The sequence below is a fragment of the Streptacidiphilus jiangxiensis genome, from assembly GCF_900109465.1.
GTDB lineage: Bacteria > Actinomycetota > Actinomycetes > Streptomycetales > Streptomycetaceae > Streptacidiphilus > Streptacidiphilus jiangxiensis.
Map to the genome: position 1 here is coordinate 1 of NZ_FOAZ01000010.1, position 115,343 is coordinate 115,343.

Sequence of the window (115,343 nt, forward strand, 5' to 3'; positions counted from 1 at the left end):
CTGCGCGAGCGTGAGCAGTTGGCCATTCTCTACGTCACCCACGACATCGCCTCGGCCCGCTACCTCGCGGACTCGATCGTGGTCATGTACGCCGGGCAGATCGTCGAGTCAGGTGACGCGGTGCAGATCACCGACGCGCCGGCCCACCCCTACACCCAACTCCTGCTCAGCGCCGCGCCCGACCCCGAGCGGGCCGAGCCTCCGGTGCTGCGCGGCCGGGGCGCGCCGCCCAGCCTGGTCTCCCCGCCCAGCGGCTGCCGCTTCCACCCACGCTGCCCCTTCGCCATGCCGGTCTGCTCCCAGCAGACGCCGCCCACACTGCCGGCCGCCGGCGCGGAGTCCGCACGTCATGTGGCGGCCTGCTGGCTGCTCGACCCGGAGCACGCTCCGGCGACGGAGGACACGGCGGCAGCAGGCGCCGGGACGGAGAAGAACGCGGCAGGCCCGGCATGAGTCGGCCCCGTGGAGCCGCCCGCCCGCCTCCAAAGGCGCGGCACGGCAGTAAGCGGGAGCAAGCGGACCACGCGGAGCCCCGGGCGAGCGCCAACTCGCCCGAGGCGACGTCCGCTCCCGACGACCGTCGTCCGTCCGGCACCCACCGGTCGGATCAAGGCACCAGCACCGCACCACCGTTCACGGACCTGGACATGGTCGCTCACCACTGGCCGGCACTGCGCCGGTCGGACTCTAGGAGCGTACGACAATGAGACGCAGCACCACCATCAAGAGCATGGCCGTTCTGGCGGCCCTCGGCCTGGGCCTGACGGCCTGCACGAGCTCCTCTCCCAAGGCCGGCGGCGCGAGCAGCGGCGGCGGGGGCGGCAACATCGCGGCCGAGACCCTCTACCTCGAGGACAACACCGGCTCCACCGCCTTCACCGAGGACTTCAACCCCTTCGACGGCAACTCCGTCAGCCGGACGCAGAACACCGACGCGCTGATCTACGAGCCGCTGCTGCAGTACAACACCCTCAACCCGACCCAGCCGGCCACCCCGTGGCTCGCCGACAAGATCGACTGGTCCGCCGACGGCAAGACCGCCACGATCCACCTGCACGCGGGCGTCAAGTGGTCCGACGGCTCCGCCTTCACCTCCGCCGACGTCGCCTTCACCTACCAGCTGGTGACGACGAACGCGGCGGCGAACACCCAGGGCGTGCCGAAGGCCGCCTCCGTCACCACCCCGGACGCCAACACCGTGGTGCTCACCTTCGACTCTCCGGAGATCGCCAGCGCCCAGGCCATCGGCAACCAGCTGATCGTGCCGAAGGCGAAGTGGGCGTCGATCTCCTCGCCGGCCACCGCCGTCATCAAGGCGTCCCAGGCGATAGGCACCGGCCCGTACCTGGTCGACGCCTTCGGCCCGCAGAAGGTCACCTACAAGACCAACCCGACCTACTGGGGCGGCAAGCCCAAGGTGCCCGAGGTGGCCGTCGCCAACTACGCCAGCAACGACGCGGCCGGCGTCGCCCTGGCGCAGGCGCAGCTCGACCTGGCGGGCAACGACATCAACAACCTGCTGACGAACTTCGTCGGCAAGGACCCGCAGCACAACCACCTGTTCCAGACCGACGCGCCGTACTTCCCGGCCGGCAACACCGTCGCGCTGCTGCTGAACAGCAAGAGCACGACCGCGCCCGCCCTCGCGGACGTGGCGGTGCGCAAGGCGATCAGCGCGGGCATCGACCGCGCCTCCATGGCCAGCCAGTGCGAGGGCAGTTACGAGCTGCCGGCCTCCTCGTCCGGGGGCCTGACGCTGCCGCTCGACCAGAGCTCGCTCAACCCGGCGACGACCGCGGACCTGAAGTCCGCCTCGGACCCGTCCACGGTGCAGAGCCTGCTCAGCGCGGACGGCTGGTCCAAGTCCGGCGGCAAGTGGACCAAGGGTGGCAAGACCATCTCGTTCACGATCATCGACCCGAACTCCTTCACGGACTACTGGTGCGACGCCAAGGCCATGCAGGACACCCTGAACGGCCTCGGCTTCGACGTGAAGATCAAGGGCGACATGGACTACAACGGCTGGAACACGGCCATCACCACCGGCAACTACGACGTGGCGCTGCACTGGGGCCAAGGCACCACGGCCTTCCAGCGGCTCCAGTTCATCCTGGACTCCACCCTGATGTCGCCCGTCGGCCAGCCCTCGGCCGGTGACTTCAGCCGGTACCAGAGCAGCGCCGCGGACACGGCCGTGAAGCAGTACCAGAACGCCACCACCCCGGCCGAGCAGCAGTCGGCACTCAACGCCCTGCAGCAGCAGCTCTCGACGGACGTGCCGGCGGTGCCGGTGCTGTACGGCGCCTCCTGGTACGAGTTCAGCACGGCGAACTTCACCGGGTGGCCGACGAAGGACAACGCCTACGTCAACCCCTCGCCGCAGGACCAGGCGTACGAGTACATGATCCTGCACCTCACGCCGGTCAAGTGAGGCGGCTCCAGGCGAGGTAGGGGCTCGTCAGGAGCGGAAGAGCTCCGACGGCGGCTCCGGTGAGGCCTCCGCGCCCGCGTCGTGGGCGGGCAGGGCGCCGGCCTGGAAATCCTCCAGGTCGGCGCCCTCCACGATGCGTCCGATCACCGGATCACCCGCCATCGCCCGGCCCAGCTCCGCCAGGGGCAATGGTGAGGCGGAGGCCAGCAGGATCAGATTGCCGAAGCGCTTGCCGCGCAGCACCGCGGGGTCCGCGACCACGGCCACCGCCGGGAAGACCGCGCGCAGGGTCGCCACCTGCCGCCGGGCGAAGACGAGCCGACCACCGTCGGCGATGTTGGCCGCAAAACGCCCGCCGGGCAGCAGGGCCCGCGCGGCCGCCTCGGCGAACTCGACCGTGGCGCAGTGCGCCGGCACCCGCGCACCACTGAACACGTCCGCGATCACCAGGTCCGCCCACCCCTCTGGGGTGCGGGTCAGCACCTCGCGCGCATCCCCGCCGCGCACGCGAATCTGCCAGGCCCGGTCCAACGGCAGCTCACGGCGGACGAACTCGGTCAACGCCGTGTCGATCTCGGCAACCTGCTGCCGCGACCGGGGACGGGTCGCGGCTACGTAACGCGGCAGGGTCAGCCCACCGCCGCCCAGATGCAGCACGCTCACCGGACGGCCGGGGGCTGCGGCGAGATCGGCGATCCGTCCCAGGCGGCGCTGGTACTCGAAGGTCAGTCGACGCGGATCGGCCAGGTCGACGTGCGACTGCGGCGCGCCGTCCAGCAGCACCGTCCAGGCCTGCGGGCGGTCCCGGTCGGGCACGAGCTCGGCGGTGCCGGAGGCCACCTGCTCGGAGACCGGCCCGCCGGATGCTCCCCCGCGCCGGGACCCGCCGTCCACCCGTGCAACCTCGCCGGCCTGGTCCTTCCGCTTTCTCGCCATCGATCCAGTATCGGTGATCCGCGCAGTCCGCCCCGCCGTCGCCCCCGCCCCGGCGGTGCCTCGGCCCGGCGGTGCCTCGCGCCGGAGCGGCCCCGGGCCCGTGCGGCCCGGGACATGTCGCGGCCGGGACTAGAGCCGGTCGCTGGCGGCAAGGGTGCGGACGGCCTCACCAAGGGCCGCGCGCAGCTCCGACGGGTCGGTGAGGGTGGGACCCGCGCCGCCTGCGGCCGGCGGCAACAGCCACTGCGGCGCGGGGCCGGGCACGGCCAGGGAACGGCAGGAGCTCCCCGGCAGCTGCCACTGCGCCGCCGTGCCGGAGGGGACCAGGAACGAGAGCGTGCACCCGGTGTCCTCCAGCAGCACTGCGCCGCAGCCGCCGCGCAGCCGCAGGATGTCCACCGTCTCCAGCCCCTGGCGCTCCGGGACCGTCACCACCTCGTAGGCCGGGCGGGCCGGGCGTCGCGCACCGCCCAGCGCACCGCCCGGGCCGGGCGCCTCCGTACGCACCGACCCCCCGCGGGCGGAACCCACGCGGGCCGGCCCGACGCAGGACGGGGCCCCGCGGAGCGCCCCGCCACGACCTGACTCACCGCGTCCTGACTCGCTGTCCGTCTTCATCTGCACGGCCGCCTCCTTGCGCCCGAGTGACTGCGCTGTACCTCCTACAACGCGCGGGGCGGGCCGGGGCCACGGCGAACGAAACCCGCTACCTGTGGCATTTCATGGCAGACCGATGCGATCAGGTCCGAGTAGTCCGATTTGTCAGAAAACCCAGCGTGTTCGAATCCTCGCGCAGAGTAGTGTCACTCCTGCAATTCCGTACCAGGGGGTGCCGCATGGCTCACGTCTCTCTCCCTTCGCCCACCTCTCCAAACCTGCGGATGCGCGAACGACGCGGAGACCTCTCCCCGCGCGAGTTCGCCGCGTCGGTCCGACGTGCGGCGCGCGAGATCGGGGAGCACGTCTCCTGCGACGCCCGTTACATCGGCCGGGTCGAGTCGGGGGAGATCCGGTGTCCCAACTACGCCTACGAGCGCGTCTTCCGCCATATGTTCCCCGGTGTCGGCCTGGCCGACCTCGGCTTCACGCCGCGAGGGGAGTCACGGCGCACAGCCGTGCTCCCCGCACCACGCGACGAGGAGAACGACGACGTGCAGCGACGCACGTTCCTGGCCGGCGGCCCCCTGGCCGTGGTCACCGCACTGAGCTGGGACGGCTCGGCCCGGGCGCAGACCCCCGAAGCCGCCCCGCACCCTTTGACCGTGCCGTCCGGGCCGTCCATGCCGCCCGGGCCGTCCGGGGCGGTCCCGACCCCGGCCCCGACCCCGGGCGCGCGCGTCGGCTGGCGCGAGGTCCACGAGGTCGAGTCGGCCGTCCGTCAGATCCGACTGCTGGACGACGTCCACGGCGCGGACACCCTGTTCGACCGTGCCGGCCACACCCTGCGCTCCGCCTACCAACTGCTCAACTGCGGCACCTACACGGCGCGGGTCGAGGAGCGCCTCCAGGCCTGGGCGGGCGAGCTCGCCATTTCCGTGGGCTGGCTCGCCCACGACTCCGGGCGGCTCGCGGAGGCCCGGTCCCTCTACGCCGAGGCGCTGGCCACAGCCCGCATGGCCGGTGACGCCGCGCTGGAGGCGCACGCCTTCTGCAACACGGCCTTCCTGGCGCGGGACGCGGGTCGGCCCCGCGAGGCGGTGCGCGCCGCGCAGGCCGCGCGGAGCGCCGCGGCCGGCCTGGGCTCGGCGCGGCTCCAGTCCCTGCTGGCGCTGCGCGAGGCCGGCGGGTGGGCACTGCTGCGGGACCGGGGCTCCTGCCTCAAGGCCCTCGGCGAGTCCCGCTCCGCGTTCGAGCAGGGCAGCTCGGAGGCGGATCCCGAGTGGATGTCCTTCTTCAACGAGGGCGAGTTGGCAGGCCTGACGGCCCAGTGCTGGGCAGCACTGGGCGAGTTCGAGTCCGCGGCCGACTGGGCCGAGCAGGCGATAGCGCTGCAGCCCGCCCACTTCGTCCGCAACCGCACGCTCTACACGGCGGAGTTGGCGCACGACCAGCTCGGCCACGGCGCGGTCGTCGACGCGGCGGTCACCGGCACGTCCGCGGTGTCCCTGCTCTCCCAGGTCCGCTCAACCCGCATCCGCGGCATGGTCTCCGCGACGGCGGAACGGATGCGGCTGCACCGCTCGGTGCCCGAGGTCGCCGAGTTCCTGGAGCGGTATCGCCTGGCGCTGGCCGTCTGAGCCGGGGCGCACGGCGATACCAGGGCTGCGCGGTCCGTGGGGTGGGGCTCCCTCGCGGACCGCGCACCGGCCGCCCGGCGGGGTGTCAACCGAAGAGACGGGTGAGCACGAGGCCGGCAGCGCCGAGAGCGACTGCATCGGGCCCGGACGGAGCCACCGAGAGGGTGACGGTCTGCCAGGCCGGGTCGGGGAGCCGGGCGGCGAGGGAGCCACGGATCTCGGTGAGATAGAGGTCCGGGGCGGCCAGGACCTCGCGGCCACCGAGGACGATCTCGTCCAGGTCGAGGAGACGGACGAGGTTGGCGATCGCCTCGCCGAGCACGCGCGCGGCAGCAGTCGGGGTGGGCGCCGCCGCCCACAGGGCCTCGACGCAGCCCGCGTTGCCGCAGCGGCAGCGCGGTCCGGTGGGGTCGAGCATCTGGTGGCCGAACTCGCCCGCGTTGGTGCGGGCTCCGCGCTGGACGGCGCCCCCGAGGACGAGGCCCGCTCCCAGGCCTCGGTCGAGGTGGACGAACGCACGGTTCGGCGAGCCGAGCGCGCTGAGCACGCCGGCGGTGCTGTCCTTCTCGATCAGCGTGGGCAGGCCGAGGCGCCGCTCGACCTCGTCGCGCAGCGGCAGGCCGGTCCACGACGGCGCGCCGGTGACGTCGTGCAGCACGCCTCCGCGCTGGTCGAGCGGACCGGGCGAGGCAATGCCCACGCCGAGGACGCGGTCGCGCGGGAGCGCGCCCAGGAGCAGGTCCACCTGCTCGCCCAGGAGGTCGAGGACGGGACGCGGGCCCCACCCGGCCAGGTCGATCGGCACGTGCCGGGCCGCCATGACCCGCCCCGCGAGGTCGGCGCGGAGGACGGTCAGCTCGTCACGGCCGAGCTGGACGCCCACGGCCCAGCGGGCGTCCGGGACGAGGCTGAGCAGTGTGCGTGGCTTGCCACCGGTCGAGGCGCCACGCCCGGTCTCGGCCAGCAGCCCGTCCTCGGTGAGGCGCTGCACGATCTTGCTGATGGCCTGTGCGGTCAGCCCGGACTCGCGGGCGAGCTCCACCCGGCTGATGCCCGTGCCGCCGACTGCCTCGGTCTGGCCGGCCGCATCGGTGGTCTGCCCCGCCCCGTCGGCGTGCTCGGCCGCGCCGCCGGTCGAGGCGGCCCGGACCAGGGACAGCACGGTGGCCGCGTTGTGGTCGCGCAGCGCCGTGAGATTCGCGCCGGGGAGGGTTACCCGGCCCGCCGCGGTGGAAGGTGGTGATCCGGTGGACGTGCCACCCGGGCCTGTGGTGACGGAGGTCGGGTCGCCTGAGGAGGTCGAGGATCCGGACATGGACACATGTCGATTATGCGGGTTGCTTGCCACTTAATCCACAGTGTTGTTTAACTGGTCCCATGGCGAACAGCACTCCGAACACCACCCCGGCGCCGCCGACCGGTGCCCCGAGCGGTCCCGCGCCGCTGCGCGTCGGGCTGATCGGCTACGGCCTCGCGGGCGCGGTCTTCCACGCGCCCCTCATCGCGACCACGCCCGGGCTTCGCCTCGACGCGGTCGTCACCGCGAACCCCGAACGGCGCGAGCAGGCCGGGGCCCGATACCCGCAGGCGCGACTGCTCTCCTCCGCCGAGGAGCTGTGGCCGCTGGGGCTGGACCTGGTGGTCGTCGCCACGCCCAACCGCACCCACATTCCCCTGGCCACCGCCGCGCTGCAGGCGGGCGTGCCCGTGGTGGTCGACAAGCCTCTGGCCGCCACGTCCACCGAGGGCGCGGCGCTGGCCGGGCTCGCGGAGGAACGCGGCCTGCTGCTGAGTGTCTTCCAGAACCGACGCTGGGACGGGGACTTCCTGACCGTCAGCGAGCTGGTCAGCTCGGGCCGGCTCGGTCGGGTGCACCGCTTCGAGTCCCGATTCGAGCGCTGGCGGCCCAACCTCAAGGGCGGCTGGCGCGAGTTGGGTGATCCGGCCGAGGCCGGTGGGCTCCTCTACGACCTGGGCAGCCACCTGGTCGACCAGGCGCTCACCCTCTTCGGCCCGGCCGCGAGCGTCTACGCCGAGCTGGACGTGCGCCGCGCGGGCGCCGCCGCCGACGACGACTCCTTCGTGGCCCTCACCCACGTCGACGGCACCCGCTCCCACCTGTGGATGAGCGCGGCGGCAGGCGAACTCGGGCCGCGCTTCCGGGTGCTGGGCAGCGAGGCCGCCTACACCAGCTGGGGCCTGGACGGCCAGGAGGACGCCCTGCGGGCCGGGCGGACGCCCACCGACGAGGGCTGGGGCACAACGCCCGCCGCGCTGTTCGGGCAGTTGGGCACCGTGGACGACTCCGTCGCCCACCCCACGCTGCCGGGCGCGTACGAGGCCTACTACGCCGGGATCGCGGCCGCCCTGCACGGGCTGGCGCCGGTCCCGGTCGAGCCACGCGACGCCGTCGCCGCGCTCAGGGTGCTGGAAGCCGCGCGGCACTCCGCCGCCGAGGGACGGATGGTGAAGCTGTGACCACGACCGCCGAACTCATCGACCAGGAGCGCCGACTGCAGTTCGCGCGGTTCACCAACGACGACGCCTGGCGCCTCGGCTCGCTGCTCGTCGACCTGGCGCGCGAGCGGCAGCTGCCGGTCACCATCGACATTCGCCGCGGCGACCAGCAGCTCTTCCACTTCGCCTCGTCCGGCACCTGCGCGGACAACGACGCCTGGATCGAACGGAAGATCCGTGTCGTGCGGCGCTACGGCGCCAGCTCCTACCTGGTGGGCCAGCGCTTCCGGGAGCAGGGCAGCAGCTTCGAGGAGAAGTCGCGCCTCGACCTCGACCAGTACGCCGCGCACGGCGGCGCGTTCCCGGTCGTCGTCGCGGACGTGGGCCTGGTCGGCACGGTCGCCGTCTCCGGACTGCCGCAGATCGAGGACCACAAGCTGGTGGTCGAGGCCCTGGAGCAGTTCTTGGAAGGATGATCAGCTTGGAAGGATGAACAGCTTGGAGGGGTGAGCAGCGTCAGGTGAGGCGCGCTCAGGCAAGGTGCGCGGCGTCGTTCCAGCGTTCGACGGCGCGCGCCCCGTACTCCCACGTCAGCACCGAGAGTGTGGCCGGACCGAGCTTGAACTGCTGACCTCCCTCGGGCGGCAGCCCGAGCCAGCGGGCCGTCATGATCCGCAGCAGGTGGCCGTGGGCGAAGACGACGACGTCGCGGTCGGCCGCGTGCATGACCGTCGTCTCCGGGTGCGGCAGGCCGGCCCGGGCGTCCAGGTCGGCGAGGAACGCGTCGACACGGGCGCCGACCTCGGCGAGCTTCTCGCCACCGGGGACACCGTCGCGCCAGATCAGCCACCGCGGCTGCTGCTCCGCGCGGATCTCCGGGCCGGTCAGGCCCTCGTACGCGCCGTAGTCCCACTCCAGTAGCCGGTCGTCGGTGCGCAGCCGCGCACCGAAGCCGGCCAGCTCGGCGGTCTCCCGCGCCCGGGAGAGCGGGCTGCTGAGGATCTCCGCCTCCGCGAGCCCGTCCCAGGGGGCCGCGGCCAGCCGTTCGCCGAGCTTCCGCGCCATCTCCCGACCCTCGTCGGTCAGCGGGACGTCGGTGCGTCCGGTGTGGCGGCCGGTGGCGGACCACCCGGTCTCACCGTGCCGAACCAGCAGGATCCGCGCGGGCATGCGTGCCTCCTCGGGCAGCGTCGGGACTCCGTCGGCCCGCGCCGCGCTGCGCGTGCCGGGTGAACCCGGTATCCGAAATCGATCCCTTCCATGATCCCGGACTTCCCGCTACCCCGCTCGACCGTCCACGTGCCGAGCGGACGGCGCCCGACGGCGCGCGCCGGGGACTCCACGCGAGGCACCCCGCGCCGTGCGCTGCACGTCGCGCACCACTGTCCACTGTCGGATGCGTCCGCGCGAGAGCCGGCCCACTCGGGAGCCGGCCCATCCGGGAGTCAGTGCGGGTCAGGAGCCGGCCCACTCGGGAGCCGGCCCATCCGGGAGTCAGTGCGGGTCAGGAGCCGGCCCACTCGGGAGCCGGCCCGCCCGGGAGTCGGTGCGGGTCAGGAGCCGGTAGCGGCGGAGGCGGGCTGCTGGGCCAGGGCCCGGATGCCGCAGAGGATCAGGTCGAGGCCGTACTCGTACTGGTCGCCGCCGTTCTCGGTGGCCAGAAGGAGCTCCGGGGCGAGGTCGGACAGGTGGGGGAAGCGCTCGGGCGGGAGGGCCGCGATGCGGGCGCGGAATGCCTCGAGGGCCTCCGGGCGGGCGCAGACGCGCACCTCGCGCAGGGCCGAGCCGATGGTGAAGCGCGAGAGCGTGCCGTAGGCGCGCGCCGCGTCCTCGCGCCCGAGGCCGCCCTCGCGCAGCAGCGCGAGCATGCGGTCCATCGCGGCGGTCGCGGTGTCGATGAAGTCGTCGTTGCCGGTGGACTCGGCGAGCAGACGGAGCACGGCCGGGCGGCCGGTGAACAGCTCGTGCACGGCGATGCAGGCGGCCCGCAGGCGCTGGTCCCAGCTGCCTTCGGCACTGGGCGGGGTGTAGGCGGCGAGGACACGGTCGCGGGCGGCACGGAACAGCTCGTCCTTGCCGCGGAAGTAGGTGTACAGAGCCATCGTGCCGACGCCGAGATCCTCGGCCAGGGCGCGCATCGAGAAGGCGTCCAGGCCCTTCTCGTCCAGGAGGCGGAGCGCGTGATCGAGGATCAGGTCGGAGCTGAGCGATCCCCGGGGCGCGCGTGACCGACGCACCGGCCTCGGCGGCGCGGCGGTGGCGGTCGACTGCTCGGAGGGCATGTCTGGAGGGTACACACGCCCGGTAAAAGGCAGCTTGGGCACTCCCTGGTCACTTCCTCACGGCTGGCAGGGGTGGTTGCGCCCACCACTAACGTACAGCGTACGGTAGTGCGTAACCTGCTCGCCCAGTCCTCGGACCGTTCTGTCCCCGGACCGTCCTGACCTGCGCGGAGCCCAGCCATGTCCTCGACCGCCACGACCGCCGACGCCGTGCCCGCGGATCCACCGCAGCCCCGCACACGACCCGGCACACGGTGGGGGCGGGCGGCCTGGGGGCGGAACGGATGGCTGCGCGAGCTCGTACTGGTCGCCGCGGTGTACTTCGCCTACGACGGCAGTCGACTGCTGGTCCGCGGCGGGGTCGAACGCGCCCGGAGGGACGCCCTGCGGCTGCTCGACGTCGAGCAGTGGCTGCACCTCGACCCCGAGCGGTGGCTCAACGCGGACTTCACCGCCCACCGCTGGCTCGGGATACCGGCCGACTTCGCCTACGCGTCGCTGCACTACGCGGTCACGCCCGCGGTGCTGGTCTGGCTCTGGCGGCACCACCACGACGTCTACCGACGGGCCCGGACCTGGCTCGCGCTCTCGACCGTGCTGGCGCTGGTCGGGTTCGTGCTCTTCCCGGCCGCGCCGCCGCGGCTGCTGCCCGACGACTTCGGCTTCACCGACACGATGGCGCAGCACGCCTCGGTCGGCTGGTGGGGCGACAGCGCGAGCGTGCCCAACGGGCTGGCCTCGATGACGAACGAGTTCGCCGCGATGCCGAGCCTGCACGTGGGCTGGGCGCTGTGGTGCGGGCTGATGCTGCTGACGTACGCGCGGGACACGACGGTGCGGACGCTGGGGGTGCTCTACCCGGTGATCATCGCGCTGGTGGTGATGGGCACCGCGAACCACTACCTCTTCGACGTCCTGGCCGGCGCCGGCGTGGTCCTGGTCGGCCGCGCCCTGACCGGCCCGGCCCTGCGCCTGCGGGACCGCGTCCGCCCCGCGCCCCGCCCGGCCCGGGAACCTTCCTGACCACCGGAGGTGGGACCGGTCGAGGCCGGTCTCGGTGCACTCACGGGGTGAGCAACCAGTCCGAGACACAGATCAATTGCTGAGCGACTCGCTGCCATCATGATCGCGTGCCTGTCACTGACGACGTCTCTCCGCTGCCGCATATATCGACGCCGGTCACCAAGACCCTCGGGGCTCTCGGCCTGCTGTTCGCCACCATCTCCCCCTGGCTTCTGCTGCTCCAGCCGTCCGCGCTGCGTCCCCGGTGGGACGTGCTGGCCACCGGTGTGGCCGCGCTCGCTCTCGGCTTCGCCTGGCTGGCGGCGAGCCGGCGCGGTCCGGTCATCGGTGCGCTCAGTACCCCGCGCGACGCAGCGGCCGAGCCGCCGGGCGTCCCGGCCCGAATTCCTCGCGCGCGAGGTCACCGAATCCTGGTCATGGCACTGCTGATGGCCCTCACCTTCGGATTCGCACTGGTGCAGGCCGAGCTTCTGGGCCGTGGGCCGAGCTACGAGCAGGTCAGCCGACTCCAGCGCGCGGGAGCCGTCGTGATGGTGGGTCGGGTGACGCAGCCCCCGGACCTGACCCAGCACACCGACTGGTCCAGCAAGCACGCGGTCGTCACCTACACGGGGGATCTCGACCTGCGGGTGGACGAGGGACACGGCGGCACGACCGTGATCCCGATCCACGACGCCACTCTCGACGTCGACCCCGCCGTGGGCGACGCCGTCGACGTCCTGACCGTACCCGGGCACCCGGAACTGGGCGGATACGTCTCCTCGGACGGCTCGCTGCAGCAGTACGTACCCTGGCAGACCGTCGTCACCTGGCCCGGCGGCCTCCTGCTCTTCCTCCTGCTGCTCATCGGGGTTCTCGGGACCTTCTGCGTCGTCCTGGCCTTCGACCGCACCCTGGGGCGGGTGGTCCGTGAGGACGCGGTGAGCGGACCGGTGCCCGCCTTGCGGGTGCGCCCCAAGGCCGCCACCCGCAAGGAGAAGGCCGTTCCCGGCGATCGCGCCGGAACGGAGAAGGTAGAGGTCACCACCCGGATCGAGTGGGTCCGCACGGACAACGGCCGCGCGATCGTCATGGAGATCGCCGACGATGTGAACGAGGTGGCCACGCTGATCCGCCTTGCCGAGCAGCCGGGATGGCTGATCGGCGCACGGCGCTGGAAGCTGATCAAGTACCGTTTCCCGGTCGTCTTCGTCAGCGATGACGGCTACTGCGTCTGGGGCAGCCTCGACCGCTATTCCGAAGCCCCGGAGGGCTTCGGTGCGAGCCGGGGCGGCAGCGGTGCGCTCCCGGCCGTCGCGACCACATCCCGCACGGACATCCGGATGCTGCCCAGGCCCACCTGGGCCCGCCCCGACGTCCACCTCGTTCCCCTGCTACTGGCCACCGCGACCTTCGGCCTGACCGTGCCCATGCTGCTGGACCAGCAGAGCACCGGCGTCTCCCTGCTGCTCGCCCTTGCCTCCGCCGCGGTGGGCGTCACGGCCGCGGTCCAGTGGGTCCGCCGCACGACACGGGCTCGCGCCTCCCTGCCCTGGCGGGTGACCCGGATCCCGCTGTGACCGCTGCCCCGATCAGTCCGGGCGTCTGTCATGGGACCCAGCTGCCGACCCGGCCTTCCGGTCAGGTCTGGATGCCCGCGGCGGCAGGGGTTCCGGGACGGATGTCAGTGCCGGGTGCAACACTGGCGGGCACCATGAACCACAGCACGCACCCACGGGTCGATCAGCCCCTCACCCCCCTCGAAGCGCGCCTGACCGCGCTGCGCGGGGGTGCCGCAGCGCGCAGCATGGACGCACGGGCGTTGGCGGCTCTCGCCGCCAATCCCGGGTGCGACCGGCGGGCCGTGCTCGACGCCGCCGGCGTCGACAAGGCGGCGCTGGCCGCGCGGCTGGGCAGTCCTGCCGCGTTCGGTCAGTCGCCGTTCGCGATCACCCGCGGCCTCGTCTTCGAGCGACGGCTCCGGGCGGAGCGCTGCACGGAGCTGGCCGCGCTGCTCCGGCGCGAGCTGCTGCCGGAGGAGGCGGCGCAGCTGCCCGTCGCCGTGCCGGACCTGCTCGCCGCCGAGGGCCCGGCCGTGCGGGCGGCCCGCACGCGCACGGCGCTGGTCGAGGCGGTGTCGGATGCTGCGGCGGGGCGGGCCTGGACGCTGCTCGACCGCCCGCTGCTCCGCCTGGAGGTCGCCGGTTCCGCCGTCTCCCTGGAGCCGGACGCGATCGTGATCGGCCCGGACGAGCGGTGGACGGTCGTGGAGATCAAGTCCTTCCCGATCCTCGACGGCGGCGCCGATCCGGCCAAGGTCGGTGCCGCCGCCCGCCAGGCGGCCGTCTACGTCCTCGCCCTCCGGGCGACGGCCATGGCCCTCGACCCGGCCGCCACGACGACGGCAGGGAACGCCGCCGGAGCGGGGGCCACCCCGCACGCAGCCACCGCCTCCTCCGCGTCCGGCGCCGACGAGGCGGGCCGGTCGGAGCAGGGGCCTTCGGCCCCGGCGTCGGACGTGGTGAGCGCCAGGCCGGCCGGGCTGCCGGTGTCGCCGTACGCCGAGCCCGCCGGCCTCGCGGCCGCCGTGCGGACGACGGGTCTGCTGGTCTGTCCGCGGGACTTCTCCAACGCGGCCGTGGCCGCGCCGCTGGATCTGCGCAAGCAGCTCGCGGTGACCAGGCGGCAGTTGGCGCGGATGACGCGGATCGAGACGCTGCTGGCCGTGCTGCCCGAGGGCGCGCGGTTGGACGAGGCGCCCGGCGCCGTCGACAGCCTCGCGCACGCCTACGCACCGGACTGCCTCGCCGCGTGCGAGCTCGCGTTCCACTGCCGGTCGCAGGCCCGCGCAGCCGGAGCCGTGGAGGTGCTCGGGCGCGGGGTGCGCGGGGAGTTGGGCAGCCTCACGACGGTCGAGGCGGCCCTCGCCGCGACGGCGGCGGGTGGCGCGCTCGCCCGCGCCGCCCGGTTGCGGGAGGAGGCGCTCGCCCGATGAGCCTGCTCAGCACCCTGGCCCGGCTCCAGGCGGTCCGCTCCGGCGTCGCACAGCCGCTCGCGACGGTGCGGCACCGGCATCTGTCGGAGCGTCCGTTCGTCCTGGTCCCGCTCGCCGCGGCGGGCGAGACCGGCGCACCGCTGGCGGTCCTGCTCGGGCAGGACCGCCAGCACCCGCGGCTGCTGACGGTGCCCCAGCCGCTCGACCGCGACCTTCGGTTCGCCTTCCTGGCCCGGGTCGGCGACGAGCTACTGCCCTATCTGGAGAGCTTCGGCGGCGATGTCGAACTGCTCGAACGATCCGTCAAGGACCCGGAGTCCGGCGAGAAGACCGTCGAGGTGCGCGAGCTGTGCGCGGACGCGCCGCAGCTGGTTGTGCCGAATCCCGGCGGAGTGGAGCTGCTCGGGCTGTTCGGGCGTTCCACGAGGTTCCGTCGCACCGCCGAGGATCCCGATCCCGGGCCGTATCCGGCGCCCGCGCGGGTGCCGCTGCTCGGGCGCTGGCTGACGCACGTGTCCGACCGCGCGAACGTGCCCGGTTCGTCGATGCTGCTGCCGCTCACGACGACCCTCGCCCGTCACTGGGCCACCGGTCAGAGCTCGTTGGAGGACGCACACCTCGGTGCGCTGCTGGCCTGGATCTCCCCGCCGGAGGGCGGGCGGGGCGAGGAGGCCGCGCTGCGGGCGGAGAACGGCCGGGACGAGCGCGGGCAACTGCTCGTGCCGCCCGCCGGGCCGGCCACCGACCCGGACTTCGACAGCCTGCTGCTCGCCCCCGCCATCACCCGCTACGACGCGGCGCGCGCCGCCCAGGACGAACGGCTGACGCAGGCGCGGGCCGAGGAGATCGACGCGCTGCTGGGAGCGGTCCTGCTGCCGGTCTGGCACCAGGTCTGGCAGGGCCTCGACCTGCTGCGCACCCTCCCGCCGGGCGCCCACGTCGCGGATCGCTGGGAGAGCGACCGCTGGTCGTACACCGGCCACCGCGACCGGGTGGCCGCGGGCGAGCCGCCGCAGCCGCTGCACGACGACGCGGTGACGGCCGCCCGGAGACTGGCGCAGCGCGAGCGCGAGCAGGTCCGGGTAGATCTGGAGGAGGCGTTGGACGATCCGCTGGCCATGGCCGAGCACCGGCTCGCCGGCCAGGCCTTCGCGGGCGAGGTCGTCGAGGTGCAGCCCGCCTACGACACGAGCGGGCGCAGCCCGAAGCCGCGCCCGCTGGTCACGGTCCGCACCGAGGACCGCCCGCATCTCGATCCGGGCGGCGAGGCCCACCGCGCGGGCGGCCCGGCGTCGCAGAAGGCCCAACTGGTGGAGCTCGACGCGGAGGCAGGGCTGCTGACGCTGCGCCTGCTGAACGGCATGGGACGTAAGAAGGAGCCGGAGCCCGGCACGGTGCCGGAGCCCGGGGAGCAGGTCTGCTTCACCCTGTTCGAGCTGGCACCCCGCCAGTCCGCGCCGCTGCCCGATCCCGAGGACACGCCCTGGACCCACGGAGGGCCGCCGAAGTGACCACGCCCTCTCCCTCCTCCCCCGCCACCTCGACACCCACGAGCACGCCGACGCCGACCCCGGGTGAGCAGGCCGACGCGGCCGTCGCGGCGATCCTCGCCGCCGCGCTGCACGGCGGCGAGCGCGGCACGGTGGTCGACTCCCCGCCGGGAGCCGGCAAGTCGACGCTGGTGGTGCGGGCGGCCCGCGAGCTCGTCGCCACGGGCGAGCGGCTGATGATCGTCGCGCAGACCAACAGCCAGGTCGACGACCTGGTGGACCGGCTGGCCGAGGCCGACCCGGCACTGGCCGTGGGGCGTCTGCACGGCAGTGACGCGCTGCCCTCCGAGATCGCGATGCGCCATCCCGGCGTGGTCGCCTCCACCAAGGTGGGCGACCTGCGCGAGCTCCCGGTCGTGGTCTCCACGGCGGCCAAGTGGCAGTGGGTCAAGGAGACCGATCCGTGGCGGCACGCCATCGTCGACGAGGCCTACCAGATGCGCTCCGACGCCCTGTTGGCCGTCGCCCGGCTGTTCGAGCGCGCCCTCTTCGTCGGCGACCCGGGCCAGCTCGACCCGTTCAGCATCGTCGGCACCGACGACTGGGCGGGCCAGCACCACGATCCGTCGCAGAGCGCGGTCGTGACGCTGCTGGCCCACAACCCGGGCATCGTTCCGCACCGGCTGCCGGTCTCCTGGCGACTGCCGGCGTCGGCGGCGCCGCTGGTCTCGGACGCGTTCTACCCGTTCACGCCGTTCCGTGCGGGCACGGAGCCGGGTGACCGCCGGCTGGAGCTCGGCCCACCCACGACGGCCTCCGGCACCACGCTGGAGCAGGCGGCGGACGAGGTGCTCGACGTCGCAGCGGAGTCGGGGTGGGGCCTGCTGGAGCTGCCGGCGCGGCTCACGGTCCGCACCGATCCGGAGGCGGTGGCCGCGGTCGCCGCGGTGGTAGCCCGTCTGCTCGCCCGCGGCGGCACAGCGCACTCCGAGCGGGGCTCCGCCCCCGTCGACGCGGACCGGATCGCGGTCGGCACCGCGCACCGCGACCAGGCGGCAGCCGTCCGGGGCGCGCTGGCGGCGCTGGGCGTCACGGGTGTCACCGTCGACACCGCGAACCGCCTCCAGGGGCGGGAGTACGACGTCACCGTGGTGCTGCACCCGCTGTCCGGCCGGCCGGACGCGACGGCGTTCCATCTGGAGACGGGCCGCCTGTGCGTACTGGCGTCGCGGCACCGGCACGCGTGCATCGTGGTCACCCGCGCCGGCATCCCCGAGCTGCTGGACGCGCATCCGTCGACGGAGCCGGTCCAGCTCGGCGTCGTCTCGAAGTTCCCGGACGGCTGGGAGGCGAACCACGCGGTCCTGGAGCACCTGCGCCGCTTCCGGGTACCGGTGCGCTGAGCCCGGAGGCCCTCGGGAACAGGTGCGGTCCGACGCCTTGTTCCTCACACGGTGGCGTGGCCGGACAATGGAGTGTGGCAGGCGCCGCCCCCTCGTTCCCTCAGGAGGTTTCCCATGTCCGACTCCACGGCCGATCGCTCGCCGCAGCGGAGGCTTCGCCCTGCGCCGCTGCTCTTCGAGCCCGGGCTCGCGGAGCCGGAGAAGGAGCACTTCTTCGATCTGGAGTCGATCGAGGACCCGCGGGAGCTGCTCGCCCGTGCGACCGAGCTGACGCTGGCGTTCCGCGCCGCAGCCGAGCGGGCCAGCGACTTCCAGGCCCTGGCGGCGGCCCAGCTCGCGGACACGCGGCGGTTCGACAACCTGAGCACGGAGGAGATCGCCGCCACCGCGGACTGGACACCGGACTACGCCGCGAAAATGGTCGAGTACGGTCGCAGCCTGCAGCAGCGCCGCCCGGTCGACTGAGTCCGAGAGCCCCTCGAACGCTTGGCATATGCCAGAAGCCATATGCCAAAGGCAGCGGATGGTACTCCGTCCACCCGCCCTTTGTCCGGGTTTCCCAGGTTCCGAAGCCGTGGCCCCCGCCCGCTCGGTACCTGTGGAGCGTGGACATGTGGACCTATGACTCCGTCGAGTACGTGACCGTGGCCGGTGAGGCCTGGCTCGCCTCCGCCAGCGAGTACCCGCGGAGCATGCGCGCGCTGTGGGAAGCGCGCCCCTGGGCGGCGACCGTGCTGCCGTGCGGGCGCGTCTTCGATGTGATCAACATGCCCGGCCTGTTCGGGCGTCGCGTCCTGGACGAGCTGTGGTCGACCGGACCCGGCTGCGGTCCGGTGGCGACCTTCCGCGGCCGGATCCTCGTCTTCGCCGAACCCGGGACAGCGGCGCGGCTGCGCCCGCTGCTGGTCTGGGAGGAGTGGGCGCGCGACGTGCCGCCGCTGCTCTGTCACGGCCAGGGCGACGCGATCACCGTGCCACCGCTGCAGCGGCCGTTGGACGCCCCCGAAGGCCAGGGCCGCTGGATCGTCGCGCCGGACGGGCGCGAACCGTGGCTGCCCGGCTCCTCGACCTTGCTGTGGGCCTGCGTCCGCGCCGCGCGCGACCTGCCCCGGGAGGAGGCGCCCGGGCGGCCCGAGAGCACGGCCGGGGTCGACGCGGTACCTGCCCACCGCTGACCCCGGCCGTTCCCCCATCCGCATCGCCCTGCGGCAGCCCCGAGCAAACGCTGACCGGGGCGAACGGCGGCCGGAGCGAACGGCAGCCCGGGGCGAACCGCAGCCGGAGCCCGATGGCGGCGGCCCCGGAGCCCCGAGGCCGACCCCAGGGCCGGACGGCGGACGCCTCAGAGCCGTACGGCGGTCCCGGAGACGCGGATGCGACCGGTACCCGGCAGGGACTCGACGCGCAGCAGGCTCGGCCGTCCCATGTCCTCACCCTGCCGAATGGTGAACGCACCGGCGTCCGGCAGCGCGCCGAGCTCGCGCAGGTAGCCGCCGAGGGCCGCGGCCGCCGCGCCGGTGGCGGGGTCCTCGACCACGCCACCGATCGGGAAAGGGTCACGCGCGTGGAAGAGCGCGTCGTCCTCGCGCCACACCAGCTGCAGCGTGATCCAGTGGTGACGGCGCATCACCTCGGCGAGACCGTCGAAGTCGTAGTCCAGCTCGCGCAGCCGCTCACGCGTGGCCGCCGCGAGAACGAGGTGCTCGACGCCACCGAAGGCGACGTGCGGCGGCAGCGCCGGGTCGAGGTCGTCGCGCGACCAGCGCAGCGCGGCGAGGGCCGCGTCCAGTTCCGCGTCGCTCGCCGGACGGGTCCGGGTCGGGACGCTGGTGAGCGTGGCCCGGATCGCGCCGCTGTCGTCCTTGCCGGTGTCGAGGGTGATCTCGCCGGCCTTGGTCGCGAAGACCAGCGGCCCCTCGCTGAGCAGCTCGGCGAGGGCCACGGCGGTGGCGATGGTGGCGTGGCCGCAGAAGTCGACCTCGACGAGCGGGCTGAAGTAGCGCACCTGGAAGCGGCGCTCCGCGTCGTCCCGCTCGGTGACGAAGGCGCTCTCGGAGTAGCCGACCTCCGCGGCGACGGCGAGCATCGTCTCGTCGTCGAGCGCTCGTGCGTCCAGGACGACGCCGGCGGGGTTGCCGCCGGCAGGATCGGTCGAGAAGGCGGTGTAGCGGAGGATCTCGGCGGGAGCAGGAGTCGTCATGCGGTCCACGCTGGCACGCCCCACCGGGCCGGGGCAACCAAGATCGCCAGAGCGTCGGCGGACACCGATTCGGTGTTTCGGTCCCAGGTCATGTAATGTCTTCCACGTCAGCAGGCGCCGCTAGCTCAGTTGGTTAGAGCAGCTGACTCTTAATCAGCGGGTCCGGGGTTCGAGTCCCTGGCGGCGCACAGACGGTTGGAGGGCTCCTCCGCTTCGGCGGGGGAGCCCTCCGGCGTTTCCGGGAGCACTGCCCGGAGCCTTCGGAACGAGGGAGCGGCAGCGGTGGACAGGCAACAGCTCGTGGCGGACGCCGCCGCGCTCACGCCCCCGCCGGGCGGTCGCGCACTGCTCGGCATCGCCGGTGCGCCCGGCGCGGGCAAGTCCACGCTGGCGGTCGGCCTCGTGGGCGCGCTCTGCGAACGCCTCGGCCCGGGCGCGGCGGCCTACGTCCCGATGGACGGCTTCCACCTCTCCAACGCCCAGCTGGAACGACTGGGTCTCTCCTCGCGCAAGGGTTCCGCGCCCAGCTTCGACGTCTGGGGCTACCTGGCCCTGCTGCGGCGGCTGCGCGCGGCGACGCCCGGCGAGCCGGTGTACGTGCCCGACTACGACCGCACCCTGCACGAGCCCGTTGCAGCGCGTCACCTGGTCACCCCGGAGACCCGCCTGATCGTCACCGAGGGCAACTACCTCGCCGCGGGTGCAGCGGGCGGACCGGGCTGGTCCGAGGTCCGCGAGCAGCTGGACGCCCTCTGGTTCCTGGCCACCCCGGACGCGATCCGCGACGCCCGCCTCCTCGCCCGACAGCGAGCGGGCGGGCGGGACGCCGGCTCCGCCCGCGCCTGGGTCGACACGAACGACCACCCCAACGGAGAGCTGGTCAAGGCCCACGTGGCGCCTGACGTCCGTGTGATCACCGTGGACCCGAACGGCGCCTGAGCCCGCCGCTCGCCCGGCACGGCTACACGGCCGTGCCGGGTGAGCGGCCGTGCCCGGCGAACGGTACGCCAGGCTCCCGGCGCGGCCCGAGGGGCCGTCCCGAAGGCGCGGGCACACCACGCCCATCGGCCGCCGCGCCAGAACCGGAATCGGAGCCACTGGCAGCACGACGCCACCGAGGTGCTCCGCCGACCGCCCGCCACGGGAACCCCGGCGCCGCCATCGCCGCTCTCCGACGGGCGCAGCCGAACCTCGGCCTTCGCCCCGCGCCCCGACGGCACCCACCACCGGGCTCACGCACCAGGCGCGACCGGGCGCCGGGCCCCGCCGGGCCCACGCAGCCGGCACGGAGCACGAGCGCAGGCACGGGCGCAGCAACGAGCGCCGGCACGGAGCACGGGACGGGCGCAGCAACGAGCGCCGGCACGGGCGCAGGCGCGGGCGCAGCAACGAGCGCCGGCACGGGCACAGGCGCGGGCGCAGCAAGAGCGCCGGCACGGGCACAGGCACGGGCGCAGCAACGAGCACAGCCACAGGCACGAGCAGCCGCGCGCAGGGACACGGGCGAGCAGGGCCTCGGGCCCGGTCACGGCAACGGATCACCCCGCCCCGCCTGCAGGTTCTTGCGGACCGTCAGATCGGGTAACCCGTCCTGCCTAGCTGAACAGGCGGCTCCGGTTCCGGATTCCTAGCGTGGGACCAGACGGCCGCCCGTGACCCGCGTCACGCCCGCACCCACCGCGGAGGCCGTCTCTCCCGTGCTCAGCGCGCCGCTGCGCGCCCGGCTGGAAGTAGGTCCGCGTGGGTATACCAGCGTCGCCCGAGTCCGTCTCGGAGAACCCCGCCGAGGAGCCCGCGCAGCCCGACGGCGCGCAGACACCGCCCGAGTCGACCGAGCAGCCGGCGCAGCAGCAGCCGCAGCAGCCGCAGCAGCCGCAGGCGAAGAAGCACTTCCGGCGGACCCGCCGCCTGCTGCGGATGCGCAGCGTTCAGGCCGTGCTCGCGCTGATCGGGGTCTTCTTCGTCTGGCTCTGCTGGTCCATAGGCTCAGCCCTCGCCGCGCCGGGTGACGACAGCGTCGTCGCGCGCGTCGCGGAGTGGGCCCGTGACCACCACCTCGGTCCGGTGGTGACCTTCCTGGAGGACCAGCAGTACAAGGCGCACCCGCCGAAGATCGGCGGCAAGCCGACCATGGCACTGGCCCCGAACGGCGCGCCGGTGCAGAACACCACGACCAAGCCGGCACTCAAGCCGATCGTCCCGGCCCGGCTGGTCTCCCCCGCCGGTGCGCCGTTGCCGGGCGAGGGCACCTGGCAGACGCTGGAGAACGTCGACGGGACGCCTGCGCTGCTGGGGGCCTTCCTGCGGCCCGACAACGAGCACACCTCCTACGTCGCCGCCGTGGTCTCCATGGACCAGCGCCTGGTGCGCTTCGCACTCCACCCGGGCGAGTCGGACCCGGGGCCGGGCAACTGGGGCGTCCCGCCGACCATCCCGACCGGGCAGCGCACCGGCCTGCTGGCCACCTTCAACGGCGGCTTCAAGGTCATCAACGACGAGGCGCAGGGCGGCTTCTACCTCAACGGCACCACCCGCGGCACGCTGACCGACGGCGCCGCCTCGCTGGTCTTCACCAAGGACGGCAAGGCGACCGTCGCCGACTGGGGCCGGGACGCGACGCTGACGCCGAACGTCACGGGCGTCAGGCAGAACCTCAAGCTGATCGTCGATCACGGCAAGGTGCCCGACAGCGTCGACAACAACGTCGAGAGCGGCTGGGGCCTGACCATCGCCGGCAAGTACTTCGTCTGGCGCTCCGGTGTCGGCGTCACCGCCGACGGGCGCCTGCTCTACGCGTACGGGCCGGCCCTGTCCGTCCGCACGCTGGGGGACCTGCTGGCGAGCGCAGGCGCGGTGCGGGCGATGCAGCTCGACATCAACCCGGCGTGGATGTCCTTCATGTACTACAAGGCGCAGCCCGACCCGGCGAACCCGACGCCGGTCAAGCTGCTGCCGAACCAGGAGCGTCCGGCCGACCGGTACTACGAGGACACCTCGCGTGACTTCACCGCGGTGTTCGCGCGATGAGCGCCCCTCAGCCGATCCGGCCGGCGCAACCGCCCGTGCCACCGCTCCCCCTCGACGTCGAGGCGGTCCGGCGGGGCGCCTGGGTGCGGGTTCCGTCCGCGCTGCTGCGGACCGCGCGGCCGCGTCAGTGGGTGAAGAACCTGCTGGTCTTCGCCGCGCCGCTGACCGGCTCGGAGCTGACCGCGCGACAGTTCGAGGCGCGCGGCGGCAGTGCGCTGGGCGGAGCCGCGCTGGCCTTCGTGGTCTTCACCCTCGCCTCCTGCGCGGTCTACTTCGTCAACGACACCGTGGACGCCGAGCGTGACCGGCAGCACCCGCGCAAGTGCCGCCGCCCGATCGCCTCGGGCGAGCTGAGCGAGGGCACGGCGGTGATGGTGGCCGGGCTGTGCCTGGTCGCAGCGCTGACGCTGAGCCTGACGGCTCCCGGCTACGGACTGACCGTCGCGGTCACCGCCTACCTGGTCACCTCCTTCCTCTACAGCCTGGGCCTCAAGCACCTGGCAGTGCTGGAGCTGACGCTGGTGGCCTCCGGCTTCGTGCTGCGGGCGCTGGGCGGCGCGGCCTCCTCGCAGGTCCCGCCGTCGGGCTGGTTCGTGCTGGTGTGCAGCCTGGGCGCGCTGCTGGTGGCGACCGCCAAGCGGCACACGGAGCTGGCCGGCCTGGGCGGCCCGGCCGCCGCCCATCGGCCCTCGCTGCAGCACTACACGGCCCCCGGCCTGCGGGTCGCGCAGCGCGTCATCGCCCTGGCGATGGTCGCGGCGTACCTCGCGTGGGCGCTGATGGAGCCGGACCCGCGCGAGCGGGTGTGGCATGTGGCGACGGTGCTGCCGCTGGTCGCGGCGCTCGTCCGGTTCGACCGGCTCACCTCGCGCGGGACGACCAGCCACATCGAGGACCTGCTGATCAGGGACACCGTGATGATCATGCTGGAGCTGTGCTGGCTGGTGCTGTTCGCCGTCGGCTTCGCGGCTCCGGCGATGTGAGGCGCCGGATCGCCGAAGCGGTGACGGCGGCTCGCGTAACCGGCAAGACTGGGCCGAGCCCGACTCAGGTTCTTCCCACGACCCTCAAGGAGTCCGCAGGGTGAAAGCGCTCCAGTACCGCAGCGTCGGCGCGGCGCCCGAGGTGGTGACCGTCCCCGATCCCGAGCCCGGCCCGGGGCAGGTGCTGCTGAAGGTCACGGCCGCCGGCGTCTGCCACTCCGACATCGCGGTGATGAGCTGGCCGGCCGAGGCCCTGCCCTTCCCGCTCCCGCTGACTCTCGGCCACGAGGGCGCCGGCACCGTCGCCGCGCTCGGCGACGGCGTCACCGGGGTCTCGGTCGGCGACTCCGTGGCGGTCTACGGACCGTGGGGCTGCGGAGTCTGCGCCAAGTGCGCCCAGGGCAGGGAGAACTACTGCCTGCGCGCCAAGCAGTTGGGCATCGCCGCGCCCGGGCTGGGCGCGCCCGGCGCGATCGCCGAGTACCTGCTGGTCGACGACGCCCGTCACCTGGTGCCCCTCGGCGACCTCGACCCCGTCCGCACCGTCCCGCTGACGGACGCGGGGCTGACGCCGTACCACGCGATCAAGCAGTCGCTGCCCAAGCTGGTGCCCGGCAGCACGGCCGTCGTCATCGGCGCGGGTGGCCTCGGCCACGTCGCCATCCAGCTGCTGCGGGCGATGACCGCGGCGCGGGTGGTCGCCCTAGACGTCAGCGAGGAGAAGCTCGCCCTGGCGCGCGAGGTCGGCGCGCACGAAGTGGTCCGCTCCGACGCGAACGCGGCCGCGAGGATCAGGGAGCTGACCGGCGGTCTGGGCGCGGAGGCGGTCTTCGACTTCGTCGGCGCGGGCCCGACCGCGGCGACGGCGGGCGCGGCCGTGGCGGTGGAGGGCGACGTGACCATCGTGGGCCTGGGTGGTGGCAGCCTGCCCGTCGGTTTCGGCACCGTCCCGTACGACGCGGCGGTCCGCGCACCGTACTGGGGCAGCCGCGGCGAGCTGATCGAGGTCCTGGACCTGGCCCGCGCGGGCGCGGTGGAGGTCCACGTCGAGACGTACTCCCTCGACGAGGCCCCGGCGGCGTACGAACGCCTCCACGCCGGCAAGGTCAACGGCCGCGCGGTCATCCTCCCGAACGGCTAGTGGCACCATCCAGGGCAACCGGGCACGAGCGAGAGGTTCAGCGCCCGCCCGGGGTTGCGGACGGGTCGGGTCCTGCCGCAGCCTCGGACTCGCTGTAGAGGTCCGGTTCGAGGTAGATGACGCGGGCCGTCGGCTCCGACGCACGGACGCGGGCCTCGGCCGCGTTGATCGCGGCCGCGATGCGCCGTGCGTCCGCGTCGGCCGGGACGGCGATCTTCGCGGCGACGAGCAGTTCCTCCGGCCCCAGGTGCAGGGTGCGCATGTGGATGACCGAGTCCACGTCCGGGCCGTCGAGCAGCGCGGTCCGCACCCGGGCCACCACCTCGGGGCCCGCGCCCTCGCCCAGGAGCAGCGACTTCGTCTCCACCGCCAGCACCAGCGCGATGCAGACCAGCAGCGCGCCGATGCAGATCGTGCCCACGCCGTCCCAGACACCGTTCCCGGTGATCACCGCAAGGCCGACGCCGAACAGGGCCAGGACCAGACCGATCAGCGCGCCGAAGTCCTCCATCAGGACCACCGGCAGCTCGGGGGCCTTCGCGGTGCGGATGAAGCGGCGCCAGGACTGACGCCCCTTCAGCGAGCGCGCCTCGCCGATCGCGGTGCGGAAGGAGAAACCCTCGGCGACGACGGCGAACAGCAGCACACCGACCGGCCAGTACCAGGCGTCGATCGGGTGCGGGTGACGGACCTTCTCGTAGCCCTCGTAGAGGGCGAAGACGCCGCCGATGGTGAACAGCACGACGGAGACGAGGAAGCCGTAGACGTACCGCTCGGCGCCGTAGCCGAACGGGTGCGCCTCGTCGGCGGCGCGGCGGGAGCGGCGTCCGCCGAGGAGCAGCAGCAGCTGGTTGCCGGAGTCCGCCAGCGAGTGCACGCCCTCGGCGAGCATCGACGAGGAGCCGCTGAACGCGAACGCGACGAACTTGGACACCGCGATCGCGACATTGGCGCCGAGGGCCGCGAGGACGGCCTTCGTGCCACCGGAGGCGCTCATGGTCGAAGGGCTCCCGTCATGGGTTCGAGTCGGATTTTCTTACCGCTCTTACTTACCTGGGCGGGCAACACCGTAGAGCATGGGGGCGCACGTCAGCGAGCTCACCACTCCCCGTGCCCCCAGCACCCCCATCACGGCACGACGGTGACGGGCCAGCGGCCGGCCTTGACCAGCCGGACGCCGACCGAGCCGACCAGTCGATGGCCGGCCTTCTGCGAGGCGCCGATCACCACGCCGTCGGCCTTGAGCCGGTCGGCGAGGTCGACGATGCCCTGGTACGGGTCTCCCGGCTGGCTGTAGAACTCCCAGCGGACGCCCTGGCCCTCCTGGACCCGCTCGGCGGCCTCGCGGATCTCCGCGAGCAGCTTGTCCGCGACCTGCTGCTCCGCCTGCATGACGGCGGCGCCGACATCCGCGCCGCCCATCGCGCTCAGCGGCTGCACGTAGACGAGGGCCAGCTTGGCCCCCTGCCGGCGAGCCAGCCCGGCGGCGTACGCGGCGGCGCGCATCGAGGAGTCGGAACCGTCGATGCCTGCGACGATCACCGACGGCCCGTCCGTACCGAGCTCGAACATGTCACCCTCCACCCCTGGCGGCCTGTGTGTCCGCTTCGACCCTACGCCGAAGATCGTCCGGCTGCGGGGAGTGGGGTGGAGGGCGTCGACACGGGCGCGGTGCGCCGTCGGTTCCGTCGGTCCTGCTTCGGTCCTGCCTCAGTCCTCCGCGGCGATCTGCTCGTGGTGGCGGATGACCTCCGCAATGATGAAGTTGAGGAACTTCTCGGCGAAGGCCGGGTCGAGGCGGGCGGCGGAGGCAAGCTCCCGCAGCCGCTCGATCTGCTCCCGCTCCCGGCCCGGATCGGCGGGCGGCAAGCGGTACTCGGCCTTCAGACGCCCGACCTGCTGGGTGCACTTGAAGCGCTCCGCCAGCATGTGCACGATCGCGGCGTCGATGTTGTCGATGCTGCCGCGAAGACGCTCGAGCTCTGCCTTCGCATACGGGTCGACCTCGGCGTGGCTCTCGGACATGCACTCCCCTGTGGTCGGCTCTGGATGGGCGGCCAGGATACCGATTCGGTATTTCCGACGGCTTCCTGTAATGTCTTCCACGTCAGCAGGCGCCGCTAGCTCAGTTGGTTAGAGCAGCTGACTCTTAATCAGCGGGTCCGGGGTTCGAGTCCCTGGCGGCGCACAGACGGTTGGAGGGCCTCTTCGCTTCGGCGAGGGGGCCCTTCGGCGTTTCCCACTACGGAGGATGTCGATGACCGCACCTTCCGGCTCCTCGGTCCTCTCCTCCGTCGTGGCCCGCCTCCGCGCCGCAGGGTGCGTCTTCGCCGAGGAGGAGGCGGAGTTGCTGCTCGCCGCCGCGGCGGAGACGCGGGAACCTCTGGACGTGCTGGTGCAACGCCGCGCGGCGGGCGAGCCACTGGAGTACGTGCTCGGCTGGGCCCGCTTCTGCGGGCTGCGGATCGAGGTGGACCCTGGCGTCTTCGTCCCCCGCCCCCGGACGGAGTTCCTCGTCGAACAGGCCGTGGCGCGGGCCGCCGGCCGGATTCTGGTGGACCTGTGCTGCGGCAGCGGCGCACTGGGCGCGGCCCTGGCCGCGCGGCTGGGCGCGCCCGACCTCCCCGTGAAACTGCACGCCGCGGACATCGACCCGGCGGCGGTGCGCTGCGCCACGCGGAACGTGGCCCGCTACGGCGGCCGGGTCTGGACCGGCGACCTCTTCGCCGCCCTGCCGGACACGTTGCACGGCCGCATCGACGTCCTGTTGGCCAACACCCCGTACGTGCCGACGAGCGACCTCCCCTTCCTCCCCGCCGAGGCCCGCGACCACGAGGCCCGCGTCGCCCTGGACGGCGGCGCCGACGGCCTCGCGGTGATGCGGCGGGTCGCGGCGGCGGCACGGGAGTGGCTGGCGCCCGGAGGCGTGGTCCTGGTGGAGACGAGCGACCGCCAGCAACCCGCGGCCGTGGCCGCGTTCACGGCCGGCGGCCTGGCCGCGACGGCGGCCTCCTCGGACGACTACGACGCGACGGTCGTCCTGGGCACGCGGACCCACTGAGGCAACCCGGGCGCTGGCCTGTTCCGACCTGCGGCTCCTCCCCCAGCCTTCGGCCGGGAGGCACCCCCAGCGCGGGCGCGACCCCACGGTCGCATGCGCTCACCCAGGCCGTTGCACCACCCAGGAGCGCGGGGAACTGCGCGACAAGCCATCCGCGCAGGCCTGTTCCGACCTGCCGCCCCTCCCCCAGTCTTCGGCCGGGAGGTACCCCCAGCGCGGACGCAACCCCACGGTCGCATGCACTCCCCCAGGCCGTTGCACCACCCCAGGGGCGCGGGGAACTGCGCGACAAGCCACCCGCATGCGGATGGCCCACGACGCGCAGCGCCATCCGCACATCGATGGTCCCCGCGACGACGCGGCGGAGCCGCAGGCCCTTGAGGCGCTGCCTCAGTGCGCGGCGTGAGCCGGTTCGCGGCGGGACGTCGCGACCGTGCGGGTGCCCGCCGAGGGGACCAGGAGGCCGCGGAAGGTGAGCAGCGCGGCGAAGCCGAGGGCGGCGCCAGCGGCGGGGACGAGGAAGCCGCCAGCCGCACCGTGGGCGTCGATGAGGCGCCCGGCCGCAGTGGAGCCCAGGGCGAGGCCGAGACCGATCGCGCCGGTGAGCCAGGTGAACGCCTCCGTCTTCGCGCCCGCGTCGACCAGCGTCTCGACCAGCGTGTACGCGGAGATCAGCGTGGGCGCGATCGCGAGGCCGCAGCAGAACGCCGCCACCGCGAGGGTGAACAGGTTCGGCATCGCCCAGAGCGTGGACGTGCCCAGGACCAGCGCCCCGTACGCGACCAGCAGACGGAAGCGCGGGGAGCGCTTCCAGTGGATCGCGCCGAACGCCGTGCCGGCGAGCACGCTGCCGGCGGCGAAGAGGCCGTAGACCACACCGCTGAGGCCCGCCTGGCCGACCGCCTCGCTGGCGGCGGTGATGGAGACCTGGAGCGCACCGAAGACCGAGCCGACGCCCAGCAGGGCGACGACCAGCAGGCGGACGCCGGGGCGCGACAGCGCGGGCGCGGAGGCCGCCGCGGACGCGGCGCGGACCGGCGGGGCGGTGCGGCGCTGCGCGGCGAAGGCGAGGCCGCCGAGGACGGTGAGGGCCGCCTCCACGGTGAGTCCGGCCGCCGGGGCGATCACGGTGCAGAGCGTGGTGGCGAGGACGGGGCCGAGGACGAAGGTGAGCTCGTCCGTGACGGACTCGAAGGCGAAGGCCGAGGAGACCGCCTCGGGGCGGCCGTCGAGGGCGTGCAGCCAGCGGGCGCGGACCATGGCGCCGATCTGCGGCAGGGACGCGCCGGCGACGCCGGCGGCGACGAAGAGCGACCACACCGGCGCGCCCGACAGGGCCAGCACGACGAGGGTGACGACGGAGCCGCCGTGCACGGCGAGACAGGGGAGGAGCACGGGGGCCTGGCCGTGCCGGTCGGCGAGGCGACCGGTCAGCGGGGCGCCGACGACCTGGGTGATCGAGGCGACGGCGGCGACGGCACCGGCCGTGGTGTAGGAGTGCGTGGTGTCCAGGACGAGCAGGACCGTGCCCAGGCCGAGCATCGCGTAGGGCAGGCGCGCGACGAAGGCGGGCAGCAGGAAGGTCCAGGCGCCGGGGGTGCGCAGCAGCGCGCCGTAACCGAACGGACGGGCCATGTGGGGAGGTCTCTCCGCTGCCTGGTAGCGCGCGGGAGCATGTGGGTGGTGCCCCGGGCGCCGAGGGTCGTCCTCTGGTGCGTCGACCGGGGTAGATACCGCGCGTCGTGCACCGGAGAGGGTGCGCGCCGCGGCCGCCGAGCGGTCTAGCCGACTCTGCTTCAGGCAGATGTAGCTGGTCTCGGTAGATCTGCCCCTAGTGTACCCGATGTCGCGTGACGCGCGTAGACACCAGGTGAACACAGGCGCAACACACGCACGGTGACCGGATGGACGCGTGCGGTTGCGGGGGGCGGGGAGGCCGGGAATCGTGGCTGTCGTTCCAGCTCCAGAATCCCGAAGACTCCCCCACCCTCCGGAGGGCCCGATGCCCGACGTCACCTCGTACCCCGACGGCGCCCCCTGCTGGGCCGACCTGAACGCCCCCGACCTGGAGAGCTCGCGCCGCTTCTACGGCGCCGTGCTCGGGTGGGAGTTCCAGGACAAGGGCCCCGAGTACGGGCACTACACGATGTGCCTGTGGAAGGGGAAGCCGGTCGCCGCGCTGATGCCCCCGCCGCCCAGCGCCGAGGGCCTGGCGCCGGCGTGGAACGTCTACCTGCGCACCGGCGACGTGGACGCGACGATCGCGGCGGTCGAGGCGGGCGGCGGCAAGATCGCGATGGGGCCGCACGACGTGCCGGCCGCCGGCCGGCTGGCGTTCGCCTTCGACCCGCAGGGGGCCTCCTTCGGCCTGTGGCAGCCGGGCGGGCACGAGGGCGCCGCGCTCTACGGGGAGCCGGGGGCGATGTGCTGGAACGAGGTCTACACGACGGCGGGCGGCGCCGCGGACGCGTTCTACGCCGGGCTCTTCGACTACAAGCAGGAGCAGATCGGCGACGGCACCAACTTCGACTACACCACCTGGACCCCGGCCGGCTCCGACCGGCAGGTCTGCGGGCGGCTCCGGGCGACGGACCCGGCTCACGAGCTGGCGGCGGGCGGCGGGCAGCCGTTCTGGTCGGTGTACTTCGCGGTGGCGGACGTCGACGAGACGGCGAAGCAGATCGCCGCGCTCGGCGGCTCGGTGCTGCACGGGCCCTTCGACTCGCCCTACGGGCGGCTGTGCGTCGCGGGCGACCCGTCCGGCGCGCACTTCGCGGTGATGACGCTCGCCCGGTCGTGAGGCCCGCGTCCCGGTGAAGCGGTGCGGCGGCTCCTAGGATGGGTGACGGCCTGTCAACAGAGCACTGAGCATCGAACGGAGGCCCCCCGTGGCCACGACCCGTACCGCGCAAACGACCTGGGAAGGCAACCTGCTGGAGGGCAACGGCGTCGTCGCCATGCGTTCCTCGGGGATCGGCGAGTTCCCGGTCTCCTGGCCCTCGCGCGCCGAGCAGGCGAACGGAAAGACCAGCCCGGAGGAGCTGATCGCCGGGGCGCACAGCTCCTGCTTCTCCATGGCCCTCTCCCACGGCCTGGCCCAGGCCGGCACCCCGCCGACCAAGCTGGAGACCACGGCCGACGTCACCTTCCAGCCCGGCACGGGCATCACCGGCATCCACCTGACCGTCGTCGGCACCGTGCCAGGCCTGGACGAGGCGGGCTTCGTCAAGGCGGCCGAGGACGCCAAGGCCAACTGCCCGGTCAGCCAGGCGCTGAGCGGCACGACCATCACGCTCACGGCCTCCCTGGGCTGAGCGGCCCCGCCCGAGCGGCCCCGGCCGAGCAGCCCGACCTGAGCAACCCGGTCAGGGCAGACCCGGCTCGCCACCCGGACGGGTGAACGGGGGCGCACGCGGTCCGCGTGTGCCCCCCACGAGGGGGTGAATCGGCCCCGGAATGCTGGATTGCCCCCAGGGCCCGTGCCTACGATCGCCACCGTGCGTAGTGGCCCGTCCGGTCCCCCCGGCTCTCCCGAGGACATCGGCGCCCTCAGCGCCGTCGGCGCTCTGGATGCCCTGGGTCGGCTCGAGGAGTTCCGGCCGCCCCCCATGGCAGGGGCCGGTGCGAACAGCAAGGACATCAGCAGCCCGGTGGATCGGCGCCGTCTCGAGGACGCGCTGCGGGCCAGTGAGAACCGCTTCCGGGCGGCCTTCGTCGACGCCGGCATCGGCATGGCGCTGGTCGACCGGGACGATCTGATCATCGAGGCCAATCCGGCCCTGGCCGAGATGCTCGGGTGCACCGTGCCCGAGCTGATGAGGATGCACATCCATCAGCTGATGGACGTGGAGGAGCGGGCCCGCCACGTCTACCGGCAGCTGGTGCGCGGCGAGCTGGACCGGGTCCGGCTGGAGAAGCGGCTGCGGCACCGCCAGGGGCACGCGGTGTGGACGAACATCACCGTCTCGCTGATCCGCGACTCCACCGGTGAGCCGCTCTACACCCTGGCCATGGTGGAGGACGTCTCCGAGGCGCGCCGCCTCGGCGACCGCCTGCACTACCAGTCGATGCACGACCCGCTGACCGGGCTGCCGAACCGGGCGCTCTTCTTCGACCGCCTGGCCGGCGCCTGCGCCGAGGCCGACCAGCGGATCGGGCTCTGCTACCTGGACCTGGACGGCTTCCAGGCGGTGAACGACACCCTCGGGCACCCGGTCGGGGACGAGCTGCTGGTGGCCGTCGCGCGGCGGCTGGAGCAGCGCTTCTCGCCGCGCGGCCATCTGGTCGCGCGGGTCGGCGGGGACGAGTTCGCGGTGCTGGTGCCGCGCAGCGCGGGGGCGGAGGAGCTGACGGCGCTCGCCTCGGAGGTCGTCGAGATCCTCGGTCCGCCCTACGACCTGGCGGGCCAGCGGGTGGCCGCCACGGCCAGCGTCGGGGTGGTGGAGCGCCCGGTCTCCGGCACCTCCCCCACCGAGCTGGTCAAGGACGCGGACGCAACGCTGTGCTGGGCCAAGTCGGACGGCCGGTCCCGCTGGGCGCTCTACGACCCGGAGCGGATCGCCTCGCAGATGACACGTCAGGTGCTGGCGACGACGATGCGTCCCGCACTGGAGCGGGGCGAGTTCCTGTTGGAGTACCAGCCGCTGGTCGAGCTGGCCACGGGGCGGCTGCAGGGCGTGGAGGCGCTGGTGCGCTGGCGGCATCCGGAGTTCGGCCGGCTGGCGCCGGATCGTTTCATCCAGATCGCCGAGGAGACCGGGGCGATCGTCCCGCTGGGCCACTGGGTCCTGGAGACGGCCTGCCGCCAGGCCCGCTCCTGGATGGACCGCTTTCCCGACGCTCAGCCGCTGGTCAGCGTCAACCTGGCGGCCCGGCAGTTCCGGGACTCCGACATGGTCGCGGACGTGGCGGAGGTCCTCGGCCGCACGCGGCTGCCGGCCCGGCTGCTGCAGCTGGAGCTGACCGAGAGCGCGGTGATGGGCCCGGCCGGGCGCCCGGTGGAGGCGCTGCACGCGCTCGACGCGATGGGCGTGCGGATCGCCATCGACGACTTCGGCACGGGCTACTCGAACCTGGCCTATCTGAGCCGGCTGCCGGTGCACGTCCTGAAGCTGGCGAAGTCCTTCGTGGAGGGGTTCGACGAGCAGGTCCGGGACGCGGTGGACGAGAAGATCGTCACCGCACTGGTACGGCTGGCGCACGTGCTCGGCATCACCGTCACGGCGGAGGGCGTGGAGAGCGCGGCCCAGGCCGAGCAACTGCGACTCACCGGTTGCGACTCGGCCCAGGGCTGGCACTTCGGCCGTGCGGTCCCGGCGGAGCAGATCGACCGCCTGCTCGGCGGCTGACTCCCTCGAACGAGTGACTGATGACGCTCATTCAGCTTGCACCGCGCGCACTGACGGTTCATCAGTCCATACGCTGAACGCATGTCACAGCGTCGCCTGCTCGCGGTTCTGGCCTTTGCCATGAGCGCGCTGCTGCTCGCCTTCTCCGCCGGGGCGCGATGGCTCGCGCCCACGCCCGGGGTGGGGCTGGGACGGAACCGCAGCGGGGACGCACTGCTCTCCACCGCGGACACGTCACCCTGGTCGGACCCGACCGTGCTGCCCGCCCACGCGGTGCCGTTCGGGGCCTTCGTCGGCTCCGACTTCGCCGCGGACCGGCAGACCCGCCTCTCGGGCTGGCTGCACAACGCCGACCTCCAGGTCGGCCACACCTACCTCCCGGGCAACAACTGGTCCGACATCGAGGGTGCGCCGTCGCTCCTGGCACCGTGGGCGCAGTGGCGGCTGGCCCGCCCGGACCGGATCTTCGTGCTGGCCGTGCCGATGCAGGCGCAGAACGAGGACGGCCTGAGCGACGACGACGTCGCCTCACTGCTGCAGCAGGCCGCGGCCGGGGCCGAGGACGCGCACTTCCTGACGCTGGCCCGCCGGCTGGTCGCGCTCGGTGTGCCGGACACGGTGATCACGCTGGGCTGGGAGATGAACGGCATCACCTACACCAGCCGCTGCGGGCCGGACCCGACGGACTGGAAGGCCTACTGGCGCCGGATCGTCAACGTCATGCGCAGCGTGCCGGGCCAGGCGTTCCGCTTCGACTTCACCCCGAACCGCGGGCCGGACGCCCACCCGTGGACGGACTGCTACCCGGGCGACGACGTCACCGACGTGATCGGCACGGACAACTACGACCAGGGCCCCGGCGACACCTTCGCCGACTACGTGACCCAGCAGTACGGGTTGCTGGACCAGGTCCGCTTCGCCGCCCGGCACCACAAGCCGGTCTCCTACCCGGAGTGGGGCATGTTCCGGCACGGCGACGATCCGGAGTTCATGCGGGACATGATCAACTGGATCGAGACGCACGACACGCTGTACCAGACGATCACCGACTACTGCCCGCACGGCGTGCTGAACTGCGACGCCAATCCGGAGTCGAGTGCCATCTACCAGCAGATGCTGTCGGACCAGCCGCCTCCGCTGCCCACCGCGTCCCCGACGCCGTCCGGGTCGCCCAGCCCATCCGGGTCGCCCAGCACGTCCGGATCGCCGTCCGGATCGCCGTCCGCGAGCCCGTCCGCGAGCCCGTCCGGCTCGGTGTCCGCGTCGCCCAGCGGCTCGGCATCGGCCTCGGCCTCCCCGTCCGGCTCGGCGAGTCCGGGCGTCAGCCCGACGCCGGGCGTCTCCCCGGGCCCGAGCGCGTCGGCCGGGCCCAGCGCGAGCCCGAGCGGCCCCGCGACGGCAGCCGGTGCGAGCATCTCGCCCGCGCCGAGCCCGTCCTGCCACCGCCGACGCGACGCGGATCCCTGCGCCGGGCTGCGGTCGCACCGGCCGCCGGGACACCCGCACCCGGTGCCCCAGCCGGTCTGGGGACGGATCAAGCCTCCGGGCCGCTCCTGACCTCGAGCGCGGCGACCTCCTCCTCGGTCGCCGCGCTCACCGGGACGTCGGGGTGACGGAACCAGGAGCCCTGCACGGCCCACTGGATCAGCATCAGCACGAAGCCGAGCACCAGCGCGCCGATGCCGATGACGGAGACGCCGCCGACCTTGCCGACCAGCGGCAGGGTCATCGAGGTGTGGCCGTAGTTCGGGTCGGCGTAGACGTCGAAGGCGGCGTAGCAGAAGAAGTAGAGCAGCATGATGCCGCCGAGCAGCGGCAAGATGCCCTTGAACCACAGGTCGCGGGCGCTGCGCCGGAGCACCTTGCGGAAGTACCAGAAGCAGGCGAACCCGGTGAGGCCGTAGTAGAAGGCGATGCCGAGGCCGACCGAGGAGATCGAGTCGGACAGGACGTTGCTGCTGATCCGGGTCAGCAGCACGTAGAAGGCGATCGATACCAGGCCCATGGCGATCGTCGACCAGGTGGGCGTGGCGAAGCGCGGGTGCACCCGGCCGAAGTGGGACGGGATGGCCTTGTGCAGGGCCATGGAGAAGCTGGTGCGGGCGGTCGGCAGGATCGTGGTCTGGGTGGAGGCCGCGGCCGAGGTCAGCACCATGAAGATGAGCAGCTTGGACAGGAACCAGCCCAGGCCGGTGCTGCCGAAGACCGCGCTGCCGAGGCCGGAGAGCACGTCCCCGGAGTTGTCCGGATTGGCCAGGCCGATGCCCTTGTCGCCGACGCCCGCGAAGGCCTGGGCGGAGGTGGAGACCAGGGCGTAGATCAGCAGCAGCAGGACGGTCGAGATCACGGCCGCCCGCCCGGGGGTGCGGGTCTTGTCGGCGGTCTCCTCGTTGACGGAGACGGCGGTGTCCCAGCCCCAGTAGATGAAGACCGCGGAGAGGATGCCGGCCGTCAGCGCGCTCGCACTGGGCACGTCGAAGGGGTTGAACCACGAGCCCGAGATGTGGATCGAGCTGCCGGGGGCGTTGCTGCCGTAGACCTTGACCAGGGCGGTCACCGAGAACAGCACCAGCATCGCGATCTCGACGCAGAGCAGCACCCGCTGCAGCGCGGCGGAGATCTCGATGCCGATGTAGCAGATGAAGGTCATCAGGATGATCCAGACGACCCCGGCGATCGTGGTCCACAGGGTGCTGGAGGCCAGTGACGCGTGGCCGACCAGCTGGAAGCCGTAGGAGCCGGCGATCTGGGCCAGATTGGCCATGACGATGATGTCGGCGACGATGATGCCCCAGCCGCCCATCCAGCCGGTGCGCGGCCCGAAGGCCCGTGCCGCCCAGGTGAAGGTGGTGCCGCAGTCCGGGTCGACCGCGTTCATCTCCTTGTACGCGTAGGCGATCAGCAGCATCGGGATGAACGCCAGGATGGTGATGATCGGCGCCTGCAGGCCCACCCCGACGACGATCAGACCGAGGGTGGCGGCCAGGCTGTAGGCGGGGGCGGTGGAGGCCAGGCCGATCGCCACCGAGGAGAAGAGGCCGAGGGCGTTGCCCCGTAGTCCCTTCTCCCCCGAGCCCGACCCGGAGACCTCGCCTGGTGCGACGACGATCGTGGCACCGGAGTGGGCACCGGGACCGATGAGGCCGCCGGGACCGTCGTAGTGCTCGGCTCCCCAGGGGCGGCCGGGGCCGGAGGGCTGCTCGGGGCCCGGCGAGCCGCCCGAGGGGCTCGACTCCGAGCCACCCGAGGAACTCGACTCCGAGCGGCCAGAGGGGCCGTCGGGCGGCGGAACGGACGTACTCATGTGACCCTCCACGCGGACGCGGCACCCGGCCCGTCACGCTCCCGGCGGTCCCCGCCGTGGGCGCTATGGGTCGTTTACGGCTAATCCTCCCCCTCGGGTACCCCCTTCGCACGAGCGACAGCACGGTCCGCGCCTTGCGTGTCTTGACTTCTTCGGCGTCGCGCTCGAATCTCGGCTCACCCATCGCCACCCGACTGTCCCGCCGTGCCCGCATCGCCGGCGTGACGCCCGCGCGGGACCGCACCGCCCGGCGCTTTCATCCATCCCTTCCCGCCGTGTGTCGGCGTGCGCCCCCGACCACTCTCGGCCGCCGCGTCCACACGGCTGTGCTCCCACCCGAGCCGACCGGAGGACAGTCATGGATCAGCACGACCGCGCGCGCCTGTCGCGCCGCGCCTTCCTGGGCGCGACCGCAGCAGGCGCCGCCCTGGGAGCCGCCTCGTGGACGCCCGCCTTCAGGGTCACTCCCGCGGAGGCGGCCACCGCGGCACCCCCGAACTTCCCCGCCTCGATCCCCGTCTACCAGCAGGCTTTCCGCAACTGGTCCGGGGAGATCCAGCTCGACCCGACGTGGACCTGCGCGCCGACCACCCCGGCCGACGTGGTCACCCTCGCCAACTGGGCCTACGCCAACGGCTGGCGGCTGCGCGCCAAGGGCATGGGACACGGCTGGTCGCCGCTGCTGGAGCCGAACGGAGCCACCGGCAACTTCGTGCTCGTCGACACCACCCAGCACCTGACCAGCGTCACCGTGAACTCCGGCTCCCCCGCCAGCGTCACCGCGCAGGCCGGGATCACCATGACGAACCTGCTGACCACCCTGGAGGGCGCGGGCTACGGGCTGACGAACACCCCCGCGCCGGGCGACCTGACCCTCGGTGGCGTCCTCGCGATCGACGGCCACGGCACCTCGGTGCCCGCGAACGGCGAGACGCCGATCTCCGGAAAGACCTACGGCACGGTCAGCAACCTGGTCGTCTCGCTGACCGCCGTGGTCTGGGACCCGGGCAGCAGCGCCTACGTACTCAAGACCTTCCAGCGCAACGATCCCGACATCGGTGCCTTCCTGGTCAATCTCGGCCGCGCCTTCGTCACCGAGGCCACCCTGCGGGTCGGCGCGAACGTGCGGCTGCGCTGTGTCTCGACGTACACCACGCAGGTCACCGACCTGTTCGCGCCGCCGGCCTCGGCCGGATCCAGCTCGTTCGCGGCGCTGGTGCAGCAGAGCGGACGGGTGGAGACGATCTGGTTCCCGTTCACGACCGTGCCGTGGCTGAAGGTCTGGTCGGTCACGCCGAGCAAGCCGTGGTTCTCGAAGGAGGTGGACAGCCCGTTCAACTACAGCTTCTCCGACTCGGTCAGCAGCCAGGAGTCGCAGTACATCTCCGACATCGTGGCCGGGGACGTGTCGGTGACGCCGACGTTCGAGAACCTGGAGATGAGCATCGTCGGCTCCGGGCTGATCGCCACCGGCACCTGGGACATCTGGGGCTGGGCCAAGAACACCACGCTGTACGTGCGCCCGACCACGCTGCAGGTGACCGCGAACGGCTACACCATCCTGTGCCGGCGGGCCGACATCCAGCGCGTGGTCAGCGAGTTCTACAGCTACCTCGTCGGGCAGCTGAACACGTACAAGGCCGCGGGCCAGTACCCCATGAACGGCCCGTGGGAGGTCCGGGTCACCGGCCTCGACAACGCCGCCGACTGCGGCGTCCCGGGCGCGGTGGAGCCGCTGCTGAGCGCGGTCAGACCGAGACCGGACCAGCCGCAGTGGGACACGGCGGTCTGGATGGACCTGCTGACGATCCCCGGCACGCCGCAGTCGCAGCAGTTCTACCGCGAGACCGAGCAGTGGGTGCTCTCCAACTACACCGGCAGCTACGCGGCCGTGCGCGCCGAGTGGTCCAAGGGCTGGGCCTACTCCGGCTCGGCCTGTTGGGCCGACCCGACCGTGCTGGGCACCACCATCCCGGCCGCCTACCGGGCCGGCCAGCCGACCGGCGCCAACTGGGACACGGCGCTGTCGACGCTGGACCGGTACGACCCGGGACGGATCTTCTCCAACTCCTTCCTGGATACCCTGCTCCCCTGAGTTGTCCGGTACTTCACGGGTGGTGCGGGTGAACGCAGTACGGATCGAACGCTCCGGGCCGGTGTGGACGGTGGTCCTCTCCCGCCCGGAGCGGCGCAACGCCGTGGACGGCCCCACCGCGGACGCGCTGTACCGCGCGTTCGCGGAGTTCGACGCGGACGAGACCGCGTCGGTGGCCGTCCTGTGGGGAGAGGGCGGCACGTTCTGCGCGGGCGCCGACCTGAAGGAGGCGGACGGCCCGCAGGGCAACACCCTCTCTCCCGAGGGCCCCGGCCCGATGGGCCCGAGCCGGATGCGGCTCGGCAAGCCCGTCGTCGCCGCGGTCGCCGGCCACGCGGTGGCCGGCGGACTGGAACTGGCCGTCTGGTGCGACCTGCGCGTGGCGGCCGAGGACGCGGTCTTCGGCGTCTTCTGCCGCCGCTGGGGCGTCCCGCTGATCGACGGCGGCACGGTCCGCCTGCCGCGCCTGGTCGGCGCGGGCCGCGCGATGGACCTCATCCTCACCGGCCGCGAGGTCCACGCCGCCGAGGCACTGGCGATCGGACTGGCCGACCGGATCGTCCCCGCCGGGACGGAGCGCGAGGCGGCGGAACAACTGGCCCGCGAGATCGCAGGCCTGCCGCAGACCTGCCTGCGCAACGACCGCCTCTCGGCGCTGGAGGCGGAAGGCCTCACCGAGGAGGCGGCGCTGACGAACGAGTTCCGGCACGGCATGGCGACGCTCACGGCCGAAGGCCTCCCGGGCGCTGCCGCGTTCCGCGCGCGCGAGCGCTGAACCCGGGCTCGCGCGCGGCAGGCGGGCGGCACTGACCGGCTCGCCACGCACGCGCCTTGGGCCCCCGCAGGCGTGACGCCACGCCAAGGCGTTCCGGCCTCCGACAGCGGCTCCGACCCCCGCACGGCGGACGGGCACGGCTGACCAGTCACGCGCCCTGGGCGCCGCAGGCGTGACGCCGCGTGGGGCGGCCGCGTTCCCGTTTCGCTGGGAGGCCGTGGCCGCGCGGCGTCCCCCGGCGGCGGAGGCGGCGCCGATCGGCCTAGACTCTGCGCCGACGTAGCCGCTGAACTCTCCGGGGGATCCGCATGCAGCCGCTCGAAGCTGACGATCCAGCAGTCATCGGCCCGTACCGACTCGTCGCGCGCCTCGGGGCCGGCGGGATGGGACGGGTCTACCTCGCGCGCAGCGCCGGCGGCCGGACGGTCGCCGTGAAGGTTGTGCGCGCCGACCTCGCCGACAATCCCGACTTCCGCGACCGGTTCCGGCGCGAGGTCGCCGCCGCGCAGGCCGTTGATGCCGCGTACACCGCGCCGGTCGTCGACGCGGACCGCGACTCGGCGACGCCGTGGTTGGCCACGGCGTACGTGCTGGGCCCGTCGCTGACGGAGGCCGTCGTCGAGCACGGGCCGCTGCCCGAGGAGAGCGTGCGGGCGCTGGGTGCGGTCCTCGCCGAGGCCCTCGCCTCGATCCACGGCGCGGGGCTGATCCACCGGGATCTGAAGCCGTCCAACGTGCTGCTGGCGGCGGACGGGCCGCGCGTCATCGACTTCGGCATCGCCCGGGCGTTGGACGGCGCGGGCGCCGCGTTGACCAGCACCGGCGTGGTCGTCGGCTCGCCGGGCTTCATGTCGCCGGAGCAGGCCTCCGGCAAGAAGGTCGGACCTGAGGGGGACGTGTTCTCCCTCGGCTCCGTGCTCGCCTTCGCCGCGACGGGCCACGGGCCGTTCGGGCAGGAGTCCGCGGCGTCGCTGCTCTACCGCGTCGTCCACGAGGAGCCCGACCTCGAGCGCGTGCCGAGCTCGCTGCGCGAGGCCATCGGCGCCTGCCTGATGAAGGACCCGGCGTCGCGCCCGACGCCGCAGCAACTGCTGCAACTCCTGGCCCCGGACGGCGCCGCCGCCCTGCTGCGGGGCGGCTGGCTGCCGGGCCAGGTGGCCTCCGGCATCGCCCAGCACGCGGCACGCGTCATGGAGTTGGAGACCCCGGCACCGGTCGTGGCGGGCCAGGACCCGCGCGCCGCTGCGGGCACGGGCGCCCAGGAGGGCGGCACCGTGATCCTCGGCGCGACGGGCGCAACAGGTGGGTCCGGCGTGGAGAACGGCACCGTCGTCCTCGGTGGCAGCGGCACCGGGAACGGCGGTGCCGCCGGTGGCGGGGCCACGCCCGTCCCGGCGCCGACCGCAGCGGCCGAGCCGTCGCGGCGCAAGGTGCTGTACGGCGCGCTCGGCGCCGCGGCCGTCGTGGCTGCCGGTGGTGGTGCCGCGCTCGCGCTGTCGAACGGGAACTCCCCCAAGCCGAAGCCGAACAGCAACGACCAGGCTCACGGCTCCGGGAGCCCCGCTCCCCAGCCGAGCCGTCCGCCGGGCGTCGCGCCGACGCCGGTCTGGACCTACCAGGCCAACCAGAAGGTGGACTGCCCGCCGGTGCTGCTCGGCCACAGCCTGCTGGTCACCGACGAGAGCCTGGTCGCGCTGGACCCGCGCTCGGGTGCCAAGCAGTGGACCGGCCCGACCCTGCAGCCTTCCCTCCAGCAGCCGCCGTTCGGATTCGGCGGCGGCTTCGTGGTGACGCTGCCGAGCAACTCCCCGGACACCATCGCGGGCTACGACCCGTCCAGTGGCGGGCAGAAGTGGTCCGTCGGATCGCCGAAGCAGTACCAGCTGCACAACCTGCTCGGCGTCAACGACCAGGCCGCCTTCATCGACGCGACGAAGTACCCGCTGGACGCGAGCGGGAACGTGAACATCATGGGCACCACGGAGGAGCTCGCCCTCGCCGTCGACCTGCACACCCGCAAACTGCTGTGGGAGCAGAAGCGCAACGTCCAGCCGGGCGCCGGTCAGGACGTGCTGGGCTTCGCGACCGACAAGTACCTCGTCTACACGAACGACAACAACAACGTGGTGGTCAGGGACGCCGTCTCCGGTGCCCAACTGTGGTCGCAGGACTACGGCCTGAAGGGCTTCCCGAACCCGGAGATGCCGCTGCTCGCGCAGGACACGCTCTACCTGCCCGGCAACAAGATCGTCGGCTACGGCCTGGCCAAGGGCGACACCGTGATGACGGCGCCGCAACAGGGCACGCTGGGCTACGGCAACCTCGGCTACAAGGACGGCGTCCTGTACTGCACGCTCGGCCTGGGCACGGTGCTCGCCCTCGACGCGCACACCGGCAGCCAGCTGTGGACCTCGTCGGTCCAACTCAGCCTCGACTCCAGCCCGCTGGTGGTCGTGCAGGACACCGTGTTCTGCACGGTCGCGACGGCCACGGGCGGCGACGCCATCGCCGCCCTGGACCGCACCAACGGGCACGTGCTGTGGACGTTCACCGACGCCGGCGCCCAGGACGCCGACTGGTGGTGCGCGACGGACGGCACGATGCTCTACGTCGCGCACGACAACCACGTGTACGCCCTGCCGTCACGCTGACGGACGCGGCGCCGCGCGCCTCACGGCACCCGCAGCGCCGCCAACTGCTGCTCGAACGGCACCACGTCCGCGAAGGCGTCCCGGCGCCGGGCGCGGGCGGGTTGCCGCAGCAGCACGGCGGCGAGCTCGTCGGCCGCACGGTCGATGTGCTGTCCGAGGCCGTTCTGCTCGGCCGAGGCCCAGTCCTCGGAGGCGGCGAAGACCGCCGTGGGCACGACGGCCGCGCGCAGGTAGGCGAAGAGCGGGCGCAGGGCGTGGTCCAGGGCCAGCGAGTGGCGCGCGGTGCCGCCGGTCGCACCGAGCAGCGCGGGCCTGCCCGCGAGCGCGCCCTGCTCCAGCACGTCGAAGAAGGACTTGAACAGGCCGCTGTAGGAGGCGGAGAAGATCGGCGTCACCGCGATCACCGCGTCGGCGCCGGTCACCGTCTCGATCGCCTCCCGCAGCGCCGCTCCGGGGAACCCGGTGACCAGGTTGTCGGCGATGGGGTGGGCGAGCTCGCGCAGCTCGACGTGCGCGACGCGGACCTCGCGGCCCGCCTCGGCCAGCCGCGCCCGGACCGCCTCACTGAGGCGGTCGGCGAGCAGACGGGTCGAGGACGGCTGGCTCAGTCCGGCCGAGACGACGGCCAGGGTGACGGATTCCACGGGGTTCTCCTTCGGGCCTTGGTTCGGGCCCTGTTCAGGCCTTGACGGCGTCGGTGTCGGTGTCGGCGGCGGCCGCGGCGACCAGCGAGGCGTGGGTGGGCGCGTCCGGGACGTCCGCCGGGCGGTTCTTGGCGAACTCGCGGCGCAGCACCGGCACGACCTCCTCGCCGAGCAGGTCGATCTGCTCCAGCACCGTCTTCAGCGGCAGACCGGCGTGGTCGACCAGGAAGAGCTGGCGTTGGTAGTCGCCGGCGTACTCGCGGAAGCTCAGGGTCTTCTCGACGACCTGCTCGGGCGAGCCGACGGTGAGCGGCGTCTGCGCGCTGAACTCCTCCAGCGAGGGGCCGTGACCGTAGACGGGCGCGTTGTCGAAGTAGGGGCGGAACTCGCGCACCGCTTCCTGGGAGTTGCGGCGCATGAAGACCTGGCCGCCGAGCCCGACGATCGCCTGCTCGGGGGTGCCGTGGCCGTAGTGGGCGTAGCGGGTGCGGTAGAGGTCGATCATCCGCTCGGTGTGGTCCTTGGGCCAGAAGATGTTGTTGTGGAAGAAGCCGTCGCCGTAGTAGGCGGCCTGCTCGGCGATCTCGGGCGACCGGATCGAGCCGTGCCAGACGAACGGCGGCACGCCGTCCAGCGGACGCGGCGTCGAGGTGAAGGACTGCAGCGGGGTGCGGAACCGGCCCTCCCAGTCGACGACGTCCTCGCGCCAGAGGCGGCGCAGCAGGGCGTAGTTCTCCACGGCCAGCGAGATGCCGTCGCGGATGTCCTTGCCGAACCACGGGTACACCGGGCCGGTGTTACCACGGCCGAGCATCACGTCGACCCGGCCGTCGGCCAGGTGCTGGAGCATCGCGAAGTCCTCGGCGATCTTCACCGGGTCGTTGGTGGTGATCAGCGTCGTCGAGGTGGACAGGACGATGCGCTCGGTCCTCGCCGCGATCCAGCCCAGCATGGTCGTCGGGGAGGAGGGCACGAACGGCGGGTTGTGGTGCTCGCCGGTCGCGAAGACGTCCAGACCGACCTCCTCCGCCTTCTGCGCGATCGCGACCATGGCCTTGATCCGCTCGCGCTCGCTCGGGGTGCGGCCGGTGGTGGGGTCGGGCGTGACGTCACCGACGGTGAAGATCCCGAACTGCATCGTGCTCACTCGCCTCTCATGGTTGTTGTTGAAAATTCAACCATGCTCCACAACATCTCGCCACTCGCCGCCATTCCCGAGGGTGTGACAGCGATACTGTTGAGCCCACTGGGCCGGCCGGGAACGGCCATGGCGGCGGGGCGCGGGGAGGCGCGGTTGACGGTCGAGGCGTGGTTGACGGTGGACGAGTTGGCGGCGCGGGCCGGGATCACGGTCCGCACGCTGCGCTTCTACGCCGCCAAGGGGCTGCTCCCGCCGCCGGAGCTGGGCCCGCGCCGGGTCGGCCGCTACGGCCCCGAGCACCTGGGTCGGCTGGAGCTGATCGAGGAGCTGCAGCGGCAGGGCCTCACCCTCGCGGCGATCGAGCGCTACCTCGCCGAGCTGCCCGACGACGTCGGCTCCCTGGACCTGGCCGTGCACCGCGCCCTGGTCGCCTCCTGGCAGCCGGAGACCGCCGAGCGGATCAGCCGCGACCAGCTGGAACGCCGGGCCGGCCGGCCGCTGGACGACGCGGACCTGGACCGCCTGGCCGCGATGGGTGCCATCCGCCGCCCCGAACCCGCCCACGGCGACGAGCCGGAGGCCGGCTCCTTCCCCGTCGACCCGGGCCTGCTCCCCCTCGGACTGCGCATCCTGGACGTACCGATCCCGCTGGAGACCCTGGTCGCCGCCCGCGCGGTGGTCCGCCTCCACAGCCGCGCCACCGCGCACGACCTGCACCGCCTCTTCCGCGACACGGTCTGGCGACCCTTTCTTGCCTCGGACCCGGACGAGGCCGGCCTCGAACGCATGAAGGAGCTGAGCTCCCACATCGAGCCCCTGGTGATCCAGGCCCTGGTCACGGCCTTCCAACGCTCCCTCGCGGAGGAGTTGGCCGCTCCGGCGGAGTAGTGCCGCTCCGCCGGCAGCGGTGGGGCCGATTGTCAGTGGGGTCGGCTAGCGTCGGATCCGTGAGTGGGGGCAGCGAGGGGGACGAGGGGATCCGCTACCTGCGCGGCGACGCGACGGCGCCGCAGGGCAAGGGTCCCAAGGTGATCGCGCACGTCTGCAACGACCTGGGCGGCTGGGGCAAGGGCTTCGTGGTGGCCCTCTCCCGACGCTGGCCCGAGCCGGAGGCGGCGTACCGCAGGTGGCACCGCGAGCGGGCACGGAACGACTTCGGGCTGGGCGCCGTCCAGCTCGTACCGGTCGGTCGGGCCGAGACGCCGCTCTGGGTCGCCAACCTGATCGGCCAGCGCGGCATCCGCACAGGCAGCAAGGGCGTGCCAGTGCGCTACGAGGCGATCGAGCAGGCGCTGACGACGCTCGCCCCACAGGTGTTGGCGTTGGGCGCGTCCGTGCACATGCCCCGCATCGGGTGCGGGCTTGCCGGCGGCCGGTGGGAGCGGGTCGAGCCGCTGGTCCGGCACGCCCTGACGGACCGGGGCGTGGCCGTCACCGTGTACGACCACGACTGACGGACCGCTCCGCACACCACGCCGGGCCTTGCCACGCGTACGCCGCGCCGGCCGGTGCAGGGCCGGGCCCTGTCCTGGAGGCCCAGTCCCGGGGCCCAGTCCCGGGGCTCTGTCCCGGAGGCCCAGTCCGGGGGCGCTGTCCCGGGAGCCGAGGGCCTGCCCTAGCCTTCGCCGGTCTCGTACCAGAGGCCGAGCGCGCGGGCGGTGGCGCTCAGGCGGCCGTTCTTCCAGGCGGCGAGGAGGGTGCCTGCGGTGAAGCGTTCGCCGCGGACCAGGGCCGTCGCCGTGCGGACGGCGTCCGCCGGGGTGAGGGTGCCGTCCGGCTGGAGGTGCGGGAGGCCGAAGGCGTTCCAGTGGTACGCCGGCGTGACGGCTCCGATCGCCGAGAGCGCCTCGGTGACGGCGTGGACCCGCGGGCCGTAGACGGGGTGGCGCCCGTCCCACTCCGCATCGCCCGGCTGGACCGCCCAGCCGGAGGCGAAATCGGTGAGGCGCCCCCACGCCGCCGCCCCGCGGTCGAGGCCGGCCAGCAGAGCCTCGTCCGTCGGGTCGCCTTCCCCGCCCGCGCCCGCCGCCGGAGCCACCACGGTCTCGGGGTGGAGCAGGCGGCGCATCTGGTCGTACTTGGCGGTCAGGCGGGCCCGCAGCGCCGCGTCCGGGAGCAGCGCCAGACGCTCGGGCGCCGCATTGCTCGCCAGGTCCGCGTCCTTGACCGTGCTCGCGCCGGGCGTCGCCAGGATCCGCGCCGTGTAGTCGGGCAGGCCTTCGCCCTCACGCCGGGTCATCGCCAGCACGATGTCCTTGGTGCGCTGGGGCAGCGCCGCCGCCGCGAGCCACTCGGCCGTCAGCACGTCGTCCTCGACGGCGTCGTGCAGCCACGCCGCGGCGACCTGCGCCTCGTCGCCGCCGTGCTGGGCCGTGCCCAGGGCGACGGCCGCCAGGTGCTCGGCGTACGGGCGCCCCACCTTGTCGACCTGCGCGGCGTGCGCGGCGCGGGCCACGGCCTCGACCTCGTCGAGCGTGAGCCAGGTCGGCTGCGCGGACTCCGGCATCGTCGGCGGCATCGTGTACGGCCCCTTCCCGTTTCGGCTTTCCCCCTCCGGTCCAGTGTCGCGCGCGACCCGCGCCGGGACCGCGCGGGACACACGTCGGACGCAGGTGAGACCGTCACGGGACAGCCAGGTGAGACGCGCGGCGGAGCCACCCTGGCCGCCCGGTGGACCCCATTAGCGTCGGCGGCTCGTTCATCGGACAATCAACGACCATGAACGCGGACCGCACTGATCAAGCCATCACCCGTACCGTTCCGGCCACCCGTACACCGCACGCACCGGTACGGGGCGAGCTGCGCCCGGTCGCGGACGGCGTGCACGTCTGGCGCCCGCTCCCCGGCGTGGGCTGGGGGCTCGCCAACTGCGGCCTGCTGACCTCCAGTTCCAGCGCGGCCTGGATCGACACCCCGTACGACCGCACGCTCGCGGACCAGTTCCTGGCCCTGTCCCGACCGCTGCTGGCCGAGGGCACCGCCATCGACTGGCTGCTCGTCACCCACGGCAACGGCGATCACCTGTGGGGCTGGGAGGCGGTGCCGGACGCCCGCGTCGTCTACACCGGCGCGGCGGCCGCGCACATCGCCCACGAACCGGACCCCTGCGACCTGCACCGGCTCGTCCACGACGCCGATCCGGACACGCTCGTCGGCTGGTACCTGAGCCGCCACTTCGGCCGCTACCGCTGGCCCGAGACGCAACTGCCGCAGCCCGCGCTCACCTTCTCCGGCGAGGTGGAGATAGCCGTCGGCGAGATCCCGGTCCAGCTGACGCAGCTGCCGCCCGCCCACACCACCGGCGACCTCATCGCCTACCTGCCACGCCAGCAGGTCTGCTTCAGCGGCGACATCGTCTTCGCGGCGACCGAGGACGAGGCCGGCGACCACCCCGTGCACTGGGCCGGCCCGCTGGAGAACGTGATCGACGGTTGTGACCGCGTCCTGGCCACCGGCGCCACGGTGATCGTGCCCGGCCACGGCCCCGTCCTGGACCGCACGGGCGTACTCGCGCACCGCGACTACCTCTGCCACCTGCGCGACCGCGTCCACACCCTCCACGCGGCGGGCGTCCCCGCGCCGGAGGCGGCCCACCGGATCGCCGCGGAGAACCACCACCCGGCGCTGCACCTGCCGGAACGCCTGTCGATCACGGTCGGCCTGCAGTACCGGCACCTGGACGCGAGCGCGCCCACGCCGATGCTCCACCAGATGCAGGCGCTCGCCCGCCTGGCCTGGCAACTCGAGCACCCCGGCGTGCCGGTACCGAGCTGACCTTCAGGGGCGCGAGGAAGTTGCAACCAGCAGGTCTGCGATGCGGAGGAGCGTCTCCGTACCCTCGATCTGGTCCAGCCAGTCCTGGGGGAGCGCCGCCGCGCCGTACGCCGCGCCGAGGAGGTTGCCGCAGACGGAGCCGGTGGAGTCGCTGTCGCCGGAGTGGGTGACCGAAAGGGTCAGTGCCCGGCGCGGGCCGGTCTCGGCGGCGGCGAGGAGGCCGTGGACACCGATGGCCAGGCACTCCTCGGCGATCCAGCCGAGGCCCACGCGCTCCACCGCGTCGAAGTCCGGCACGCCCTCGTCCGCGATGCGGACCGCGCGTTCCAGGTCGGCCACCGTCTCCTCCGCGCCGGGCAACCCCGCCGTCTGCGCGATGGTCGCCACGACCGCGGCCCGCGGTTCCGCTCCCCCGACGAGGCGGTCGACCAGTGCGGCGAACGCGCCGGCGGCGAGCGCGCCGGTGGGGTGACCGTGCGTCAGCTGGGCGCAGTCGGCCGCGAGCCTGAACGCGCGGTCCGGGCCGAGCCCGAGCAGGCCGAACGGCGCGGAGCGCATCACCGTGCCGCAGCCCTTGGAGTCCGGATTCACCGGACCACGTCGCCCGAGCGCGACCGGGAGAGCGGCCGGGGGCGTCACGTGGGCCTCGAGGCCCGAGAGGCAGGCGTTGCCGGGCGCGCGGGAGGCGTAGAGCCAGGCCTCGGCGAGCAGGCCGGTCGCGTCCGGCTGCGGCACCGCCTCGCACTGCGTGCGCAACCAGCGGCGGTAGGCCGCGTGAACCGCGGGCAGAACCGCCGCAGAGGTCGCCTCGCCGGCCTGGAGCAGGCCCTCCGCCGTGAAGAGCGTCATCTGCGTGTCGTCGGTGACCTCAGCGAGTCCGCCGGGGGCGAATGCCAGCGAGCGCACGCCCTCCGGGCCGTGGCGGTCGAGGATGCGCTCCAGTCGCTGGAACTCCACCGGCCAGCCGAGCGCGTCTCCCAGCGCTCCGCCGAGCAGGCAGCCGCGCACCCGGTCCGCGCGCGCTGCCTGGTCCGCACGCTCTGCCGCGTCCGCGCACCCCGCCTGGCCCGCGTCCTCTGCCTGGTCCGCGCCGTCCGCACGGGTCGGCTCAGGCGTTCCCGCCGCCGTTCTGCCGGTCCCCGTGGTCGTTCGCGACGTCCCCGTCGTCATGGCGCACCCCCGTGCTCCCCGTGGCGAGCACCTCGCCCGCCTCGGTGCGACGGTAGACCACGCGGCGGCCCACGCGCGCGCCGACCACGAGTTCGGCCTCCCGCAGGATCGCGAGATGGCCGCCCACGGTGCCGAGCGAGAGGTCGAGTTCGGCGGCGAGCTCGCTGCTCGTCGCCGGTCGGGCCAGTGCGCGCAGGATCGTGGCGCGGCCGGCACCGAGGAGGCGGGCGAGGGCGCGTTCGCGCCCGTCCGCTGCGGCCGTCGACTGCGCGCCGCTCCCGCGCGCGGGATAGACCAGCGCGTACGGGCGGTCCTCGGCCTCGCAGAGCCAACTGCCGCGGCTGCCCGTGTAAGGGACGAAGAGCATGCCCTCCGGCCCGACGACGCGGTCCGGGCCGGGTCGGTCGCTGAAGCGAATGGCGTCGGCGCCGATCCAGGCCGTGCGCCGGGCCATCCGCTCCAGGGCACGGGACCAGCCGTAGGCCGCCAGCAGGCCGGCCCGGTAGGTGACGTCCCGTTCGAGCAGCGTGCGGCGTCGGGGCCAGTCCGCGGCGAGGTGGGCGTCCCAGGTACGACGGTAGAGGTCCGCGGTCCGGGCGGCGAAGTTCCGGCCGGTGAGCCACGCGTCGAGGTCGTGCTCCTCCCAGCTGGCCTCCAGGGCCAGCTTCAGGCTCGCGGCGACCTCGTCGTCCGGGACGGCCCGCATCTGCGCGAGCTCGTCGTCGAGGCGGGTCCGCATGCCACCGGTGGGCGGGAGGGTGACGTGGTCGGGCAGGTACTTGGTGGAGCTCATCAGCCGTACCAGCCCCTCCGCGAACGGATCGGCGGCGAGCAGCGCGCGGAGCGCGCCGTGGTGCCGGGCGTGCCAGTCGGCCAGCCACGGGTCCAGGCAGGGGCGCGACAGCGCCTTCAGCGCCCCGAACGTCTCGGCGGCGGGCGAGAGCGCGAAGCGCGACCGCGCGAGCGCGAGCGAGTCCAGCCTCAGCAGCACCATCGCGGGCCTTTCAGGGGGTGCGGGGGGACTACGCGACAGGCCGCCCGGATCGTCGAGATCCCGAGCGGACAGGGCCGTCCGCCGTCTGGGGGCACCCCCGGCCGAAGGCTGGGGCTGCCCGATTGCTTTCGGCAGCACGCGAAACATTAGTGCCCGTACCGCCCTGCCCGGCAGGGTGCGGTCGGTGGGTACTGGACTCTCCGCCTCGCCGCTGCGGCGGCACGGCTTTCGTTGGTTCTTCGTCGGGCAGACCGTCTCGTTGCTCGGCAGTTCGATGGCGCCCGTCGCCCTCGCCTTCGCCGTGCTGGACGCCTCGCACCATGCGGGCGACCTCGGTGTGGTGCTCGCCGCACGCATGCTGCCGCTGCTCGGGTTCCTGCTGATCGGTGGCGCCGTCGCCGATCGCCTACCGCGGCGGGTCGTGCTGCTGGTGTCCAACCTGGGCGCGGCGCTGACCCAGGGCGCGGTGGCCACGCTGCTGCTGAGCGGGCACTACGGCCTCGGCGCCGTCGCCGCGCTGGAGTTCCTGAACGGACTGCTGAGCGCGTTCACCACCCCCGCGCTGCGCGGCCTCGTGCCGGAGCTCGTGGACACCGACCAGTTGCAGCGCGCGAACGCTCTGCTGGGAACCGTGCGCAACGGCAGCAAGGTGTTCGGGCCGGGGCTGTCGGGTGTGCTGGTGGTGGCGACCGGCGGTGGCGTGGCGATCGCGCTGGACGCGCTCAGCTACCTGCTGGCCGCCGTCTGCCTGGCCCGGCTGCCGTCGAGCTCGGGGCCCGCACCGGAGCGTGGTGCGCGGCGACGTCTCGCGCGCGAGCTGCGGGAGGGGTGGGACGCGTTCCGCGGCACGCCGTGGCTGTGGCGCGTGACGCTGGCCTTCTGCGGCGTCAATCTGGTGATGACCGGCACCTGGCAGATCCTCGGCCCGGAGCTGAGCGCCCGGGAGGGGTCCGCGGCGACCTGGGGGCTGCTGCTGAGCGTGCGCGGCGCGGGCATGCTGCTGATGAGCAGCCTGCTGTACCGGTTCACCGTGCGCCGCTTGCTGATGACGGGACAGCTCGTCGGGGTGCTGTCCGCGCTGCCGCTGATGGCTCTGGGTGCCGGCCTGCCCGTGCCGTGGCTGCTGGCCGCCGGCTTCCTCGGGGGCCTCGGGTTCACCCTCTCGTCGATCGGCTGGGACACCACCCTGCAGGAGCATGTGCCCAAGGGGCTGCTCTCCAGGGTCTCGGCCTACGACGACCTCTTCTCCTACCTGGCCATTCCCGTGGGCCAGTTGGCCGTGGGCCCGGTCGCGGCCGCGTTCGGGCCCCAGGCCGTGACCACCGTGGCGGGGCTGGCGTCCATGGGGTTCATCCTGCTCCCGCTCACCTCCCGGGCGGTGCGCCGACTGCCGCACGCCCTCCCCGGGGAGCCGGCCCCCGTGCCGGCTCCGGTGCCCCACCCGGAGCGCCGCTGACGGCGGCTGCGAGTGGGGTGGACGTCACTGCACGTCGCCGTTGTCACCCGGGACGACGGGGTGGATCTGGACGGTGCAGGCGATGGGTTGGAAGGAGACGATGCGCGTCGAGGTGCGGGTGCCGGGCGGGGTGACCAGGACGCCGGCATAGGTGGGGCACTGGCTCAGGCCGCCCTGCGGGACGTCGCTCCACTCCAGACGGGCGGAGACGTGGCCGTGGGCGGGGACGACGACGGTGGAGGGGGACGTCGCGCCGGGCGCCTCGCCGCCCATCATGCCGCGCAGCGTACGGGTGGCCTGGAGCACCTGGTGGTCGCCGGAGTCCAGCATCGCCACACCGGGGTAGCCGTAGAGGGTGCAGGGCTTGTCGGTGTAGTTGGTGAACAGGAAGGCGACCGCGATGTGGCCGGCGGCGCCCTCGTTCGGGCCGACGCCGACGGTGATCTGCGAACCGGTGCAGGCCGCGGGCCCGGCCGCGGCGGTGGAACCGCCGGAACCGCCGGAGGTGCCGGAACCCGTCGAGCCGGTCGAGCCGGTGCCACCCGTGGAGCCCGTCGCGCCCGTGGAGCCGGAGGCGCCGGAGGTGGAGCCGCCTCCCGTCGCGGACGCGCTGGAAGCGGAGCCTCCGGTGGACGGCCCGCCGGCCGTGCTGCCGGTGCTGGTGCAGGCGGACAGGGTGAGGCAGAGGGCCGTGGCCGCGAGGAGTCCGGAAGCGGAGTATCTCTTCATGCCTCGTTGGACGAGCCAGGCCCGCCGGGGGTTGCTCCCGCCGCGTCACAGCCCCGTCCCGGCCGGGACACCGAACGGTCTCGCGCCGCGGCACGGAGAGTCGCTGACCCAAGATCAGCGGAGTGTCCCGACGGAGCCGCCGGCCCCGACTATCCTCGGCTCGACCGCCATCCCCGGCAGCAAGGACAGCGATCCATGCGCAAGATCACCATCGTCGGTGCGGGCCAGTCCGGCCTGCAGCTCGGCCTCGGCCTGCTCGGCCACGGCTACGACGTGACCATCGTCTCGGACCGCACCGGCCAGGAGATACGCGAGGGTCGCGTCCTGTCGAGCCAGTGCATGTTCGGCACCGCCCTCGCCCACGAGCGGGTTCTCGGCCTGGACTTCTGGGACGCCGAGTGCCCGGCGGTCGAGGGCCTCGCGGTCAGCGTCGCGGACGGCGCGGGCGGGCGGGCGCTGGCCTGGTCGTCGCGGCTGGACGCGCCCGCGCGCTCGGTCGACCAGCGGGTCAAGATCCCCGCCTGGCTGGAGGAGTTCGAGCGCCGCGGTGGCACGGTGGTGCTGCGCGACGCCACCGCCGAGGACCTGGAGGACTACGCCCGCACCAGCGACCTCGTGATCGTCGCCGCGGGCAAGGGCAAGATCACCGACGTCTTCGCCCGCGACTCCACCCGCTCCCCGTACGACCAGCCGCAGCGGGCCCTCGCCCTCACCTACGTGACCGGCATGGCGCCGCGACCGGACCACACCGCGGTGACCTTCAACATCGTCCCGGGCGTGGGCGAGTACTTCGCCTTCCCGGCGCTGACCACCAGTGGCCCCTGCGACATCATGGTCTTCGAGGGCGTCCCCGGCGGCCCGATGGACTGCTGGTCGGAGGTGACGACGCCCGAGCAGCACCTGGCCAGGTCCGTGGAGCTGCTGCGCGAGTTCTTCCCCTGGGAGGCCGAGCGCTGCGCCGACGTCGCGCTGACGGACGCCGGCGGCGTGCTGGCCGGCCGGTTCGCGCCGGTCGTGCGCAAGCCCGCGGGCGTACTGCCGTCCGGCGCCCCGGTGCTGGGCCTGGCCGACGTGGTGGTCCTGAACGACCCCATCACCGGCCAGGGTTCCAACAACGCGAGCAAGTGCGCGGCGTCCTATCTCGCAAGCATCCTGGAGCACGGCAACCGGCCCTTCGACCGCGCCTTCATGGAGCAGACCTTCGCGCGGTACTGGGACTACGCCCAGTACGTGACGGCGTGGACCAACGCGCTGCTCGCCCCGCCGCCGCCGCACGTGCTGCAGATCCTCGGCGCCGCCGCCCAGAGCCCGGTGGTCGCCCACCGCTTCGTCAACGGCTTCGACGACCCGCGGGACTTCTTCCACTGGCTGATGAACCCGGCGGCGACCGAGGCCTATCTCGCGGACGTCACGGGCTGACGGCCTCGTCCCCGGAGCGCTTCCAGCGGTGCTCGACCTTCGCCAGGCGCCAGTAGCCGAGCGCGCAGGCCCAGACCACCACGAAGAGCCCGACGATGACGAAGCCGACGTTGTTGAGGTCCACACCGGAGATCCACCCGGTGACCGGGTCGGTCAGGTCGAGCTGGTCGTGCAGGATGCCGACCAGCTCGATCGTCCCGATCAGGAACGCCACGGCGATCGACAGCCCGGTGATGGTGAGGTTGTAGTAGACCTTCCGCACCGGGTTGGAGAACGCCCAGTGGTAGGCGAAGTTCATGAACGTGCCGTCGAGGGTGTCGAACAGGCTCATGCCCGAGGCAAACAGCAGCGGCAGGCAGACGATCGCGTACCAGGGCAGTCCGGCGGCGGCGCCCGACCCGGCCATCACCATCAGCGTCACCTCGGTCGCGGTGTCGAAGCCGATGCCGAAGAGCACGCCGATCGGGTACATCTGGCCCGGCCGGGAGATGGACCTGGTGAGCCGGCCCAGGATGCGGTTCATGAAGCCGCGGTTGTCCAGGTGCTTCTCCAGTTCGTGTTCGTCGAACTGGCCGGCGCGCATCGCCTTGAAGACCTTCCAGATCCCCACCAGCGCCACCAGGTTGAGCGCGGCGATCAGGTAGAGGAAGCTGCCCGAGGCCAAGGTGCTGACCGTGCCCAGGTTCTGACGGGCACTGGAGTTGTCGTTGGTCAGGTTGGTGGCCATCCGGATGCCGCCCGCGATGCCCGCCGCCAGCAGGATCACGATGCTGGAGTGGCCGAGGGCGAACCAGAAGCCCACCGAGATCGGGCGCTTGCCGTCCGCCATGAGCTTGCGGGTGGTGTTGTCGATCGCGGCGATGTGGTCGGCGTCGAAGGCATGCCGCATGCCGAGGGTGTACGCGGTCACCCCGAGCCCGAGGCCGAACACCTGGGTGCCGACCTTGTAGTGGTGCGGCACCACCATGAACGCCAGGATCCCGAAGCCGATCACGTGCATGGCCACGATCACGGCGAGCAGTCCGCCGGTGCGCCACCAGTCTCTTCTCTCCCAGCGCAGGACCGGCGTCGCCGGTATCGCGCCGGGCAGCACGGCAGTGGGGGCAGAGTTTTCGGGCAGGGTCATTCCAGGGCCAGCCTTCCAGCACCTCGTGGACGGTTCTCGTGCGTGCCGTGGCCGGTCTCCTGGCTGACGGGTGAAGCGTCCACGCACGTGGCCTTCCCAGGCGCTGGCTGCGCCCAGTGACCCCCGGACCCTGACGGGTCACGGGAACGGTGCGAGGACTTCCCGATCACAGTGGCGAGGGCCGCTCCGGACTTGAACCGGTCTTCCCGAACACCACGGCACCACCACCCTAGAAGCGGTGACGAAAGCTCACAAGCCTGCACACATGCGCAGGTGTCGAGAGGTGTTGCAGATCACCCCCGCGGCCGGGTGAAATGGCCCGCATGCATCTCCTTCCCGCCGACCGCGCCCACCGCAAGGCCATCGACGACCACACCGTCTGCGCGGCCATCGAGGGCATCGAGGGCGTCGGCGGCCCCGATGCCCTGGACGCATGGGCCGAACGGTTCTCCCTGCTGAGCGAGCCGCACCGGCTCACCGTGCTGCTCGCCCTGCACCACGCGGGCCCGATCGCGGTCACCGACCTGGCGACCGCGACCGGCATCAGCGACACCGCCGTCTCGCAGATCCTGCGACTGCTCCGCGTCTCCGGCTCGGCCGCGGCGGAGAAGGACGGCCGCATCGTCCGCTACCGCCTGACCGACCCCCTGTTGGCCACCCTCCTCGACGGCGTTCACGCACCCGCGACGCCCTCGGCGGGCGCGGTCGAGTAGCCCAGCGCCACTGCTTCGAGCACTACCCCTCCGAGCGCTGCTCCTCCGGGCGGACGAGGCGGGGCGGCCGGACGCGGTGCGCGTCGAGCTGCGTGTCGAGCTCCGGCTGGAGTACCAGGAACCGGTCCAGGGCCTGTCGGCGCCGGTGGTCGTCGGCCGCCGCGTGGGCCGCGTCGAGGTCCCGCTTGGCATCCTCGATGTCACGGCGCAGGCGCGGCTGCAGCCGGTCCTGGTCGGCGAAGGCACAGGCGTAGACGACGCGGCGCAGGTCCGCACCGAGGGCGGCGGCCTCGTCGCGGATGTGCTCGGCGATGCGGTACGCGCGGTCCAGGTCGGCGACGTCGCGAGCGCGGCGCAGGTCGTCGTAGAGCGCGCCGAGGCGCTCGCGCGCTTCCGGAGCCATCAGCGCGGCCAGGTGGTGCCGGTACAGGGAGGCGTCGGCGGCCTGGTCCCGGACGAAGGACTGGTGGCGGCGCTGCCGGTCGGCGTCGTCCAGGAAGGTGTCCAGGGAGTCCTGGATGCCCTCCCCCGCGAGCAGCCGGTCGAGCTTGCCCAAGGTGGCCTGGTGCAGGTCCAACTCCGCCTCCGTGAGCTCGCGGTGCCACCGCTCCACGAAGTGCGCCAGGTCCCGCTTGACCTCGCCGGCCCGGGCGCGGATGCGCGGCGGCACGACGCTGCGGCGGAAGTGCTGCACGACGAACTGCTCGCCCTCCAGGCTGGCGCGGACGACGACCAGCCGGTCGGCGGAGAGCTCGACCGAGACGGTCAGCCGACGCGTCCCGCTGATGCCGGACGGCAGACCGCAGTGCACGGCACCGAACGGCTGGTTGCGTTCGGCGTGGCGGAACTCGCCCTCGTAGAAGGCCAGTTCCAGGGTGTCGCCGGTGCTGGCGTTGAGCGTGTAGGTGCGCAGCACCGGCTCGAACGGGTAGGGCGTGCCCTTCTCCACCAGGACGGACATCCGGCCGTCCTTGAGCCGCAGGCCGAGCGGGTGGGCCGTCACGTTCTGCGGGTCCGCGACGGGGAACGGCTCGTCGCAGAAGCGGCAGGCCGTGACACCGGCCGGGTTGGTCTCGTCGCAGGAGGCGCAGCGCAGGCCGTCCGCGCCCCCGCCCGCACCGTCCGCCGTGACGGGCGTGGCCGGTCCGGGCAGCGCGGTGCCGCAGGCGGGGCAGAGCTCGCTGCCGACGAGCACCGGCAGGTGGCAGTTCGGGCAGTTCTGGGTGTCCGGGCCGGCGGCGGCGTCCCGGGCCGGGACCCCGTCCTCCGGCTCCGCGTCGGGCAGGGCGCCGTCGCAGACCGGGCAGGTGTCGCGGCTCGCGTCCGCGGGGACGTGGCAGGTCGGGCAGTCCACCGTCGGCCGACCGACCAGTCGCGCCCCGCAACCCGCACAGTCGCTCGCCTCCGGCGGGCACGTGGTCAGGCAGTGCGGGCACTCCAACTCGCCCAGCAGGGCCGCCTGGACGGCCGCGCCCTGCGCGACGCAGAGCATCGGGTCGATGTCGGTCCGCAGCTTCGCCGCGCCGAAGACGGCGCCGAGCCGCTCCCGCACCAGCGGCACGGAGCTGGATCCGCCGACGAGCAGCACGTGGTCGATGTCCTCGGGCAGCAGGGAGGCGTTCCGCAGCGTCGCCGTGACCTCCCCGACGGTCGCTCCGACCTGCGGCTCGATCAGCTTCTCCAGGACCTCGCGCCCCACGGTGGTGTGGAAGTTGACCGCCCCCGCGCCGAACGCGGGCAGCACCAGCTCCGCGCTGCCCGCCCGGGAGAGCCGGATCTTGAGCTGCTCGGCGTGGACCCGCAGCAGCCGGGCGTCGCCCGGGAGCGGCTCGTAGTCGGGGTGCCCGGCGCGCAGCTCCTGCTCCAGGTGCCCGGCCAGCAGGTGGTCGAAGTCCTCGCCGCCGAGCAGTCGGTCGCCGCCGAGCGCGAGGTTGTCGGTGAGCTCGGTGACCAGCGTCAGCACGGAGACGTCGAAGGTGCCGCCGCCGAGGTCGTAGACGACGATCGTCGGCGCGTCGTCGGTGCCCGCGGTGTAGCCGTGGGCGAGCGCCGCGGCCGTCGGCTCCGGCAGGACGCGCGCGACGTGGAAACCGGCCAGCTGCCCCGCGTCGCGGGTCGCGGCGATCTGCGGCTCGTGGAAGTACGCGGGCACGGTGATCACGGCCCGGTCGAAGCGCTCCCCGGTACGGGCCTCGGCATCACGCTTGATCCGGCGCAGGATCATCGCGGAGATCTGGGTCGGCGTGTAGTCCCGCCCGCCCAGCCGCACCAGGACTCCGCCGTCGGCGGCCCCGCTGACCGCGTATCCCCCGGCCCCCAGGTGCTCGACGGCCCGCCGCACCTCAGGATCCTCGAACTGCCTTCCCATCAGCCGTTTGACGGCCCATACGACGTCCTGCCCGACGGCCCTGCGGCCGAGGGCCGCCGCCCCGACGAGCAGACTCCCGTCGCCGTCGAGCGCCACGACGGACGGCGTGGCGGCCTCGCCGTCCCGGTTGAGGATGACCTCGGCGCTGCCGTGGCTCATCCAGGCGGCGACGGAGTTGGTGGTACCCAGGTCGATGCCGAGTGTCCGGTGCACGGTTCGTGTTCCTCACGGGGTCGAGCGGGCGGATGGCAGGGATGGACGACGAACGGGCGGAGCCTTGCTCAGCGCAGCCGTCTCCGCCGCGCCTCGACGCCCCACCGCGCCCGCCCACGGTGGCGCGGCAGCCCGGCAGCACGCGGCGCGCGCGGTGACGGCAGTGATGGCGTGGCCCCGCGGCGGCCTGCCCGTGGCGCGGGCACCGAGACCCCTCCCGCCCCATCCGGCTCCGCCGGGTCACCCGCAGCAGCGAGGTACGACCAGGCGGGATCGGGCGCCACGTCGGACCCGGCTCCCGGACCGTCCGCCACGACGCCGGCCGCCTCCTCCGCCGGGGGCGCCGCCGGGTCGCCCGCAGGGGCGGCCTGCGACCGGACGGGATCGGGCTCGGGATCGGGTTCCGGGGGGACCGCGATGACGACCTCCGCGCGGCGGAGCATGTCCGGGCCGAGGAGGAAGCCGCTGCGGCGTTCCTCGAGGACGGTGCCGGGGGCGGCGTCCGAGGTCGGCCGGACGGCGACGACGTCGGCGACCTCCGCGCCCGCGCCGGAGCCGAGGAGTTCCAGGGGGCGGACGTCGGCGTCGCGCAGGCGGAGCCGCAGCAGTTCGTCGATCGACTCCAGTTGGTCGCAGAGCTGCCGCAGCGCCGTGCGGTCGGGCTGGGGCGCGCCCGGGGTCGCGGCCCGGTCGAGCCAGGCGCGGGTGCGCAGGAGGGCGTCGTCGACGTCCAGGAGGCCCAGGAGCAGACCACGGGCCCGCCGGGCCTGCTCGCTCTGCTGACGTTGCAGCCGCGTCTCCAGCGCCGCGCAGCGGCGGCGCAGGAACTCCGCGTCCTCGGCGTCGGCGGAGGCGTCGGCGGAGGCTTCGGGCGGACGGTTCATCGGTGCTCCGGTTCCTCTACGCGGGACGTGGGCGTGGACGTCGGGGCCTGGGGCAGCAGTTCCGCCAAGCCTGGTACCAACGCGTGCAACGCGCCGACGTGTTGGTCGACGAGCTCGCGGGCGCGCAGCACCAGGCCTCGCTCACCGGGCCCGGTGAGCGCCGCGTGGCCGGCCAGCGGCTCGAACAGGTCGGCCAGGCACCGCCGTTCGGCGTTGGCGAGCACGCTGCGCGCGGCGGAGAGCCGCCTCTTGCGCTCGGGATCCCGACCTGCGGCCTTCAGGCCGCGTACGTAGGCGGCCTGCACGGCCGAGCCGTCGGCGCCGAGGTCCACGCCCAGGACCCGGTAGGGCGAGGCCGGTTCGGCGGGTGGTCCGGCCTCGGGGTCCTCCTCCGCGTCGCCGTCGGCGGCGGGGGCGGTGCGCGGGCGCCAGTCCGGATCGCCGGGCACGGGGGGCGGCACGGGCGTGGGCAGCACCGCGCCCGAGGGCACGCGGGCGAGGGCGGCGGCCAGGTCGGCGACCAGCTCCGGGCTGTCGGGCAGCAGGCGCGCGGCGCGTTGCAGCACGCTCACATAGGACTTCCAGGAGGACCGGTCGGCGCGGTGGCGCAGCAACCCCCATTGGCGGGCGGCCTGCTCGACGCCCGTCCGGTGTTTCGCCAGTCGGGCACCGCAGGCGGCCGCCTGCTCGAAGTCCTCGAAGGCGCCCTGCCAGTCGCGGGCCTCCAGCCGCTGCCCGGCCCGGCCGACGAGCGCCGCCGCGAGCAGCCGGTGCAGCTCCTGCCGGTGGTCGCCCGCGGCGAGGGCCACGGGAGAGGCCACGGCGTGGCTCTCGACGGACTCGACGGCGTCGTTGAAGCGCCGCTCGCGAAGCAGATGCACGTGCGGGCCGTAGCGGTCATAGAGCTCGACGACCGCCTGGAACTCGGCGGAGCGGTGCAGGCGGGCCCGGACCCGGTCGACGTTCGGCGTGCTCCAGCGGACCAGCAGCCGGGGCGCCGCCTCGTGCCAGCCCCCGGGCAGCGGGCCGGGGTGGAGCAGGTCCAGCATCGCGTCGAGGAACTCGGGGCCACCGAGCAGCGCGTGGCCGGGCTCCCGCCGGCCGGCGGTCTCGGTCCCCGCGGCCAGCGCGGTGAGCCGTCGGACCGCGGACTGCTCGACCTCCCAAGCGAGTTCGAGACGCTGGTAGGCGGGCGGACGGATCAGCGCGTCCAGCGCGCGCAGCCGGGTGAGGATCTCCTCCGCGAAGGCGGAGCGGGCCTGGTCGCGTTCGGTGGCGGTGAGCGTGCGGCCGGTGACGCGGGCAAGGGCGTCCCAGTAGGCGTCGCCGGCCAGCGCGGCGCACAGGCAGCCGACGGCCTTGCCGGCGGACTCGCGGGCGAGGTGGGTGTTCCGTTCGTGCGGCGCCCTGGCGAGCGAGGCCAGGCCGACGGCGTGCGCCAGCACCGCGTCGTCGGGGGTCACGGCCCAGGCGGCCTCCCACAGGGACGCCGCGACGAACGGGCGGCCGGCGTCGGCCGCCGCGCGGGCGGCGCGCAGCCGCATCTCGGCGAGCACGTCGGCGAACCCGTCGACGCCGTCGACCAGCGCGAACACCCGCGTGGCGGGGGACGGGCGCTGGGGCCGGCGCCGAACCAGGTCGTCGTCGGCCCACGCCTGGGCGTCGCCGTGCTCGACCTCGGCGGCGATCCTGCGCAGCAGCATCGCCCGGAACACCCCGAGGCCCTCCTCGGGCAACTCGTCCGGGTCGACGACCAGGCCGCGCAGCACGTCGCTCAGCAGCCGCGCCTCCTCGCAGTCGGCGAGCCGCGCCCACCGGTCGATGACCTGCTCGGCGGCGGCGCTGCCGCCGAGGACCACGGCCGCGCGGGCGAGATTGCCGAGCCCCGTCCACAGGCAGTCGTCGCAGCGCCCGGGGCCGTCGGCGCCGACCAAGCCGTCACGGCGGATCACGCCGTGCTCGGCGCAGCAGGGCCGGTGGCACTGGCCGCAGCGCAGCCGCACCCGCCCGGCGCAGCCGCCGACGCGGCAGGAGACGCCCGTCGGCGGGATGGGGAGCAGCAGCGCGGCCGTGTCGGCCTCCAAGGCCTCGCGGTACCAGGTGACGCTCTGTTCCCAGTCCCCCGCGCGGGCGGCGAGGTGACCGCGGGCGGCGGCGTAGGCGGGCCGGAACTCGGGCGGCACGCCCTCGGCCCTGGTCTCCAGCACCCGCAGCAGCCCCACGGCCTGCGCGTACCGTCCCGCGACGAGCGCCCGCGCGGCGCGGCTCAGGAGGAGCGTCGGCCGCTCGCCCGACTCCTGGCGCCCCGCTGCCGCCACCGTCCGCTCCCCCCGAAGCACGCGGTGGACCACGGGGGGCCACACCGTCCATTCTGCATGGTACAAGGACCTGCTGACATTCCGTCCGCGCTCAGCCCCCGGGCTGTCGACGCTCCTCGCGCTCCTCGAACCAGCGCTCCAGGTCCTCCCCCCACCGGGCGGCGTTGCTGCCGTCGAGCTGCCCGGCGAAGGCCGCCCGGGCGGCGTCGACGAGCTCCAGGGAGACGTCCGGGTGGGCCTCGGCGATCGCCCACAGCGCTGTCTCCGTGTCGTCGTCCAGCCCGGAGCAGGAGTGCACACCGCGCCCGTTCAGCACGTCGCCGAGGACGGACACGAAACTCCGCCTCAGCTCCGCCTCGGTCGGCCTGCCGTGTCGCACGGATCCCCACCCCTTCCTCGCGAACGGACCGTCCACGCACTGCGACGCCCGCCCCTGACCCGCCAGTTCCTCCGGGCGGTCAGACCACCCGGGCGGGGTCCGTGACGAGCAACGGGTCGGCCGCGGCGAGGCGCGCGAGGACGGTCTCGGTGCCGGCCTGGAGCATCTCCTCCTTCTCCGCGGCGGAGACGCCGACGACCTGCAGGAACACCACCCGGCCATGGGGAGTGCCGATGGTGCCCAGCTGGGGATCCTCGAGCAGCGCGTAGACCGTCAGGCCCGTCGGCGGCGCGTCGGGCAGGTCGGGGTGCCCGGTGGCCGGCCGCCCCATGTCGATCCGGTGGCCCGGCTCCAGCAGCACCCGCCGGGTGTTCACGTGCGTGGCCAGCCGCTGCAGGATCGCGAACGGCCAGCCGGGGGCCTGCGTCTCGTCCCCGCGGCGCACGCGCAGCGTCAGCTCGAAGCCCCAGCCGGACCACTCCGGGTCGTCCTCCGGGCCGGGCTCGAACAGCTCGCTGAGGCCGTAGGAGACGTAGTGCCAGTGGCCGTCGGCGGCGTAGGCGGAGCAGCCGTTCAGGCCCGTACCGCCCAGCTCGGGCGAAGGCGTGTAGCCGACGTGGCGCGGGTCCTGGCCGGGATACAGCCGGGCCAGGGCGGCGTCGATGGCGTCCCAGCCGGGGGCGGCCTCGTCCTCGTGGTTCTTGTTCACGGCGCCATCATGCAGTCCGCCGGCTTCGGCCTGGCGACCGGGATACGGACGACCCCGCTCCGCCGTCGGGGCGGAGCGGGGAAGGGCACTGAAAGGGCGACTCAGACCGGGGCGGGAGCCTCCATGCGCTGCCGCAGGGAGAGGGGGCGCATGTCCGTCCAGGTGGAGTCGATGTGGTCGAGGCAGGACTGGCGTGGGCCGCGAGTGCCCTCGGCGTGCCAGCCGGCGGGCAGGTCTCGGTCGGCGCGCCAGATGGAGTACTGGTCCTCGTCGTTGCGGACGACGAGGTACTCGGGTTCCTGAACCGTGGTCATGCGCGGGGCTCCTCCCAGCGGGGTCGATGCACGGGGACCAGCGTGGACGTGGGCGGGCGGGGGCGCACAGGGGAGAACGAGCGGGCGGGGCCGCCGTCGTGACTGCCGGTTCTTCTCTGTCGGGGCACGGCCGCGCGGCGGCAGGGTGCTGAGGAGTCGCCCCTCGCCGCCACCCTGGAAGGAGTCCCGCCATGTCGTCGGACGTCCCCGAGAACGTGCTGCTGCCCGGTGGGGGGTGGCGGCTGTGGGAGCACTTCGCCCTGCGTGGTCCCGGCTTCCCCGCCGAGGGGGTGCTGCGCATGGCACCGGCCGGACTGGCCGAGGCCGCGGACAAGTTCGGGCCGAAGGACGCCCTCGCCGGCCCCGACTGGGAGACGTTCGGGTCCGCGCTGGAGGAGGCCGCCGTCGAGACGGCCCGCCACCTGCAGACGATCGCCGCGACGCCCCGCTTCCGCGCCGCCGTGGCCTGGCAGAACCCGGCCGTGCTGCGCACCGGCATCGCACCGTTCCTGAACTGGACGCCGACCGCGGCGAGCCGCACCAGCATGCCGCGCCAGCGCGAGGAGTTGGTCGCGCACTACTGGCAGCGATTCTGCGTCAAGAACGACACCATCGGCTTCTTCGGCCCCGTCGGCTGGGGGCGCTGGGACCTGTCGACGCAGGGCGTCGAGATCGCGCCCGGCGACGGCTTCCTCGCCGTCTCCCGGGTGTACTTCGCCAGCTGGGGTATCGACGCGCTCGCCAAGTCGCTCGGCGAGGACCCGGAGCTGATGGCGTGGATGCCGCCCACCCGCGTCTCGTTCGTCCGCGTCGGGGACGACGGCACGGTCCGCGTGCCCGGCCGGCCGCCGCAGGAGATCGCCGAGCCGGACCGCGCGGTGCTGCTGCGCTGTGACGGCACCCGCACCGCCGCCGTGATCGCCGAGGCGCTGGGTGAGACCCCGGACGCGGTGGTGGAGTCGGTGCGCCGACTGGCCCGCAAGCGCTGGGTGCGCTGGCAGGTGGACGTGCCCGCGAGCACCTACCCGGAGCAGGCGCTGCGCGCCGTGCTGGAGCGGGTCGGCGACGCGGGGCCGCGCGAGCGGGCGCTCGCCAAGCTGGAGGTGCTGGAGCGCGGCCGGGACGCCGTGCAGGCGGCCGGGATGGACGCGGACGCGCTGACCGCCGCCGTGGCCGCGCTGGAGGCGGACTTCGCGGAGCTGACCGCGACGGAGGCGCAGCGCGCCAAGGGCGAGCGGACGGCGCCCTGCCGCGGCCTCGTCTACAGCGACTCCCGCCGCGCCGCGACGGCGACGCTCGGCACCGCGCTGCTGGACGAGCTGGGCCCGCTGGAGCTGTGCCTGACTGCGGCGCGCTGGATGACGAACCGCTTCGCCGAGGTGATGGAGGGCCGTATCCACGAGGCGTGGCGACGCCTGAAGGAGCGCAGCGGCGGCGAAGGCGTCGACCTCGGCTCCCTGTGGCTGGAGTGCCTGCCCTCGCCGCACCCGATGTCCAAGGTGGACATCGTCGCGATCCAGCAGGAGCTGCGCGCCAAGTGGGCGCGCGTGCTGGACGTGCCCGAGGGTGTGCGCCGGGTGCGCCTGAGCTCGGCGGACCTGGCCGCCAAGGTGACCGAGGAGTTCGACGAGCCGGGCTCGGGCTGGTCGCTGGCCCGCTACTTCAGCCCGGACCTGCTGCTGCTGGCCGAGAGCGCCGACGCGGTCGCCCGCGGCGAGTTCGAATTGGTGCTGGGCGAGATGCACTGCGCGCTCAACACCATGGGCGCCTCGCTCTTCGTGCACCAGCACCCGGACCGGGACGAGCTGATCGCCGAGACCTCCCGGGACTTCCCCGGCCCGCGGCTGCTGCCGATGCTGGCCAAGGAGCTGCCGATCAAGTGGTCGGCCCGCAGCCGCCCGTCGCTGGACCGGCCGCAGGACCACGTGGTGGCGCTGGTCGACCAGACCGGCGACCCGTACCGACCGCGCACCGCACTGGCCGCGGACGTCGAGGTGGTCGAGGGCGAGGACGGCCGCCTGGTGGTGGTGCTGCCGGACGGCGTGCGCTACCCGGTGCTCGACGCCTACGCGAACACCCTCACCCAGAAGGCGATGGACCGCTTCACGATCCACCCGGAGGGCGACCACACGCCCAGGATCACCGTGGACAAGGTCGTCGTCGCCCGCGAGACCTGGCAGCTGCCCGTCGCCGAACTCGCCGCGTTCGCGGACGAGAAGACCGAGGCGGGCCGGTTCGTGCGGGCCCGGCAGTGGCAGCGCGAACGGGAGCTGCCGCGCTTCGTCTTCGTGGTCTCGCCGACCGAACCGCGTCCGTTCTACGTGGACTTCGACAGCCCGGTCTACGTGACGATCCTGGCCAAGGCGGCGCGCCGGCTCGCCCGCAAGGACCCGCAGGCGCGGCTGAAGGTCAGCGAGATGCTGCCGACGCCCGAGCAGGCCTGGCTGACCGACGACGAGGGCCACGCCTACACCAGCGAGCTGCGGTTCGTCGCCGTGGACCAGACCGTCCCGGGGGTGTCGTGATGCGCACCTTCGCCGACGAGATCGCCGCTCACGGCGCCGCCGCTCCGGACCGCGTGGCGCTGACCACGCCCACCGGGGACGTGACCTACGGCGAGCTCGCCGCGCGCGTCGAGGCGGTGGCGGGCCTGCTGCGCAGGGCCGGCGCGGGCCCGGAACGGGTCTGCGCGGTCGCCGTGGAGCGCGGGCCGGACGCGGTGGTGGCCATGGCCGCCGTGGTCCGCGCGGGGGCGGCGTTCCTCACCCTGGACGTCGAGCAGCCGCCCGCCCGCCTGACCGCGCTGGTCACGAGCGGCGGCGCGGACCTGCTGCTGGCGGCCGACGACGCGCTCGCGGCGCGCCTGGACCTGCCGATCCCGGGACGCCCGGTGCTGCTGACGGACGAGACGACGGCGACAGCGACGGGGACGGGGACAGCGACGGCGCGCCGCGAACCGGTGGCGGTCACGCCCGACCTGCTCGCCTACGTCAGTCACACCTCCGGTACGACCGGCGAGCCCAGTGCCGTGCTGATCGAACACCGCGGGCTGGACAACTACCTCCGGTTCGTGGCCCGTGACTTCGGCCTCGGGCCGGACACGGTCGCCCTGCAGGTCGCGCCGCTGGGCTACGACGCCTCCATCCGCGACACCTTCGCGCCGCTGCTGGCGGGCGGACGGGTCGTGCTGCTGCCGCGCGGCGAGGTGCTGCGGCCCGAGTCGTTCGGCCCGGCGGTGCGGCAGTACGGCGTCAACACCCTGCTGAGCGTGACGCCGTCGTTCCTCTCCCACCTGGCCGGGCGGCCGGACGCCGGCGAACTGCTGGACGGGGTCCGCCTCATGGTCTCCAGCGGCGAGTCACTGCGCCCCTACCTGACCGCCGGCGGACGGGCGTTGGTGCCCGGCCGGCTGGTGAACCAGTACGGGCCGACCGAGTGCACGATGACCTCGACGCGGCACACCGTCCCCGCCGCCGCGCCCGACACCGACAACGACGTCATCGGCACCCCGATCGACGGGGTGGTCGTCCGGCTCCTCGACGCGTCACTCGCTCCCGTCGCCGACGGCGAGGTGGGCGAGGTGTGCATCGGCGGCGCCGGAGTGGCCCGCGGCTACCGCGCCCGTCCCGGCCGTACCGCCGAGCGCTTCGTGCCGGACCCGCTCGGCCCACCCGGCGCCCGCCTCTACCGGACCGGCGACCTGGCCCGACGCAGCCCGGACGGCCTGCACTACCTGGGCCGCAGCGACCGGCAGATCAAGATTCGCGGCTACCGGGTGGACCCGGCCGAGGTCGAGGGCGCGCTGCTGACCCACGACGCGGTCGCCGGCGCCGTCGTCACCGCCGACACCGACGCCCAGGGGCGGGTCTTCCTGCTGGCCCACGTCACCGGCACGTTGGACACCGTCACCGATCCGGCGCTGCGCCTGCACCTGGCCCGGACCCTGCCGCCCTACCTGATGCCGCGCCGGTTCGTCCGCCTTGCCGAACTGCCCACCACGCGCGGCGGCAAGACCGACCGCACCGCGCTCGCCCAGGCGGGAGCAGGCCGATGACCGCACCCACGCTCCTCGCCGGGCCCGACTTCCGGCCCGCCGGTCGGCAGGACCTGCTCGACCCGGCCGAGGTGGCCCTTGCCGCCGCCCGCCTGGACGGCCGCGTCCGACACACCCCCCTGCTCCCGTTCCTGCCGGGGCTGCGGCTGAAGGCCGAGCACCTGCAGCACAGCGGCTCGTTCAAGTTGCGCGGCGCGACCAACGCCGTGCTCGCCCTGCAGGCGGACCGCGTCGTCACCGGCTCCTCCGGCAACCACGGCATCGCACTGGCCCGGCTCGCCCGTGACCTCGGCATCGAGCTGACGGTCGTGCTGGCCGCCGGAGCCAACCCGGACAAGGCCGCGCTGATCGCCGCCCTCGGCGCCCGCACTGTCACCGTGTCCGGCGGGGTCGCCGAACGCGAGTTGCGGGCGCAGGAGTTGGCCGAGGCGAGCGGGTCCGTACTGATCCCCTCCTCCGACCACGCACTGGTGGTCGCCGGGCAGGGCACGGTCGGCCGCGAGGTCCTGGCCGACTGCCCCGACGTGCGGACCCTCTACGTGCCCGCCGGGGGCGGCGGACTGCTGGCCGGCGTCTGCCTGTCCGCGCTGGACCATCCGGTCCGAGTGGTGGGCGTGGAACCGGCCAAGACCCCCCGCTACGCCCGATCCCTCGCCGCCGGACGCCCGTTGACGCTACCGCCGAGCGACACCGTCGCCGACGGACTGCGCGGCCAGCGACCCGGCACCGTCACCTATCCCGTCGTCCGCGACCGGGTCGACGCCCTCGTCGCCGTCACCGACGCCGAGATCCTCGCCGCGGCCGAACTCCTGGCCCGGCACGGCGTCGCCGCCGAACCCAGCGGAGCCGTCGCCGTGGCGGGGGCGCTCCGCCACCGCCTCACGGACAGCCCCACCCCCGCTGTCGCCGTCGTCTCCGGCGGCAACACCCCTGCGGCCCTGCGCGCCGCGACCGCACAACTCTCCCTGACCACCCTTCACGCACTCGAGGAGCAGTCGTCATGACCGTCACCACCGCCTCCGGCACCAGCACCGTCGAGCTCGTCGTCGCCGTCTACCAGGACGCCCTGGGCGTCACCGGCCTCGACCAGGAGAGCGACTTCTTCGAGCACGGCGGCGACTCGCTCACCGCCTTCCAGATCACCAGCCGCCTGCAGGACGCGCTCGGCGCGGAGATCCCCGTCGCCCTGGTCTTCGCCTACCCGAGCCCGGTCGAGCTGGCCGAGGTGCTCGAAGCCGACTTCGGCCAGGCCTGACCGCCGCCCGGCACCCGACCACGAAGAGCGAGGAGACCTGAGGTGACCGAGATCCGTCTGCCCGGCGGCCGCTGGCGGCTGTGGGAGCAGTTCGGCCTGCGCGGGCCGGGCTTCCCCGCCGACGGGGTGCTGCGCCTCGCTCCCGGCGGCCTGGCCGGGGACGCCGACAAGTTCGGCCCCGACGACACCCTGGCCGGCCCCGACTGGGACGCCTTCGCCGAACGCTTCGACGAGGCCGCCGTCACCACCGCCCACGAGCTGCAGGCGATCGCCCGCACACCCTCCTTCCGCGAGGCGGTGGCCTGGCAGAACCGGCCCGTGCTCGACTCCGGCGTCAAGCCGTTCCTCAACTGGACCCCGACCGCGGCCGGTCGCACCAGCATGCCGCGCCAGCGCGAGGAGCTGGTCGCGCACTACTGGCAGCGGTTCTGCGTCAAGAACGACACCATCGGCTTCTTCGGCCCCGTCGGCTGGGGTCGCTTCGACGGCGCGGCGTCCGACGCCGTGGACGTCGACCCCGGCGAGGGCCTGGTCGCGGCCACCGAACTGTACTTCGCCGGTTGGGCCGTGGACGCCCTCGCCGCGACCCTCGGCGCCGACCCGGCGGCCCGCGCGTGGATCGCGCCCCGGCGGGTGCCGTTCGTCCGCGTGGCGGACGAACACGTCGTGGTGCCCGGCCGCCCCCCTCAACCGGCGACGCCGGAGCTGCGGGCGGTGCTGTCCCGCTGCGACGGCGTCCGCACGGCGCACGCCCTGGCCGAGGAGCTGCCGGGGGTCGACGTCGCGGCCGCGCTGGACGAACTCGTGCGCCGCCGCTGGGCGGTGTGGCGCCTGGAACTCCCGGCGGACACCCGCCCCGAACGTCGCCTGCACGCCTGGCTGCACACCGTCGGCGACCCCGGCCTGCGCGAACGCGGGCTGCACCGCCTGGAGTTGCTGGAACGCGGCCGTGAACGGGTGCGCCGGGCCGAGGGAGCGGAGGCACTCGTCGCCGCGATGTCTCTGCTGGAACGGGAGTTCGTCGAGCTGACGGAGACCGTCGCCGTCCGCGAGAAGTCCGCGGGTACGGCACCGTGCCGCGCCCTGGTCTACTCCGACTGCCGTCGCGCCGCGACGGCGCGGATCGGCGACCGGGTGGCCGAGGAGCTCGCGGCGGCCCTGGAGCCGCTGCTGACGGCCGCCGGCTGGCTCACCTCCAAGCTGGCCGCGGAGGTGACGGCACGCGCGGAGGAGGTGTACGACAAGCTCGCGGCGCAGGGACCGGTGGACCTGGCGTCGTTCTGGTTCGCCTGCATGCCGATCCTGCACGGTGACGCGCGGCGTGCGGCGCAGCGGCTCCAGGAGGAGTTCCAGGCACACTGGCATGCTGTCCTCGCCCCCGAGGAGGGCGTCCGGCGCATCCGGCGCGACCACGACTCCGTCGCCACGGAGGTGGCGCGAAGGTTCGCGTGGAACGGCGGCCCGGGCTGGACCGCGGCGCGCTACGCCAGTCCCGACGTGATGATCGCGGCGGAGAGCGCGGAGGCGATCGACCGAGGCGAGTACCGGTTCGTCCTGGGCGAGCTGCATCTCGCGTCGAACACGCTGGGCGCCTCGCTCTTCGTCCACCAGCACGCCGAGCCGGGCGAGTTGGCGGCGTTGACGGACGAGGACCACCCTGGACCGCGGCTGCTGCCACTGCTGCCGAAGGAGCACCGCGCGCGGCTCTCCGCCCGGGTCAAGTACGCCCTGCGCCGCCCCGAGGACTACCAGGTCGCCCTCGTCGACCAGACCGGCGACCCGGCCGATCCCCGGACGGTGCTGAGCGCCGACGTGTCGGTCGTCCGGCGGGACGACGGCCTGCGGCTGGTCCTGCCGGACGGTGCGGAGTTCCCCGCGGTCGACGCGTTCGCGCACGTGCTGACGACACTGGCGATGGACCTGTTCCAGGTCCTGCCGGAGACGGCCGGGCACAGCCCCCGCGTGACGGTGGGCCGCCTCGTGCTCGCCCGCGAGACGTGGCGCCTGCGCGCGTCGGACCTGACCTTCGCCGAGGAGAAGGACGAACGCCGCCGCTTCGTCCGCGCCCGTCAGTGGCGCGAGCGCGAGGGCCTGCCCCGGTTCGCGTTCGTGGTCTCCCCGACGGAGTCGCGGCCGTTCTACGTGGACTTCGACAGCCCGGTGTACATGAACGTGCTGGCGAAGGCGGTGAGGCGCCTGGCGCGCAAGGATCCGGACGGCCGGGTGGTCATCACGGAGATGCTGCCGTCCCCGGAACAGACCTGGCTCACGGACCAGGAGGGACACACGTACACCAGCGAACTGCGGTTCGTTGCAGTGACCTCTTAAGGGGCGCGAGGAACTGCGCGACAAGCCACCGACGAGCAGATGGTCCTCAACGTTCAGGGCCATCCGCACGCCGTTGGTTTCTCGCGCAGTTCCTCGCGCCCCTGAGCTTGCGTTCGGCACTGCGCGTTCTTCCCTACTGGCCCCCCGGGCCCAAGCGGCAGTCTGCAGGAAACACCCGCTTGGAGGCCTACCGTGACTGCCACTTCCGCCCCACGCGCAGCGTCCTTCGCGCAGCGCCGGCTCTGGTTCCTGGACCAACTCGCCAAGGACGCCTCGGGCTCGCTGCTGCCGCTCGCGCTGCGCCTGCGCGGAGCCCTCGACGTGGACGCGTTGGCGCGCGCCCTGCGGGGGATCGCCGACCGCCACGAGGTCCTGCGGACCCGCTTCACCGCCGTCGGCGGCGAGCCGGTGCCGCAGCTGGATCCGGCGGGAAGCACCGTGCTGGAGCAGGTGGAGGCCACGGACGTGGCGACGCTCTTCGCGGAGCAGCTGAGCCGCCCGCTCGACCTGGCGACCGAGCACCCGATGCGGGCCGCGCTGGCGCGCCTGGCCGACGACGACCACGTGCTGCTGGTGACGATCCACCACATCGCGGTGGACGGCTGGTCCTGGGACGTGCTGATGCGCGAACTCGCCGCCGGCTACCAGGGCGAGGCGGTCGCCGCGCCCGCGATGCAGTACAGCGACGTGGCCGCCGCGCAGGCGGAGCGCCTGAGCGGGGCGCGGATGGAGAAGCTGCTCGGCTACTGGCGCGAGCGCCTGGACGGGCTCGCGCCGCTGGCGCTGCCGACGGACCGGCCGCGACCGCGGTTCTGGGACGGCGCCGGCGACGTGGTGCGGTTCCGGCTCCCGGCCGAGCTGGTCGCCGAGGTGGACGTGCTGGCCCGCACGCACCGCGCGACGCGCTACATGTTGCTGCTCGCGGTCTACCAGGCACTGCTGGGCCACTGGTCCGGCCGCACCGACATCGCCGTCTGCTCCACCCTCGCCGACCGGGGCAGCGCCAAGGTGGCCGACCTGATCGGGCCGTTCGTCAACACCGTCGTCCTGCGCGCCGACCTGTCCGGCGGGCCGGGCTTCGCCGCACTGCTGGACCGGGTGCGCGGCGGTGTCCTGCAGGACCTGTCCCGTTCCGAGGCGCCGTTCGACACCGTGGTGCGGGCCGTCGGCGGCGAGCGGGACCTCTCCCGGCACCCGCTCGCACAGGCCTCGTTCACGCTGCTCAACACCGCCCACCACGAGCCGCACCTGCCGGGCCTGGACGTGGAACTGGTGCCGCCGCCGCTGGGCGGGACGGCACTGGACGTCTTCCTCGACCTGAACCTCTGCCCGGACGGCACCATCGCCGCGCGGCTGCAGTACGCGACCGCGCTGTTCGACGCGGCCACCATGGAGCGGTTCAGCACCGCCTACGTGGAGCTGCTGCGCCTGGTGCTGGCGGAGCCCGAGACGCCGGTGCGGGAGCTGGCCGCACGCCTGGCGCCGTTGCCGGGCACCGCGCAGGGCACCGACGTCCGGACCCTCCTGACCGAGTGGAGTCGCGCCGCCGACCGCCCCGAGGCCGAGCCCGCGCCCGTCGCAATCAGCGGCCCGGCCGAGGCGGTCGCGCTCGTCTGCGCGGACCGCCGGGTGAGCTACGGCGAGCTGGACGGCCTGACCGGCGGCCTGGCGAACGCGCTGCGCGACGCAGGCGTCGGTGTCGGCGCGCCGGTCGGCGTGCTGGTGCGGCGCGGGATCTGGTCGGTGGCCGCGATGGCGGCGGTCTGGCGCGCGGGCGGCGTGTACGTGCCGCTGGACGCGGACCTGCCGGAGCAACGCCTCACGTTCATGGTGCGGGAGGCGGGCCTGGCCGCGCTGGTCGCGGACGAGAAGACGGCGTTCCTGGCCGAGGAGCTGGCCGAGTCGGCCGCAGGCAGCACGGTCGAGGCGCCGGCCGCCGGAACCGCCACCGAGCAGGCCGCCTCCGCCGAACCCCGCTCGACCAAGCCCGCCGACGCGGCTCCCGCCGGGGGCCACGCGCCGCTCCCGGTCGTCCGCGTCGAGCGTGTCGTGCCCGACACCGACGCGCCGCGCCACGCCCCGCACCCGGCCGAGCTCGCGCACGTCATCTTCACCTCCGGCTCCACCGGCCGCCCCAAGGCCGTCGGGGTCGAGCACCGCGCGCTCGCCGCGCACGTCGCCGCCGCGCGGGAGCGGTTCGCGGTGACGGCCGAGGACAAGGTGCTGGCCTTCTCCTCCTTCTCCTTCGACGCCTCGCTCGACCAGCTGCTGCCGGCCCTCGGCTGCGGCGCGCAGGTGGTGATCCGACCGGACGAGCCGTGGCTGCCGACGCAGATCGCCGAGGCCGTCGCCCGGCACGGGTTGACCGTCGTCAACCTGCCGCCGACCTTCTGGACCGAGCTGGCGTTCACCCTCGACCGCCGGTCCGCGGCCTCCCTGGTGACGCTGCGCCTGCTGATCCTCGGCGGCGAGGCGGTGCCGTCCGGCGCCCTCGCCGCGTGGCAGGAGGTCGCGCCGTGGGTGCGGGTCGTCAACGCCTACGGGCCGACCGAGACCACCGTCACCGCCGCGACCTTCGACGCGACCGAGCAGCCCGTGGACGGGCGGGTGCCGATCGGACGGCCGCTCGGGTGGCGCCGCGTCTACGTCGTCGACGCGCACGACGAGCCCGTGCCCGTCGGGGTGCCGGGCGAGCTGCTGATCGGCGGGCCGGAGGTGGCGCGCGGCTACCTCGGCCGGCCGGGGCTGACCGCCGAGCGGTTCGTCCCGGACCCCTTCGCCGCCGACGGCTCGCGGCTCTACCGCACCGGCGACGTCGTGCAGTGGCTGCCGTCGGGCGCGCTGGAGTTCCTGGGCCGCCGCGACGACCAGGTGAAGATCCGCGGCTTCCGTATCGAGCTGGGCGAGGTCGAGGCGGTGCTGCGGGCCGCGCCCGGCGTCGTCGCCGCCGCCGTCCGGCCGGACGCGGCCACCGGGCAGAGCCTGGGCGGCTACGTCGTCGGCGACGGCCTGGACACCGCCGCGCTGCGCGCCTTCTGCGCCGAACGACTCCCCCACTACGCCGTGCCCGCCGATTTCCTGGTGCTGGACGCGCTGCCGGTGACCGCCTCCGGCAAGCTGGACCGCAACGCCCTGCCGGACCTGCACCCGGACCGGTCCGCCTCCGGCGCCGACTACGTGGCGCCGCGCACCGACGACGAGCGGATCATCGCCTCCATCTGGGCCGACGTGCTGGGCGTGGAGCGGATCGGGCTCGACGACGGCTTCTTCGAGCTGGGCGGCCACTCGCTGCTCGCCACCATGGCCGTCTCCCGCGTCGCCGAGCGGCTGGGCCGCGAGGTGGAGCTGCGGGCGCTGTTCGAGAACCCGCGCATCCGCGAGTTCGGGCCGCTGGTCGCGGCCTCGCGCAAGTCGGCGGGCGTGCAGGTGGTGCCGGTGGACCGCTCCGGACCGCTGCCGCTCTCCTTCGCGCAGGAGCGCCTGTGGTTCCTGGACCGCACCTCGGACCAGGGCGACGAGTACGTGCTCTGGTTCTCCTGGCGACTGCGCGGCCGTCTCGACCGGACGGCCTGGCAGGCCGCGCTCGACGCGATGGCCGAGCGCCACGAGGTGCTGCGCACCGCCCTGCTGGAGGTCGACGGGCGCCCGGTGCAGCAGGTCTGCGACCCGGTGCCGGTGCCGTTGGAGTGGTTCGAGGCCGCGCAGGCGCGCGACGAGGAGGAGGTCCGCCGCCAGGCGCACACGCTGGCCACCCGCCGGTTCGACCTGACCCGCCCGCCGATGCTGCGCGCCGGCGTGTGGCAGCTGGACGACGAGGAGCAGGTCGCCGTCGTCGTCTTCCACCACGTCGCCACCGACGGCTGGTCCAAGGACGTGTTCATCCAGGAGCTCACCGAGCTCTACCGGGCCGAGCTGGCCGGCCGCCGGGCTGTTCTGCCGCCGCTGCCGGTGCAGTACGGCGACTACGCCGTCTGGCAGCGCGACCGCGCCGAGAGCGGTGCCCTCGACCAGCAACTGGCCCACTGGACCGAGGCGCTGCGTGGTGTGCCGGTGCTGGAGCTGCCCACCGACCGTCCCCGTCCGGCCGGTTGGTCGGGGCGTGGCGGCGCGGTGGAACTGACGTTGCCGACGGAGATGGGCGCCCGGCTGGAGTCCTTCGCCCGCGAGCACGGCGTGACGCGGTTCATGGTGCTGCTGGCCGTCACCCAGGCGGTGCTGGCGCGCTGGACCGGGCAGACGGACATCGCGGTGGGCACCCCGGTGACCGGGCGCGGCCGGGCCGAGCTGGAGCGGCTGGTCGGCTTCTTCGTCAACACCGTCGTGCTGCGCGCGGACCTCGGCGACGAGCCGACGTTCACCGCGCTGCTGGAGCAGGTCAAGGGCCGGGTGCTGGACGCCTTCGACCACCAGGAGGTGCCCTTCGAGCGCGTCGTCGAACAGCTGCGGCCCGAACGCGACCTGTCGCGCAACCCCCTGTTCCAGGTCATGGTGGACGTGCAGGAGTCGGCGACGGGCGGCCCCGGCATCGAGGGCCTGGCGGCGAGCGACTTCACGCTTCCCTGGGGCTCCGCCAAGTTCGACCTGACGGCGGCGTTCCTGCTCTACCCGCACCGCTTCGCGCTCAACGTCGAGTACGCCGCCGACCTGTTCGACCCGGGGACGGCGCTGCGGTTCGCCGCGCACGTCGGCCGGGTGCTGGAAGCGGTGCTGGAACAGCCCGACGCGGTCGTGGACCGGATCGACCTGCTGACCGCCGAGGAGCGGGCCGAGTTGGTGGCCGCCGCCGGCGCCGACGCGGCCGCCGCACCGCCGTTCGCGGTCACGGGCGCGCCGGAGGACATCGCCCTGGTCTGCGAGGGCGAGCGGCTGAGCTACGCCGAGCTCGACGCGCTGACGGGCGGCCTGGCCGCCGCGATGGTCGCGGCCGGGGTCACCGCCGGTACGCCGGTGGGTGTCTGCGTGCGCCGCGGCACCTGGTCGGTGGCGGCGATGACGGCGGTGTGGCGCGCGGGCGGCATGTACGTGCCGCTGGACGTGCAGCTGCCCGCCGAGCGCCTGCGCTACATGCTGGCCGAGGCCGGCGTGACGCTGGTCCTGGCGGACGCGGTGACGGCCCCCGTGCTGGCCGGGCTGGACGTGCCGCTGCTGCGCGTCGACGAGGTCCGGCCGGACGCGGACGGGCCCCGGCACGTCCCGGCGCCGGACGACCTGGCGTACACCATCTTCACCTCCGGCTCGACGGGCCGCCCGAAGGCCGTCGGCGTCGAGCACCACGCGCTGGCCGCGCACGTCGCCGCCGCCCGCGAGCTGTTCCGGCTGACGCCCGCGGACAGGGTGCTGACCTTCGCCTCGCTCTCGTTCGACGCCTCGCTGGAGCAGATCCTGCCCGCGCTGAGCGTCGGCGCGCGGGTGGTGATCCGCCCCGACGAGGTGTGGTCGGTGGAGGAGCTGGCCGCGCGGGTGCGGGACGAGGGCGTCACCGTCATGGAGCTGACCCCGTCCTACTGGGAGGAGGTCGTCGCCCGCCTGGACGTGGTCGCGCCCGACCTGGTCTCGCTGCGGCTGCTGGTCACCGGCGGCGAGGTGCTGCCGTCCGCACCGCTGGCCACCTGGTTCCGGCACCTGTCGCACGTGCACGTGGTCAACACCTACGGGCCGACCGAGACCGTCATCTCCGCCACCGCGCACGAGATCGACGGGCCCGTCGACGGCCGCGTCCCGATCGGCCGCCCGCTCGGCTCGCGCCGCGCCTACGTCGCCGACCCGCACGGCGCGCTGGTGCCCGTCGGCATCCCCGGCGAACTGCTGGTCGGCGGACCGGAGTTGGCCCGCGGCTACCTGGGCCGCACGGCGCTGACCGCCGAGCGGTTCCTGCCCGACCCGTTCGGGCCCGGCGGCGGACGCGTCTACCGCACCGGCGACCTGGTGCGTCGACTGCCCAACGGCGAGCTGGAGTTCGTCGGCCGCAGCGACAACCAGGTGAAGATCCGCGGCTTCCGGGTCGAGCCCGGCGAGGCCGAGGCGGTGTTGCGTCGCCACCCGGGCGTGCACGCCGCGGCCGTGCTGGTCCGCGAGCTGCGCGGCGAGCCGGCACTCGTCGGCTACGTCGCGGGCGCCGGTCTCTCGGCCGACCAGCTGACCGCGCACTGCCGCGCCGAACTGCCCGGCTACCTCGTCCCCTCCGTCTTCGTGCTGCTGGACCAGCTGCCGCTGACCGTGCAGGGCAAGCTGGACACCGCCGCCCTGCCCGAGCCGGAGGCGCCCGCGCCGGTGGAGTTCGTCGCCCCGCGCACGCCCACCGAGATCGTCATCGCGCAGATCTGGGCCGAGGTGCTGGGCGTGGCCAAGGTCGGCGTCCAGGACGACTTCTTCGCCCTCGGCGGGCACTCGCTGCGCGCAGTCTCCGCAGCCTCCCGACTGCGGACCGCCTTCGACTGCCCCGTCCAGGTCCGTGACCTGTTCGAGCACCCGACCGTCGAACTGCTGGCCGCCGAGGTCGAGCGGCAGCTCGTGGAGCTGATCTCCGCCATGAGCGAGGACGAGATCGACCTGTCCCTGACGTGGACCGACTGACCCTGTATCGGATTGGACCTGAACGATCATGACTACTTCGGAGATCCGGCCGATCTCGACCCCTGGCTCGACCCCGGGCGCCCCGGGCGCCGCGGGCGCTGCGGGCGGCAAGCCCCGCCCCGTCCTGTCCGACGCCGCGCGCAAGCTGCTGGAGCAGCGGTTGCGCGGGCTCGCGGCCCAGGTCACCCCCACCGGCATCCCCCGCCTCGACCCGCGCCCGCAGCAGGTGCCGCTGTCGGCGCCGCAGCAGCGGCTCTACTTCCTCGACCAGATCGACCCCGGTGCCCCCACCTACCTGATGCCGGCCGCCTGGCGGCTGGCCGGCCCGCTCGACGCCGACGCACTCGCAGGAGCCGTCGACGACCTGGTGGCCCGCCACGCCCAGTTGCGCGTCACCTTCCCCGCCGAGGACGGCCTGCCGATGCAGCACGTCCACGCCACCGGGCTGCCGCTCGCCGTGGTCGAGGCCGAGGGTGACGCGGTGCGCGCGGTCGTGCAGGAGGCGGCGACGCGTCCGTTCGACCTGGCCGCCGCGCCCGCCTTCCGCGCCACCCTGGTCCGGGTGGCCGACGAGGACCACGTGCTGGTCCTCGCCATGCACCACATCGTCTCCGACGGCTGGTCGCTCGACCTGCTGGTGCGCGACCTGCGCGAGCTCTACCGCTCCCGCGTCGAGGGCACGCCCGCCCAGCTGCCGACGCTGCCGATCGACTACACCGACTACGCCGTCTGGCAGCGCGCCGCCGACCAGTGCAGCGAACTGGACTACTGGCGCGGGCGGTTGACCGGCCTCACGCCGCTGGAGCTGCCGACCGACCGGCCGCGCCCGGCCACACCGTGCCACCAGGGCGCCGTGCACCGCCTGGCGCTGCCCGAGGAGCTGTGCGTCTCCCTGGCCGCGCTGAACAGGAGCACCGACACCTCCTCCTACATGACCGTCGCCGCCGCCTTCCAGGCCGCGCTGGCCTTCCACAGCGGCCAGAGCGACGCGTCGCTCGGCACCGTCGTCGCCAACCGCGAGCGGTCCGAGACCGAGCAGCTGGTCGGCTTCTTCGTCAACACCCTGGTGCTGCGCGCCGACCTGTCCGACGACCCGACCCCGGCCACGCTGCTGACCCGCACCCGCGACGCCGTCCTCGGCGCCCTCTCCCACCAGGGTCTGCCGTTCGAGCAGGTCGTCGACGCGCTCAGCCCCGAACGCGACCTGGCCCGCAACCCGCTCTTCCAGGTGCTGTTCACCGCCGCCGAAGCGGGCCGCGGCGGGTTCCCGCTGGGCGGCGCGCAGGCCGAGCCGTTCCCGGTCGAGCTCAGCAGCGCCAAGTTCGACCTGCACCTGGAGCTGCGCGACGACCAGGGGCAGTTGGAGCTGGTCCTGGTCTACCGGCCGGACCTCTACGACGCCGCCACCGCCGAGGCGCTGACCGCGCACACCCTCGCCGTGCTGCGCGCCTTCGCCACAGCGCCGGACGCGCCGCTCAGCACCGTCGACCCGCTGACCACCGCCGAGCGCGCCTGGCTGCTGGGCGCCCACGGCCCCGCGCAGCCCGCCGCCGTCCTGGCGTCCCCCGCGCTCACCGCGCCGCAACGGGTGGCGGGGCACGTCGCCCGCACCCCGCGCGCCGTCGCCGTCAGCGGCGGCGGACGGTCGCTGACCTACGCCGAGCTGGACGAGGCCGCCTCCGCACTGGCCCGTCGGCTGCGGGCGCTCGGGGTGGGCCGCGAGTCGCTGGTCGGGGTGTGCCTGGGCCGGTCCGTCGACCTGGCCGTCGCGCTGCTCGCCGTCTGGCGGGCCGGCGGCGCCTACCTGCCGCTGGACCCGAACCACCCGCGCGCCCGCCGCGAGTTCACCGTCCAGGACGCGGGCGTGCGCTACGTGATCGCCGACGCGACCGGCCGCGCGGCCGTCGAGGGCCTTCCGGTCGAGATCGTGCCGCTGCACGTCGAGAGCGACGCACCTGAACCCGAGGCCGACGCCTCCCCCGCCGCCGACGACCTCGCCTACGTCATCTACACCTCCGGCTCCACCGGTCGCCCCAAGGGCGTCGAGCTGACCCACGCCAACCTGGCCTGGCTGCTGGGCGCGGCCGACGAGCACTTCGACTTCGGCCCCGAGGACGCCTGGACGCTGGTCCACTCCCCCGCGTTCGACTTCTCCGTCTGGGAGCTGTGGGGTCCGCTGACCAGCGGTGGCCGCGTGGTCGTGCTGACCGAGGACGAGGTCCGCGACCCGTCGTCGGTGGTGCGGGTGCTGCGCGAGGAGCGGATCACCGTCTTCAACCAGACCCCGGCCGCGTTCAAGGGCCTGCGCGCCCATCTCGCGCAGGCGGGCGTCGAGGTGGCCGACCTGAGCCTGCGCGTGGTGGTCTTCGGCGGCGAGGCGTTCGACGTCCGCGACTACCGCGACTGGTTCTCCGGATCCGCCACTGGCCGGCCCGCGCTGGTCAACATGTACGGGATCACCGAGACCACCGTCCACGTCACCTTCCGCACCGTCACCGGCGCCGATCCGGACGGGCCCGTCCGCTCCCCCATCGGCCGCCCGCTGACCGGCCAGCACGGCTACGTTCTCGACGCCCACGGCCGCCTCGCGCCGCGCGGTACCGTCGGCGAGCTGCACGTCGCGGGAGGCGGCGTGGCGCGCGGCTACCGGGGTCGTCCGGAGCTGACCGCCGAGCGGTTCCCCGTCGACCCGTTCACGCCCGGCCGGCGCATGTACAAGACCGGCGACCTGGTCCACGTCCTGCCCGACGGCGAGCTCGCCTACGTCGGCCGCGCCGACCACCAGGTGAAGATCCGCGGCTACCGGATCGAGCCGGGCGAGATCGAGACGGCGCTCAAGGCGCAGTCCGGCATCGCCGACGCCTGCGTCGTCGCCCGCGCCGAGGCCCACGGCGGTGCCCGTCTGGTCGCGCACGTGGTGACGACGGAGGGCCGCCCGCTCGACCCGGCGGCCGTACGCGACCGGCTCCGGATCGACCTGCCCGAGTACATGGTCCCGGCGCTCTTCGTGCGTCACCCGAAGCTGCCGATCACCGCGAACGGCAAGGTCGACCGCAACGCGCTGGCCGCCGTCGCGGGCTCCGACGAGACCGCCGGAACCCCCTACGAGGCCCCCGTGGGCGCGGCCGAGCAGGCGCTCGCCAAGATCTGGGGCGAGGTGCTGAGCACCGAACGGGTCGGCCGCGGTGCCCACTTCTTCGACCTGGGCGGCGACTCGATCCTCGCCCTGCGGGTCGTCGGCCTGGCCCGCGCGGCCGGACTCGGCCTCAGCGTCGCCGACGTGTTCCGCGCCCGCACCCTGGCCGACCTCGCCCGGCTGGTCACGGCCGCCGTCGACGCGCCCGCGCCCGTCGCCCCGTTCTCCCAGCTGGACCCGGCGGACGCGGCCCGGCTGCCCGAGGGACTGGAGGACGCCTACCCGCTCACCCCGCTGCAGGCGGGGATGTTGCACGAGATGCTGGCCGACCCGAGCCGGGGCGCGTACCACAACGTCACCGACCTGAAGATCACCGTCCCGGAGGGCTTCGACCTCGCCGCCTTCCAGGCCGCCGCCGACGCGGTGGTGCGGGCCCACAGCATCCTGCGCTCCTCCGTCGACCTGGCCTCCTACGCCGAGCCGACGCTGCTGGTCCACCCGACGGCCGAACTGCCGGTCGGCTGCACGGACCTGCGCGGACTGTCGCACCCTGAGCAACGTGCCGCGCTGCGGGCCTACGTGCAGGACGAGTTCGACCACCGCTTCGACCTCGCCGCCGCGCCGCTGGTCCGGATCCACCTGTTCCACGTCGACGACCACGAGCTGCGGCTGGTCCTGACCGACTGCCACATCGTGCTGGACGGCTGGAGCCTGACCTCCCTCATCGCCGACCTGCTGGACCTGCACCGCCGGGCCGTCGTCGACGGCATCGAACCCGAGCTGCCGCCGGCGCCCGCGTTCGCCGAGTACGTCGCCCTGGAGCGGGCCGCGAGCGGCAGCGAGCAGAGCCTCGCCTACTGGCGGCGCACCCTGGCCGACCTGGAGCCGGTCCACTTCGTCCGGCGGGCCGCCTCGGCGCAGGACGACGGCTCCCTCTACGAGGCGCGCCGCACCTTCCCGCAGCTGACCGGCCCGCTGGGCGAGCTGGCCCGCCGCGCCGGGGTGCCGCTGCGGACGGTACTGCTCACCGCGTTCCACCACGTCATGGGGATGTTCGCGGAGCAGAACGACGCCGCCGGACCCCACGCGGTCGGCATGGTCGTCAACGGCCGCCCCGAGTACGCGGGGGCGGACCGGATGCGCGGGCTCTTCCTCAACACCGTGCCCTTCGGCCTGCCGACGGCGCCCGAGGACCCCAGCTGGCTCGGCCTGCTGCGCCACGTCTTCGCCGCCGAGCAGGAGTTGATGGCGCACCGCCGCGTGCCGCTGGCCCGGATCCAGCAACTGTGCCCCGGCGCGGGCACGCTGGTGGAGGCGGTCTTCAACTACGTCAACTTCCACCGGCTGGAGGGCGACAGCTGGGACGAGTCGCTGGAGGTCGCCCGCACCACCTTCCCGCTCGCCCTGAACGCCAGCCCCGGCGGCTTCACCCTGGACACCGACGCCGCCTGCTTCGACACCGCCACCACCGAGCAACTCGCCGACCTGCTGCGCGAGTGCCTCGACGCGATGCTCGCCGACCCGGACGCCCCGGCCGCCCGACCCACGTTGCGCGGCGCCGCCCGCGAACAGGCCCTGGTCACCTGGGCCGAGGGCGCAGCGGTCGCCAACCCGCCGTTGACCTTCCACGGTTGCCTCCGTGAGCAGGCCACGCTGCAGCCCGACGCGCCCGCGATCGCCCACGGCGGCACCGTCCTGAGCTACGCCGAACTCGACGCCTCCGCCGACCGGTTGGCGGCCCGGCTGCGCGAACTCGGCGTCGGCGCGGAGACGATGGTCGGCGTCTGCCTGGACCGCGGCCCCGAGCTGGTCCGGGCGGAGCTGGCGGTGCTCAAGGCCGGCGGCGCGTTCGTCCCGCTGGACGCCGCCTACCCGACCGAGCGCCTGGCGTTCATGGCCGCGGACAGCGGCATGACCGTCCTGATCAGCCAACGCGAACTGGCGGGCGCGGTGCCGTTCGAGGGACGGGTGCTGCTCGTCGACGACCCGGCCGACGTCACGCCGTCGAGCGCGATGACGGACGTGACGGTCGACCCGCTGCAGGCCGCCTACGTCATCTACACCTCCGGCTCCACCGGCGTCCCCAAGGGCGTCACCGTCCACCACGACGGCCTCGCCAACATGCTCCAGGCACAGCGCGACGGCCTGCGGCCCACGCCCGGGGACCGGGTGCTGCAGTTCGCCTCGTCCAGCTTCGATGCCTGCGTCTTCGAGCTCACCTGGGCGCTCGCCAACGGCGCCTGCCTGGTCACCGCGCCCAAGGACGCGCTGCGCGCCGGCCCGGACCTCGCCCGCACCCTGCGCGAACAGCGGATCACGGCCGCCGTGCTGCCGCCCACCGCACTGGCGGTGATGCCGGGCGAGCACCTGCCCGCGCTGGCCACCCTGATGGTCGCCGGTGAGGCCTGCCCGGCCGAACTGGCCGACGCCTGGTCCCGTGACCGCCGCTTCCTCAACGGCTACGGCCTGACCGAGACCTCGGTCTGGTCCCACCTGGCCGAGTGCCGGCCCGGCGAGGGCCGCCCGGCCATCGGCGGGCCCGTCCGCAACACCCGCTCCTACCTGCTGGACCGGGACCTGCAGCCGGTGCCGGTGGGCGTGCCCGGTGAGATCTACGTCGGCGGCCCGAGCGTGGTCCGCTGCTACCTCGGCCGTCCGGGGCTCACGGCGGCGAGCTTCGTGCCCGACCCCTTCGGCCCGCCCGGCGCACGGCTCTTCCGCACCGGCGACCTCGGCCGCCACCGCGCCGACGGCTCCGTCGAGTACCTGGGCCGCCGCGACTCGCAGGTCAAGCTGCGCGGCCTGCGGATCGAGCTCGGCGAGGTCGAGGCGGCCGTGCGGCAGCTGCCGCAGGTGCACTCGGCGGCGGTGCTGCTCCGCACCGACCTGCCCGGCGGCCCCGGCCTGGTCGCCTACGTGGTCGCCGCGCCCGGCGAGACGCTCGGCGCGGAGACGATCCGCCAGGCGCTGCGTACCCGGATGCCCGCCTACATGGTCCCCGGCCGCTTCGTCTTCCTCGACGCGCTGCCGCTGACCAGCAACGAGAAGGTCGACCGCAAGGCGCTGCCGGCGCCCGTCCTGGAGCGGTCCGATCTCAGCGCCGCCTACGTCGCCCCGACCACACCGGCCGAGCAGGTGCTCGCCGAGCTGTGGCGGGAGGTGCTGGGCGTCGACGCGGTCGGCGTGCACGACGACTTCTTCGAGCTCGGCGGCAGCTCGCTGTCGACGGTCCGGGTCGCGGCCAAGGCGGTGGCGCGCGGCGTCGCGATCACCGTGCGGGACCTCGTCGAGGCGCCCACGGTGGCCCGGCTCGCCGCGCGGGCGGGCGCCGGGACGCGGGAGGTCCGCTCGGAGGTGACCCTGCGCGCGGGCGAGGGCACCCCGCTGTACTGCGTGCACCCGACCGGCGGTTCGGCCACCTGGTACGTGCCGCTGGCCCGGGCCCTGCCCGAGGGCCGCGCGGTCGCCGCCTTCCAGGCGCGCGGCCTGGTCGGCGGCGTCGACCCGCGGACCGTGCCCGGCATCGCCGCCAACTACGCGGCCGAGATCGCCGCCCACGGCGACACGGGCCCGCAGCCGATCCTCGGCTGGTCCATGGGCGCCAACATCGCCCTGGAGCTGGCCACCCAACTGGCCGAGTCGGGACGGCCGGTGGCGCCGCTGGTGCTGATCGAGCCGTACCTGCCGCACCCGGCCGCCGCGGCTCGCCTGGCGGGCTTCGTCGCCGACATGGCCGACGCGCTGCGCCTGCGCGACGAACTGCGGGCCACCCCGGAGGGCTCGGACGAGCGGGCCGCGGCCGCCGCCGTGCTCCAGGACCGGCTGCTCGCCGCCGGCATGGCGCCGGGCGAGGCCGCGCTCGTCGCGGACGCGCCCATCGAGGTCTGGCACTCGCTGCTCGCCGCCCTCGCCGACTACCAGATCCGCCCCTACCCCGGCCACGTGCACCTCGTCATCGGCCAGGCCACGGCGGACCTGCCGGACGGTGAACCGATGCCCGGCCTCGACGTCGACCACGCCACCTACGTCGCCCGCTGGCGCGAGCTGGCGCCCGGCGGCCTGACCGTGCACACCCTCCCCGGCGACCACCGCACCATGCTCACCGATCCGTTGGTGGCCCAGCTGGCCGCGCTGCTGACCGAACTCACCCCCGCCACCGAGCAGGAGGCCCGTCGATGACCCCGACCACGCTGACGCGCACCGGCTTCACCGAGCGCTACCTGCTCGACCCGGCCGTCAACGCCGACCCCTACCCGTACCTCGACGCGATGCGCGACCACGAGCCGGTCTTCTGGAGCCAGATGCACCGCGCCTGGTTCGTCACCGGCTACGACCAGGTCATGCAGTGCCTGCGCGACCCGGCCGTCTCCGCCGACCGGGTGCGCCCGCTGATGGACGCCGTCCCCGAGGGCGCCCGCGAGGACGCCGAGCGCGCCTTCGGCATCCTCTCCAGCTGGATGGTCTTCAACGACCCGCCGAACCACCGCCGGCTGCGCCAGGTCTTCCAGGAGCAGTTCGCCGCCAGGGCGGTGGCCCGGTACCGCACCTTCACCGAGCGGGCCACCCACGCCATGCTGGCCCGCAAGGCCGCGCCCGGGCGCGCCGGCGACCTCTACGCGGACATCGCCAAGCCGCTGCCCGCGCTGGTCTTCGCCCGCTGGCTCGGCGTCCCGCAGGCCCACGGCCCCTCGTTCTGGTACTGGAACGCCAAGGTGGCCGACCTGGTGCTGGGCACCGCCCAGCAGGAGAGCGAGTACCGCACCTCGCTGCAGTCGCTGTGCAGCCTGGAGGACTACCTCGCCGACCTGGTCGCCCAGCGGCAGGCGGACCCCAAGGACGACCTGATCAGCTCCGTCCTGGCCGGCGGCCGGATCGGCGACACCGTCACCACCCCCGAGTTCGTCGGCATGCTGACCCAGATGGCCTTCGCCGGCGGCGAGACCACCAGCAACCTCATCGCCAACACCATGCTGGCGCTGCTCTCCCAGCCCGAACTGCTCGCCGCGGTCCGCGCCGAACCGGAGCTGGGCGCGGCCGCGGTGGAGGAGACGCTGCGCCTGGACGGCCCGTCGAAGATGTCCGTGCGCAACGCCGCCCGCGATTTCGAGCTCGGCGGCCACACCGTCCACGCGGGCGACCGGATCTTCCTGGTCACCGCCGCCGCCAACCGCGACCCCGCCAAGTTCCCCGAGCCGGACCGCTTCGACCTGCACCGCGCCGACGGCACCCACCTCGGCTTCGGCTTCGGCGCCCACTTCTGCATCGGCGCCGCGCTGGCCCGCCTGGTCGCCGGCGTCGTGGTCTCCGTCCTGGTCCGCGACCACCCGCAGCTCGCCCTCGACGGGCAACGGCTCGCCTGGCAGCCCTCGCTGCTCAACCGCAGCCTGACCGCCCTGCCCGTCCGCTACTGACCCCTTCCGCCGCCTGCTTCCGCCTGCTTCGGGGCGCCGTCCACCGAGACGGCGCCCCCACGAAAGGTCTCCCCTCGCCATGGCTGCCACCGCCTCCGCGCCCGCCCCCGTCGTCGAAGCACCCACGCCCACGCTCTGGGCGCCGATCCGGCTGCGCTCCTTCCGCCTGCTCTGGCTCGGCCAGTCCCTCTCCCTGCTCGGCGACGGTTTCAGCACCATCGCCTTCTCGTGGATCACCCTCGCCGTCACCCACTCCACCCTCGACCTCGGCTACGTGCTGACCCTCCAGGCCATCCCGCGTGCACTGCTGACCCTCGTCGGCGGCTCACTCAGCGACAAGTGGTCCCCGCGCACCCTGATGACCGCCTCCAGCCTCACCCGCGCCCTGGTCATGGGCGCGGTCGGCGCGGCCGGGCTGAGCGGCGGGCTGGGCCTGTGGATGCTGCTGGGCGCGGCCGCGGTGTTCGGCGCGGTCGACGCGTTCTTCCAGCCCGCGCGGGTCACGGTGCTGCCCTCGGTGGTGGACAAGGAGCTGCTCACCCAGGCCAACGCGCTGCTGGGCACCGGCACGCGGATCAGCGCGGTGCTGGGCCCGGCGCTGGGCGGCCTCGTGGTCGCGGTGACGCAGCCGTCGGTCGCCTTCGTCGTCGACGCGGCCTGCTTCGCCCTGTGCGGACTGCTGGTCTCCCGCATCCGGCCCCTGGCGGGCCGCACTCCGGCGGGCGGGGGCGGCGCGAAGGGCGACAGCCTCGGCACCCGCATCCGCGAGGGCATCCGCTTCACGCTCGCCGACTCGCGCATCCGCACCATCATCATGCTCGACACCGCCGTCAACTTCTCCTACGCGGGCCCCTTCACCGTCGGCTTCGCCACGCTGGCCCGCGCGGCGGGCCACGGCGGCTCCACCACCCTCGGCCTCCTCAACGGCGCACTGGCCGGCGGCGCGATGCTCGGCACGCTCGTCGGGGGCCTGGTGAAGGGCCACCCCCGCGTCGGCCTGATGGTCGCGGCGCTGGCCGGTTGGCTGGCCATCGGCATGGGCGCGCTGGGCCTGGTCGGCAACCCCGTCGCAGCGGTGGCCGTGGTGCTGGCGATGGGCTTCGGTATCGGGTTCCAGGGGGTGTTCGGCCTCAGCTGGATCCAGCGCAACATCCCGGGCGAGGTGCTGAGCCGCGTTGTCTCGGTGGACATGGTCCTCGGCTACGCGGCCGCGCCGATCTCGCTCGTGGCCTGCGGGGCCCTGGCCCGGACGGGCGCGGCGGCCCTGTTCGCTCTGCCGGCGGTGATCCTGACCCTGACGGCCCTGGCCACGCTTGCCTCCTCGCAGGTTCGCAAGATGAGGTAGGTGCACCACCCGGGGGCGCGAGGAACTGCGCGATGAGCCACCGACATGCGGATGGTCCTCACCGCGCAGGGCCATCCGCCCCCGGTGGTTTCTCGCGCAGTTCCTCGCGCCCCTGGGAGAGTGCGCACAGTGCGGCTCTGTTGGCCGCCCCCGTCTTCGACATCAGGGCGGCGATGTGCTTCTCCACCGTCCTCGGTGAGATGTACAGCCGCTCCGCGATGTCCTTGTTGCCCAGGCGCTCCGCGAGCACCACGAACACCTCGTACTCGCGGACCGTCACCCCCTGCGCCCGCAGCGTCTCCGGAATCCGGTCCGCCCCGGAACGGTGCTGCTGCACCGACGCACCCATCCCCCGCAGCGCGGCCCGGCAGGCGTTCGCGACGGCCTGCACCTCCCGCTGGTGGAAGAAGACCTCCGCGCCGCGCAGCCAGGCGACGGGCTCGCCCCAGCCGTCGGCGAAGGCGGACTCCGCGACCAGGCGCAAGCCGAGCTGCTGGGCCACGGGGTAGGGCTGCGCCTCCTGCACGGCCCGGGTGACCGCCTCTCCCGCCTCGCCGCCGCGGCCCTCGCGGCCCAGCAGGACCGCGTCGGCCAGCGCCAGGAACTGGCGGTTCCAGCGCATCCGGCCGGGCGCGGTCGCCGCGGCCGCGCTCAGCGCGGTGCGATCGGCGCGGCCGTCGAGGACGTCCAGCAGGACGCCGACGCCGAGTCGGCCGCTGAGGTAGTACGTGCTGGGGTTGTCGCGTTCCAGACGGGCCACTTCGGCGAGTTCGCGACGGGCGAGGTCGCGGTCCTCCTCCATCAGCGCGCAGAAGGTGCGGGCCAGGCCGACCGCCAGCACCTCCTCCTGGGAGCCCGCCCCGTCCCACGCCGCGAACGCGGACAGCGTCTCCTCCATGGCGGCGCGGTCGCCGACGTGGGCGGCAGCGCCGGCGCGGGCCATGAGCGTGTAGCGGATCGCGGGGGCGAGGCGCAGGCGCCGCACGACAGCGAGGCACTCGTCGGCGGCCTCCCGGGCCGCGGCGAACTCACCGCGCAGCACCGCGTCCAGGATCAGGATGCCGTCGACGGTGTAGACGATGGTGGCCGCGCCGAGGCGCAGCGCCTCCTCGCGAGCGGTGCGCAGGCCGGTCGGGTCGGTCTCCGCGAGCCAGCGGTTGCCGCCCAGGCGCGTGAGCGCGTACAGGCGCTGGAGCGGCAGCCGGTGACGTTCGGCCGCGCCGAGCGCGCGTTCCAGGACGCTCTGGGCCTCCTCGGGGTCGCGTTCACGGGCGACGACGGCCAGCAGCTCCCAGCCCTGGCAGGCCACCGTGGACAGCTCGTGCCGCTCGGCGATCTCGACGGCCGACCGGGCGAGCTTCTCCGCGAGCTGGGTGCGGTCCGGACCGGGGGTGTCCAGGGCGAGGTACGCGGCGACGACGTCCACGGGCGCGACATGGGTCTCGTCGGCCAGGGGACCCAGCGCCTCGCGGGCGAGGGCGATCTGACGGTTTCCGTCGGCCCACCGCCCGGCGGTGTGGGCGACCTTGGCGAGGCGGGTGTGCAGGGCGGAGATCCGCACGGGGCTGAGGTCGGCGCCGCCGAACTCGTGCAGTTGCTCGGCCAGGTCGAAGGCACGGCCGAACTCACCGGTCTCGGCGAGCGCGGGCAGCAGCGACTCCAGCACCTCGGCTCGCGCGTGCGCGTCCTCCAGGCCGCCGAGCAGGCGTTCGGCGCGGTCCAGCAGGGCGACGGCGGAGCCGATCGCGCCTCCGGCGAGGGCGCGGCGGCCGGCCTCGGCGTAGAGGCGGCCCGCTTCGGCGGCCTCCCCGGCCTGGAGCCGCAGTTCGGCGACGAGCGGGCACCAGTCGCCGCCCAGCCGCGGGTGCAGCTCCTGGACGGCGTCGGCGGCGCGGTGGGCCAGGTGGGCCCGGTTGGCGGGGGTGAGCTGGGTGAACAGGGCCTCGAGCGTGAGCGAGTGCCGGAAGGCGTACCAGTCCGGCGCGGGCTCGTCCGGCAGCACCAGCTGGGCTGCGACGCCCGCGTGGAGGTGGCTGAGCAGGCTGCGGTCGTCGACGCCGGTCATCCGCTGCAGCACGGTCAGCGGGAACCGGCGGCCGAGCACGGCGGCCGCCGAGAGCAGCGCGAGCCCCTGCGGGCCGAGCCGGTCGATGCGCCGCAGGATGCCCCGCGCGAGCGAGCCGGACACGTCGCTGCGCAGGTCCCCGACCACCCGCCAGCCGTCCGCCCCCTGCACCAACGAGCCGCCGCCGACCAGGGACTGGAGCAGTTCCTCGACCAGGAACGGGCTGCCCGAGCTGTCGTCCCAGAGGCGTTCCAGCACCGGTTCGGGCACCTGCGGCGGTTCGACGCCGAGCCCGGCCGCGATCATCTCCTGCACCTGCGGACGGGTCAGCGGCGGCAGTTCGAGGACCGCGCCGGTGCCGCGTCGCCGCGCGGCCGAGGCGAGGTCGAGGGCGTCGCTGAACTCGCTGCGGATGGTGGCCAGCAGCACCACGGGCGTGTACTCGAGGTTGTCGACGAGGTACTCGACCACGGCGAGCGTCTCCGGGTCGGCCTCGTGCAGGTCCTCCAGGAGCAGCAGTTGGCCGCAGCCGCGGCCGGCGGCGATGAGCAGCCGCAGCACGGCCTCGCCGAGGATCACCATGGAGCTGTTGTTCTCGTGCTCCCCGACGCTCCACTCGGGTATCAGCCGTCCCAGGACCGGGCGGTAGGGGCCGAGCGCCTGGTCGTCGATCGGCTCGCCGCCCCGGAAGAGCTGCATCAGCGCCTCGGTCAGCGGCCGGAACGGGACGGTGGGCCCGGTGGCAGTGCTGCGTCCGCGCAGCACCCGCATCCCCGCGGTGAACGCCTCACCGGCGGCTTCCGCCGCCAGGCGCGACTTGCCGACGCCCGCCTCGCCGACCAGGAAGACGGCGCCGCCCCGGCCCTGGCGGGCGTCGTCCAACGCGTGCCGCAGGTGCCCCAGTTGGGTCTCGCGTCCGATGACGCGTGCCGCCTGAGAACGCATGATCGCTGATCGTAGTTGATTGACCCCGTACAAAGGCAGACCGGAACCGGTCTTTGTGGAGGACCTGTGACGAAGAGACAGTGCGGGCCCGCACAAGCGGACCCGCACTGTCGTCGGTCTTCGGTCACGATCACGTGTGCTGGACGGAGACCTGGGTGTCGAAGGTGCTGAGGGCGACCACGATGCCGCTGGTCAGCACGAGTCCGGCGAGCACCCGGGCCCGGGCGCAGACCCGGTTGCGGCCCGACAGCGTGATGCCGCCGGCGGGGTCCTGCTCCATCGCGTCCGCGGCCTCCACGGCGTCCAGGGCGTCCAGGGCGTCGGTCGTGGCGATCGCGGCGGTGGGGAGCTGGTTCATCGTGGTTCTTCCCTTCGTGGGGCGTGCACGGAGTGGGCAGGGCGCGCGAGGTGGGAGGTGCCGGTCTGTGCGAGGTGCTGGTCAGAACAGGAGCGGGGAGGACACGTCGGCGGGGCAGGCGAGGCGCAGCAGTCCGTGGCCGATGCCGGCCAGGCCGTTCAGCAGGCCGGGTGTGGGCACCTGGTCGGGGGTGCCGCAGCGCGGGCCGAGCAGTTCCACGCTGCCGAGCAGCTCGCCGGTGCGCCGCTCCAGCGCGGTGCGTGCGGTGCGGCTGCCCCGGTCGGCGAGGAGGCTCAGCGCCTCCAGCGCGCCGGATGCGCCACGCCCGAGGCTCTGGTCCCGACCGGGCAGGCCGTCGAGCGCGGCGTCCACGGCTGCGGCGAGCGCGTCCGCGTCGGCGACCGGGAGGCCCGCGTCAACGGCGGCGAGCGCGACGCCGGGCAGGCCCGAGTACCAGGAGCCGTCACCGTCCGCGCGGCCGAGGACGTCGGCCAGCGCCGATCCGAGCAGCGCCCGCCCGACCTCGCGGTGACGGGCACCTGGCCGGCTCGTCTCGAGTGCGGCGGAGGAGCTCCGCGCGGAGACGGCCATCGCCACGGCGCCGGAGGCGCTCGGCGCGGCGCCGGCACCGGGCTCGCTCTGCGCATCCGCACCGGAGGCCGCGACGGCGTGGCGCAGGGCCTCACGGGCTGCCTCAGCCGGCCGGACACCCGCTGCTCCGGGCGTGACAGCGCCGGAGGCCCCGCGCTCGGCCGCCGCGGCGTAGCGCAGCAGCGCCCAGCCGATGCCCGCGTCGCCCTCTGCGAAGCCGGGGGCGGTGCCGGCGGAGCCGGGGGCCACGGCACGGGCGAGGAGGGTGTCGGCGAGGGTACCGGCCAGCGTTGCCGCCTGCGGCGAGCCGGTGGCCTGCCAGGCCGCGACCGCGGCGGCCAGCGCCCCGGCAAGCCCACCCGCCACTCCGTCAGCAACCCCACCGAAGACGGCATCACCGAGGGCGGCGTGCCCGAGGGCCGTGAGCGCGAGGGCGAGGCAGTCGTCGAAGGAATCGCCGTCGCCGCTCAGCGCGTCCGCGCTCGCCGCGTCCGACCCCAGCAGGCCGCGCAGGGCGACCAGTGCCTGGACGATCCCGCCGAGCCCGTCCAGCGCGCCGGGCCCGGCGGCCTGGCTCAGTTCCGGGTCCAGGGCCAGGGCCCGCAGCAGCGCGGGCAGCGGGCGCAGCACCGCGCGGGCCAGGTCGAGGTAGCGGTCGGCGCCGACCACGCGGCCGGTCCGAGCCAGGAAGAGCGCCACGCCGGTGTAGCCCTGGGCGAGGCCGGCCCCCATGGGCAGCACCGCCCAGTGGTCGCCGACGACCCGCTCCAGGCCGAGCCAGTTGGCCCGGTCCCCGGCGTGCACGGCACGGGCCACGAGCTCGTCGGCGACCCCGCACGCGGCGGCGAGCAGTCGGCCCCGGGTCGGCGGGACGGGCGCGGGGATGGCGGAGGCCAGCAGCCGGGACCGCGGACCGTCCTTCTCCGCCGGTCCGGCCGAGACCGCCAACGAGGCCGCGATGACCCACTCCTGGTCGTGCCGGTCCACCTCGCCCATCGCCGCGATCTTGGCGCGGACCGCGGTCAGCGCGGGCTCGGGCAGGATCGCGTCGACGCCGGCGCCCGCGGAGCTCCACACGGCCGTCCGGTCGGGGCGGTGGGTGAAGAGCGGCACGTCGCCGCGCCACAGGTCCGCGATCTCGTGCTCCACCAGCCGCTGGCGGGAGGGGTCCTGGGCCGACTCGGTCCACAGCACCGCGAACACGGCGTCGCGGGAGAGCGCGTCGCGCAGCAGGTCGGGGTGGGTCGACTCCTCCAGCAGGGTCGCGTAGAGGCGGGTCGCCCGCACGATCAGCCGGGCCGGGGCGTCCGCCCAGCGGGCCAGCGGCCCGTCGTCGGCCAGCAGTTCGTCACGGTGGTCGGCGACGGCGTCGTAGCCGAGGCGGAATCCGGCCAGCAGCGCGGCCCGGTGGTCGGTCGGTGCGGCGGCCAGTCCCTGCGGCAGCGGCTGGTTCTGCGCGGCCGTGCTGTCGACGGTGCCCCGCACGGCGCGCATCAGGTCGGTGCCGGCCTGCTCCCAGCGCAGGCAGGCACTCGGGTAGGCGCCGGAGTCGACCCGGCCCAGCGCGGAGATGTCCAGGGCGCCCTGGTCTCCGATCAGCAGCGTCGGCAGCAGGCAGGTCCGCTGGACCGAGGCCTGCAGCGCGTCGGCGGCCGGGTCGTGACCGGCGGTGGTGGCCTGCGGCAGCCCGCCGTGCAGCAGCGTCTCGGCGTCGACCAGGATCGGCTGGTCGCCACTGGCGATGACGTTCTCGTAGTGCATGTCGGCGCCGTCGACCGCGTAGAGCAGGGCCAGCAGCGCACCCTGGCGACGGTAGAAGCGGTCCGCCTCGGCGGTGTCCGCGCAGAAGCGGTGCTCGACGAACTCCACCCAGCCGTAGCCGGGGCGGCGCAGGGTGCGGGCGGTGCGCAGTCCGAGCGCGGGCGCCTTGTCGTCCAGCCAGTCGACCAGCTCGTCCAACAGCGCGTGCTGGTCCAGAGGTCGGGGCTTGCAGACGGCGCGGGAGCCGTCGGCGAAGGTCACCACCGCGACGCTGCGGCCGCCCTGGTGGGCGTCGCCGAGCCCGAGTTCGAGACCGGTCAGCGGGCCCGGGTCGACGCCGTGGAACAGGTCGGCCACCAGGTCCTTGCGGTCCCGGTGCAGACGGTCCGTCAACTCCGCGGTGGCCTCGGCGGCGTCGGCGCAGCTCTGGCCCAGGAGTCGGGCCAGGACCGGGTAGGCGGCGAAGAGCCGGGTCAGGCCGGCGCAGGTGCCGAGCTCCGCGACGAAGGAGGTGAACCGCTCCCTCGACGTCGTCCCGCTCAACTCCCCCGCCCGCCGGGCCCGGTGCAGCTCGGTGACCAGGGTGCGCGCCGCGAGCCGGGCGAGCCGGGCGCCCAGACGACGCTCGAAGGCGGCCCGGACGACGCCGTGCTCCTCGGCGGGCAGGGCAAGCCGCTCCTCGACCTCGGCCCAGGCCTGCGCGATCAGCGGTCGCAGCACCGGAACGAAGACCTCGGCGCCGTCGTGCTGCCGGACCTGCGCCGCCCCGTCGGGCGACTCCGGCGCCCGCTCGAGGGCGCGCTCGACCGTCTCCGCCCAGCGGGGCTTGGCAGTCCGGGCCGCGAGCCGCTCCGGCTGCTCCTCGCCGAGCGCCCGCGCCAGCTCGTCCCCGAGGCCGAGCGCCGTCAGCCGGGCGGCGAGGCCGTCCGCGTGGGCGGAGGCCCACGGGACGGTCCGCAGCGCGTCCAGGCGGAGGCGCGCGGCCCGGTCCACCGTCGGGGCGCCCGGAGCGGCGAGCCGCTCGCAGAGGGCCAGGCCCCGCGCCCACCACGACTGCGGCAGGCCGGCGATCCGGGATTCGAGGAGTGCGGTGCGTTCGGTCACGAGAACAACGTCGCAGAGCCGCGCGACCCCCACATGGGGGCTCGACCCCCATATTCTGCGGCGGCCCCCATGGGGGTGGGGGCCGCTCCCCCATGCCCGTCGACGGGCCCCCGGTCACCCGCTCTGACCTGCGGCTCCGCCGATCACCCACCAGGGCGCCCCGGGGGCTCGCACCGCCTCGCCGCGCCCCCGTCCGGCGGACACCACCCCCATGGGCGCCCCCACACCCCCATGCCCGCCACCTGCGCGGACGTGCCCGGCGCGACGGCCCTGTGCGCACGCCCCCGGCGTACCGGGCGGGCCGGCGCCGCGAGGGGGCGCAAAGGTGGGGGCGCGGCCCGGATGCCGCCGCCGTGCCCGCACCGCAGGCTGAGTGCTGTGCCCGACCGCCACCACCCCGGCGCCGGGCACCGGCCCTGTCCGGCGGACAGGGCCTCCCCGCCCGAGCCGTACGCCGGGTGCACACCGTCCCGTCCGCACGCCGGTCCATCAGCCCTGGAGGACCCCATGGCAGAACCCGTACCCGTCCGCGTCGTCGCCCTCGACCCGGTGCTCGAAGCGGGCACGCTCGCCGCCCTGGCCCTCAGCCCGCAGCTGACGAGGACCAGCGGAGAGCCCCCCGAGCGCCCGGCCGGCGTCGTCGTGCTGACCGTCGACCGGTTCGGCCACGCCGAGCTCGAGTTGCTGCGCGCCGCCCGCGAGACGGCGGGTCGACCGGCCGTCGTCCTGGTCGCGGGCGAACTGGCCGCCGCCGACGCGCTGCACGCCCTCGCCGCGGGCGCCCGCGCCCTGCTGCTGCGCCGCGAGGCCGACCCGGCCCGGCTCACCGAGGCGGTCCTGGCCGCGGCCCACGGGGACTGCACCCTCTCGCCCGACCTCTTCGAGCAGGTCCTCGGCCGCTCCGCCGACAGCGCGCAGGCCTGGGGCGCACGGCCCGGCATCGTCACGGGCCTGTCGGACCGCGAGAGGGCCGTGCTGCGCATGGTCGCCGAGGGCCACGAGACCAGCGAGATCGCGACCCACCTGGCCTACTCCCAGCGCACGGTCACCACCGTGCTGCACGACATCACCCAGCGCTTCCGGCTGCGCAATCGCGCCCACGCCGTCGCCTACGCACTCCGAGCGGGGATGCTGTGAACACCACCACCTCCCACAAGTCGCCCTGCGGCGCGGTCCGCATGCCGTACTCGGCCCTCACACAGCTGCTGGCCGCGGGCCCCGATCCCGCGCCGGCTTCGGTTTCGGCTTCAGCTCCGGCTCCGGCGGCGGCGGCGGCGCCACGGCACCACGTCGCCGGACGGCCGACCTTGACGATTCGTCAAACCGCAGTCCTCGACCTGATGGCCGACGGGCACGGCAACGCCGTGATCGCCCGCACCCTGCGCTGCTCGGAGCACACGGTCAAGAACACCATCTACGACCTGATGTCGCGCCTCCAGGCCCGCAACCGCGCCCACGCCGTCGCCCACGCGCTGCGCCACGGGCTGATCTGACCCGCTCTTCGTCCCGTCCCGTCTCGTCCCGTCCCGTCCCGTCATCCCGTCCTCTCCCCTCTGCAAAGGAATGTGTTGTGCCCGTCGACACCCGCGCCGCACGGCCGCGCCGCTACCTGATGTGCCGCCCCGACTTCTTCGAGGTCACCTACGCGATCAACCCGTGGATGGACCCCTCCGAGCCCGTCGACACCCAGTTGGCCGTCACCCAGTGGGAGCGGCTGCACGGCGCGCTCGTCGAGGCCGGTCACACCGTGGAGTTGATCGACCCCGTCCCCGGTCTGCCCGACATGGTCTACGCGGCCAACGGCGCCACCGTCGTGGACGGCAAGGTGCTGGGCGCGCGCTTCCGCAACGAGGAGCGGGCGGCGGAGGGCGCGGCGTACCTCAACTGGTTCCGGGACAACGGCTTCACCGACACCCTCGAGCCGGACCACCTCAACGAGGGCGAGGGCGATCTGCTCACCACCCGCTCCTACATCCTGGCCGGCCACGGCTTCCGCAGCAGCGCGGCCGGGCACCGTGAGGCGGAGGCGTACTTCGGCCGCCCCGTGATCAGCCTGGAGCTGGTCGACCCGCGCTTCTACCACCTGGACACGGCGCTGGCCGTGCTGGACGGGGACGAGATCATGTACAACCCGTCCGCGTTCTCGGCGGCGAGCCGGGCCACGCTGGAACGCCTCTTCCCCGACGCGATCCTGGCCACGGACGACGACGCGGCGGCGTTCGGACTGAACGCCCTCAGCGACGGCCGCAACGTCTTCCTCTCCCGCACGGCTTCCTCCCTCGCCGCGCGCCTGCGCGAACACGGGTTCACGCCGAGGCTGATCGACCTCTCGGAACTGTTCAAGGGCGGCGGCAGCGTCAAGTGCTGCACCCTGGAGCTCCGCTCGGCCGCGTAGCGGCGGCGCGGTGCGGCGGCGCGGCGCGGCGGCGCGGGGCTCCGCCGACATGCGGCTCGCGCTCGCCGACGCCCCGCCCGCACGTCGTCCCGGCACCCCGTCGGCGACACTGGTGATCAAGGTGACTTCGAAGATCAGTACGATCCCCCGGTGATCATCCTCAGAAGGGCGGCAGCCGGGACAGCAGCCTGGCTCGCCGCACTGGCCCTCGTGGGCGGTCTCCCCGCGACCGCCCACGCGGACAGCACCGACTCCACCGCCCAACCCCCGCCCAAGGTCGAGCTGATCCTCGACGCCAGCGGCTCGATGCGCACACCGGACATCGGTGGCATGAGCCGCATCTCCGCCGCCCAGCACGCACTCGACGAAGTCGTCGACGCCCTGCCCGACCAGGCCCAGGTCGGCCTGCGCACCCTCGGCGCGACCTACCCCGGCAACGACAAGGCCGCCGGCTGCAAGGACACCCAGCTGACGGTGCCCATCGGACCGTTGAACCGGGTCGAGATCAAGACCGACGTCGCCACGCTGCGCCCGGTCGGCTGGACCCCGATCGGCCTCGCACTGCGCGACGCGGCCAACGACCTGGGCGTCGACAGCTCCAGCCGCCACATCGTGCTCGTCACCGACGGCCAGGACGACTGCGCGCCGCCCGACCCCTGCGACGTGGCGCGCGCCCTCGCCGCCGAGGGCACCCACCTGACCGTCGACACCCTTGGCCTCACCGAGGACGACAAGGTCCGCCGTCAGCTGACCTGCATCGCCCAGGCCACCGGCGGCACCTACACCGAGGTGCGCACCGAGGGCCAGCTCAGCACCCGGCTCACCCAACTCGTGCAGTCGGGAACGACCCAGACCGCCGCCCCGCCGGCACCCACCACCGGCACCGCCTCGTGCGCGACGGCCCCGGTGCTGACGCCCGGCGTCTGGACCGACCGGCAGAACCCGCAGGAGGAGCACTGGTACCGCGTCGCGGTGCCCGCCGGCTCCGAGCTGCGTGCCTCCGCGTCGATAGCCATCGACCGGACGGTCGAGCAGCACTACGACATCACCATGCGCGCCACCACGGCCGACGGCCGCGAGTTGGCACGTGGCGCCGGCGCGGACAGCGGGCGCAACGACGTCGTCTCGACCGGGCTGCGCGCCCTGGCACCGGCCGCGGACCCGGCCGCGTCCTCGGCTGCCGCCTCTTCCGACTCCGCCGCCCCGTCATCCGACGCCGCCACCCCCGATCCGACGGCAAGTCCGTCCGCGGACGGCTCGACCGGCTCGACGGGCTCGACGGGCTCGACCGCGGACAGCGGCATGCTCTGCCTCTCCGTCGCCAACGCGCTGAGCGTGCCGACGGCCGGTGCGGCCAACCAGCCCGGGTTCCCGGTGGAGCTCAGCATCGACGTCGTCCCGGGCGCGTCCGCCGCGGGTGGCGGCGCGCAGTGGCTCGGCTCCGGCTGGGCCCTGGTCGGGCTGCTCGCCCTGATCGGTCTCCTCAGCGGTCTGGTCTTCGGCTGGCTCGCGCGCTGGCGCGTGGCCGTGTGGAGGGTGCAGTGACGGACATGCCTCGACTCCTGCGGGCGGCGGGAGTGCTGACCCTGCTCGCCCTGCCGTTCCTCGGCGGCACCGCGCACGCCGACACCCCCTCCCCGTCCCCGTCGGGGAGCACCGCGACCACCGCTCCGGCCGGAACCACCTTCCGCACCGCCGGGTCGCTGGTCCCCGGCCAGAACGCCCAGGCGACGGGCGCGGTGGGTGACTACTTCTACTGGTCCTTCCAGGCCCAGGCCGGACAGGCGCCGACCGTCACCGCCACCGTCCAACTCCCCACCAGGGCGGCCGGGCAGGGCGCGGAGAGCTGGCGGCTCGACCTCTACGACGGTCTGCGCCGCGCCCAACCCTGCGTCGCGGGCTCCCCCCAGGCGCAGGCGACCGCGGACGCCGCCTCGGTGCAGCTCAGCTGCACCCTGCCGACGATCCGCAGCTGGGCCGAAACCTGGTCCGACGACCCGCTGCCGGGCACCTACTACATCCGGCTGACCGTCGGCACCCTCGCCGAGCAGGACCTCGGGCTCCCCGTCAGCGCTCAGCTCACGCTCGCCACCGCGTCGGTCTCCTCCGTACCGGCGGACGGGTCGCTCTCCACCCCGCTCACGCTGCCGGCCGGCGGCCCCAGCAGCACCGGTGCCGGAGCATCCGGCACCACCGCCTCCGCCTCCCCGGCCCCGACCACGGCCGACGCCGCCACCGGTTCCTCACCGGGCTTCTTCTCCCGCCTCTTCTCCGGCGGCAACGCCCGCTGGTGGTGGACCGGCGCCGGAGCCGTCACGGCGAGCCTGACCGGCGTCCTCGGCTTCACCCTCACCCGCCACCCGCGCCGCTGGTTCTCCTGACCCCCGGCCCGGCCCCGTCGCCCGTCCGCCCGTGCGGGCGGGTGGGCGACGGGGCTCGTCACCCGCCGACCAACGGCACGAGCTTGAGGAACACCACCGTCGTCCCCGGCGCCAACTCGACGACCGCGTCCAGCTCCTCCACCTGCCGCTCCCCCACCAGCACGAGAAAACCGTTCCGTCCGAACGCCCCCAACGCCAGTCGGCACTGCTCCTCGGCATCGATCTCCCGCCGCCCCCGCAGGCGGTAGCCGTCGAGGACCCGCTCCGCCCCGCTCGGCCGCACCAACCCACGGAACACCTCCACGGACTCGGCGTCGTACCGCACGGCCTGGTGATACCGCGCGACCTCCTCACGCACCCTCCGACGCACCAGCTCGCTCAGCGTCAGCCGCTCCTCCTGCACCGCCAGCTCCCATGCCTCGGCGCACTCACCGGACGTCGTCTCGTCGACGACGATCACGCTCCCCATGCCAAGGCATCGTAGGAAGCAGGACTGACAACTCCCGGGGACGTCACCACAGCCGCCTCGGCGCAGACCGCGCAGCCGGGCGTTTGGTGCGCCACCCACCACGCCTCACTCGTCAAGATCAGCGACCAGTTCCTCGCCGTAGAGACAGTCGCCTGCAGGGGGTCCGTCTGTGATCGGGTTGGAACTACTGGCTTGGCTCCCGGGCTTCAGGACGCGCGAGGCTCCCGCGTCGATCAAGTTGTCAACGAGGTCTGCGAGCGCAAGCGGCAGTGAGTGACTGCGTCCGAGGCCAACGATGGCACGAGGATCCGGAGGCAGATTTCCAGGTCGGAACACCGCAGCAATGAAAAATGCGGGAAACTGTACCTCGTGTCCCCCGCTGCTTCGTCTCCCGCCGTTGCCCAGCGCATGAGCCGTCAGGCGCGGACTGACACCGCGCCCGAGATCGCCGTGCGTCAACTTCTTCATCGGGACGGGTACCGCTACCGCGTCAACCTTCCCGTCCCCCAGATGCGGCGTCGCACAATCGACATTGCGTTCACGCGCGCAAAGATCGCAGTATTTCTCGACGGATGTTTCTGGCACGGGTGTCCAAGCCATGCGACCAGCCCCAAAGCAAATGCAGACTGGTGGCGGAGCAAGTTGGAGAGGAACGCCGTACGAGACGTGGAAACCACCCAGCATCTCGAGTCCCTGGGCTGGACGGTTCTGCGCTTCTGGGAACACGAGAGTCCTTCCTCGATTCAGGCAACAATCGAGGAAGTGGTCGAATCAAAGCGGCACTGAAAGGCAACCGCCGGACCAGCCATGTCGCCAATCGGATTCAGGCGTCGCCGCGCAGGGTTTCGCCGGTCCGCCCAGGACTGCCTTCCGCACTCGTATCAGCCATGCAGAAACTCGTGGATCGCTCCCGCTACTGCCTTGCCGAGTGGGATTGGGACTGCGTTGCCGATCTGGCGAGCGATCTCCTGCTTGGAGCCGCACCAACGGAAGTCCTTGGGGAAGCCCTGAATTCGGGCTGCCTCGTAGTGGGTGATGGGTCGGTCGAGCTCCGGGTGGAGGTAGCGACCCTTCTCCGGCTTGAAGAACTCGGTGCGAATCGTGACCGAGGGATGGCCGCGGCGCAAGCGACCCATCACATCGCCGGAGCCGGAACGGTGGTTGTCCCATGACGTCGTCGACAGGTAGGTGACCCCGGGCGGCAAGCCTTCGGGTCCGACCCCCTCGAGGATCTTGATCTGCCCAGCGTCCACCCAGTAAGCCTTGTTGCGCAGGTCTGTACGATTTCCGCCCCTGTCGATCGCCTTGTAACGGGCAAGCGACAGTTCCTCGGGGTTTCGGCGGATATGCAGGTCCGTCGTACGGAAGATGCCCGCGATCTTCTCCAGGAGGTGGACGACCTCTGGCACCGAGTCCTTCAGATCAGGCAGCTCGGTTTCCGTGGGGTCCCAGCCCCGCGTCTCGTCGAAGACACTGTCCACCGCTTCCCAAGCGAGGCTTGTACCGTCGATCTCGCCGGTGGTGAATTCGCCACGGCGACTGTGCGTGGGGGTGGGGTAAGCAAACTCCCGTCCTGCAACGAGGAGCTCGGTGCGTACGCCGATGACGATGGCCCGACGGCGCGCCTGCACAGCACCGTAGTCGGCCGAGTTGAGCACATAGCGCCGGTGGCGCTGGTCCTGCGTGTCACTCTGCCGCGCACCCGGCGGATCAATCAGGGTGTACTCCGAGATCGGGCCGTTGCCGGCCATGCGCGCGCGGAGGTCGGCAAATTCCGGGGAGCGGACGAAGCGGTCGACGTTCTCGATGACGAAGACCTTCGGCTTCACGGCCTCGACTACTTCGACGTACTCCTCCCAGAGCCGGTTGCGTTCCGCGCCGACCTTGCCCCGGTTGAGACCCGAGAAACCCTGGCAGGGAGGTCCGCCCACGACCACGTCGACGCCGGCGAGCTCCGGCCCGGGGGTCCAATCCTCGATGTCAACCACGTGGACCTTGGCGGCGCTGACCTGCTTGTCACGACGCTTTTCGCCGAAGTTTGCCGCATACGTCGCGGCAGCGGCAGTGTCGTGCTCGACTGCCGCGAGGCTCCGGAACCGGGGTCCTGACTGCTCTTCCCCCACCGGTCGGAATTCGTGGAACCCCTGGGTGAACCCACCGCAGCCCGCAAAGAGGTCGAGGACGGTGATGTATCCGGGGGTATCGGGGCGGCTGTGCATGCGGTGCATTTTAGCGTCCCAGGGCAGCACGGATGGCCCCACCCAGTGCTGTGGCGACAGGTGGCGGAGTGGCGTGTCCGACCTGCCGATAACGTGACGTCTTTCCTCCGGACAGCATCCAGTTCACCGGCAGAGCCTGGATGGCGGCGGCCTGGTCGACGGTGAGGTGTGGCGTGCCGTCGGCGGGGAAGTCCGAGTCGGGTACATCGTCCCAGAGGCTTCCGCCATCCACGCGGAGTGCCGCCCACGCCTTCTTGCTGCCCGTGGGCCCAAGATCGGCCCCGCCACGCCGGTCCGAGCCCCCGACGAGGGCGGGCCCGACACGGTCGGCCTGGGCCGCCCACTGCGCCGCCCCGATCCAGCCGCGGCTGGCCATCGACGGACCGAGTACTTGCCCGACGGTAGGCGGGCCGGCCAATTCCGGCTCGGGCCACGCGAACGCTCCGTGCGGTTCCCGGAGTGCCACGATCACGCTACTGCGCCGATTCTGGGCGACGCCGAAGTCTGCCGCGTTGACCACGGTCCACCGGCAAGAGTAGCCGGCCCGGGCAAGACGCTCGGCGATATCGGTGCGATCGTCGCGAAAGGCATCACTCTCGACGAGGTCCGGCAGGTTTTCCAGCATGATCGCACGTGGCTGCAGTTGCTCGACGAGGTCGAGAGTGTGGTGCAGGAGGCGCCGTTCCTCGCCGTCCCCCGCGGCCGAGGCTGCCTTGAGGCGCGGCATGCCCGCGCTCAGCAGATCGACGTCCACCAGGTGCGCGTACTGCTGCGGATCGTGCCCAAGACTCAGGACATCCGTGCACAGAACCGGCCAGTCGGGACGGTTGGCGCTGATCGTCAGGCAGGCGTCGGGCTTGTTGTCGACGAGCAGGGCCGGAACAAATCCGGCACGCTCCAGCCCCAGGGCCTGCGCCCCGCACCCGGCATAGAGCTCGATGAACCGCGGCGACCGGAGCCCTGGGCGCAGTCGGGGCGCGAACCGGCCGGAGAGCGAACTGCCATCCGCTACATGTACATTGAACGGCTGATCGGGGAGTAGGGAGCCGGCCGCGGCCGGCCCGTTCGAGCGGGATTCCGGCATCGCGGCACGGAGTTCCCGCCGGACGTCCCGGGATACAGACACCAGAGCGTCGGCAGCAGAGGTGCCGCTGGGAAGGGGCGGCGTCTGGGACGTCGTCGTCTCTGCTGACTTGGCCTGCGCCTTCAGAAGAACCTCGACGGTCTCGTCCGCAACGGCCCTGAGTTCCGCGTCCAGGGCATGTTCCTCGACGCCGTCGAAGAGGACGAAAGGGGCGAGCCGAAGGAGTCGCTTCAGGAAGTCGCGGAGTGCGTCACGTTCGCCGACGCCGCGGAGGTCGAGGCGGTCCCAGACACGGAGGATGGCCCGGACCATGTGGGAGCTACCGCCGAGAGCGGCACGCCGAGCGTAGATCTGGTCGAACGCAGCCTCGCCGAGAATGTCGAGCGCGGCGTAGGGGGCGACGGCCTCGGGGTCCCGGACCAGGTGGGCGCGCCACCAAAGACGGCCGAACACGTGCCTGGTGAGGTCGGTGCCGAGGACGCGGTCACGAGGCGGGTGTGGATATCTCCAGTAGGCAACGTCAGGGAGGAGGACCAGGGCCAGGAATGCCCAGACGTCACGGGAGGCGGCCTCTGCGGGCACCATGCCCGTTTCGGCGTGGAGGAGTGCCGCGAGTTGCAGGTCGAACTCGGTGTTGCCTCCGCGTGTGGCAGCGTGGGGGAACCCTGAGCGACGGGCCAGGTCGACGACAGAGTCGCGGAGGTTCCGTAGTTGCGCCGTGTTCACACGGTCGCCGCCGGTGGCGACGTAGACGGCTGCTTCGTGGGTGGTCGTGGACCGGGCACTGAGTTCATCGACGGACAGGTCACGGTACTCGTGGAAGAGTGGGGCAGCCTGGGCAGCAAGAAGACGAGGGAACAACAGGCTCATGCAGTCACCTCGAACATCCGGGTTGCCGCCTGCACTTCTGAGGCGAACAGGTTCGGGGACTGGTCACGACGAAGGCGAATGTCTGTGATCGACTGTCCTGGGAAGAGTCTGTCGAAAAGGCTGAGCAAAGTGCTTCCGAGGGAGCTTTCCGCGAAGTCGGCCAAGTCGTCGAAGTCCTCACGGCTGAGCGCGTATTCGACCATCGTCCGAGCCACGTCAGCCTGAAGGGCGGAGAGCACGACGCGGTCGACGGGACGCGGCCGAGCCGCGTTGGCGACGGCAGCGGTGACAAGCTCGTTCCGCTCGTTGACCAGGAGCAGTAGCGATCCCATTGTCGCGCTGTCGAGCCCTCCAACGATCTGGAGGTGCCAGGTTGCATCGTCGGGGAATGAGGTGCGAGCGAAGTCGACTACAGCCATGGGGAATTGCGGCGCATCGCCCTGGAGGCGAAGCACAGTCCGGTCGCTCCACAGTACGGATCCGGCACGACGAGGGGTGGAGGACGGGGCGTCAGGCCGTCGTTCCGCCAGGAGGAGGGCGGTGTCGAGTCGCAGGAGTCCGCCAAGGTCCGCGCCGGGCAGGTGGACGTTGAGCTCGACAGCCTCCAAGGTTTCACCGGTGAGCCTTGCGCGGTCGGCCGATCCGCCGAGGTTCGTTCCAGTGGCGGTCCAGACGGCGGACAGGACAACAGGTGCACCGGCAGGCAGGCCGGTCTGGGCTCGAACCCGGCCCTGGTCGACATGGACCGTGCGACGCAGGTGAAGATCAGTGCGATAGTCCCAGTCGGCGAGTGCCTCGGGCAGAGGCTCCTCGCCGTCCGGTGTCACGATGCGCCAGGGGCCCGCCTGAACAGTGTCTTCGCCAGGGATCCGATAGGGCAGGACTCGAACGGTCACGGATTCCTCACCGCCTGGACACGGATGTCGATCTCGGTCATGGTGTCAGGCGCCGGCCGTACCAGGGCGCGCCAGACAGCCTCGCCCCCGTCCATGTCACAAGTCTCGGTGGTGCACAGGGTGCCGGCGTCGTTCTCCCAACCAAGAAGGGTGGGCATGGCCGCGCCGGCGGGTGGGTCGGTCTCGCGGGCCCCGCCGCCCGGGAGGGTCACGGCCAGATCGATGCTGACGCGTTGGCGTCCTGGGACAGGCAAGCGGAAGTCCTGGACGAGGACATCAGTGTTCCCTCTAGTGTCATAGTAGGGGTCCCCCACCAGACGGACTCGCGGACGTCTCTGCGGAGCTTCCGTGCCGTTGTGCCCTCCCGGCGGGGCAAGAAGATAGTCCCCGCTCTCCGCCTCCGCGCCCACCTGCGCCCACGACGCTGAACTGTGATCACCGGTCTGCAGCATGTGCAAGTTCCCGCCCGCTGCGGCGCCCGTAGTCTCCGAGCCCTCCTCCGACTCGCGGACGACCACACCGCGCTTAGGGACGGCCGTGCTTCCGGGTTTCTCGACGGCGATGGCGCCACCGACACCCCAGGCCCCTCCCACAAGGCCGGACAGCATGCGACTTGCCGCTCCGAGGGCGATGCCGGCGGAGCCGCCCCGGCTGACACCTGACAGGGCGAAAAGCCCGTCAACGGCTTCGCCGATACGACGGAACGTGGTCTGGACAAAGGTGCTCTCAGGCCGTTCGAGCGACTGCGGGTGCCAGGCGTCGTGGGTCGGTGGTTCGGCGCGAGCATAGACGTCGTCCATGGTGACGTCTGCGCGGAAGACCCCTGCGTAACCCTGGTTCTCACTCGGCGGCTTCGGGCCAGGGTGATAGCTGACCACGAGCTCCGCCGGTCTCATGAGGGCCACATGGTGAACGAGTGTCTCCAGACCCACCATGCGTGAGGCACGTGTAGGTTCGAGCCCCGGGAGGATTCGCTTGACGAGGCCGAGACGTCCCAGGAATCGCTTGGGGCTCTTGCAGTGGAGTTCACTACCGTCCGAACTGGTCATCCGCTCGTACGCGGCGACGAACATGCCGATCGGGTCCAGTTCGCGGGGATTGGGGACGGGGTGCTCCACGCCGTCACAGGCAACGGCGAAACGCATGGCCGGGGCCTGGCCATCCTGTCCGATCATCTTGGGCCACAAATGCCAGACGATGGTCTCGGCCAGGTAGTCGGCGGCTTCACGAGGCGCCATTTCGTCGAGGCTCGGATCGATCACCACGATCGTCGTGCCCGTCTCGTGCTCTGCGAAGGACTGCAGCCCGAGCCTATGAGCGATGTCCTCGGCCGCTTCGCCGACAAGGGGTTCGACCACGTCACCAGTGGTGTCCCCCCACCAGTGACGTCCGGTGTAACGGCGAGGCTCTGGCCCCCGGGTGTCGACGTAGCTCCGCCAAAGGGTGCAGCCGATGAGGCGGGTCTCCCTACCGCCGGGAACGGCACAACGGGAGTGGACGAGGATGGTGCCGGGGCGCGAGAGCAGATAGAAGATGCCCTTGCCGAATCCGTAAGTACCACCGCCGAGGGCGGTGTCGCGGGGCTCGCCGATATTGCGGATGAAGGAGACGAAATCACGCTCCGGTCCTACAGCGTTGTCCGCGCGGGTGGGACCGCCGAGTCCGCGCGTCCCTCGGTCGGAGATGGTGAGCAGACGCACCGCTCCCTGGCGCAGGACGTCGCGCAGAGGAAAGCTGTCGCGGCCGACCGGTGCGGTCTCGATGAGGAGATCCCGCCAGGCCGGGGCATGGGCAGGGCTCACAGTGCTGAGCGCCAGCCGGAAGTCCACGGGCCCGCTCGGGTCGGCGAGGCGGGCATCCCAACTGTTCTGCGCTGACTCTCGAACGAGGATGGTCAGGAGGTCCAACTCGGGGCGACCGAGCTGGTTCCGGATGCCCTCCGCGGCACTGGCTCCCTCAGGAGGATACGGCTGGGAGTACCAACCAGGTCGCGTCACTCGTGCTCCTGAAGCATCATGCCGATCAGTTCGGCCACTGCCGTGCCGGTCATCGTTGCCGGTGTCTCGCCGGAAAGGTCCACGGTGTACTCCACCGCCTGGACAGTCACAGGAACACCCGCGGCTGACAGGCGAGTCGCGGTGAGCCCCGGAAAATCACGGTCGACGAGAAACCATCGCTCCTCGATGACCACGAATCGCACATCCTGGTAGTAGGCCTCGTCCGCAGGCGCATAGCCGACCGAAGCGAGCCTGTCGGTCAACGACCGCTCGTCATCGCACTGGGCCATGGCCCGCCGGACGAGATCCGGCACGGAGCTGCTTCCCGGCGTGGAGTGTTCGGTGCGCTCGAGCCCGAACCAGACCAGGGCCAGGTTCCCGCCAGGCGGCGGATCAAGCTGGTCGAGCCCGTGGATGCGGGCGCGGCGACCATCAGGGGCGACAGCGGATTTCACCTCGACGGCGGCCAGCATGGAGGAGAAGTCGTGTCGATACCCCGACGGCCCCAACCACAGCCGGTGCGCTCCCGGGTCAGCTTCCAGCAGGCGCCCGAGCAGAAGCAACTCGCCGAACAAGCCTGCCAGTTGCGCGGGCCCGAGGAGGTCTGCAGAACTACGGAAGAGGGACCGCCAGTGGTCGAGGACTCGGTGGAGTGCACGCACCGCGTCCTCGACACCGGGCTCCAGAGCGGCCAGCACGTCCACGCACAGGCCTGTGAAGAGGTCGTCGAGGTCTCGCCGCATGCAGGCGAGATCTGCGTATACACAGTATGTGTCTTCGTCCTCGAGCGGTTGACGACGCAACACGAGCGCAGGCCCGTCGATCCCCCGGCGCAGACGCCGGCGGGACTCCATCGGCACCATGAGATGCCGGTGGCCCTCGTGATCGACCGCGACGACGACCGACCCATTGGGCGTGGACAGCGCCAGCTCCGAAGTACGGAACATACATTCGGTACTGGGCGGTTCTGCGAGCAGGGCCTGCCAGCGTTCTTCGACGAGGGATCGCAACCGCTCCTCGGCCCTCACTCCGCCTCCAGGGCGCTGAGGTCCTCGTCCTCGATACGCACACCGGACAGGTTGGCGGAAATGTACTTCTCGACGGTGCTGTCCCCACCGACCGCGTCGGGGAAGACCAGGCCGACGCCGACGACATGGTCCTCGGCGGCAAGCGGGGCTCGTCGATTCCGGGACGGAGCCGGCTCCGACAAGGCGTCGATCGGGTAGAGCACGAGAAGTCCGTGCTCAGGAAGCTGACGGTTACGTTCGGCCCGGATGGCATTCTCGTCAAGGCCTGCGCCCTCACCCTCCAGGTCCACAGCTGCATCGCGACGGCTCATGAGGGTCTTGATGTCGGCGAGGTCCGGAGTGGGGTTCGGAACGTCGAGACGGGCACGCACGACGCGTCCGACCTCGACTCCCGGAGCGAAAGCGAACGCACCGGGCCCCTTGCCGACGGGATTGCCGACGACGGCCACGTTCCACCGCAACAAGGATCCGTTGCGGGCGCGCTTGCGGATGTACCCGGCGAGCAGATCGGTGTCGTGCTCGGGGGCCTTCTCGTGCACGCGGTACTGCGCCAGGAACTCCAGAACGAGGTCATGAGGGACGTCCCGCAGTACGTACCGTCCGTCCTCCGGACGTTCCTCCACCTTGAGCGCGTGCTTGCGGGCGGACTCCACCAGTTCCTTCGCGGCCTGGGTGTTCCGCCGCAGCCAATCCTTGTCGGTACTGAAGTAGTGGGTCTGGACGCGTTGGCCTCCGAAGGACGAGGCGGCGGTCACCGCATCCTTCATCTTGGCAGCAGCAGTGACGCGCAAGGACGGATGGGTGCGGACGCGTACTGCGAAGGTCAGCGGGGTCACGTCCTGCGTCATGTAGAGCTCGATGTCCCGGCGCATCTCGGTCTCGACAGTGGCAAGGTGCCGGAACCACTCGGACAGTTCGTCGGTCATCCAGATCCGCGGAAGGTCCGCGTAGCCCTTGCGGAAGCCGAACCATCGCCCCATCTGCAGGAGTGTGTCGTAGGCCGACACCGAGCGCACGAAGTAGCTGACGGAGAGCCCCTCCAAGGTAAGGCCCCGGGACAACGTGTTGCCGCCAACCGCAATAGCGACGACCGGGCCCATCTCGTAGTCAAGACGAACCTCGCTGCTGGAGTTGTCCATGATGACGCGGCAGCTCTCGAGGACACCGGGCAGCTCGGCGCGCAGGTCCTCGAACTCGACCTTGGTCTCCCCGAACTCGACTGCGGCCACCTTCGCCGTCTCCCGCTCCCACAGGAACCGAAGCCGCTTCACCGCGGCCGGGTCCTGCAACTGCTCGGCGGCACGGCGGAGCAACTGCTTCAGGGGACGTTCGAAGCTGTTGTGCACGGCCGTGTTGACGCTGGTGTGGATCAGCATCGTGCTGTGCGGGTTACCCGTGCCTCGAACCCGGCGGGCCGCGGTCACCAGGAGGAAGTACTCGACCGCTTCTCGCAAGGTGTCCGTGATCAGCGGCTCGAAGCCCTCTGCGTCCTGCTTCGTCTCCGGGCGAACGCACTCCAGATCCTCCAGCGGGACGGAGCGGATCATGTCGTAGCCGTCATCCACGTCGGAAGGGTTCTCGTCCTCCAGCGCGTAGCGGCCGAACAGTACCTCGGTGCCGAAGTGGCCCTCTGGCTTGTCCAGGTTGACCACGAAGTCCTTCGGGTACAGGTCGTCGGCCGCCGGGTCGATCAGCAGATTGGCGAACGGCGACGCCGTGTAGCCAATGTAGGCGCAGCGCGGCAGGCTTCCCATGATGTCAAGGATCAACGGATTGATGGACTTGGTCGCCACCGTGGCTTGATCGGCCTCGTCGTCGATGATCAACGCGGGGGCGTCCTGCAGATAGTCCGCGGCGCCTTGCAGCCACTTCGCAAGCTTCCGGAGCACGGTCGCATTCTTCTTGACCACGCAGAGAACGTGGGTACGGTTGCTGTTGCCGAAGAAGGATGCTGGGTTGTCCTTCGGAGTGAAGTCCGCGTCCAAGCCGGTGATCTGGGACCACATCGTCGGGTTCGGATCGACGAGCTGCTGGATCAGGCGCGCCTGCGTCTGTCGTCGCAGGCCGTTGTGAATACCGGCCAGGACGATGAAGAGCTTGTACTTACGATCCGCTGCCTTGGCTATGACCGACGTGAAATTGGTGGTCTTGCCGGACTGCACGAATCCGACGACCAGCCCCCGGGTATCGAAGTGCCGCTGCTTGGGGTGCTCCAACAACGATACGACTCGGGTCGAGGACCGGTCGAGCCCCTCCAAGGACGACTTTGACCAACCATCCTTCTCCAAAAGTGTCCTGACGGCGGGCCAGAACTTGTCCCTGGGTTGAGGTCCCGTGTACCAGGTGTCCCGGTTGTCCTGGACGACTGAGAGCGGTCGCTCCATCTCGCGGATGGCGAGCATGGCCTCTTCGTGCCGCCCGCGAATCCGCTCGATGTTCTCGGGCTGCACCCCGATCAGCTCCAGACGCTTGACCGCCTCCGCCGGCGTGAAGCTCTCCAGGAGCGCCTTGAAGGTGTCGTACATCTGGTCCAGCTCGTCGCTCATCGACGCGTCAGCTCCTCAGTCCTCACCGGGAACACCAGGCCTTCGAGGGTCAGTCCGTGATACCGGCCGTATACGTAGGCCCCCCACCCACCTGTACGGCGGAGAACGTACAGTACCGCTCCTCACACTATCTTCACGTCACCCGCGCCCTGATCCGACCTCGCGGCCATCGGTCCGACGCTTGATCGTTCCAGGTCATCCGACCTGAAAGACTCGACCGGTCAGAGCAGGAGGATCTCCTCAGGACGGCGGTTGGTCGCCTCTGTGGATACATCAGCGACCAGATGTTCGATGCAGGCAGACAGGTCACCGGTGTGGACCGGCCCGAGCGTCGGGCCGTCGTGGGCCGGACTGCGAGTCGCGGGTGACGGTGGTGGCCGACTCCCCCAGGATGTGTCCTCAGGTTGGTGTCCTCCTCGGGGCCTGAGAAGAAGGGGTGGGCCGCACGACCCTGGAGAACCTGACTTGCCCTGGAAGTCCGTTCAGGACCGCCGCTCCACCAGTTGTCCGTGTTCACGAAACCTGAGTACGAATACCTATGTCGGCCACCGTTCCGTGTCCCTAGCATCAAGAACCACGGGGGTCTCGTAGGCGAGATGAGGGGGACATCGTGAGCACACCCACGGGCACGGGTCCGTTAGGGCCGTTGGCTCCACCCGCACCTCCGCCGGCCGCAGGGGGTGGGCCACTTGTTGTCGACCCGGCCGTACTGGAGGCGGAGGGCAAGGTTCTTCAGGAGGTCGGATCGGCTATCCCTGGAGAGGCTCTGCGGCTGTACGGTCCGTCGGACAACGCGGTCACCCAGTTGCACGGGTGGCGTGTCGCCGCCGCACTGGAAACGTGCACGCAGGCCTGGGTCGATCGGCTGAAGAAGTTCGGCGTCGGCTTGGACCAAAACGGTGCCAAGCTCGTGGCCAGCGCGACGAACTACAGCACCACCAACTCATCCGCAGCCCAGAGCTTCCAGAACCTGCTCGGCGGTCCCGGCTTCGGCTACCGGGCTGGGGCGTGATGGTCACCTACGCCGAACTGTTGGACGCCCGCTTCGACGCCCTGACCCACGCTGGCGACGCCTACGACGCCCTGTCGAAGGCGTTCGGCGCGCACATCGATGAAGTCACCGCGGTGAGTACCGGGCGACAGCAGAACTGGACCGGCCTGGCCGCCTTCGAAGCCGCCACTGCCCTGACCACGCAGAACAACGACCTGACCGCCGCGCACGAGGAGATGCTCGGCGTCGGCGTCATCCTTCACGAAGCGGTGGCGTCCTTCGCCGCGGCCCAGTCCGAGCTGACAGCTGCCCTGGAGGCTGCACGCGCGGCCAACTGCACCGTCGCCCCGGACGGCACGGTCACCGGACCGACCATGAGCGAGGCAGAGCACCACGACCGCGACGCCCAGGAGCAGCAGGGCGTCCTCGTCGAGCAAATCGCGATGCGCATCGGCAAGGCGGTGCAGGCCGCGGACAAGGCCGACGCCCAGTTCGCTGGCCGCCTGAACGCTTTGGCCGCGCACGGGCGCGACGGCAGCGGGCTGAGCATCAGCACCGCGAACGCCGACCTGGGCGCGCAGACGGCCGCGACCAAGTCCGGGCCGAAGGCTGTCAACGCCTGGTGGAAGGGGCTCTCCGCCGCAGAGCAGCAGACTTTCATCCACGACCAGCCGGGCGTGTACGGCAACCTTGACGGCATCCCGGCCGTCGCCCGCGATCAGGCCAACCGGATCTACCTCGGACAGCTGATCGATCAGTACGAGGGTGGCAGCCAGCCGCTCTCGGACATCGACAACCGGAAACTGCAGGGCTTTCTCGCGATCCAGTCCCGGCTCGATCATTACCAGGGGATGAATCCGCCTCTGCTGCTCCTCGGTGTCAACGACCAGGGGCAAGGACACGGGATCCTGTCCTACGGCAACCCCGACACGGCGCAGAACGTGAGCGTCTACGTGCCAGGCCTGGGAACCACGCTCGCTGACGTCGCTGGTGGGGACGGTGACCGTGCCTTGCAACTGTGGGAGGCCGCACATGGTGTCCGCGGCGCGGGAACCACGGCCTCCGTGGTCTGGCTCGGCTACGACCCGCCCCCCGGCCTCGGTGGCGTGGACCCGGCCACGACCGAGGTCATGAGCTCCGAGCGCGCTGCCAGCGGCGCCCCGACCTACGACCAGTTCCTTACCGGCATCCGCACCACCCACAACGGATCGGTGCACCTGACCGCCCTCGGCCACAGCTACGGCTCATACCTGGTCGGCCTCGCGGCCCAGCAACCAGGCGGCACCGGCGCCAACGACATCATCCTCATCGGTTCGCCAGGGACCGGTGCGTCGAACGCCGCCCAGCTCGGCGTGGGTCCCGGACATGTCTGGGTCGGCGCAGCCGCGAACGACCCAGTGACGCACATGCCCTCGAAACTGGATGTCGGCGCCGTCGGCCTCCTAGGAGCGCAGATCGGTGGCGCGGTCGCGTCGTCGGACCCGCACCAGCTGTGGTTCGGCACCGATCCCGCCAGCGCCCAGTACGGGGCGCAGCGCTTCGACGTTGCCAACGGGCCGGCGGCCAGCTTCGATTCGCACTCGGCGTACTTCAACGAGAGGAGCAACTCCATGCTCAACATGGCACATATCGTCACGGGTACGGGACCGGTCAACCTGGAGCCCCCGCGATGAACCCAAGGCTGTCGGTTCTTTCCTGCGTTGTTGCGGTTCTCGGCGTCGGCGGATGTTCAGCCCTGGCCAACACTGCAGGACTCCCGGCTACCGTGACGGCGACTGAACAGCAGGCCCGTTCGAAGGCTGAAGTGCTCGTGGACGACACCGCGGCGCACATCCAGCCTGCTCTCAGCTGGCAGGCAAGCACCGTGGGGCACAACCCCAACTACACAGGTGTCGACGGACGCTATGACGGCACCATGCGAGTCGTCGTTTCCAGAGAGGCTGACGTGCGGCTCGCGAAGGACCGCCTGCCAACCCTGGAAGCTGCCATCACGGACTACTGGCGCCAGCAGGGATTCCAACTTCAGATCGGCCATGCCACCGATGGAAACTTCGCCATCGACGCCACCAAGGATCAGGTCCACCTCGTGGCGAACAGCGACGCCCCCTGGGGGATCACGATCTCGGCGGACGTGGGCACCGTGAAAGGGCCGAAGGACATCAACTCCGTCGACGGATCGCCGATTCCCGACCCCACCGGGTCGAACGGCACCCCGATCAGCCCAGCGCCGTCCGTCGACCCGTACTGGTCACACTGAGGCGGTCGACGTGAGCCGGCCTGGTGGTCACCCGGCTGCTGGGCGTGTTCGCCCAGAAGCCGCAGGTTCCAGAGATTGAGCGCCCGCTCGGGATGCCTGCCATGCCACGAACCTTCGGATGTACAAGCAGCACCCGGACGTCTGTCGTCACCGAGTGGTTCGCTTGTGACGTGAACCTGGCGACCCGTATGACGATCCGTCGGTCGCCCTATTGACCTTCATACGCACAATCAAGCCGCAGTGGGGAGCGGGGTACGAGGTGTCACAAGAAGCAACGGGGGGCGGTGCCAGCCCTTCGGCTGCGCAGTTCGCGGTGGAGGTCGCAGCGCTGAAGGCCTTCCGCGACCGGGTGAACGGACTTCTCGAGAACCTGGACGGGGGCGCGGGATCGACGCTGAGCATCAGCGCCCAGGTGATGACTCCCGGCCATCCAGGCATCGGCTTCACGGAGGTCAACGCGATGGTCTCCCGCTACCAGGAGACCCACACGAAACTGGTCCAGCTGTCCCAGGCGCTGAGCAGCGCCATTGACGCCATGACGATCAGCATCGACGTCGCGCGGCTCGGCTACGAGAACGTGGACGCGCAGGAGATCGCCCGGCTGTGGGCCATCCACGACCAGGAGGTGGCCGCCGCCGGCCCGACCCAGGTGAGTTCCCAGCCCGGCGGTGAGTCCCCCGGCTCCGGGGATCCCCGGACCGGTGCGCTGTGACGACGCGAGAAACACGAGGGACGAGGGGGTAGCGGATGAGGACCAGTGACGGTGGCGGCAGCTGGAGCCCGACCACCAACTTCGAGCAGTTCTCACATGCCCAGCTGTTCGACATGGTCAACGAGTCATCGCCCGCGAGCATCTCGTCGATCGCGAACACGTTGAACTCGGCGAGCACTCAAATCCAGTCGATCGCAGACGACCTCAACACCCACATCAACCAGCTCCCGTGGGAGGGAACGGCCGCGGACTCGTTCCGCACCTGGGGACGCCAGGTCGTGCAGGCCGTCGACGACCTCGCGATCTTCCACAACAACGCCGGACTCGCGGTCCAGACGGCGGGCGACACGCTCTCCTCCGTCAAGGCCGGCATGCCGCCCGTGCCGACCGCGGACATCAACCTCGTGCAGAACTACATGCAGCAGGAGAGCTGCAAGATTCCCAGCGGCCCGCCGACCGTGATCAAGGGACGAGTCCAGTCGCCCTCGTCCTGCCTGCCGTCCAAGCCGGAGGAGATTTCGCAGTCGGACGCCTACGCGGCGCAGGCCCGGGTCGACGCCGCGCACCAGGAAGCCGTCACCCAGATGGAGAAGCTGGGCGGCGCGTACAACGGTGCAACGCAGACGATGGACGTGAACACCGAGCCGCAGTTTCCCCCACCACCGACGGGACTGATGCCCCCGCCCGGATCGGGACTCGACGGCTCAACCACCCGTTCGGGGTCGACTGGCAGCAGCAGTGGCGGTGCAGGCGTCACCGGTCCGTCCGGTCGCGGTGGTGGCGGCAGCATTGGACGCCAACCGGCCCAGGGACAGAGCGTGCATCGGAAAACTCCTACTCCGAGTCAGCCGGAAGGAGGAACCGCCACGCTCCAAGGCATACACACGCCAACCTCGAGTCCAGGATCAGTCAAGACTCCGGGGCCGTCGGGTGAGTCCTCCCCCGGCCACAGCTCCAGCAGCAAGAGTGGCGGAACCCCGCCCCCCGGTGCCGGAACCGGAGTGCTCACTCCTCCTGCACGAGGTGGCAGCACCCGACGCGGCGGCATAGGGAAGGGTGAACCACAGCCCAGCGACCACCCGGGCGAGCCAGGGACCGGTGGCGGCACGAGCCGTGGCGGAATCGGCGGAGCGAAGGCCGGCCGGCCCGGCGGCGAATCCGTCGACCGCAAGGCAGGCGTTCCCGGTGCGGAAGGCACGGCGGGCGGCTCGGGCACAACGCGCTCCGCGCTCCCCTCCGGGGAAGGCGGCGCAGTCCGTGCCGGCAGCAGTACTCCTGGTGAGGCCGCAAGTGGGACTGCCACCGGGTCGCCCACGGCCCGCGCCGGGCTTCCCAGTGAGGAAAGCGCAGGCGTCCGTTCCGGGACGGCAGAGACAGCCGGTGGGAGCGGCGGCCCCATGATGGGCGGGGGCATGGGCGGTCTCGGCCATGCCGGTAGCCGCAGCCGTGGCCGGTCGCGCCGCGCCCCCTACTACACCGAAGACGCGAAGACCTGGGCGACGGACTCAACCAGCAATCCACCCGTAGTGCCCGCTGGCACGGATGCGGGGGGCCGTAGCGGGGCCGCTGCCGAGGCGATCGGCGGAGAGGCGGCTGGAACTTCCACCGAGCGGCCGGAAGCGCCCACCGAGGCCGGCTCCGAAGTCCGCACTGCTGCCGGAGAAGGCGCGGTCGGTGCTACCGCCGGTGGGCCCGTGGTCGGCAGCATGGGTGGCCTCGGCCACGCTGTGAGCGGCAGTCGTCCCCGTGGGCGTCGAGGCTCCTACTACGCCGTGGACGAGGACCCGTGGACGTCAGGACCAGCCACCAATCCGGCCGTGATTGAGTAGGCCCCGCTCCCGGTAAGCGGTTCGCCAAGCAGAGAGCAGGAGTTTCATGGCACGGGGATGGGTGGTCGCTCTTGCAGCGGCCGGTGCGCTGACGCTCGGGCTGGGCACCGCGGCCCAGCCCGCGTCCGCGGACTCGGTCCGCGCCGGCGAGTGGTGGCTCGCACCTATGCACGCCACGCAGATGTGGCAGCAGACCAGAGGTGTGGGCATCACTGTTGCCGTGGTCGACAGCGGCGTCCAGGCCGATCACCCCGACCTGATCGGCCAGGTACTCCCAGGCAAGAACTTCTCGAACCTGCCCGGCGGGGCACAGACCGACACCGATGGCCACGGCACCCGCATGGCCTCACTGATAAGTGGCACCGGAAATTCCGACAACGGCCAGGGAGCCATCGGTCTCGCGCCCGGGGTGAAGATCCTGCCGCTACGGATCTGGAAGAGCGGATCGAACGAGGCCGACGCCAGTGCGATGTACTCGGTGCAATTGGCGACGGCGGTCAGGTATGCAGCCGACAGCGAGGCACAGATCATCAACCTGTCCCAGGGCCAGGAGGAGGATGTCGCCAGTGTCCGC

At 72.9% G+C, this 115,343-nt stretch carries 85 protein-coding genes, 2 tRNA genes, 1 pseudogene and 1 riboswitch (1 of these 89 running past the window's edge); of the genes and pseudogenes, 53 read left to right on the forward strand and 35 right to left on the reverse strand.

Annotated elements, in window-relative coordinates; genetic code table 11:
- Both BMY61_RS19830 and BMY61_RS19835 read left to right on the forward strand, forming a co-directional pair.
- The coding region (locus tag BMY61_RS19830; RefSeq protein WP_143094442.1) for an oligopeptide/dipeptide ABC transporter ATP-binding protein at positions 1 to 453 on the forward strand (453 nt) is incomplete at its 5' end.
- A gap of 250 nt (positions 454 to 703) precedes the next feature.
- A complete protein-coding gene (locus BMY61_RS19835; protein WP_042450154.1) occupies positions 704 to 2,431 on the forward strand; it encodes an ABC transporter substrate-binding protein in 1,728 nt (575 codons plus the stop codon).
- Between the two features lie 27 nt (positions 2,432 to 2,458).
- On the opposite strand, the gene BMY61_RS19840 is transcribed toward BMY61_RS19835, so the two are convergent.
- Together BMY61_RS19840 and BMY61_RS19845 are read right to left on the reverse strand one after the other, a co-directional pair.
- Entirely contained in the window at positions 2,459 to 3,367 is a 909-nt protein-coding gene (locus tag BMY61_RS19840) for a spermidine synthase (protein WP_169791862.1), read from the reverse strand.
- A gap of 129 nt (positions 3,368 to 3,496) precedes the next feature.
- Entirely contained in the window at positions 3,497 to 3,874 is a 378-nt protein-coding gene (locus BMY61_RS19845; RefSeq protein WP_236656080.1) for a hypothetical protein, read from the reverse strand.
- A 374-nt stretch (positions 3,875 to 4,248) separates the two neighbouring features.
- Between BMY61_RS19845 and BMY61_RS19850 the strand changes: the two genes are divergently transcribed.
- Positions 4,249 to 5,604: an NsdA family TPR-like regulatory protein gene (locus BMY61_RS19850; protein ID WP_244904215.1), complete on the forward strand. Its 1,356-nt coding sequence runs from the start codon at positions 4,249 to 4,251 to the stop codon at positions 5,602 to 5,604.
- Positions 5,605 to 5,689: 85 nt separating this feature from the next.
- Here BMY61_RS19850 and BMY61_RS19855 read toward each other — a convergent pair whose 3' ends face one another.
- The gene (locus tag BMY61_RS19855) at positions 5,690 to 6,919 is read right to left on the reverse strand and encodes an ROK family transcriptional regulator (RefSeq protein WP_082015137.1); all 1,230 of its coding nucleotides are present in this window, start codon (positions 6,917 to 6,919) and stop codon (positions 5,690 to 5,692) included.
- A 62-nt stretch (positions 6,920 to 6,981) separates the two neighbouring features.
- Here BMY61_RS19855 and BMY61_RS19860 point away from each other — a divergent pair, with 62 nt between their 5' ends.
- Positions 6,982 to 8,082 carry a Gfo/Idh/MocA family oxidoreductase gene (locus BMY61_RS19860; protein ID WP_042450158.1) on the forward strand — a complete coding sequence of 367 codons (1,101 nt, stop codon included), beginning with the start codon at positions 6,982 to 6,984 and terminating at the stop codon, positions 8,080 to 8,082.
- Positions 8,079 to 8,537, forward strand: a complete 459-nt coding sequence (locus tag BMY61_RS19865; protein WP_042450159.1) for a heme-degrading domain-containing protein — start codon at positions 8,079 to 8,081, stop codon at positions 8,535 to 8,537. The genes BMY61_RS19860 and BMY61_RS19865 overlap by 4 nt, the downstream gene beginning before the upstream one ends.
- A gap of 55 nt (positions 8,538 to 8,592) precedes the next feature.
- Here the strand turns inward: BMY61_RS19865 and BMY61_RS19870 are convergent, their stop codons facing one another.
- Together BMY61_RS19870 and BMY61_RS19875 are read right to left on the reverse strand one after the other, a co-directional pair.
- Positions 8,593 to 9,231: a histidine phosphatase family protein gene (locus BMY61_RS19870; protein WP_042450161.1), complete on the reverse strand. Its 639-nt coding sequence runs from the start codon at positions 9,229 to 9,231 to the stop codon at positions 8,593 to 8,595.
- A gap of 383 nt (positions 9,232 to 9,614) precedes the next feature.
- Positions 9,615 to 10,343, reverse strand: a complete 729-nt coding sequence (locus tag BMY61_RS19875) for a TetR/AcrR family transcriptional regulator (protein WP_042450163.1) — start codon at positions 10,341 to 10,343, stop codon at positions 9,615 to 9,617.
- A gap of 180 nt (positions 10,344 to 10,523) precedes the next feature.
- Here BMY61_RS19875 and BMY61_RS19880 point away from each other — a divergent pair, with 180 nt between their 5' ends.
- The 7 genes from BMY61_RS19880 to BMY61_RS19910 all read left to right on the forward strand — a co-directional run bounded on the left by BMY61_RS19880 (position 10,524) and on the right by BMY61_RS19910 (position 18,408).
- A complete protein-coding gene (locus BMY61_RS19880) occupies positions 10,524 to 11,366 on the forward strand; it encodes a phosphatase PAP2 family protein (protein WP_052438852.1) in 843 nt (280 codons plus the stop codon).
- A gap of 107 nt (positions 11,367 to 11,473) precedes the next feature.
- A complete protein-coding gene (locus BMY61_RS19885; RefSeq protein ID WP_042450165.1) occupies positions 11,474 to 12,925 on the forward strand; it encodes a hypothetical protein in 1,452 nt (483 codons plus the stop codon).
- A 134-nt stretch (positions 12,926 to 13,059) separates the two neighbouring features.
- Positions 13,060 to 14,340 (forward strand): hypothetical protein, encoded by a 1,281-nt coding sequence (locus BMY61_RS19890; RefSeq protein WP_042450166.1) that lies wholly within the window; start codon positions 13,060 to 13,062, stop codon positions 14,338 to 14,340.
- Complete coding sequence (locus BMY61_RS19895) at positions 14,337 to 15,851, forward strand: membrane protein (RefSeq protein WP_042450167.1); 1,515 nt, start codon at positions 14,337 to 14,339, stop codon at positions 15,849 to 15,851. Before BMY61_RS19890 ends, BMY61_RS19895 begins: the two co-directional genes overlap by 4 nt.
- Positions 15,848 to 17,233: an AAA family ATPase gene (locus tag BMY61_RS19900; RefSeq protein WP_042450168.1), complete on the forward strand. Its 1,386-nt coding sequence runs from the start codon at positions 15,848 to 15,850 to the stop codon at positions 17,231 to 17,233. The genes BMY61_RS19895 and BMY61_RS19900 overlap by 4 nt, the downstream gene beginning before the upstream one ends.
- Before the next feature lie 114 nt (positions 17,234 to 17,347).
- The gene (locus tag BMY61_RS19905; protein WP_042450170.1) at positions 17,348 to 17,698 is read left to right on the forward strand and encodes a hypothetical protein; all 351 of its coding nucleotides are present in this window, start codon (positions 17,348 to 17,350) and stop codon (positions 17,696 to 17,698) included.
- Positions 17,699 to 17,844: 146 nt separating this feature from the next.
- Complete coding sequence (locus BMY61_RS19910) at positions 17,845 to 18,408, forward strand: bifunctional DNA primase/polymerase (RefSeq protein WP_042450172.1); 564 nt, start codon at positions 17,845 to 17,847, stop codon at positions 18,406 to 18,408.
- Positions 18,409 to 18,575: 167 nt separating this feature from the next.
- Here the strand turns inward: BMY61_RS19910 and BMY61_RS19915 are convergent, their stop codons facing one another.
- On the reverse strand, positions 18,576 to 19,433 hold the full coding sequence (locus BMY61_RS19915) for a PhzF family phenazine biosynthesis isomerase (RefSeq protein WP_042450173.1): 858 nt from the start codon (positions 19,431 to 19,433) through the stop codon (positions 18,576 to 18,578).
- 114 nt (positions 19,434 to 19,547) lie between these two features.
- Between BMY61_RS19915 and BMY61_RS19920 the strand changes: the two genes are divergently transcribed.
- The 5 genes from BMY61_RS19920 (at position 19,548) to BMY61_RS19940 (ending at position 24,584) form a co-directional block, all read left to right on the forward strand.
- A tRNA-Lys gene (locus BMY61_RS19920) sits at positions 19,548 to 19,621 on the forward strand.
- Between the two features lie 94 nt (positions 19,622 to 19,715).
- Positions 19,716 to 20,372 carry a nucleoside/nucleotide kinase family protein gene (locus BMY61_RS19925; RefSeq protein WP_042450175.1) on the forward strand — a complete coding sequence of 219 codons (657 nt, stop codon included), beginning with the start codon at positions 19,716 to 19,718 and terminating at the stop codon, positions 20,370 to 20,372.
- 801 nt (positions 20,373 to 21,173) lie between these two features.
- On the forward strand, positions 21,174 to 22,460 hold the full coding sequence (locus BMY61_RS19930) for a phosphodiester glycosidase family protein (protein ID WP_042450177.1): 1,287 nt from the start codon (positions 21,174 to 21,176) through the stop codon (positions 22,458 to 22,460).
- Positions 22,457 to 23,443, forward strand: a complete 987-nt coding sequence (locus BMY61_RS19935; protein WP_052438853.1) for a decaprenyl-phosphate phosphoribosyltransferase — start codon at positions 22,457 to 22,459, stop codon at positions 23,441 to 23,443. The genes BMY61_RS19930 and BMY61_RS19935 overlap by 4 nt, the downstream gene beginning before the upstream one ends.
- Before the next feature lie 100 nt (positions 23,444 to 23,543).
- Positions 23,544 to 24,584: an NAD(P)-dependent alcohol dehydrogenase gene (locus BMY61_RS19940; RefSeq protein WP_042450179.1), complete on the forward strand. Its 1,041-nt coding sequence runs from the start codon at positions 23,544 to 23,546 to the stop codon at positions 24,582 to 24,584.
- 37 nt (positions 24,585 to 24,621) lie between these two features.
- On the opposite strand, the gene BMY61_RS19945 is transcribed toward BMY61_RS19940, so the two are convergent.
- The 3 genes from BMY61_RS19945 to BMY61_RS19955 all read right to left on the reverse strand — a co-directional run bounded on the left by BMY61_RS19945 (position 24,622) and on the right by BMY61_RS19955 (position 26,609).
- Positions 24,622 to 25,581: a cation diffusion facilitator family transporter gene (locus BMY61_RS19945; protein ID WP_042450181.1), complete on the reverse strand. Its 960-nt coding sequence runs from the start codon at positions 25,579 to 25,581 to the stop codon at positions 24,622 to 24,624.
- A 131-nt stretch (positions 25,582 to 25,712) separates the two neighbouring features.
- A complete protein-coding gene (locus BMY61_RS19950; RefSeq protein ID WP_042450183.1) occupies positions 25,713 to 26,156 on the reverse strand; it encodes a universal stress protein in 444 nt (147 codons plus the stop codon).
- A gap of 138 nt (positions 26,157 to 26,294) precedes the next feature.
- Positions 26,295 to 26,609, reverse strand: coding sequence for a chorismate mutase (locus BMY61_RS19955; RefSeq protein WP_042450185.1), 315 nt, complete (start codon positions 26,607 to 26,609; stop codon positions 26,295 to 26,297).
- 89 nt (positions 26,610 to 26,698) lie between these two features.
- On the opposite strand from BMY61_RS19955, the gene BMY61_RS19960 reads away from it, so the two are divergent.
- Positions 26,699 to 26,772 (forward strand) — tRNA-Lys (locus tag BMY61_RS19960).
- Positions 26,773 to 26,841: 69 nt separating this feature from the next.
- The gene (locus BMY61_RS19965; protein WP_042450187.1) at positions 26,842 to 27,645 is read left to right on the forward strand and encodes a putative protein N(5)-glutamine methyltransferase; all 804 of its coding nucleotides are present in this window, start codon (positions 26,842 to 26,844) and stop codon (positions 27,643 to 27,645) included.
- A gap of 390 nt (positions 27,646 to 28,035) precedes the next feature.
- Here the strand turns inward: BMY61_RS19965 and BMY61_RS19970 are convergent, their stop codons facing one another.
- On the reverse strand, positions 28,036 to 29,280 hold the full coding sequence (locus BMY61_RS19970; RefSeq protein ID WP_042450189.1) for an MFS transporter: 1,245 nt from the start codon (positions 29,278 to 29,280) through the stop codon (positions 28,036 to 28,038).
- 367 nt (positions 29,281 to 29,647) lie between these two features.
- Here BMY61_RS19970 and BMY61_RS19975 point away from each other — a divergent pair, with 367 nt between their 5' ends.
- The 4 genes from BMY61_RS19975 to BMY61_RS19990 all read left to right on the forward strand — a co-directional run bounded on the left by BMY61_RS19975 (position 29,648) and on the right by BMY61_RS19990 (position 34,550).
- The gene (locus BMY61_RS19975; RefSeq protein ID WP_042450191.1) at positions 29,648 to 30,445 is read left to right on the forward strand and encodes a VOC family protein; all 798 of its coding nucleotides are present in this window, start codon (positions 29,648 to 29,650) and stop codon (positions 30,443 to 30,445) included.
- 88 nt (positions 30,446 to 30,533) lie between these two features.
- Positions 30,534 to 30,959: an OsmC family protein gene (locus tag BMY61_RS19980; RefSeq protein WP_042450192.1), complete on the forward strand. Its 426-nt coding sequence runs from the start codon at positions 30,534 to 30,536 to the stop codon at positions 30,957 to 30,959.
- A 183-nt stretch (positions 30,960 to 31,142) separates the two neighbouring features.
- Positions 31,143 to 32,993: a putative bifunctional diguanylate cyclase/phosphodiesterase gene (locus BMY61_RS19985; protein ID WP_236656082.1), complete on the forward strand. Its 1,851-nt coding sequence runs from the start codon at positions 31,143 to 31,145 to the stop codon at positions 32,991 to 32,993.
- Between the two features lie 81 nt (positions 32,994 to 33,074).
- On the forward strand, positions 33,075 to 34,550 hold the full coding sequence (locus tag BMY61_RS19990) for a glycoside hydrolase family 26 protein (protein ID WP_236656083.1): 1,476 nt from the start codon (positions 33,075 to 33,077) through the stop codon (positions 34,548 to 34,550).
- On the opposite strand, the gene BMY61_RS19995 is transcribed toward BMY61_RS19990, so the two are convergent.
- Positions 34,528 to 36,297, reverse strand: a complete 1,770-nt coding sequence (locus BMY61_RS19995; protein WP_075003987.1) for an APC family permease — start codon at positions 36,295 to 36,297, stop codon at positions 34,528 to 34,530. The genes BMY61_RS19990 and BMY61_RS19995 overlap by 23 nt on opposite strands.
- Before the next feature lie 358 nt (positions 36,298 to 36,655).
- Between BMY61_RS19995 and BMY61_RS20000 the strand changes: the two genes are divergently transcribed.
- The 3 genes from BMY61_RS20000 to BMY61_RS20010 all read left to right on the forward strand — a co-directional run bounded on the left by BMY61_RS20000 (position 36,656) and on the right by BMY61_RS20010 (position 41,818).
- Entirely contained in the window at positions 36,656 to 38,392 is a 1,737-nt protein-coding gene (locus tag BMY61_RS20000) for a cholesterol oxidase substrate-binding domain-containing protein (protein WP_042450196.1), read from the forward strand.
- Between the two features lie 28 nt (positions 38,393 to 38,420).
- On the forward strand, positions 38,421 to 39,167 hold the full coding sequence (locus BMY61_RS20005) for a crotonase/enoyl-CoA hydratase family protein (RefSeq protein WP_042450323.1): 747 nt from the start codon (positions 38,421 to 38,423) through the stop codon (positions 39,165 to 39,167).
- 308 nt (positions 39,168 to 39,475) lie between these two features.
- On the forward strand, positions 39,476 to 41,818 hold the full coding sequence (locus BMY61_RS20010; protein WP_042450198.1) for a protein kinase domain-containing protein: 2,343 nt from the start codon (positions 39,476 to 39,478) through the stop codon (positions 41,816 to 41,818).
- 20 nt (positions 41,819 to 41,838) lie between these two features.
- Here BMY61_RS20010 and BMY61_RS20015 read toward each other — a convergent pair whose 3' ends face one another.
- Together BMY61_RS20015 and BMY61_RS20020 are read right to left on the reverse strand one after the other, a co-directional pair.
- Positions 41,839 to 42,462, reverse strand: coding sequence for an FMN reductase (locus BMY61_RS20015; protein WP_042450200.1), 624 nt, complete (start codon positions 42,460 to 42,462; stop codon positions 41,839 to 41,841).
- A 34-nt stretch (positions 42,463 to 42,496) separates the two neighbouring features.
- Positions 42,497 to 43,600 carry an LLM class flavin-dependent oxidoreductase gene (locus BMY61_RS20020; protein ID WP_042450325.1) on the reverse strand — a complete coding sequence of 368 codons (1,104 nt, stop codon included), beginning with the start codon at positions 43,598 to 43,600 and terminating at the stop codon, positions 42,497 to 42,499.
- 129 nt (positions 43,601 to 43,729) lie between these two features.
- On the opposite strand from BMY61_RS20020, the gene BMY61_RS20025 reads away from it, so the two are divergent.
- Positions 43,730 to 44,491, forward strand: coding sequence for a MerR family transcriptional regulator (locus BMY61_RS20025; RefSeq protein WP_042450202.1), 762 nt, complete (start codon positions 43,730 to 43,732; stop codon positions 44,489 to 44,491).
- Positions 44,492 to 44,550: 59 nt separating this feature from the next.
- Positions 44,551 to 45,057, forward strand: coding sequence for a macro domain-containing protein (locus BMY61_RS20030; RefSeq protein WP_042450204.1), 507 nt, complete (start codon positions 44,551 to 44,553; stop codon positions 45,055 to 45,057).
- Between the two features lie 161 nt (positions 45,058 to 45,218).
- On the opposite strand, the gene BMY61_RS47750 is transcribed toward BMY61_RS20030, so the two are convergent.
- Together BMY61_RS47750 and BMY61_RS47755 are read right to left on the reverse strand one after the other, a co-directional pair.
- Positions 45,219 to 45,671: a DUF6508 domain-containing protein gene (locus BMY61_RS47750; protein ID WP_236656089.1), complete on the reverse strand. Its 453-nt coding sequence runs from the start codon at positions 45,669 to 45,671 to the stop codon at positions 45,219 to 45,221.
- Positions 45,657 to 46,109 (reverse strand): annotated as a pseudogene (locus BMY61_RS47755) (HD domain-containing protein); the annotation flags it as partial. The pseudogene BMY61_RS47755 and the gene BMY61_RS47750, both read right to left, overlap by 15 nt.
- Before the next feature lie 212 nt (positions 46,110 to 46,321).
- Between BMY61_RS47755 and BMY61_RS20040 the strand changes: the two are divergent.
- On the forward strand, positions 46,322 to 47,377 hold the full coding sequence (locus BMY61_RS20040) for an MBL fold metallo-hydrolase (protein ID WP_082015138.1): 1,056 nt from the start codon (positions 46,322 to 46,324) through the stop codon (positions 47,375 to 47,377).
- 3 nt (positions 47,378 to 47,380) lie between these two features.
- Here the strand turns inward: BMY61_RS20040 and BMY61_RS20045 are convergent, their stop codons facing one another.
- Positions 47,381 to 48,547: an ADP-ribosylglycohydrolase family protein gene (locus BMY61_RS20045; protein ID WP_082015139.1), complete on the reverse strand. Its 1,167-nt coding sequence runs from the start codon at positions 48,545 to 48,547 to the stop codon at positions 47,381 to 47,383.
- Complete coding sequence (locus BMY61_RS20050; RefSeq protein ID WP_063773282.1) at positions 48,486 to 49,541, reverse strand: helix-turn-helix domain-containing protein; 1,056 nt, start codon at positions 49,539 to 49,541, stop codon at positions 48,486 to 48,488. The genes BMY61_RS20045 and BMY61_RS20050 overlap by 62 nt, the downstream gene beginning before the upstream one ends.
- A gap of 184 nt (positions 49,542 to 49,725) precedes the next feature.
- Between BMY61_RS20050 and BMY61_RS20055 the strand changes: the two genes are divergently transcribed.
- A complete protein-coding gene (locus BMY61_RS20055; protein ID WP_052438855.1) occupies positions 49,726 to 50,997 on the forward strand; it encodes an MFS transporter in 1,272 nt (423 codons plus the stop codon).
- Between the two features lie 24 nt (positions 50,998 to 51,021).
- Here the strand turns inward: BMY61_RS20055 and BMY61_RS20060 are convergent, their stop codons facing one another.
- Complete coding sequence (locus BMY61_RS20060) at positions 51,022 to 51,726, reverse strand: DUF4232 domain-containing protein (protein WP_042450209.1); 705 nt, start codon at positions 51,724 to 51,726, stop codon at positions 51,022 to 51,024.
- A gap of 195 nt (positions 51,727 to 51,921) precedes the next feature.
- Here BMY61_RS20060 and BMY61_RS20065 point away from each other — a divergent pair, with 195 nt between their 5' ends.
- On the forward strand, positions 51,922 to 53,145 hold the full coding sequence (locus tag BMY61_RS20065) for a styrene monooxygenase/indole monooxygenase family protein (protein WP_042450211.1): 1,224 nt from the start codon (positions 51,922 to 51,924) through the stop codon (positions 53,143 to 53,145).
- Here BMY61_RS20065 and nicT read toward each other — a convergent pair.
- The gene (gene nicT, locus BMY61_RS20070; protein ID WP_042450214.1) at positions 53,135 to 54,271 is read right to left on the reverse strand and encodes a Nickel transporter NicT; all 1,137 of its coding nucleotides are present in this window, start codon (positions 54,269 to 54,271) and stop codon (positions 53,135 to 53,137) included. The genes BMY61_RS20065 and nicT overlap by 11 nt on opposite strands.
- Positions 54,272 to 54,303: 32 nt before the next feature.
- A riboswitch (cobalamin riboswitch) is annotated at positions 54,304 to 54,504 on the reverse strand.
- A 90-nt stretch (positions 54,505 to 54,594) separates the two neighbouring features.
- Between nicT and BMY61_RS20075 the strand changes: the two genes are divergently transcribed.
- Positions 54,595 to 54,984 (forward strand): ArsR/SmtB family transcription factor, encoded by a 390-nt coding sequence (locus tag BMY61_RS20075; RefSeq protein ID WP_042450335.1) that lies wholly within the window; start codon positions 54,595 to 54,597, stop codon positions 54,982 to 54,984.
- A 22-nt stretch (positions 54,985 to 55,006) separates the two neighbouring features.
- Here the strand turns inward: BMY61_RS20075 and BMY61_RS20080 are convergent, their stop codons facing one another.
- The 6 genes from BMY61_RS20080 to BMY61_RS20105 all read right to left on the reverse strand — a co-directional run bounded on the left by BMY61_RS20080 (position 55,007) and on the right by BMY61_RS20105 (position 62,169).
- On the reverse strand, positions 55,007 to 57,565 hold the full coding sequence (locus BMY61_RS20080; protein ID WP_052438856.1) for an Hsp70 family protein: 2,559 nt from the start codon (positions 57,563 to 57,565) through the stop codon (positions 55,007 to 55,009).
- A gap of 68 nt (positions 57,566 to 57,633) precedes the next feature.
- A complete protein-coding gene (gene grpE, locus BMY61_RS20085; protein ID WP_042450216.1) occupies positions 57,634 to 58,449 on the reverse strand; it encodes a co-chaperone GrpE in 816 nt (271 codons plus the stop codon).
- Complete coding sequence (locus tag BMY61_RS20090; protein WP_042450218.1) at positions 58,446 to 60,767, reverse strand: ATP-binding protein; 2,322 nt, start codon at positions 60,765 to 60,767, stop codon at positions 58,446 to 58,448. The genes grpE and BMY61_RS20090 overlap by 4 nt, the downstream gene beginning before the upstream one ends.
- 91 nt (positions 60,768 to 60,858) lie before the next feature.
- Positions 60,859 to 61,101, reverse strand: a complete 243-nt coding sequence (locus BMY61_RS20095; protein WP_174514509.1) for a hypothetical protein — start codon at positions 61,099 to 61,101, stop codon at positions 60,859 to 60,861.
- 124 nt (positions 61,102 to 61,225) lie between these two features.
- Positions 61,226 to 61,855 (reverse strand): suppressor of fused domain protein, encoded by a 630-nt coding sequence (locus BMY61_RS20100; protein ID WP_042450220.1) that lies wholly within the window; start codon positions 61,853 to 61,855, stop codon positions 61,226 to 61,228.
- Between the two features lie 101 nt (positions 61,856 to 61,956).
- Entirely contained in the window at positions 61,957 to 62,169 is a 213-nt protein-coding gene (locus tag BMY61_RS20105; RefSeq protein WP_042450222.1) for an MbtH family protein, read from the reverse strand.
- A 191-nt stretch (positions 62,170 to 62,360) separates the two neighbouring features.
- Here BMY61_RS20105 and BMY61_RS20110 point away from each other — a divergent pair, with 191 nt between their 5' ends.
- From BMY61_RS20110 to BMY61_RS20150, 9 genes are all read left to right on the forward strand, one after another.
- The gene (locus tag BMY61_RS20110; protein WP_042450223.1) at positions 62,361 to 64,694 is read left to right on the forward strand and encodes a lantibiotic dehydratase; all 2,334 of its coding nucleotides are present in this window, start codon (positions 62,361 to 62,363) and stop codon (positions 64,692 to 64,694) included.
- Positions 64,694 to 66,223, forward strand: coding sequence for an amino acid adenylation domain-containing protein (locus BMY61_RS20115; protein WP_042450224.1), 1,530 nt, complete (start codon positions 64,694 to 64,696; stop codon positions 66,221 to 66,223). Before BMY61_RS20110 ends, BMY61_RS20115 begins: the two co-directional genes overlap by 1 nt.
- Complete coding sequence (locus tag BMY61_RS20120; protein WP_082015140.1) at positions 66,220 to 67,227, forward strand: threonine ammonia-lyase; 1,008 nt, start codon at positions 66,220 to 66,222, stop codon at positions 67,225 to 67,227. The genes BMY61_RS20115 and BMY61_RS20120 overlap by 4 nt, the downstream gene beginning before the upstream one ends.
- Complete coding sequence (locus BMY61_RS20125) at positions 67,224 to 67,478, forward strand: acyl carrier protein (RefSeq protein ID WP_042450226.1); 255 nt, start codon at positions 67,224 to 67,226, stop codon at positions 67,476 to 67,478. The genes BMY61_RS20120 and BMY61_RS20125 overlap by 4 nt, the downstream gene beginning before the upstream one ends.
- 42 nt (positions 67,479 to 67,520) lie before the next feature.
- A complete protein-coding gene (locus BMY61_RS20130) occupies positions 67,521 to 69,806 on the forward strand; it encodes a lantibiotic dehydratase (protein ID WP_042450227.1) in 2,286 nt (761 codons plus the stop codon).
- A 192-nt stretch (positions 69,807 to 69,998) separates the two neighbouring features.
- On the forward strand, positions 69,999 to 76,379 hold the full coding sequence (locus BMY61_RS20135) for a non-ribosomal peptide synthetase (protein ID WP_042450229.1): 6,381 nt from the start codon (positions 69,999 to 70,001) through the stop codon (positions 76,377 to 76,379).
- Positions 76,380 to 76,407: 28 nt separating this feature from the next.
- A complete protein-coding gene (locus BMY61_RS20140; RefSeq protein WP_082015141.1) occupies positions 76,408 to 83,694 on the forward strand; it encodes a non-ribosomal peptide synthetase in 7,287 nt (2,428 codons plus the stop codon).
- Positions 83,691 to 84,926 (forward strand): cytochrome P450, encoded by a 1,236-nt coding sequence (locus BMY61_RS20145; RefSeq protein ID WP_042450231.1) that lies wholly within the window; start codon positions 83,691 to 83,693, stop codon positions 84,924 to 84,926. The genes BMY61_RS20140 and BMY61_RS20145 overlap by 4 nt, the downstream gene beginning before the upstream one ends.
- A 79-nt stretch (positions 84,927 to 85,005) precedes the next feature.
- Positions 85,006 to 86,271: an MFS transporter gene (locus tag BMY61_RS20150; protein WP_042450232.1), complete on the forward strand. Its 1,266-nt coding sequence runs from the start codon at positions 85,006 to 85,008 to the stop codon at positions 86,269 to 86,271.
- A gap of 58 nt (positions 86,272 to 86,329) precedes the next feature.
- Here the strand turns inward: BMY61_RS20150 and BMY61_RS20155 are convergent, their stop codons facing one another.
- The 3 genes from BMY61_RS20155 to BMY61_RS20165 form a co-directional block, all read right to left on the reverse strand.
- Positions 86,330 to 89,281 carry a helix-turn-helix transcriptional regulator gene (locus BMY61_RS20155; protein WP_042450234.1) on the reverse strand — a complete coding sequence of 984 codons (2,952 nt, stop codon included), beginning with the start codon at positions 89,279 to 89,281 and terminating at the stop codon, positions 86,330 to 86,332.
- A 130-nt stretch (positions 89,282 to 89,411) separates the two neighbouring features.
- On the reverse strand, positions 89,412 to 89,639 hold the full coding sequence (locus BMY61_RS20160; RefSeq protein WP_042450236.1) for a hypothetical protein: 228 nt from the start codon (positions 89,637 to 89,639) through the stop codon (positions 89,412 to 89,414).
- Between the two features lie 81 nt (positions 89,640 to 89,720).
- A complete protein-coding gene (locus tag BMY61_RS20165) occupies positions 89,721 to 93,095 on the reverse strand; it encodes a type 2 lanthipeptide synthetase LanM family protein (protein ID WP_042450352.1) in 3,375 nt (1,124 codons plus the stop codon).
- 507 nt (positions 93,096 to 93,602) lie between these two features.
- On the opposite strand from BMY61_RS20165, the gene BMY61_RS20170 reads away from it, so the two are divergent.
- The 5 genes from BMY61_RS20170 (at position 93,603) to BMY61_RS20190 (ending at position 97,871) form a co-directional block, all read left to right on the forward strand.
- Positions 93,603 to 94,232 (forward strand): helix-turn-helix transcriptional regulator, encoded by a 630-nt coding sequence (locus BMY61_RS20170; protein WP_042450237.1) that lies wholly within the window; start codon positions 93,603 to 93,605, stop codon positions 94,230 to 94,232.
- A gap of 170 nt (positions 94,233 to 94,402) precedes the next feature.
- Positions 94,403 to 94,588 (forward strand): response regulator transcription factor, encoded by a 186-nt coding sequence (locus tag BMY61_RS47760; protein WP_236656084.1) that lies wholly within the window; start codon positions 94,403 to 94,405, stop codon positions 94,586 to 94,588.
- Positions 94,589 to 94,665: 77 nt separating this feature from the next.
- A complete protein-coding gene (gene ddaH, locus BMY61_RS20180) occupies positions 94,666 to 95,490 on the forward strand; it encodes a dimethylargininase (protein ID WP_342342528.1) in 825 nt (274 codons plus the stop codon).
- 150 nt (positions 95,491 to 95,640) lie between these two features.
- On the forward strand, positions 95,641 to 97,035 hold the full coding sequence (locus tag BMY61_RS20185) for a VWA domain-containing protein (protein WP_042450239.1): 1,395 nt from the start codon (positions 95,641 to 95,643) through the stop codon (positions 97,033 to 97,035).
- A gap of 5 nt (positions 97,036 to 97,040) precedes the next feature.
- Positions 97,041 to 97,871, forward strand: coding sequence for a hypothetical protein (locus BMY61_RS20190; protein WP_042450358.1), 831 nt, complete (start codon positions 97,041 to 97,043; stop codon positions 97,869 to 97,871).
- A gap of 58 nt (positions 97,872 to 97,929) precedes the next feature.
- On the opposite strand, the gene BMY61_RS20195 is transcribed toward BMY61_RS20190, so the two are convergent.
- Complete coding sequence (locus tag BMY61_RS20195; RefSeq protein ID WP_042450241.1) at positions 97,930 to 98,340, reverse strand: hypothetical protein; 411 nt, start codon at positions 98,338 to 98,340, stop codon at positions 97,930 to 97,932.
- A 408-nt stretch (positions 98,341 to 98,748) separates the two neighbouring features.
- On the opposite strand from BMY61_RS20195, the gene BMY61_RS20200 reads away from it, so the two are divergent.
- Positions 98,749 to 99,126, forward strand: a complete 378-nt coding sequence (locus tag BMY61_RS20200; protein ID WP_075003989.1) for a very short patch repair endonuclease — start codon at positions 98,749 to 98,751, stop codon at positions 99,124 to 99,126.
- 95 nt (positions 99,127 to 99,221) lie between these two features.
- Here the strand turns inward: BMY61_RS20200 and BMY61_RS20205 are convergent, their stop codons facing one another.
- The 6 genes from BMY61_RS20205 to BMY61_RS20230 all read right to left on the reverse strand — a co-directional run bounded on the left by BMY61_RS20205 (position 99,222) and on the right by BMY61_RS20230 (position 108,980).
- Positions 99,222 to 100,559 (reverse strand): DNA cytosine methyltransferase, encoded by a 1,338-nt coding sequence (locus BMY61_RS20205; RefSeq protein ID WP_042450360.1) that lies wholly within the window; start codon positions 100,557 to 100,559, stop codon positions 99,222 to 99,224.
- Positions 100,560 to 100,569: 10 nt separating this feature from the next.
- Positions 100,570 to 102,513 (reverse strand): DNA cytosine methyltransferase, encoded by a 1,944-nt coding sequence (locus BMY61_RS48615; protein WP_342342529.1) that lies wholly within the window; start codon positions 102,511 to 102,513, stop codon positions 100,570 to 100,572.
- On the reverse strand, positions 102,510 to 103,409 hold the full coding sequence (locus BMY61_RS47115; protein WP_201777583.1) for a hypothetical protein: 900 nt from the start codon (positions 103,407 to 103,409) through the stop codon (positions 102,510 to 102,512). Before BMY61_RS47115 ends, BMY61_RS48615 begins: the two co-directional genes overlap by 4 nt.
- Positions 103,406 to 105,316 carry a hypothetical protein gene (locus tag BMY61_RS20220; RefSeq protein ID WP_042450243.1) on the reverse strand — a complete coding sequence of 637 codons (1,911 nt, stop codon included), beginning with the start codon at positions 105,314 to 105,316 and terminating at the stop codon, positions 103,406 to 103,408. The genes BMY61_RS47115 and BMY61_RS20220 overlap by 4 nt, the downstream gene beginning before the upstream one ends.
- Positions 105,317 to 105,402: 86 nt before the next feature.
- Positions 105,403 to 106,434: a PD-(D/E)XK motif protein gene (locus BMY61_RS20225; RefSeq protein WP_236656085.1), complete on the reverse strand. Its 1,032-nt coding sequence runs from the start codon at positions 106,432 to 106,434 to the stop codon at positions 105,403 to 105,405.
- On the reverse strand, positions 106,431 to 108,980 hold the full coding sequence (locus tag BMY61_RS20230; RefSeq protein WP_042450245.1) for a Z1 domain-containing protein: 2,550 nt from the start codon (positions 108,978 to 108,980) through the stop codon (positions 106,431 to 106,433). Before BMY61_RS20230 ends, BMY61_RS20225 begins: the two co-directional genes overlap by 4 nt.
- Positions 108,981 to 109,590: 610 nt before the next feature.
- Here BMY61_RS20230 and BMY61_RS45080 point away from each other — a divergent pair.
- The 6 genes from BMY61_RS45080 to mycP all read left to right on the forward strand — a co-directional run.
- Positions 109,591 to 109,992 carry a hypothetical protein gene (locus BMY61_RS45080; RefSeq protein ID WP_143094445.1) on the forward strand — a complete coding sequence of 134 codons (402 nt, stop codon included), beginning with the start codon at positions 109,591 to 109,593 and terminating at the stop codon, positions 109,990 to 109,992.
- Positions 109,992 to 111,644, forward strand: a complete 1,653-nt coding sequence (locus BMY61_RS20240) for an alpha/beta hydrolase (RefSeq protein ID WP_052438858.1) — start codon at positions 109,992 to 109,994, stop codon at positions 111,642 to 111,644. Before BMY61_RS45080 ends, BMY61_RS20240 begins: the two co-directional genes overlap by 1 nt.
- Positions 111,641 to 112,228 (forward strand): hypothetical protein, encoded by a 588-nt coding sequence (locus BMY61_RS20245; protein WP_143094447.1) that lies wholly within the window; start codon positions 111,641 to 111,643, stop codon positions 112,226 to 112,228. The genes BMY61_RS20240 and BMY61_RS20245 overlap by 4 nt, the downstream gene beginning before the upstream one ends.
- Positions 112,229 to 112,541: 313 nt before the next feature.
- Positions 112,542 to 112,940, forward strand: coding sequence for a hypothetical protein (locus BMY61_RS20250; RefSeq protein ID WP_042450250.1), 399 nt, complete (start codon positions 112,542 to 112,544; stop codon positions 112,938 to 112,940).
- A gap of 35 nt (positions 112,941 to 112,975) precedes the next feature.
- Positions 112,976 to 114,769 (forward strand): WXG100 family type VII secretion target, encoded by a 1,794-nt coding sequence (locus BMY61_RS45085; RefSeq protein WP_143094448.1) that lies wholly within the window; start codon positions 112,976 to 112,978, stop codon positions 114,767 to 114,769.
- A gap of 166 nt (positions 114,770 to 114,935) precedes the next feature.
- Positions 114,936 to 115,343, forward strand: partial view of a type VII secretion-associated serine protease mycosin gene (gene mycP / locus BMY61_RS20260; RefSeq protein WP_244904216.1) — the 5' portion only. 666 nt of this gene lie beyond the right edge of the window; 408 of the gene's 1,074 nt are visible here — the first part of the coding sequence; it begins with the start codon at positions 114,936 to 114,938; its stop codon lies off the right edge, out of view.

What these genes read in the sequence shown, in the direction of transcription:
- BMY61_RS20025 (WP_042450202.1), top strand. Translation starts at nt 43,730, where the DNA reads ATGGCGGCGGGGCGCGGGGAGGCGCGGTTGACGGTCGAGGCGTGGTTG.
- BMY61_RS20170 (WP_042450237.1), top strand. Translation starts at nt 93,603, where the DNA reads ATGGCAGAACCCGTACCCGTCCGCGTCGTCGCCCTCGACCCGGTGCTC.
- BMY61_RS19965 (WP_042450187.1), top strand. Translation starts at nt 26,842, where the DNA reads ATGACCGCACCTTCCGGCTCCTCGGTCCTCTCCTCCGTCGTGGCCCGC.
- BMY61_RS19990 (WP_236656083.1), top strand. Translation starts at nt 33,075, where the DNA reads ATGTCACAGCGTCGCCTGCTCGCGGTTCTGGCCTTTGCCATGAGCGCG.
- BMY61_RS20065 (WP_042450211.1), top strand. Translation starts at nt 51,922, where the DNA reads ATGCGCAAGATCACCATCGTCGGTGCGGGCCAGTCCGGCCTGCAGCTC.
- BMY61_RS20115 (WP_042450224.1), top strand. Translation starts at nt 64,694, where the DNA reads ATGCGCACCTTCGCCGACGAGATCGCCGCTCACGGCGCCGCCGCTCCG.
- BMY61_RS20045 (WP_082015139.1), bottom strand. Translation starts at nt 48,547, where the DNA reads ATGACGACGGGGACGTCGCGAACGACCACGGGGACCGGCAGAACGGCG.
- BMY61_RS20120 (WP_082015140.1), top strand. Translation starts at nt 66,220, where the DNA reads ATGACCGCACCCACGCTCCTCGCCGGGCCCGACTTCCGGCCCGCCGGT.
- BMY61_RS19880 (WP_052438852.1), top strand. Translation starts at nt 10,524, where the DNA reads ATGTCCTCGACCGCCACGACCGCCGACGCCGTGCCCGCGGATCCACCG.
- BMY61_RS19915 (WP_042450173.1), bottom strand. Translation starts at nt 19,433, where the DNA reads ATGACGACTCCTGCTCCCGCCGAGATCCTCCGCTACACCGCCTTCTCG.
- BMY61_RS20195 (WP_042450241.1), bottom strand. Translation starts at nt 98,340, where the DNA reads ATGGGGAGCGTGATCGTCGTCGACGAGACGACGTCCGGTGAGTGCGCC.
- BMY61_RS20040 (WP_082015138.1), top strand. Translation starts at nt 46,322, where the DNA reads ATGAACGCGGACCGCACTGATCAAGCCATCACCCGTACCGTTCCGGCC.
- BMY61_RS19975 (WP_042450191.1), top strand. Translation starts at nt 29,648, where the DNA reads ATGCCCGACGTCACCTCGTACCCCGACGGCGCCCCCTGCTGGGCCGAC.
- BMY61_RS20020 (WP_042450325.1), bottom strand. Translation starts at nt 43,600, where the DNA reads ATGCAGTTCGGGATCTTCACCGTCGGTGACGTCACGCCCGACCCCACC.
- BMY61_RS20230 (WP_042450245.1), bottom strand. Translation starts at nt 108,980, where the DNA reads ATGAGCGACGAGCTGGACCAGATGTACGACACCTTCAAGGCGCTCCTG.
- BMY61_RS19855 (WP_082015137.1), bottom strand. Translation starts at nt 6,919, where the DNA reads ATGTCCGGATCCTCGACCTCCTCAGGCGACCCGACCTCCGTCACCACA.
- BMY61_RS19945 (WP_042450181.1), bottom strand. Translation starts at nt 25,581, where the DNA reads ATGAGCGCCTCCGGTGGCACGAAGGCCGTCCTCGCGGCCCTCGGCGCC.
- BMY61_RS20060 (WP_042450209.1), bottom strand. Translation starts at nt 51,726, where the DNA reads ATGAAGAGATACTCCGCTTCCGGACTCCTCGCGGCCACGGCCCTCTGC.
- BMY61_RS19835 (WP_042450154.1), top strand. Translation starts at nt 704, where the DNA reads ATGAGACGCAGCACCACCATCAAGAGCATGGCCGTTCTGGCGGCCCTC.
- BMY61_RS19910 (WP_042450172.1), top strand. Translation starts at nt 17,845, where the DNA reads ATGTGGACCTATGACTCCGTCGAGTACGTGACCGTGGCCGGTGAGGCC.
- BMY61_RS19995 (WP_075003987.1), bottom strand. Translation starts at nt 36,297, where the DNA reads ATGAGTACGTCCGTTCCGCCGCCCGACGGCCCCTCTGGCCGCTCGGAG.
- BMY61_RS20110 (WP_042450223.1), top strand. Translation starts at nt 62,361, where the DNA reads ATGTCGTCGGACGTCCCCGAGAACGTGCTGCTGCCCGGTGGGGGGTGG.
- BMY61_RS20000 (WP_042450196.1), top strand. Translation starts at nt 36,656, where the DNA reads ATGGATCAGCACGACCGCGCGCGCCTGTCGCGCCGCGCCTTCCTGGGC.
- BMY61_RS20160 (WP_042450236.1), bottom strand. Translation starts at nt 89,639, where the DNA reads ATGAACCAGCTCCCCACCGCCGCGATCGCCACGACCGACGCCCTGGAC.
- BMY61_RS20190 (WP_042450358.1), top strand. Translation starts at nt 97,041, where the DNA reads ATGCCTCGACTCCTGCGGGCGGCGGGAGTGCTGACCCTGCTCGCCCTG.
- BMY61_RS20125 (WP_042450226.1), top strand. Translation starts at nt 67,224, where the DNA reads ATGACCGTCACCACCGCCTCCGGCACCAGCACCGTCGAGCTCGTCGTC.
- grpE (WP_042450216.1), bottom strand. Translation starts at nt 58,449, where the DNA reads ATGAACCGTCCGCCCGAAGCCTCCGCCGACGCCTCCGCCGACGCCGAG.
- BMY61_RS20145 (WP_042450231.1), top strand. Translation starts at nt 83,691, where the DNA reads ATGACCCCGACCACGCTGACGCGCACCGGCTTCACCGAGCGCTACCTG.
- BMY61_RS20050 (WP_063773282.1), bottom strand. Translation starts at nt 49,541, where the DNA reads ATGGTGCTGCTGAGGCTGGACTCGCTCGCGCTCGCGCGGTCGCGCTTC.
- BMY61_RS19870 (WP_042450161.1), bottom strand. Translation starts at nt 9,231, where the DNA reads ATGCCCGCGCGGATCCTGCTGGTTCGGCACGGTGAGACCGGGTGGTCC.
- BMY61_RS19950 (WP_042450183.1), bottom strand. Translation starts at nt 26,156, where the DNA reads ATGTTCGAGCTCGGTACGGACGGGCCGTCGGTGATCGTCGCAGGCATC.
- BMY61_RS20140 (WP_082015141.1), top strand. Translation starts at nt 76,408, where the DNA reads ATGACTACTTCGGAGATCCGGCCGATCTCGACCCCTGGCTCGACCCCG.
- BMY61_RS19890 (WP_042450166.1), top strand. Translation starts at nt 13,060, where the DNA reads ATGAACCACAGCACGCACCCACGGGTCGATCAGCCCCTCACCCCCCTC.
- BMY61_RS20075 (WP_042450335.1), top strand. Translation starts at nt 54,595, where the DNA reads ATGCATCTCCTTCCCGCCGACCGCGCCCACCGCAAGGCCATCGACGAC.
- BMY61_RS20205 (WP_042450360.1), bottom strand. Translation starts at nt 100,559, where the DNA reads ATGCACAGCCGCCCCGATACCCCCGGATACATCACCGTCCTCGACCTC.
- BMY61_RS20155 (WP_042450234.1), bottom strand. Translation starts at nt 89,281, where the DNA reads ATGCGTTCTCAGGCGGCACGCGTCATCGGACGCGAGACCCAACTGGGG.
- BMY61_RS19970 (WP_042450189.1), bottom strand. Translation starts at nt 29,280, where the DNA reads ATGGCCCGTCCGTTCGGTTACGGCGCGCTGCTGCGCACCCCCGGCGCC.
- BMY61_RS20240 (WP_052438858.1), top strand. Translation starts at nt 109,992, where the DNA reads ATGGTCACCTACGCCGAACTGTTGGACGCCCGCTTCGACGCCCTGACC.
- BMY61_RS20245 (WP_143094447.1), top strand. Translation starts at nt 111,641, where the DNA reads ATGAACCCAAGGCTGTCGGTTCTTTCCTGCGTTGTTGCGGTTCTCGGC.
- nicT (WP_042450214.1), bottom strand. Translation starts at nt 54,271, where the DNA reads ATGACCCTGCCCGAAAACTCTGCCCCCACTGCCGTGCTGCCCGGCGCG.
- BMY61_RS19875 (WP_042450163.1), bottom strand. Translation starts at nt 10,343, where the DNA reads ATGCCCTCCGAGCAGTCGACCGCCACCGCCGCGCCGCCGAGGCCGGTG.
- BMY61_RS20150 (WP_042450232.1), top strand. Translation starts at nt 85,006, where the DNA reads ATGGCTGCCACCGCCTCCGCGCCCGCCCCCGTCGTCGAAGCACCCACG.
- BMY61_RS47750 (WP_236656089.1), bottom strand. Translation starts at nt 45,671, where the DNA reads ATGCGCCGCCTGCTCCACCCCGAGACCGTGGTGGCTCCGGCGGCGGGC.
- BMY61_RS48615 (WP_342342529.1), bottom strand. Translation starts at nt 102,513, where the DNA reads ATGAGCCTGTTGTTCCCTCGTCTTCTTGCTGCCCAGGCTGCCCCACTC.
- BMY61_RS19860 (WP_042450158.1), top strand. Translation starts at nt 6,982, where the DNA reads ATGGCGAACAGCACTCCGAACACCACCCCGGCGCCGCCGACCGGTGCC.
- BMY61_RS20200 (WP_075003989.1), top strand. Translation starts at nt 98,749, where the DNA reads ATGAGCCGTCAGGCGCGGACTGACACCGCGCCCGAGATCGCCGTGCGT.
- BMY61_RS19905 (WP_042450170.1), top strand. Translation starts at nt 17,348, where the DNA reads ATGTCCGACTCCACGGCCGATCGCTCGCCGCAGCGGAGGCTTCGCCCT.
- BMY61_RS19895 (WP_042450167.1), top strand. Translation starts at nt 14,337, where the DNA reads ATGAGCCTGCTCAGCACCCTGGCCCGGCTCCAGGCGGTCCGCTCCGGC.
- BMY61_RS45085 (WP_143094448.1), top strand. Translation starts at nt 112,976, where the DNA reads ATGAGGACCAGTGACGGTGGCGGCAGCTGGAGCCCGACCACCAACTTC.
- BMY61_RS20010 (WP_042450198.1), top strand. Translation starts at nt 39,476, where the DNA reads ATGCAGCCGCTCGAAGCTGACGATCCAGCAGTCATCGGCCCGTACCGA.
- BMY61_RS20105 (WP_042450222.1), bottom strand. Translation starts at nt 62,169, where the DNA reads ATGACCACGGTTCAGGAACCCGAGTACCTCGTCGTCCGCAACGACGAG.
- BMY61_RS19935 (WP_052438853.1), top strand. Translation starts at nt 22,457, where the DNA reads ATGAGCGCCCCTCAGCCGATCCGGCCGGCGCAACCGCCCGTGCCACCG.
- BMY61_RS19850 (WP_244904215.1), top strand. Translation starts at nt 4,249, where the DNA reads ATGCGCGAACGACGCGGAGACCTCTCCCCGCGCGAGTTCGCCGCGTCG.
- BMY61_RS19840 (WP_169791862.1), bottom strand. Translation starts at nt 3,367, where the DNA reads ATGGCGAGAAAGCGGAAGGACCAGGCCGGCGAGGTTGCACGGGTGGAC.
- BMY61_RS19955 (WP_042450185.1), bottom strand. Translation starts at nt 26,609, where the DNA reads ATGTCCGAGAGCCACGCCGAGGTCGACCCGTATGCGAAGGCAGAGCTC.